Source organism: Butyrivibrio sp. XBB1001 (assembly GCF_000424505.1).
Lineage (GTDB): Bacteria > Bacillota > Clostridia > Lachnospirales > Lachnospiraceae > Butyrivibrio.
In genome coordinates this window covers 461,370-576,712 of record NZ_AUKA01000001.1, presented here as the reverse complement: position 1 = coordinate 576,712, position 115,343 = coordinate 461,370, and the positions used below count along the sequence as shown (strand labels likewise).

General features: G+C 40.8%; 105 protein-coding genes and 1 pseudogene (2 of these 106 cut by a window edge). 83 read left to right on the top strand and 23 right to left on the bottom strand.

Going from position 1 to position 115,343, the window contains the following annotated elements:
- From G631_RS0102515 to G631_RS0102390, 22 genes are all read left to right on the top strand, one after another.
- A protein-coding gene (locus G631_RS0102515) for an alpha-amylase family glycosyl hydrolase (protein ID WP_026488108.1) crosses the window boundary here: on the top strand, positions 1–796 show its 3' portion. It extends 509 nt beyond the left edge of the window; the window shows 796 of its 1,305 coding nt (coding positions 510–1,305); its start codon lies off the left edge, out of view; the stop codon is at positions 794–796.
- 56 nt (positions 797–852) lie between these two features.
- Positions 853–2,769 carry an EAL domain-containing protein gene (locus G631_RS0102510; RefSeq protein ID WP_026488107.1) on the top strand — a complete coding sequence of 639 codons (1,917 nt, stop codon included), beginning with the start codon at positions 853–855 and terminating at the stop codon, positions 2,767–2,769.
- 24 nt (positions 2,770–2,793) lie between these two features.
- Entirely contained in the window at positions 2,794–3,231 is a 438-nt protein-coding gene (locus G631_RS0102505; protein ID WP_026488106.1) for a hypothetical protein, read from the top strand.
- 1 nt (position 3,232) lies between these two features.
- Positions 3,233–3,790 (top strand): GNAT family N-acetyltransferase, encoded by a 558-nt coding sequence (locus tag G631_RS0102500; protein WP_026488105.1) that lies wholly within the window; start codon positions 3,233–3,235, stop codon positions 3,788–3,790.
- Positions 3,791–4,007: 217 nt separating this feature from the next.
- Positions 4,008–4,526, top strand: coding sequence for a CarD family transcriptional regulator (locus G631_RS0102495; protein ID WP_026488104.1), 519 nt, complete (start codon positions 4,008–4,010; stop codon positions 4,524–4,526).
- Positions 4,527–5,491: 965 nt separating this feature from the next.
- Positions 5,492–6,856, top strand: coding sequence for an alanyl-tRNA editing protein (locus G631_RS0102475; RefSeq protein ID WP_026488103.1), 1,365 nt, complete (start codon positions 5,492–5,494; stop codon positions 6,854–6,856).
- 95 nt (positions 6,857–6,951) lie between these two features.
- The gene (locus G631_RS0102470) at positions 6,952–7,665 is read left to right on the top strand and encodes an AzlC family ABC transporter permease (protein WP_026488102.1); all 714 of its coding nucleotides are present in this window, start codon (positions 6,952–6,954) and stop codon (positions 7,663–7,665) included.
- The gene (locus G631_RS0102465) at positions 7,662–7,967 is read left to right on the top strand and encodes an AzlD domain-containing protein (protein ID WP_026488101.1); all 306 of its coding nucleotides are present in this window, start codon (positions 7,662–7,664) and stop codon (positions 7,965–7,967) included. The genes G631_RS0102470 and G631_RS0102465 overlap by 4 nt, the downstream gene beginning before the upstream one ends.
- Before the next feature lie 28 nt (positions 7,968–7,995).
- Positions 7,996–8,544, top strand: a complete 549-nt coding sequence (gene ispF / locus G631_RS0102460; RefSeq protein ID WP_026488100.1) for a 2-C-methyl-D-erythritol 2,4-cyclodiphosphate synthase — start codon at positions 7,996–7,998, stop codon at positions 8,542–8,544.
- A gap of 156 nt (positions 8,545–8,700) precedes the next feature.
- Positions 8,701–10,125 carry a cysteine--tRNA ligase gene (gene cysS / locus G631_RS0102455; RefSeq protein WP_026488099.1) on the top strand — a complete coding sequence of 475 codons (1,425 nt, stop codon included), beginning with the start codon at positions 8,701–8,703 and terminating at the stop codon, positions 10,123–10,125.
- Positions 10,110–10,550: a Mini-ribonuclease 3 gene (locus G631_RS0102450; protein WP_026488098.1), complete on the top strand. Its 441-nt coding sequence runs from the start codon at positions 10,110–10,112 to the stop codon at positions 10,548–10,550. The genes cysS and G631_RS0102450 overlap by 16 nt, the downstream gene beginning before the upstream one ends.
- 115 nt (positions 10,551–10,665) lie before the next feature.
- Positions 10,666–11,415: a 23S rRNA (guanosine(2251)-2'-O)-methyltransferase RlmB gene (rlmB, locus tag G631_RS0102445; protein ID WP_026488097.1), complete on the top strand. Its 750-nt coding sequence runs from the start codon at positions 10,666–10,668 to the stop codon at positions 11,413–11,415.
- Positions 11,412–12,035 (top strand): sigma-70 family RNA polymerase sigma factor, encoded by a 624-nt coding sequence (locus tag G631_RS0102440; RefSeq protein WP_026488096.1) that lies wholly within the window; start codon positions 11,412–11,414, stop codon positions 12,033–12,035. The genes rlmB and G631_RS0102440 overlap by 4 nt, the downstream gene beginning before the upstream one ends.
- A 147-nt stretch (positions 12,036–12,182) precedes the next feature.
- A complete protein-coding gene (locus tag G631_RS0102435) occupies positions 12,183–13,070 on the top strand; it encodes a transporter substrate-binding domain-containing protein (protein ID WP_026488095.1) in 888 nt (295 codons plus the stop codon).
- 129 nt (positions 13,071–13,199) lie between these two features.
- On the top strand, positions 13,200–13,892 hold the full coding sequence (locus G631_RS0102425; RefSeq protein WP_026488094.1) for an amino acid ABC transporter permease: 693 nt from the start codon (positions 13,200–13,202) through the stop codon (positions 13,890–13,892).
- The gene (locus G631_RS0102420; protein WP_026488093.1) at positions 13,885–14,634 is read left to right on the top strand and encodes an amino acid ABC transporter ATP-binding protein; all 750 of its coding nucleotides are present in this window, start codon (positions 13,885–13,887) and stop codon (positions 14,632–14,634) included. Before G631_RS0102425 ends, G631_RS0102420 begins: the two co-directional genes overlap by 8 nt.
- 54 nt (positions 14,635–14,688) lie before the next feature.
- Positions 14,689–15,330: a zinc ribbon domain-containing protein gene (locus G631_RS0102415; protein ID WP_026488092.1), complete on the top strand. Its 642-nt coding sequence runs from the start codon at positions 14,689–14,691 to the stop codon at positions 15,328–15,330.
- A 124-nt stretch (positions 15,331–15,454) separates the two neighbouring features.
- Positions 15,455–15,661 carry a 50S ribosomal protein L31 gene (rpmE, locus tag G631_RS0102410; protein ID WP_026488091.1) on the top strand — a complete coding sequence of 69 codons (207 nt, stop codon included), beginning with the start codon at positions 15,455–15,457 and terminating at the stop codon, positions 15,659–15,661.
- Between the two features lie 87 nt (positions 15,662–15,748).
- On the top strand, positions 15,749–16,741 hold the full coding sequence (locus tag G631_RS17725) for a DUF1385 domain-containing protein (protein WP_035789118.1): 993 nt from the start codon (positions 15,749–15,751) through the stop codon (positions 16,739–16,741).
- The gene (gene prmC, locus G631_RS0102400) at positions 16,734–17,579 is read left to right on the top strand and encodes a peptide chain release factor N(5)-glutamine methyltransferase (protein WP_026488090.1); all 846 of its coding nucleotides are present in this window, start codon (positions 16,734–16,736) and stop codon (positions 17,577–17,579) included. The genes G631_RS17725 and prmC overlap by 8 nt, the downstream gene beginning before the upstream one ends.
- A 57-nt stretch (positions 17,580–17,636) precedes the next feature.
- A complete protein-coding gene (gene prfA, locus G631_RS0102395; RefSeq protein ID WP_026488089.1) occupies positions 17,637–18,704 on the top strand; it encodes a peptide chain release factor 1 in 1,068 nt (355 codons plus the stop codon).
- A 95-nt stretch (positions 18,705–18,799) separates the two neighbouring features.
- Positions 18,800–19,159 (top strand): Hpt domain-containing protein, encoded by a 360-nt coding sequence (locus G631_RS0102390; RefSeq protein WP_051196735.1) that lies wholly within the window; start codon positions 18,800–18,802, stop codon positions 19,157–19,159.
- 14 nt (positions 19,160–19,173) lie between these two features.
- Here G631_RS0102390 and G631_RS0102385 read toward each other — a convergent pair whose 3' ends face one another.
- On the bottom strand, positions 19,174–19,677 hold the full coding sequence (locus tag G631_RS0102385; RefSeq protein WP_026488087.1) for a DUF5721 family protein: 504 nt from the start codon (positions 19,675–19,677) through the stop codon (positions 19,174–19,176).
- A 192-nt stretch (positions 19,678–19,869) separates the two neighbouring features.
- Between G631_RS0102385 and G631_RS0102380 the strand changes: the two genes are divergently transcribed.
- The gene (locus G631_RS0102380) at positions 19,870–20,895 is read left to right on the top strand and encodes a substrate-binding domain-containing protein (protein ID WP_026488086.1); all 1,026 of its coding nucleotides are present in this window, start codon (positions 19,870–19,872) and stop codon (positions 20,893–20,895) included.
- Here the strand turns inward: G631_RS0102380 and G631_RS0102375 are convergent.
- The 4 genes from G631_RS0102375 to G631_RS0102360 form a co-directional block, all read right to left on the bottom strand.
- Entirely contained in the window at positions 20,885–21,721 is an 837-nt protein-coding gene (locus tag G631_RS0102375) for a DegV family protein (protein WP_026488085.1), read from the bottom strand. The two genes, G631_RS0102380 and G631_RS0102375, sit on opposite strands and share 11 nt — an antisense overlap.
- 75 nt (positions 21,722–21,796) lie before the next feature.
- The gene (locus G631_RS0102370; protein WP_026488084.1) at positions 21,797–22,540 is read right to left on the bottom strand and encodes a LytR/AlgR family response regulator transcription factor; all 744 of its coding nucleotides are present in this window, start codon (positions 22,538–22,540) and stop codon (positions 21,797–21,799) included.
- Positions 22,541–22,565: 25 nt separating this feature from the next.
- Positions 22,566–22,859, bottom strand: a complete 294-nt coding sequence (locus G631_RS0102365) for a DUF1294 domain-containing protein (protein ID WP_026488083.1) — start codon at positions 22,857–22,859, stop codon at positions 22,566–22,568.
- A complete protein-coding gene (locus tag G631_RS0102360; RefSeq protein WP_026488082.1) occupies positions 22,860–24,086 on the bottom strand; it encodes an argininosuccinate synthase in 1,227 nt (408 codons plus the stop codon).
- A gap of 283 nt (positions 24,087–24,369) precedes the next feature.
- Between G631_RS0102360 and argC the strand changes: the two genes are divergently transcribed.
- From argC to G631_RS0102285, 15 genes are all read left to right on the top strand, one after another.
- Entirely contained in the window at positions 24,370–25,422 is a 1,053-nt protein-coding gene (argC, locus tag G631_RS0102355) for an N-acetyl-gamma-glutamyl-phosphate reductase (protein WP_026488081.1), read from the top strand.
- 14 nt (positions 25,423–25,436) lie between these two features.
- Positions 25,437–25,880, top strand: a complete 444-nt coding sequence (locus G631_RS0102350; RefSeq protein WP_026488080.1) for a GNAT family N-acetyltransferase — start codon at positions 25,437–25,439, stop codon at positions 25,878–25,880.
- 30 nt (positions 25,881–25,910) lie between these two features.
- Entirely contained in the window at positions 25,911–27,134 is a 1,224-nt protein-coding gene (gene argJ, locus G631_RS0102345; RefSeq protein WP_035789236.1) for a bifunctional glutamate N-acetyltransferase/amino-acid acetyltransferase ArgJ, read from the top strand.
- A gap of 48 nt (positions 27,135–27,182) precedes the next feature.
- On the top strand, positions 27,183–28,076 hold the full coding sequence (gene argB / locus G631_RS0102340; protein ID WP_026488078.1) for an acetylglutamate kinase: 894 nt from the start codon (positions 27,183–27,185) through the stop codon (positions 28,074–28,076).
- Between the two features lie 44 nt (positions 28,077–28,120).
- Positions 28,121–29,320, top strand: a complete 1,200-nt coding sequence (locus G631_RS0102335; RefSeq protein WP_242829047.1) for an aspartate aminotransferase family protein — start codon at positions 28,121–28,123, stop codon at positions 29,318–29,320.
- Positions 29,317–30,816 carry a sugar ABC transporter substrate-binding protein gene (locus G631_RS0102330; RefSeq protein WP_026488076.1) on the top strand — a complete coding sequence of 500 codons (1,500 nt, stop codon included), beginning with the start codon at positions 29,317–29,319 and terminating at the stop codon, positions 30,814–30,816. Before G631_RS0102335 ends, G631_RS0102330 begins: the two co-directional genes overlap by 4 nt.
- Positions 30,817–30,913: 97 nt before the next feature.
- Positions 30,914–31,558 (top strand): helix-hairpin-helix domain-containing protein, encoded by a 645-nt coding sequence (locus G631_RS17720; protein ID WP_051196733.1) that lies wholly within the window; start codon positions 30,914–30,916, stop codon positions 31,556–31,558.
- A gap of 13 nt (positions 31,559–31,571) precedes the next feature.
- Positions 31,572–32,252 carry a response regulator transcription factor gene (locus tag G631_RS0102320; protein WP_026488075.1) on the top strand — a complete coding sequence of 227 codons (681 nt, stop codon included), beginning with the start codon at positions 31,572–31,574 and terminating at the stop codon, positions 32,250–32,252.
- A 12-nt stretch (positions 32,253–32,264) separates the two neighbouring features.
- The gene (locus G631_RS0102315; RefSeq protein WP_026488074.1) at positions 32,265–33,782 is read left to right on the top strand and encodes a sensor histidine kinase; all 1,518 of its coding nucleotides are present in this window, start codon (positions 32,265–32,267) and stop codon (positions 33,780–33,782) included.
- Positions 33,779–34,723, top strand: a complete 945-nt coding sequence (locus G631_RS0102310; protein ID WP_026488073.1) for a GerMN domain-containing protein — start codon at positions 33,779–33,781, stop codon at positions 34,721–34,723. The genes G631_RS0102315 and G631_RS0102310 overlap by 4 nt, the downstream gene beginning before the upstream one ends.
- Positions 34,724–34,741: 18 nt before the next feature.
- Positions 34,742–36,994 carry a DNA internalization-related competence protein ComEC/Rec2 gene (locus tag G631_RS0102305; protein ID WP_081671194.1) on the top strand — a complete coding sequence of 751 codons (2,253 nt, stop codon included), beginning with the start codon at positions 34,742–34,744 and terminating at the stop codon, positions 36,992–36,994.
- A gap of 72 nt (positions 36,995–37,066) precedes the next feature.
- A complete protein-coding gene (gene holA, locus G631_RS0102300; RefSeq protein ID WP_051196731.1) occupies positions 37,067–38,083 on the top strand; it encodes a DNA polymerase III subunit delta in 1,017 nt (338 codons plus the stop codon).
- 132 nt (positions 38,084–38,215) lie between these two features.
- Positions 38,216–38,848 (top strand): DUF1653 domain-containing protein, encoded by a 633-nt coding sequence (locus tag G631_RS0102295; RefSeq protein ID WP_026488070.1) that lies wholly within the window; start codon positions 38,216–38,218, stop codon positions 38,846–38,848.
- Between the two features lie 28 nt (positions 38,849–38,876).
- Complete coding sequence (locus G631_RS0102290; protein WP_026488069.1) at positions 38,877–39,902, top strand: glycosyltransferase family 2 protein; 1,026 nt, start codon at positions 38,877–38,879, stop codon at positions 39,900–39,902.
- Between the two features lie 83 nt (positions 39,903–39,985).
- Positions 39,986–40,696, top strand: a complete 711-nt coding sequence (locus tag G631_RS0102285; protein ID WP_026488068.1) for a phosphatase PAP2 family protein — start codon at positions 39,986–39,988, stop codon at positions 40,694–40,696.
- A gap of 59 nt (positions 40,697–40,755) precedes the next feature.
- On the opposite strand, the gene G631_RS0102280 is transcribed toward G631_RS0102285, so the two are convergent.
- The gene (locus G631_RS0102280; protein ID WP_026488067.1) at positions 40,756–41,721 is read right to left on the bottom strand and encodes a diacylglycerol/lipid kinase family protein; all 966 of its coding nucleotides are present in this window, start codon (positions 41,719–41,721) and stop codon (positions 40,756–40,758) included.
- Positions 41,722–41,895: 174 nt separating this feature from the next.
- On the opposite strand from G631_RS0102280, the gene glyA reads away from it, so the two are divergent.
- The 3 genes from glyA (at position 41,896) to G631_RS0102265 (ending at position 46,521) form a co-directional block, all read left to right on the top strand.
- Positions 41,896–43,134: a serine hydroxymethyltransferase gene (glyA, locus tag G631_RS0102275; protein ID WP_026488066.1), complete on the top strand. Its 1,239-nt coding sequence runs from the start codon at positions 41,896–41,898 to the stop codon at positions 43,132–43,134.
- A 1,102-nt stretch (positions 43,135–44,236) separates the two neighbouring features.
- Positions 44,237–45,499 carry a glycoside hydrolase family 3 N-terminal domain-containing protein gene (locus G631_RS17715; RefSeq protein WP_051196729.1) on the top strand — a complete coding sequence of 421 codons (1,263 nt, stop codon included), beginning with the start codon at positions 44,237–44,239 and terminating at the stop codon, positions 45,497–45,499.
- Positions 45,500–45,639: 140 nt separating this feature from the next.
- Positions 45,640–46,521 (top strand): YitT family protein, encoded by an 882-nt coding sequence (locus G631_RS0102265; protein ID WP_051196728.1) that lies wholly within the window; start codon positions 45,640–45,642, stop codon positions 46,519–46,521.
- Between the two features lie 717 nt (positions 46,522–47,238).
- Here the strand turns inward: G631_RS0102265 and G631_RS0102260 are convergent.
- Both G631_RS0102260 and G631_RS0102255 read right to left on the bottom strand, forming a co-directional pair.
- Complete coding sequence (locus G631_RS0102260; protein ID WP_026488064.1) at positions 47,239–48,225, bottom strand: AraC family transcriptional regulator; 987 nt, start codon at positions 48,223–48,225, stop codon at positions 47,239–47,241.
- A gap of 53 nt (positions 48,226–48,278) precedes the next feature.
- On the bottom strand, positions 48,279–49,163 hold the full coding sequence (locus G631_RS0102255) for an aldose 1-epimerase family protein (RefSeq protein WP_026488063.1): 885 nt from the start codon (positions 49,161–49,163) through the stop codon (positions 48,279–48,281).
- 218 nt (positions 49,164–49,381) lie between these two features.
- Between G631_RS0102255 and G631_RS0102250 the strand changes: the two genes are divergently transcribed.
- The 4 genes from G631_RS0102250 (at position 49,382) to G631_RS0102235 (ending at position 53,523) form a co-directional block, all read left to right on the top strand.
- On the top strand, positions 49,382–50,632 hold the full coding sequence (locus G631_RS0102250) for an L-rhamnose isomerase (protein WP_026488062.1): 1,251 nt from the start codon (positions 49,382–49,384) through the stop codon (positions 50,630–50,632).
- 105 nt (positions 50,633–50,737) lie between these two features.
- A complete protein-coding gene (gene rhaD / locus G631_RS0102245) occupies positions 50,738–51,586 on the top strand; it encodes a rhamnulose-1-phosphate aldolase (RefSeq protein ID WP_026488061.1) in 849 nt (282 codons plus the stop codon).
- Positions 51,587–51,831: 245 nt separating this feature from the next.
- Entirely contained in the window at positions 51,832–53,259 is a 1,428-nt protein-coding gene (rhaB, locus tag G631_RS0102240) for a rhamnulokinase (protein ID WP_026488060.1), read from the top strand.
- Positions 53,260–53,337: 78 nt separating this feature from the next.
- On the top strand, positions 53,338–53,523 hold the full coding sequence (locus G631_RS0102235; RefSeq protein ID WP_026488059.1) for a CooT family nickel-binding protein: 186 nt from the start codon (positions 53,338–53,340) through the stop codon (positions 53,521–53,523).
- 63 nt (positions 53,524–53,586) lie between these two features.
- On the opposite strand, the gene G631_RS0102230 is transcribed toward G631_RS0102235, so the two are convergent.
- Positions 53,587–53,835, bottom strand: coding sequence for a GlsB/YeaQ/YmgE family stress response membrane protein (locus G631_RS0102230; protein ID WP_035789112.1), 249 nt, complete (start codon positions 53,833–53,835; stop codon positions 53,587–53,589).
- Between the two features lie 254 nt (positions 53,836–54,089).
- Here G631_RS0102230 and G631_RS0102225 point away from each other — a divergent pair, with 254 nt between their 5' ends.
- The 14 genes from G631_RS0102225 (at position 54,090) to G631_RS0102160 (ending at position 69,967) form a co-directional block, all read left to right on the top strand.
- The gene (locus tag G631_RS0102225; RefSeq protein WP_026488057.1) at positions 54,090–55,292 is read left to right on the top strand and encodes a 2-hydroxyacyl-CoA dehydratase family protein; all 1,203 of its coding nucleotides are present in this window, start codon (positions 54,090–54,092) and stop codon (positions 55,290–55,292) included.
- Positions 55,289–56,980 (top strand): 2-hydroxyacyl-CoA dehydratase family protein, encoded by a 1,692-nt coding sequence (locus G631_RS0102220; protein ID WP_026488056.1) that lies wholly within the window; start codon positions 55,289–55,291, stop codon positions 56,978–56,980. The genes G631_RS0102225 and G631_RS0102220 overlap by 4 nt, the downstream gene beginning before the upstream one ends.
- A 23-nt stretch (positions 56,981–57,003) precedes the next feature.
- Positions 57,004–57,231: a hypothetical protein gene (locus tag G631_RS0102215; RefSeq protein WP_026488055.1), complete on the top strand. Its 228-nt coding sequence runs from the start codon at positions 57,004–57,006 to the stop codon at positions 57,229–57,231.
- Positions 57,232–57,253: 22 nt separating this feature from the next.
- The gene (locus G631_RS17710; RefSeq protein WP_035789109.1) at positions 57,254–57,598 is read left to right on the top strand and encodes a hypothetical protein; all 345 of its coding nucleotides are present in this window, start codon (positions 57,254–57,256) and stop codon (positions 57,596–57,598) included.
- 23 nt (positions 57,599–57,621) lie between these two features.
- A complete protein-coding gene (locus tag G631_RS0102205; protein ID WP_026488054.1) occupies positions 57,622–58,383 on the top strand; it encodes an ATP-binding protein in 762 nt (253 codons plus the stop codon).
- 44 nt (positions 58,384–58,427) lie between these two features.
- Positions 58,428–59,624: a 2-hydroxyacyl-CoA dehydratase family protein gene (locus G631_RS0102200; RefSeq protein ID WP_026488053.1), complete on the top strand. Its 1,197-nt coding sequence runs from the start codon at positions 58,428–58,430 to the stop codon at positions 59,622–59,624.
- Positions 59,624–61,399, top strand: a complete 1,776-nt coding sequence (locus G631_RS0102195) for a 2-hydroxyacyl-CoA dehydratase family protein (protein ID WP_242829046.1) — start codon at positions 59,624–59,626, stop codon at positions 61,397–61,399. Before G631_RS0102200 ends, G631_RS0102195 begins: the two co-directional genes overlap by 1 nt.
- A gap of 93 nt (positions 61,400–61,492) precedes the next feature.
- Positions 61,493–62,287, top strand: a complete 795-nt coding sequence (locus G631_RS0102190) for an acyl-CoA dehydratase activase (protein WP_026488051.1) — start codon at positions 61,493–61,495, stop codon at positions 62,285–62,287.
- Positions 62,288–62,313: 26 nt separating this feature from the next.
- A complete protein-coding gene (locus G631_RS20860; RefSeq protein ID WP_155833857.1) occupies positions 62,314–62,481 on the top strand; it encodes a hypothetical protein in 168 nt (55 codons plus the stop codon).
- 46 nt (positions 62,482–62,527) lie between these two features.
- Complete coding sequence (locus G631_RS0102180; protein ID WP_026488050.1) at positions 62,528–63,247, top strand: hypothetical protein; 720 nt, start codon at positions 62,528–62,530, stop codon at positions 63,245–63,247.
- Between the two features lie 36 nt (positions 63,248–63,283).
- Positions 63,284–65,347, top strand: a complete 2,064-nt coding sequence (locus tag G631_RS0102175) for an oxidoreductase (RefSeq protein ID WP_026488049.1) — start codon at positions 63,284–63,286, stop codon at positions 65,345–65,347.
- Between the two features lie 239 nt (positions 65,348–65,586).
- Positions 65,587–66,669: an Rpn family recombination-promoting nuclease/putative transposase gene (locus tag G631_RS0102170; protein ID WP_035789107.1), complete on the top strand. Its 1,083-nt coding sequence runs from the start codon at positions 65,587–65,589 to the stop codon at positions 66,667–66,669.
- A gap of 560 nt (positions 66,670–67,229) precedes the next feature.
- Positions 67,230–68,213 carry a hypothetical protein gene (locus G631_RS0102165; protein WP_026488047.1) on the top strand — a complete coding sequence of 328 codons (984 nt, stop codon included), beginning with the start codon at positions 67,230–67,232 and terminating at the stop codon, positions 68,211–68,213.
- Between the two features lie 437 nt (positions 68,214–68,650).
- Complete coding sequence (locus G631_RS0102160) at positions 68,651–69,967, top strand: MATE family efflux transporter (protein WP_026488046.1); 1,317 nt, start codon at positions 68,651–68,653, stop codon at positions 69,965–69,967.
- A 10-nt stretch (positions 69,968–69,977) separates the two neighbouring features.
- Here G631_RS0102160 and G631_RS0102155 read toward each other — a convergent pair whose 3' ends face one another.
- A complete protein-coding gene (locus G631_RS0102155) occupies positions 69,978–70,889 on the bottom strand; it encodes a PilZ domain-containing protein (RefSeq protein ID WP_026488045.1) in 912 nt (303 codons plus the stop codon).
- 221 nt (positions 70,890–71,110) lie between these two features.
- Between G631_RS0102155 and G631_RS0102150 the strand changes: the two genes are divergently transcribed.
- The 8 genes from G631_RS0102150 (at position 71,111) to G631_RS0102110 (ending at position 82,022) form a co-directional block, all read left to right on the top strand.
- Entirely contained in the window at positions 71,111–71,803 is a 693-nt protein-coding gene (locus G631_RS0102150) for a YggS family pyridoxal phosphate-dependent enzyme (RefSeq protein ID WP_026488044.1), read from the top strand.
- Between the two features lie 97 nt (positions 71,804–71,900).
- Complete coding sequence (locus G631_RS0102145; RefSeq protein ID WP_026488043.1) at positions 71,901–73,553, top strand: EAL domain-containing protein; 1,653 nt, start codon at positions 71,901–71,903, stop codon at positions 73,551–73,553.
- Between the two features lie 45 nt (positions 73,554–73,598).
- Complete coding sequence (locus G631_RS0102140) at positions 73,599–73,871, top strand: hypothetical protein (RefSeq protein WP_026488042.1); 273 nt, start codon at positions 73,599–73,601, stop codon at positions 73,869–73,871.
- A 136-nt stretch (positions 73,872–74,007) separates the two neighbouring features.
- On the top strand, positions 74,008–75,159 hold the full coding sequence (locus tag G631_RS0102135) for a GGDEF domain-containing protein (protein WP_026488041.1): 1,152 nt from the start codon (positions 74,008–74,010) through the stop codon (positions 75,157–75,159).
- 1,015 nt (positions 75,160–76,174) lie between these two features.
- Complete coding sequence (locus G631_RS17705) at positions 76,175–78,877, top strand: right-handed parallel beta-helix repeat-containing protein (protein ID WP_081671192.1); 2,703 nt, start codon at positions 76,175–76,177, stop codon at positions 78,875–78,877.
- Between the two features lie 4 nt (positions 78,878–78,881).
- The gene (locus tag G631_RS0102120; protein ID WP_026488040.1) at positions 78,882–80,147 is read left to right on the top strand and encodes a hypothetical protein; all 1,266 of its coding nucleotides are present in this window, start codon (positions 78,882–78,884) and stop codon (positions 80,145–80,147) included.
- Positions 80,148–80,152: 5 nt separating this feature from the next.
- The gene (locus tag G631_RS0102115) at positions 80,153–80,818 is read left to right on the top strand and encodes a DUF6320 domain-containing protein (protein WP_026488039.1); all 666 of its coding nucleotides are present in this window, start codon (positions 80,153–80,155) and stop codon (positions 80,816–80,818) included.
- Positions 80,819–80,831: 13 nt separating this feature from the next.
- Positions 80,832–82,022: a pectin acetylesterase-family hydrolase gene (locus G631_RS0102110; RefSeq protein WP_026488038.1), complete on the top strand. Its 1,191-nt coding sequence runs from the start codon at positions 80,832–80,834 to the stop codon at positions 82,020–82,022.
- 80 nt (positions 82,023–82,102) lie between these two features.
- Here the strand turns inward: G631_RS0102110 and G631_RS20855 are convergent, their stop codons facing one another.
- The gene (locus tag G631_RS20855; RefSeq protein ID WP_155833856.1) at positions 82,103–82,273 is read right to left on the bottom strand and encodes a hypothetical protein; all 171 of its coding nucleotides are present in this window, start codon (positions 82,271–82,273) and stop codon (positions 82,103–82,105) included.
- 142 nt (positions 82,274–82,415) lie between these two features.
- On the opposite strand from G631_RS20855, the gene G631_RS0102100 reads away from it, so the two are divergent.
- Positions 82,416–83,591, top strand: a complete 1,176-nt coding sequence (locus G631_RS0102100; RefSeq protein WP_026488037.1) for a hypothetical protein — start codon at positions 82,416–82,418, stop codon at positions 83,589–83,591.
- Between the two features lies 1 nt (position 83,592).
- On the opposite strand, the gene G631_RS0102095 is transcribed toward G631_RS0102100, so the two are convergent.
- Positions 83,593–83,889: a hypothetical protein gene (locus G631_RS0102095; RefSeq protein WP_026488036.1), complete on the bottom strand. Its 297-nt coding sequence runs from the start codon at positions 83,887–83,889 to the stop codon at positions 83,593–83,595.
- 262 nt (positions 83,890–84,151) lie between these two features.
- Here G631_RS0102095 and G631_RS0102090 point away from each other — a divergent pair, with 262 nt between their 5' ends.
- On the top strand, positions 84,152–86,065 hold the full coding sequence (locus tag G631_RS0102090) for a carboxylesterase/lipase family protein (RefSeq protein ID WP_026488035.1): 1,914 nt from the start codon (positions 84,152–84,154) through the stop codon (positions 86,063–86,065).
- A gap of 203 nt (positions 86,066–86,268) precedes the next feature.
- Here the strand turns inward: G631_RS0102090 and G631_RS19830 are convergent, their stop codons facing one another.
- Positions 86,269–87,117: an AraC family transcriptional regulator gene (locus G631_RS19830; RefSeq protein WP_026488034.1), complete on the bottom strand. Its 849-nt coding sequence runs from the start codon at positions 87,115–87,117 to the stop codon at positions 86,269–86,271.
- Positions 87,118–87,244: 127 nt separating this feature from the next.
- Between G631_RS19830 and G631_RS0102080 the strand changes: the two genes are divergently transcribed.
- From G631_RS0102080 to G631_RS0102055, 6 genes are all read left to right on the top strand, one after another.
- Positions 87,245–88,657 carry an MATE family efflux transporter gene (locus tag G631_RS0102080; protein ID WP_081671191.1) on the top strand — a complete coding sequence of 471 codons (1,413 nt, stop codon included), beginning with the start codon at positions 87,245–87,247 and terminating at the stop codon, positions 88,655–88,657.
- 6 nt (positions 88,658–88,663) lie between these two features.
- Positions 88,664–89,698, top strand: a complete 1,035-nt coding sequence (locus G631_RS0102075; RefSeq protein WP_026488032.1) for an NAD-dependent epimerase/dehydratase family protein — start codon at positions 88,664–88,666, stop codon at positions 89,696–89,698.
- Positions 89,699–89,989: 291 nt separating this feature from the next.
- Complete coding sequence (gene glpK / locus G631_RS0102070) at positions 89,990–91,492, top strand: glycerol kinase GlpK (protein ID WP_026488031.1); 1,503 nt, start codon at positions 89,990–89,992, stop codon at positions 91,490–91,492.
- A 71-nt stretch (positions 91,493–91,563) separates the two neighbouring features.
- Positions 91,564–93,003 (top strand): NAD(P)/FAD-dependent oxidoreductase, encoded by a 1,440-nt coding sequence (locus G631_RS0102065; protein WP_026488030.1) that lies wholly within the window; start codon positions 91,564–91,566, stop codon positions 93,001–93,003.
- A gap of 5 nt (positions 93,004–93,008) precedes the next feature.
- Complete coding sequence (locus G631_RS0102060; RefSeq protein WP_026488029.1) at positions 93,009–94,274, top strand: NAD(P)/FAD-dependent oxidoreductase; 1,266 nt, start codon at positions 93,009–93,011, stop codon at positions 94,272–94,274.
- Positions 94,275–94,426: 152 nt separating this feature from the next.
- On the top strand, positions 94,427–94,792 hold the full coding sequence (locus G631_RS0102055; protein ID WP_026488028.1) for a DUF1667 domain-containing protein: 366 nt from the start codon (positions 94,427–94,429) through the stop codon (positions 94,790–94,792).
- Positions 94,793–94,881: 89 nt separating this feature from the next.
- Here the strand turns inward: G631_RS0102055 and G631_RS0102050 are convergent, their stop codons facing one another.
- The 4 genes from G631_RS0102050 to G631_RS0102035 form a co-directional block, all read right to left on the bottom strand.
- The gene (locus tag G631_RS0102050; protein ID WP_026488027.1) at positions 94,882–96,048 is read right to left on the bottom strand and encodes a hypothetical protein; all 1,167 of its coding nucleotides are present in this window, start codon (positions 96,046–96,048) and stop codon (positions 94,882–94,884) included.
- 288 nt (positions 96,049–96,336) lie between these two features.
- Positions 96,337–97,206 carry a sensor domain-containing diguanylate cyclase gene (locus G631_RS0102045; protein WP_026488026.1) on the bottom strand — a complete coding sequence of 290 codons (870 nt, stop codon included), beginning with the start codon at positions 97,204–97,206 and terminating at the stop codon, positions 96,337–96,339.
- Between the two features lie 59 nt (positions 97,207–97,265).
- Positions 97,266–98,570 carry a GGDEF domain-containing protein gene (locus tag G631_RS0102040; RefSeq protein ID WP_196803798.1) on the bottom strand — a complete coding sequence of 435 codons (1,305 nt, stop codon included), beginning with the start codon at positions 98,568–98,570 and terminating at the stop codon, positions 97,266–97,268.
- 116 nt (positions 98,571–98,686) lie between these two features.
- A complete protein-coding gene (locus G631_RS0102035) occupies positions 98,687–100,618 on the bottom strand; it encodes an EAL domain-containing protein (RefSeq protein ID WP_026488024.1) in 1,932 nt (643 codons plus the stop codon).
- A gap of 146 nt (positions 100,619–100,764) precedes the next feature.
- Between G631_RS0102035 and G631_RS20560 the strand changes: the two are divergent.
- Positions 100,765–100,860 (top strand): annotated as a pseudogene (locus G631_RS20560) (methyl-accepting chemotaxis protein); the annotation flags it as partial.
- A 48-nt stretch (positions 100,861–100,908) separates the two neighbouring features.
- Here the strand turns inward: G631_RS20560 and G631_RS19825 are convergent.
- On the bottom strand, positions 100,909–102,195 hold the full coding sequence (locus G631_RS19825; protein ID WP_026488023.1) for an endo-1,4-beta-xylanase: 1,287 nt from the start codon (positions 102,193–102,195) through the stop codon (positions 100,909–100,911).
- 279 nt (positions 102,196–102,474) lie between these two features.
- Between G631_RS19825 and G631_RS0102025 the strand changes: the two genes are divergently transcribed.
- From G631_RS0102025 to G631_RS0102015, 3 genes are read left to right on the top strand one after another with little or no spacing between them, the layout of a single operon-like run.
- A complete protein-coding gene (locus G631_RS0102025; protein WP_026488022.1) occupies positions 102,475–103,392 on the top strand; it encodes a hypothetical protein in 918 nt (305 codons plus the stop codon).
- Positions 103,392–104,327 carry an RluA family pseudouridine synthase gene (locus G631_RS17690; protein ID WP_051196726.1) on the top strand — a complete coding sequence of 312 codons (936 nt, stop codon included), beginning with the start codon at positions 103,392–103,394 and terminating at the stop codon, positions 104,325–104,327. Before G631_RS0102025 ends, G631_RS17690 begins: the two co-directional genes overlap by 1 nt.
- Before the next feature lie 21 nt (positions 104,328–104,348).
- The gene (locus G631_RS0102015) at positions 104,349–106,820 is read left to right on the top strand and encodes an adenosine deaminase (protein WP_026488021.1); all 2,472 of its coding nucleotides are present in this window, start codon (positions 104,349–104,351) and stop codon (positions 106,818–106,820) included.
- Between the two features lie 37 nt (positions 106,821–106,857).
- On the opposite strand, the gene G631_RS0102010 is transcribed toward G631_RS0102015, so the two are convergent.
- A complete protein-coding gene (locus tag G631_RS0102010; RefSeq protein WP_051196725.1) occupies positions 106,858–108,210 on the bottom strand; it encodes a DNA polymerase Y family protein in 1,353 nt (450 codons plus the stop codon).
- Entirely contained in the window at positions 108,191–109,213 is a 1,023-nt protein-coding gene (locus tag G631_RS20555) for a CPBP family intramembrane glutamic endopeptidase (RefSeq protein ID WP_242829045.1), read from the bottom strand. The genes G631_RS0102010 and G631_RS20555 overlap by 20 nt, the downstream gene beginning before the upstream one ends.
- 146 nt (positions 109,214–109,359) lie before the next feature.
- On the opposite strand from G631_RS20555, the gene G631_RS17680 reads away from it, so the two are divergent.
- Both G631_RS17680 and G631_RS0101995 read left to right on the top strand, forming a co-directional pair.
- Complete coding sequence (locus G631_RS17680; protein WP_051196723.1) at positions 109,360–110,136, top strand: class B sortase; 777 nt, start codon at positions 109,360–109,362, stop codon at positions 110,134–110,136.
- Positions 110,137–110,305: 169 nt separating this feature from the next.
- Positions 110,306–110,863, top strand: coding sequence for a CAP domain-containing protein (locus G631_RS0101995; protein ID WP_051196721.1), 558 nt, complete (start codon positions 110,306–110,308; stop codon positions 110,861–110,863).
- 225 nt (positions 110,864–111,088) lie between these two features.
- Here G631_RS0101995 and G631_RS0101990 read toward each other — a convergent pair whose 3' ends face one another.
- The 3 genes from G631_RS0101990 to G631_RS0101980 all read right to left on the bottom strand — a co-directional run bounded on the left by G631_RS0101990 (position 111,089) and on the right by G631_RS0101980 (position 113,634).
- The gene (locus G631_RS0101990; protein WP_026488018.1) at positions 111,089–111,532 is read right to left on the bottom strand and encodes an aspartate carbamoyltransferase regulatory subunit; all 444 of its coding nucleotides are present in this window, start codon (positions 111,530–111,532) and stop codon (positions 111,089–111,091) included.
- 64 nt (positions 111,533–111,596) lie between these two features.
- Positions 111,597–112,544: an aspartate carbamoyltransferase gene (pyrB, locus tag G631_RS0101985; RefSeq protein ID WP_035789213.1), complete on the bottom strand. Its 948-nt coding sequence runs from the start codon at positions 112,542–112,544 to the stop codon at positions 111,597–111,599.
- Positions 112,545–112,629: 85 nt separating this feature from the next.
- Complete coding sequence (locus tag G631_RS0101980; RefSeq protein WP_026488016.1) at positions 112,630–113,634, bottom strand: DUF5050 domain-containing protein; 1,005 nt, start codon at positions 113,632–113,634, stop codon at positions 112,630–112,632.
- Positions 113,635–113,795: 161 nt separating this feature from the next.
- Between G631_RS0101980 and pheA the strand changes: the two genes are divergently transcribed.
- Both pheA and G631_RS0101970 read left to right on the top strand, forming a co-directional pair.
- Complete coding sequence (gene pheA / locus G631_RS0101975; protein WP_026488015.1) at positions 113,796–114,923, top strand: prephenate dehydratase; 1,128 nt, start codon at positions 113,796–113,798, stop codon at positions 114,921–114,923.
- A 73-nt stretch (positions 114,924–114,996) separates the two neighbouring features.
- On the top strand, positions 114,997–115,343 hold the 5' portion of the coding sequence (locus tag G631_RS0101970; protein WP_026488014.1) for a Ppx/GppA phosphatase family protein. 1,201 nt of this gene lie beyond the right edge of the window; 347 of the gene's 1,548 nt are visible here — the first part of the coding sequence; its start codon is at positions 114,997–114,999; its stop codon lies off the right edge, out of view.

Below are 115,343 nucleotides of genomic sequence, written 5' to 3'. Positions count from 1 at the left end.
ATTCTGGGTTGATGAGTTTGGAATTGATGGACTTCGCCTTGATGTGGCCTATTGCCTTGATCAGGACTTTATCAGAAGGCTTAGAAGAGAGAGTAGCGGCTGGAAGGAAGATTTTTTCCTCATGGGCGAGATGATAGGCGGAGATTACAATCGCATTATGGGAGATGACCTGTGCCACAGTGCCACTAATTATGAGTGTTACAAGGGCATGCATTCCTCATTTAACAGCATGAATATGTTTGAAATAGTCCATTCCCTTTTGCGTCAGTTTGGGCCGGAGAACTGGACTTTGTATAGAGGAAGGCACCTTTTATCTTTTGTTGATAATCATGATGTCAGTAGGATTGCCAGTGTCCTTCAAAGGCCTGAGCATCTTAAGCTTATTTATACCCTTATGTTTGGAATGCCTGGAATTCCTACAATCTACTATGGTAGTGAATGGGGAGAAAAGGCAGATAAGTCCCAGGGGGATCCTGCACTTAGGCCTTGCTTTGATGAGCCTATGTGGACGGAGCTTACCGATACGATTGCCGCGCTCTGCCATGGAAGAGAAGGCTCCAAGGCTCTTTCTTACGGAGATTTTAAGTCGCTGTTATTAACTAACAGGCAGTGCATCTTTGAAAGAGAAGCAGAAGGTGACAGAGTGATTGTTGTCATAAATGCTGATGAAAATCAGTTCCATGCTGATTTTGATGCAAGAGCAGGAAGAGCCACAGATCTTATAACTGGAAAAGAGATAGATTTTGGAGGAGGACTTAATATTCCAGGATATACTTCATATTTACTGCAGATTTGATGAATGAATGTTGCAAATGAGTTGTTGCTACAGGAGTTTTATATTATAATTTATATATGGAAATTCGTACACCTATAATTGCAATATTGGTATCAAGTATACTTCTTGTTATTTATCTTAGAAGGAACCTGCCGCAGCTTGTTTCTGCGAAGGTTTTCTTTGTTTTCTTAATTTCGGTCTTTTTTAACAACCTGTGTGAAATCTTTGAATGTGCGGTATTCTGGTATGCTGATAAGTCTTTAGTAAATTTAAGGCACGTTGCACAGGTCCTATATATGGCATCTCTTTTGGCACCAGCCTTTATCATGTGTATTTATGTGTATTTCAGGACCTCGAGAACGCGGACTATATCCAATACTGTAGTGGTGATGATCGGCATTCCTATGCTGCTTGCGATAGCTAATGCTATAGCTCGTGGTATTTTTTATGGAATTAGTGATAACGGTAAGTATTTTAACTATGGCACTGCTGTTGATACTTGCTATATTGTGGGATTTCTTTATATCTTTTTATCTCTTGTGAGAGTTGTATATTTCAGAGGGAGACTTCCGAGGGATGGCTTTATTGCTGTTCTGGCAGGTCTTGCAAACTGGGCGGGATGCGCTTTGTTTCAGTACTTCAACAGGGACATTCAGGTTTCGGCGATTGCAATGATGATGATGGTGCTGATTCTTTTCCTGTCTATGGAAAATCCCAAGGAGTTTTTCGAAAGATCAATTCAGGGCGTTCTTAACCGCGATGCTTTTAACGTAGCACTATTAGAAGCGGCAGGCTTTAGCAAGGACTTTTTTATTGTATCAGTTATTTTTACTGGCAAGACCAATGTTATGTCAATCTCTGAGAGAAAAGAGCTGACGGGGCTTATGAGGGCAGTTGGCAGGTTTACGGAGAGTTACATTGGGGTGCCGTCATATCTTTTTAACTGGAATAGCTTGTGCTCAATAGTCAGAACTCCTGAGAATGTTGAGAGCTATATGACTTATGTCGGAAGTCTCAAGGACAATGAAAGCAAGAACTACAGGCTGACGTTTAGTGTTCTGGAGTGCCCTAAGTATGCAAAAACGGCGGATGAGGCCATTCAGATCCTTGGCTATGTTTCTGAGGAGTATGTATACACCCAGTCTTCGCCTAACCTTGTGATAGATAACAATGTTGTAGACAAGATGGTTTACAGAAATTCTATAGAGGACATTGTTAGAACAGCGGTAAAAGAGAAGTCTTTTGACGTTTATTATCAGCCTATCCTGACAGTAGAAGATGGCAGCTTTTCATCTGCTGAAGCTCTGGTAAGACTGAGAAGACCCAGGACTGAGAACTATATTTCTCCTGAGGATTTTATTCCAATTGCCGAAAAGTGCGGATTTATCCAGGAGATAGATGACATTGTATTTGAGAAGGTTTGTTCCTTCATAGCCCGCAGCAATTTACAGGGATATGGAATCAAGATGATCGAGGTCAACCTTTCCGGCAACGAAGTAGTTGACGAACAGACCCATGCCAGACTAATAAATAAGATGGAGAAATATCATATTCCTCCTAAGTTTATCAACTTTGAGATTACGGAGACTTCTTATATCAGCGATGATGAGGCCTTTAAGGAAAATGTAAACATGCTAAAGGCTCACGGAAGCACTTTCTCAATGGATGACTTCGGGGCTGGGTATTCAAATCTTTTGGAGATACTTAAAATGGATTATGCCCTGGTCAAGCTGGACAAAGAGTTTGTCTGGAACTGTTTGGATCAGGATAAACCTGAGAATCTCAGGATGTTGGAGTATACAATCAACTTCTTAAAGGACTATGGACTTCATATTTTGGCTGAAGGTGTTGAGACGCTTGATCAGGCCAAGATGCTGATAGATAAAGGTGTTGAGTTCTTGCAGGGCTTCTATTATTCAAGACCAATACCGGAAGATGAGTATTTGGAGTTTTTGAAATCGCAGAAGGGTATATTTTCCAAAGACAATGGATAATGGCTTGAGGGAAAGGAGATTCATATGAACGAAGGGCTTTACAATGCTGTTTTTGGCTATGGTGAGAACAAGGTGGATCCATTTGAACTGTGTGCTGTCGATTTTGACAGGATCATTGGCGACATGAAGCTTGTTGGTTACGAGATCAACTCTCTCAATATTGTTCAGCAGATCATGCTGGAACAGTGCGATAATCTTCTTAAGACCAAGAACAAGATCATTGAGCTGGTAATGGATATGGATAACCAGGATGATTTTTGCAGAGAAAAGTACGGACTTTCTTTTAAGGATATCATGGCGCTTGACCCGCAGCACGATATTGAGTGGGACATAAAGAGTGGTAAGGTTATTTTTTTCCTTTCTCACGAAGCTATGCACAAGGAAGAGGCGTATTTTACCCTGTTCAAAAAATCTATGGATGCCTTTACTGCCAAGACTGGCTTCCAGTATATGAGTCTTTGATATGGGATACGTATTAGAAACTGAAAGACTGATACTTAGGGGCTGGAAAGATGAAGATGCATCCGGCCTCTTTAAATATGCAAGCGATGACCGTATAGGGCCGGCTGCAGGCTGGCTTCCCCATAGGGATGAAGACTACTCCAGGGCTGTTATACGTACCATTTTTGCCAAGGACGAGGTTTATGCAATCTGTCTCAAAGGCCAGGGAAATTCTCCAGTTGGAAGCATAGGACTTACTCTGGAAGGGAGCCCTGAGAGGCCTCTTAAAAAGAATGAAGCAGAACTTGGATACTGGATTGGTTACCCCTTCTGGGGAAGGGGACTTGTAACTGAAGCTGCAAAGGAGCTTATTCGCCACGGCTTTGAAGATATAGGCCTAAGTAGAATTCTTTGCGGGTACTTTCAGGGAAATACAAGGTCTCAGAAGGTTCAGGAAAAATGTGGATTTAAGCATTTATATACCAATGAAACTTCGAAAATACCTATGCTTGGAGAGACTCGTATTGAGAACATCAGTGTAATTACCAGAGAAGATTATATGGCAGCAAAAGACAGATAAAATGTGAGCTTTGACCATATGATACACAAATTTTTTTAGGTTTTTGCGCGTAAAAATGTTACAAAAAAAGTAATATTATGTTATAATTACAACATGCGAGTAAGGACATGGTAAAGGGGAACCAAGGATTCTACCCACACCATGTCTTTTTAATCCTCAGCTGTGAAAGCGCTTTCAAGTTAGCAGATGGTTTTGTTTCAGATCAAGGAGGAACACAATGTTAAATATTGGAGAGTGCGTTATTTACGGTAGTCATGGTTTATGCAAGGTACGTGAGATACTCGTGCCATCGTTTCTTGAGAGGGGAAAACAGAAACAGTATTACATGATGATTTCCGCTGTGGATGCCGGAAGTGTCCTCTATGTTCCAGTAGAGGGTGCCGAGGACAAGATACGTGAAGTCATTAGCGCTGACTATGCTGAAGGATTAATAGATGATATTGAGGGGACTCCGGAAATTGAGCTTCCTGAGGGTAAGAAGGCTGAGCCCGCAATACTTGATATCATTAAGAGAAATGTAGCCGAAGAGATGATGGGACTTGTGAAGGCTCTACGCAGAATCAAGGCTACCCGCGAGGCGGAGGGCAAGAAATTTGCCATGCTTAATGAGAAATACCTGAATATGGCTGAAAAGCTTCTTTACACTGAGCTTGCATTTTCTCTTGAAACAGAAAAAGATGTTGTCAAGAGAAGAGTATTAGAAGAACTCTCAGATCTTCCACTAGAGACTGCGTAATGCGGTCTCTTTTTTATTGAATACGAGGAAATTGCTTTCCTATTCAATAAAAAACGCTCCGCTGTGGATGCGCACCTCGCGGAGATGAAGTTTATTGCTTCGCAATACCGCTCGGGCGCGAAAGAGTCGCTAGCGACTCTTTGTTCTTGTGTATTGGATTTTGCCAGACATTGTCATGAATACAGTTTGAAATTACTCGGCAATGGTGACTTGGTACTCGTGGTGCAGAACACTCCTAAAGCCCAAAGCATTCATCAGTAATGCAAGGTGGCATGAAATTCAGGTTTTGCATGACAAGCCAGGGTTCAAGTGATGCAAAAAATGAAAAAATCTAAATTATGCATGACAGGCCAGGGTTCAAGTGATGCAAAAAAAGAAAAAATCAAAATTATGCATGACAGGCCGGGTTTCAAGTGATGCAAAAAAAGAAAAAATCAAAATTGTGCATGACAAGCCTGGGTTCAAGTGATGCAAGACAAATGAAAAATCTAGTTTTGCATGACAAGTCGGGATTCAAATGATGCAAGAAAAGGAAAAATACAGTCTATGCATGACAGGCCAGGGTTCAAGTGATGCAAAAAAAGAAAAAATCAAAATTATGCATGATAGGTCTGGGGTCAAGTGATGCAAAAAAAGAGAAAATCAAAATTATGCATGACAGGCCAGGGTTCAAGTGATGCAAAAAAAGAAAAAATCAAAATTATGCATGATAGGTCTGGGGTCAAGTGATGCAAAAAAAGAGAAAATCAAAATTATGCATGACAGGCCAGGGTTCAAGTGATGCAAAAAAAGAAAAAATCAAAATTGTGCATGACAAGCCAGGGTTCAAGTGATGCCAAAAAAGAAAAAATATAAATTATGCATGACAAGAGTGAATCAGACTGGCTTAAATTGAAACTTTAAGTCCAATAACTAGTTATGGTAGAATATTGCAATAGTGCTACGTTAATTGGATGGAGATAGATATGACAGAAGAATTGTATTATACAAGTGCGTATATTAGTGAGTTTGTGGCCAAGGTTGTAGAATGTAGGAAATGCGAGATTAATCCAAGTAAGGCACAAGCGAGCGGGATGCAAGCAAGTAAAGAACAAGCCAGTAAGGCACAAGCAAGTGGGAATGCAGAAACTAGCATGATTACAGAAGCTAGCAACTCACAGGATATGTATGAAATTATCCTGGATAAGACAGCTTTTTTCCCTGAGCAGGGGGGACAGGGAAGTGATGGCGGCGTTCTGGAGTTTGAGGATGGAGCTAAGAGAGCTCAGGTCCTACATGTGAGCATCAGTGAACAGGAATGTGATGGCAAGATGAATGAAGGCGATAACTTGGACGGTAATGCAGGAAATAAACCGGACAAGCATTTTGCGATGATCAGACATCTTGTTGACAGGGAAATTCCTGTGGGAACCACAGTTCATGGTGTGATTGACTTTAGTCACAGGTTCTCAAATATGCAGCAGCACACAGGAGAGCACATTTTCTCAGGGCTTGTCTGCAGCAGGTTTGGCTATGATAATGTGGGCTTTCATCTAAGTGATTCGGAAGTTACCATGGATTACAATGGTCCCATTACTCTGGAAGAAATCAGGGAGATTGAGGCCAAGGCCAATGAAGTTATATGGCAGAATCTTGAGGTTTTATGTGAGTTTCCGGAGGAAAGCAGACTAGAGAATATTCCATATCGCAGCAAGAAGGAACTTACAGGGGATGTGAGGATTGTGACTATTCCAGGCGTTGATATTTGTGCCTGCTGCGCACCACACGTACTTAGAACCGGAGAGATAGGACTTTTGAAGGTTGTTGGCCTTCAGAACTACAAGGGCGGCGTGCGCGTGAACATTTTGTGCGGCAAAAGAGCTATGGAGTATCTTAACAAGGAACATGAGATAGTTTCTGAGCTTTCAAACATGTTCACGACTGCTTCTGAAAATATAATTACTGCTGTAAAGAAGTTATCGAACGCTAATTCAGAGCTCAAACAGGAGCTTTCTGAGGCTACCAGCGCCCTTATAGAGGCAGAGGTAAAAGAGATAGACAAGAGCCTTGAAAATGTAGTACTTATCAAAAAGAATCTTGATGGCAATGCAATGAGGAAACTTGTGAATCTCCTGACCGCAGATCACAGCGGCTTTTGCGGCGTCTTTGCAGGCAGCACGGCAGATGGCTACAGATTTATAGTTGGAACTTCTAATAAGGACAAGGATTGCAGGGAAATTGCCAATATGATGAGAACACAGTTCGGTGCAAAGGGCGGCGGCTCTGCCCAGATGATCCAGGGAAGCCTTAAGACAGAGGATATTGAGGCAGTAGTGGATGCTATAAAATGATGTAGAATTGCGAAAATGATGTAAGTCGTATATCATATAGGTGTCAAAAGCTGGCAAGACAGTAATTAAATGACATATGAGGATGTTGGGAGATTATGAAAAAAGGTACGTTTAGGGATTTTCTTTTGGGATGCCAGAGCGCAATACCGATTTGTCTTGGCTATATAGCAGTATCTTTTGCCTTTGGAATAGAGAGTTCCAAGATTGGAATGACTCCATTTCAGGCAGCTATGACTTCTCTTTTGAATGTGACAAGTGCAGGTCAGTTCTCAGCTCTGGAAGTTATAGCTAGAAATGGAAGCTTTGTGGAGCTTGCAATATTACAGTTTATTATTAATCTGCGATATATGCTGATGTCTACAGCTCTTTCACAGAAGCTTGGGAAAGATGTGAACACTCTTGAGAGAATGGGAATTTCCTATGGCGTTACGGATGAGATATTTGCTGTGAGCATTTTTAAAAAGGGGCCGCTCTATCCGCTGTTTTCGTACGGTCTTATTATCACATCTGTATTTGGCTGGGTTCTTGGAACAATCCTTGGTTCAGTTGCAGGCCAGATCCTGCCACAGATATTTATTAGTAGCCTTGGACTTGCAATTTACGGCATGTTTATTGCAATCATCATTCCAGAGACTAGGGTGAGTAAGGCTATTGCGGCAGTTGTCATTTCATCTATGGCCATGAGCTGTGTATTTACCTATGCTCCATACCTTAAAATGATTTCTGCAGGTTTTAGGATTATAATAGTAACAGTAGTTGTTGCGGCAGTAGCAGCAATAGTAGCACCAGTCAGGGAGGAGAAGGCATGAGCAGAGTTTATCTTTATATCCTCCTTATGGCGGCTGTAACTTACCTTATAAGGATGCTGCCACTTACTCTTATCAGGAAAGAGATAAAGAGCACTTTTATCAAATCTTTTTTGCATTATGTGCCTTATGCAACACTGGCAGCGATGACGTTTCCTGCTATTTTATCTGCTACGGATCATATTTATTCATCCGTTGCGGGCTTTGCAATGGCGCTTATACTGGCCCTTAATAAAAAGAGCCTTCTAACAGTTGCAGGTATTTCTTGCTTTACAGCGTTTATAGTTGAACTGTTTTTCTTATGATATAGAGTGAAAGTACGAGGAATTTGACATGAGAGTTGGAATGGGATATGATGTGCACCGACTTGTAGAGGGCAGAGACCTTATTATAGGTGGTGTTAAGATTCCATATGAAAAGGGATTACTTGGACATTCGGATGCGGATGTTCTTTTGCATGCTATAATGGATGCACTTTTGGGAGCAGCAGCTCTTGGAGATATAGGTAAACACTTCCCTGACACAGATGAAAGATATAAAGGAGCTGATTCCAGAGTCCTTCTTCGCGAAGTGGCCAGGATGCTTGAAGAGGAGAATTACCTTGTTGAGAACATTGATGCAACCATAATTGCTCAGGCTCCTAAGATGAGGCCTCACATTGATACTATGAGGCAGAATATTGCTGATGATCTTGGAATCGAGACTTCACAGGTCAATGTCAAGGCAACCACAGAGGAGGGCCTTGGATTTACAGGAGCGGGAGAGGGCATATCTTCTCAGGCAATATGTAGCCTTACCTCTATGTTTGACAGAGGTGCCACAGTTTTTGACAGCGAAAGTGCTGACCGATGTAGCAACTGTCCGGGCTGTCAGAGGCAGTAGTTGTTAGAGCAAGGCGATAACACGTATCAGTATATATGCAGAAAATAGAGAAGCAAGACATCTAAAATAGATGCTTGTAGATACAGGAAAATAGATATACATAGCTATATAATTTAGCTGGAAGATATAATAATAAATCAGGAGAAATAGATAAAAATGGCACACGAATTTTCTTTTTATAATACGCTAGATAGAAGGGTAGAGGAGTTTACCCCAAGGGAGGAAGGCAAGGTTTCAATGTACACCTGCGGACCTACCGTTTACCACTATGCTCACATTGGAAATATCAGAACCTACATTATGCAGGATGTGCTTATCAAGGCCCTTGCATATGCAGGCTATGATGTGAAAAGAGTCATGAACATCACTGATGTTGGACATCTTTCATCAGATGCTGACACAGGCGAAGATAAGATGCTTGCTGGCGCAAAGAGAGAGCACAAGACTGTTATGGAAATAGCCAAGTACTATACAGATGCTTTCTTTGCTGATTTTGACGCGGTTGGTAATAAGCGCCCTGACGTAATTGAGCCAGCTACAAACTGCATTCCTGAGTTCATCAACATGGTAGATACACTTCTTAAGAAGGGCTATGCTTATGTTGCTGGTGGAAACGTATACTTTGACACATCCAAGCTCAAGGATTACTACGTTTTCTCATCTGAGGTAGAAAAAGAGGCACTTCAGGTGGGCGTTCGTGATGATGTACAGGAAGATGCCAACAAGAAGAACAAGACAGACTTTGTTCTCTGGTTCACTAAGTCCAAGTTTGAGGATCAGGCTCTTAAGTGGGACAGCCCATGGGGCGTTGGTTACCCAGGATGGCATATTGAGTGCTCATGCATTTCCATGAAACATTTAGGCGAGTATATCGATATTCACTGCGGTGGTGTTGACAATATTTTCCCTCATCACACCAATGAAATTGCACAGTCAGAGAGCTACCTTGGACACGAGTGGTGCAAATACTGGTTCCATTCAAATCATCTTAATGACAAGTCAGGCAAGATGAGTAAATCAAAGGGTGCAATCCTTACTGTATCTCTTTTAAAAGAAAAGGGCTATGATCCTCTTGTATACAGGTTCTTCTGCCTTCAGTCACATTATAGAAAGCCTTTGGAATTCTCATATGAGGCCCTTGATCAGGCTGTAGCTGCTTATAACAAGCTTGTTAAGAGAGTTTCTGAGCTCAAGGAAGACGGTGCAGTCGATGAGAAGGTTAAAAGAGAGTTTGAGGAGAAGTTCGCAGATGCAGTATGCGGCGACCTTAATACTTCTATGGCTACTACTGTTCTTTATGATGCGCTTAAGGCTGATACAAACGATGCAACTAAGCTTGCTCTTGTAGAGAGTTTTGATAAAGTTCTTTCTCTTGATCTGATCGGACATGCCAAGGCACTTTCACAGGGCGCAGATGTTGATCCTGAGCTTGAGAAGTTCATTCTTGATGCTATTGAGAGACGTGCTCAGGCCAAGAAAAACAAGGACTTTGCAACTGCTGATGCCATAAGAGCAGAACTTCTTGAAAAGGGTGTAGAAATTAAGGACACCAGAGAGGGCGTTAAATGGCAGCTGATTTAAATGAATATTTAAATGGCAAATTTGGCATAGAGTCTCAGGATATCAGGACTTATTCTCCTCTGACTCTTGCCTATATAGGTGATGCAATCTTTGATGTGATCATCCGTTCAATCCTGGTTAATAAGGGTAATACAGCTGTTAACAACCTGCACAAGAAGGCTAGCAGTATTGTTAAAGCCAAGACTCAGTCTGACATGGTAAAGGCTATCATGGATGAACTTACCGAAGAAGAGCAGGATTACTACAGAAGAGGCCGCAATTCCAAGCCTCACACCAAGGCCAAGAATGCATCAACAATTGAGTATCTTGATGCTACAGGCTTTGAGGCTGTTATGGGTTTTTTATATCTTACAGATAACATGGATAGGGCCTGCGAGCTGGTAAAACTGGGAATTGAGACGCTTGGACTTGATATTCTGGATTGAACATCGGATTGAAAATTATAGTCGTTTTGATAACTGTAGGCACAATGGTTTAGCAAGCATGCATGTACAGGTGTCTGGAACAGTGGATTTTAGTAATATATAAGGATTATGGAATATGGAAGAAAATTTTGAGAGCAGGATAATAGAGGGTAGAAATGCGGTTTTGGAGGCTTTCAGGTCAGGTAAGACCATAGACAGACTCTTTATTTTAGATGGCTGCAAGGATGGACCTGTGCAGACTATTTTAAGAGAGGCAAAAAAGCACAAGGATACCGTTATTTCTTTTGTCAAAAAAGAGCGACTTGACCAGATTTCTGAAACTGGCAAGCATCAGGGAGTTATAGCCTACGGCGCATCCTACAACTATGCTGAGGTTGACGATATCCTCGCAAGGGCAAAAGAAAAAGGTGAAGACCCGTTTATTATTATTCTTGATAATATTGAGGATCCTCATAACCTTGGAGCTATTATCAGAACAGCTAATCTTGCAGGTGCTCACGGAGTTATCATTCCCAAGCATAGAGCAGCATCTCTTACAGCAACTGTAGCCAAGGCATCAGCTGGAGCAATCAATTACACACCAGTTGCCAAGGTGACCAATATTGCCAATACTATCGAAGACCTCAAGGATAAGGGGCTTTGGTTTGCCTGTGCTGATATGGGCGGAACTACAATGTATCAGCTTAACTTAAAAGGGCCTATTGGCCTTGTTATTGGAAATGAGGGAAGTGGAGTAAGCCGTCTTGTCCGCGAAAAGTGTGACATGATCGCCTCAATCCCTATGAAGGGAGATATTGATTCCCTTAATGCTTCGGTAGCATGCGGAGTTCTTGCGTTTGAAGTTGTAAGACAGAGGATGGGATGAGCGATAGCAAATACAAAGATAAAACTGATGAGGAAATAATTCTTTCTATACATGATGACGAAGATGCAGGCGCGATAGACTACATCATGAACAAGTACAAGAATCTGGTCAGGAAAAAAGCAACTTCCATGTTTATCCTGGGAGCAGACAAGGATGACCTTATTCAGGAGGGCATGATTGGGCTATTTAAGGCTGTGAGAGACTACGACTACGGCAGAGATGCAAGTTTTGCCACCTTTGCAGATCTTTGTATCTCAAGGCAGATCTATTCTGCTATAAAGTCTCTTAACAGGAAGAAACATGCGCCCCTCAACAGTTATATTTCTATTTATGCCAGAAGAGAAGATGGTAGCGAGGATATATCACCATCTCTTGAGGAGGTTCTGGAATCGGATTCAAGCTTTATTCCGGAGCAGCATATCATTGACCAGGAAAACCTTAAGGCTCTGGAAGAGGCTATAGAAAGAGAGCTTAGCCCCTTGGAGAGCCAGGTGCTGGATCTTTATATCACAGGCATGAGCATAAAGCAGATTTCAGCAGTCCTTTCAAGGGATGAGAAATCTACAGATAATGCTATGCAGAGAATCAGAAATAAACTCAAAAAATATCTTAATAAATAATTAAAGATATGTTTATTGAAAGAAATTATTTATGGCTGTAAAATCCTAGTAAAGTGATAGGATTTTGACACATCAGTTTTTATCATGTACAATAAATTGCTATAGGCGCAATTATATTGCGCGAAATGATATGAGGAGACATAAACTATGAAACTTTTTGAGAACAAAAGATTTTTAGGTATTACAGTTGCTACAACAATGCTTGCTGGAGTTCTTGCAGGTTGCGGCAATTCAAGCGAGACGACAACAACTCCGTCTGAGGAATCTGTTGTAGAAAACAGCGTAGTAGCTGAAACTCCAGCTGAGACAGTGGCAGATACAGCTGCAGATCAGCTGGCTTCTATCAAGGAAAAAGGCAAGATCATTATTGCAATGGAAGGCCAGTGGGCTCCATGGACCTATCATGATGAGTCAGGAGAACTTGTTGGATTTGACACAGAGGTTGGTAAAGAGATAGCAAAGCGTCTCGGGGTAGAAGCTGAATTCGTAGAAGGCGAGTGGGATGGCCTTTTTGCTGGCCTTGATGGCGGAAGATATGACTGCATCATAAATGGTGTTGAGATTACAGATCTGAGAAAAGAAAAATATGATTTCACTACTCCATATGCTTTCATTAGAACAGCACTTGTTGTTAAGGATGATAACACAGAGATCACAACTTTTGATGATCTTAAGGGCAAGAAGACAAGTAATTCACTTGGTTCAACCTATGCAGATATGGCTGCAGACCTTGGTGCAGATGTTCAGAATGTTGATACACTTTCTGAGACAATCGATATGGTATTATCAGGAAGAGTAGATGCAACACTCAATGCTGAGGTTTCTTTCTATGATTACCTTGGCGAGCACCCAGATGCTCCTATTAAGATAGTTGCTCTTACTGATGAAGCTTCTGAGGTTTCAATACCTCTTCGAAAGGGCGATGAATCAGCTTCTCTACGAGCTGCCATAGATGAGGCAATACAGGAAATGGCTGCTGATGGCACACTTTCAGAGCTTTCCACTAAATACTTTGGCCAGGATATAACCAAGTAAGATATAATGAGAGGGTGCCATGGTGCACCTTCTTTTTTTCTTGGAATATAAGGGAAATGTTAATATTCCTGCTATTGCTAGTAACAATGATATTGATATAAAGAAAAATGACATGAAAGAGATTTATTGATGGACGATAGATTATTTGAAATTATCACAAGTTCTTTTTTTAAGATCCTGATACCTGGTATAAAGATAACAATACCCTTGACATTGCTATCCTTTGCACTGAGCCTTGCTATAGGTCTTTTACTGGCTCTTGTCCAGGTGGCCAATATCAAGGTGCTGCGCCAGATTGCCAGATTCTACATCTGGGTATTTCGCGGAACGCCTTTGATAGTGCAGCTCTTTATTATTTTCTTTGGACTTCCAAATATTGGGATTGTTCTAGATGCATTTCCTGCTGCTGTGCTTGCTTTTGGACTTAATCTTGGAGCCTATAATGCAGAGGTTTTCAGGTCAGCTATTCTGGCAATACCTAAGGGCCAGCTTGAGGCAGCCTACATGATAGGCCTTGACTATCCTCAGGCTATGGTGAGGGTTATTTTGCCCCAGTCTTTTCCTGTGGCTTTTCCGAATCTTTTTAACAACCTGATAAGTCTTCTTAAGGACACTGCACTGGCATCTAGTATTACGGTCATAGATCTTTTTACAACTGCTCAGCAGATTGCAGCCAGGACCTATGAGCCTTTTGCCCTATATCTGGAGGCGGCATTTATTTATCTGATTTTTTCAACTCTTTTGACCTGGCTTCAGAGATATCTTGAAAAGAAGCTGGTATGGAAAAGTGATGGTAAGGATAAGGTGACAAAATATGCTTGAAATACATAATTTACATAAGTCTTTTTCTGGAACCGGCGTCCTTGCTGGAATGGACTTTAAAGTGGACAAGGGAGAGGTTGTGGCAATCATTGGCCAGTCCGGATCTGGTAAGACCACGCTTCTTAGATGTATGAGTTTTCTGGAGACAACTGATATTGGTGAGATAACTTTTGATGATTATCACGGAGATATGGCTCACATTTCAAAGGCAGATATCAGAAAGCTTAGAATGGAAATGGGCTTTGTCTTCCAGAGCTTTAACCTTTTTAATAATATGACAGCTCTTGAGAACGTCATGGAGGGCCTTGTTACTGCCCGCAAGATGAATAAAGACAAGGCAAAAGAGATTGCTCTTGAGCATCTTGCCAAGGTTGGAATGTTGGACAGAGCAGGCTATTATCCAGGTGAATTATCTGGTGGTCAGCAGCAGAGAGTTGCAATTGCCAGAGCTATTGCCCCAGAGCCTAAGGTGATCCTTTTTGATGAGCCTACAAGTGCTCTTGATCCTGAGCTTACCGGAGAAGTTTTGGAGGTTATGAAAAAACTTGCCCTGGAAGGAACTACTATGGTTGTTGTGACTCACGAAATGTCGTTTGCTCAGGAGGTTGCATCAAGAGTAGTATTTATGGACGGTGGAAGAGTAGTAGAACAGGGAACGCCTTCAGAGATATTCGGAAATCCCCAGCAGGAGAGAACAAGACAGTTTCTTAACAGAGCACTTCACAAAATCGAAAAAGTGTGATAAACTAGGCGAAGTTTTTCGGGATGGAGTTTTTGGAAAAAGGAGAGTTTGATCATGAAATGTAACAATTGTGGTGCAGAGAATGCTGACGGATCTAGGTTCTGTACTAATTGTGGCGCTGCACTTGACAATAATGCGGTTGATGCTGGTGCACAACAGTACGCACAGAACGTGCAGTATGCGCAGAATCCTCAGAACATGCAGTATGCACAGAACAATCAGTATGCACAGCCTATGCAGGGCGCTCCTATGTTTAATGGCCAGAATGCTCAGTATATGCAGTACAACCAGTATAATCAGGCTGGACAGTACCAGCAGCTGACCAAGGAAGAGTTTATCAATCTTCCTGCTATGGAGAAACAGAAAAAGAATGCTAATGCATGTGCAATAATCTGCTATGTATGCGCAGTAATCACACTTATTGCGCAGCTTGTTGGCGGTGGCTTCCCAATTGACGCGGTTATTCTTGGAGTGCTTGGTGGTATAATTCATTGGAAGAAGAGCTTTATAGCTTCTGTTATACTGCTTGCATACAGTATCTTTAATTTTGTAATCTGTGTATTTGTTCTTCAGACCGGCGGTGGCTGGCTTATTATTGTAGCTGGTGTATATGCTGTTGTTACAACATATAAGATGAACAAGGCCTACAAGAACTACACTTCTACAGGCATTGTTCCTACAGAAAATGTAGCATAATAATAAATCGTTATAAAAAGTACTTGCGAATATAGCATAAGTATGTTATATTTATATAGCTGTTGTGAACAGCGGTAACTATAGTTAATTAGAAGATTTTTTGTATATAGAGAGGTGAGAAGAGATGAGACAGGACATTCAGCCAGAATTCCATCAGGCCACTGTTACTTGCAACTGCGGTAACACATTCACAGTTGGATCAACAAAGAGCGAGATTCACGTAGAAATTTGCTCAAAGTGCCATCCATTCTATACTGGCCAGCAGAAGGCTACAAGTGCTCGTGGACGTATTGATAAGTTCAACAAGAAATACGGCATGAACAACCAGTAATTGAGCTATTAGAATTTAAGAGGTTGAGGCATTAGCCTCGGCCTCTTTTCTTTTTACAAAATAAAGTATTTTAGCTTGAGGTAGTGTATGAAGAGACGTAAGGTTAAGCATTATTCAGGAATAGGCGGACAGGCAGTACTTGAAGGCGTTATGATGAAGAACAAGGATATGTACGCTGTTGCTGTCAGAAAGCCCAATGGAGAAATAGCTGTAGAGATAGATGAATATCATGGTCTTGCTTATGGGAGTAAGCTCCTTAGCATCCCTTTTGTAAGAGGAATATTTGTCTTTATAGATTCACTTATTTTGGGACTTAAGTCACTAAATTTTTCTTCTTCCTTTTATGAGGAGGCTCCAGAGAAGCCATCCAAGCTGGATGAAGAACTTGATGTGGTTTCCGGAGGACATGAGGATACCTTCCTTATGGTTGTGACTACTATTATATCCTTCCTTTTTGCTATAGGTCTTTTTATGGTCCTTCCATATGCTCTTTCTGAGGTGCTTGGTAAATATATCAGAAATGAGTCTGTGATTGCTATCATTGAGGGCGTGCTTAGAATAGTTATTTTTATTCTCTATATTCTTCTTATTTCCTGTATGAAGGATATTAGAAGACTGTTCCAGTATCATGGCGCGGAACACAAGTGCATTAACTGCATTGAAAAAGGTAGACCTCTCACCGTTAAAAATGTCAAGAAGAGTTCAAGACTCCACAAGAGATGCGGAAGTAGCTTTATTCTCTTTGTTATGGTGATCAGTATTATTCTCTTTTTCTTTATTAGAGTAGACTCTTATGCACTAAGAGTACTGATCAGAATCCTTCTTATTCCTGTTATTTCAGGAATCTCTTACGAGATTATAAGACTTGCGGGCAGAACAGAGTTCTTCCTTGTAAGGCTGATCTCAGCACCAGGACTTTGGCTTCAGAAGCTGACTACCAAGGAGCCTGATGATGATATGATAGAGGTTGCTATCAGATCAGTAGAGGCTGTTTTTGACTGGAAGGAATTCCTAAAGGACTCCTTTGGCTACGAAATAGACGACAGTTGGTTAAAAGACGACGAAGAGACAGATGAGTAATTACAAAGATTTATATGTAAATGGAATAGAGAAATTAGAAAGAGCCGGGATTGCAGAAGCTAAGCTTGATGCCCGGCTCCTTTTGGAATATGTGTGTGGAACAGATCACAGCACCCTTTTGGCACATCCTGATTTGGAGGTTTCAGACGCAGACACTGAGAAGTATCTGGGCTTTATTGACAGAAGGGCTGAGCGTGAGCCTGTTGCATATATAATTGGCTCCTGGAGCTTCATGGGGCTTGATTTTTGCGTTAACAAAAACGTGCTTATTCCTGAGCAGGATACAGAAATTTTAGTGGAAGAGGCTATGAGATATCTTGAGGATGGAATGAGATTTATGGATCTCTGCACAGGCTCAGGCTGCATAGCACTAAGTCTTTTAAATTATACAAATAATACAAGCGCTGTGTGCACTGACATTTCTGAAGGAGCACTTGAGGTTGCAAGGGGGAATGCGGATAAGCTTGGGCTTTCCAATAGAGCAACCTTTATAAAGACAGATCTTTTCCCTACAGAAGAGATGGGCAAGTTTGATATTATTGTCTCAAACCCTCCATATATTGCCAGCGAGGTAATTAAGGAGCTGGCTCCAGAAGTAAGAGATTATGAGCCCAGGCTTGCTCTTGATGGAGATGAAGATGGCCTTGTGTTCTACAGGAGAATCGTAGACAGGGCATCTGAGTATTTGAATTCCAGCGGATATTTACTGATGGAAATAGGCTATGACCAGAGGGAAGCTCTTGTATCAATGCTAGAGGCCAATGGCAGATTTCATGATATCCAGGTGATAAAGGATCTTGGCGGTAACGACAGGGTTGTAAGCGCCTGCTTCTATTAGCGTTATTGGGATGATTTTGTTTATGCCTGTAAGAAGTGACTAATAGAGGATAAGGATATGTTTGATAGAATAGAAGATATAATACGAAAATATGAAGATATTAGTATGGAACTTAATGAACCGTCTGTGATCTCTGATCAGGACAGATTCAGAAAGCTCATGAAAGAGCAAAAGAGCTTAGAGCCACTTGTAGAGTGCTATAACCAGTACAAAAAATGCAAGGAAACCATGGAAGAGAGCCTTATGATGCTGGATGAAGAGAGTGACCCAGATATGAAGGAAATGCTCAAGGAAGAACTTGCAAATGCCAAGGACATGATTCCTGAGCTTGAGAACCGCCTTAAGATTCTTCTTTTGCCCAAGGATCCTAATGATGACAAGAACGTAATTGTTGAGATAAGAGCGGGCGTTGGCGGCGACGAGGCAGCTTTGTTTGCAGCAGATATGTACAGGCTTTATACAAGATATGCAGAGCGTCAGAACTGGCGTGTGGAGACCATGAGCGTTGAAGATATCGGTATTGGTGGTATCAAGACTGTGAGCTTTATGATAAAGGGAAATGGAGCTTATTCAAGGCTTAAATTTGAAAGTGGAGTTCACAGAGTTCAGAGAATTCCTGCTACAGAGTCAGGTGGTAGAATTCATACCTCTGCAATCACAGTTGCAATCATGCCTGAGGTTGAGGATGTGGAAGTTGAGATAGATATGAATGACTGCAAGTTTGATGTTTTCAGAGCGTCTGGTAACGGCGGACAGTGCGTTAATACCACAGACTCAGCAGTAAGACTTACTCATTTTCCTACTGGAATAGTAATTTCCTGTCAGGATGAAAAGAGCCAGCAGCAGAATAAGGCTAAGGCACTTAGAGTGCTTAGAGCCAAGCTCTATGAACTTGAGCAGGAAAAGAAGCACAACAATGAGGCTCAGCTTCGTAAGAGTCAGGTAGGAAGTGGAGACAGATCAGAGAAGATCAGAACCTACAATTTCCATCAGGGAAGAGTTACAGACCACAGGATTGGCCTTACTCTTTATAAGATTGATCAGATCATGGATGGAGATATAGATGAGATCATAGACAGCCTCATAGCAGCTGATCAGGCGGAGAAACTAAGTTCTATAGAATAAGCATGTAGGCGTTTTGACTTTTGACACCTATATGATATACAATTACTATATGAGTTCGAATTTGTACTTTTTTTCGTGAAAGGTATGGTTTGATTATGGATGCTGCTTTCAAAGCTGAACTGATAGAGTGGGGTGTAGACTGGGACGAAATCCTGGACAGATTTATGGGTAATGAGGACCTCATTGCCAAGTTTATGTTCAAGTTTTTGAATGACCAGAGCATGAATGATCTGACCAGATTTTTAGATGAAGGAAATGTCACAGAAGCCTTTAAGGCAGTACACACTTTGAAGGGTGTAGGCGCTAACCTTGGACTTAAGGGGTTCCTTACGCCAGTCCGTGATCTTACTGAAATCTTAAGGGCCGGCTCAATGGATGGCTATAAGGAAAAGTATGATGAGATAAAACCTAAATATGATGAGCTTATTGCTATTTTGCAGAAGTATCAGGCATAGCCATCAAGAAGGCTTTATTCATATTCTTTAGTTTCGATATTAGATATTTCAAGAAAGCTTGGGATGAATTCGTCCCAGGCTTTTTCTATTGTTTTATCCAGTGAAAAGATCTTAAAGGCGCAGCCTGTTGTAAGTATGATATTGCCGTTTGAAAAACGTATGTTAAGCCCTAACAGAACGTCTTCAGGGTTGATGTTAAGCCCAGCCTTTTCTAATACTTCATTTTTCATTGCCTGTCCCGGATGAAAAGTGAATTTAAAAGAAAGTGGAGTTCTTTTACCCTTTATAAGGTCAAAACAAATGCTCTTTAGATCACTCCATTTAGAATAATCTAAAAGTGGCGTGTCGTCGGAATATTCGCCATCATTTTTATAAAAATCTTTATGTATCTTACCGTCAATATGGAAGGTGTTGAAGGTATCTATTGTGGCTTCTTCTACAAGAAAGTTATCGAAAATATCTGATGTAAGAAGTTTTGTCATGAATTCTTTTTTATTTGAAGCAAGTACTGCGATCATTGTGTTCCTTTGTTCCTTTTTATTTATTGTATTTAAGTATACCATGAAAAGAATGAGAAATTATGTATTTTGCAATATGTAATATTGAATAAAATAAAATGGTCCTTTTTGCACAATATTGGATAAATTAATTAGTGCATTGAAACTTAAAATTAGTTTATACTGTTATTATCGTAATAAAGGAGAAAAAGTATGTCAAAAACAGTTAGACTTAAAGATATTGCGGACAGAATAGGCGTTAGCACAGTTACAGTATCCAAGGCTCTTTCTGGACAGAAGGGTATGAGTGAGGACCTTAGGGAAAAGATTCATGCTCTGGCTGATGAAATGGGCTATGTTCCTTCTGTTTCAAGAAAACAGGATTTCTCCAATAAAAGTTATACCATTGGTGTTCTTATTTCTGAAAATTTCATGAGCGAGTATAGCTCTTTTTATACCAGAATGCATCAGCAGGTATCGCAGATAGCCATGGATAGGGGCTGCTTTACTATGCTTGAAGTTATTTCTGCCGATAATGAGAAGAACAAGGTGATTCCACGCCTTGTTGAGGATAAAAAGATAGAAGGAATCGTCGTAGTTGGAAGGCTTGATCAGGAGTATCTTTCTGCAATCAAGGAGCAGAGCGGAATTCCTATGGTCTTTCTTGATTTCTGCAATCACTCTGGGGATGAGGATGCGGTTGTATCTGATAGCTATAATGGAGCTTATTGTCTTACAAATTATCTTTTTGACATGGGGCACAAGGATATTGCCTTTGTTGGAACAATACTGGCATCAGGAGTTATTACAGACAGATATCTTGGATATACCAAGTCTCTTATGGAGCATGGGCAGCCTTACAGGGGAGACTGGATCATTTATGACAGGGACCTGGAAACTGGAGTGATGGATTATAATAAGTTCTTTAAACTCCCAAAAAAGATGCCTACAGCCTTTTTCTGTAACTGTGATATGGCTGCAAGCATGCTTATTAGAAAACTAAATGAAAGTGGCTATAGAGTACCTGAGGATATATCTGTAGTGGGATATGATAATTATCTTTTCCCAGGGTTGTGTGACATAAAGCTTACCACCTATGGTGTAGATACCTATGAGATGGGCAGAAATGCAATCTTAAACCTTATCCGTAAGATAAGCGGAGAGAGGTACAGACAGGGAATCATGATCCTCGAGGGCCATATGATAGAAGGCGAAAGCGTCAAAAGAATCAGCAGGTAACTACGATTCCTCCGTCGCCTGCGTAGGTTGTAGCAACTCCTGCAGCATCTACTATAAGTGCCTTTCTAAAAGGAATCTTTTTAAGAAGGAGATCCTTAACAACTGCAGCTCTTTCATAGCAGTTTACATGGGTTATCATAAGGGTCTTTTCTTCTGGATTTAATATTTCTCCGGCAACAAGCTCTGTCATCTTGATAAGAGCTTTTCTGATGCCTATTCCCTGGCTCTTCTGGGCAATTTCTCCCTTAATACCACAACATACGGGTTTGATATTGAGCGTAGTAGCTACAAGGGCCTTGACACCTGTAAGACGGCCGTTTTTGCGAAGCGTTTCAAGTGAGTCAAGAACAAAATACGTGAGCATCTCGTCTCTGTATTTCTCAAGAGATTCAACTACCTGGTCAAAAGACATACCGCTATCAGCCAATTCCATGGCTTTTAGGGCAATCTGTGCTTCACCACAGCATGCGGAAAGAGAATCAACGATATGGATGTTCTTATGTCCGTATTCTTCCAGATATAACTCTTTACCAAGGAGGGCGCTGTTGTAGCTACCGCTAAGCTTGGAAGAGAGAGTAACAACATAAATGTCCTCAGCATCACTTACAAAGGATTTCATATAAAGCTCTGGAGAAGGACAAGCTGTTCGTGCACAGTTTTCTGAAGCTGCTACCTTGGCCAGGTAATCTGCCTGATCAAAGGTTTCGTCATCAATAATAGTATGATCATCTATCTGTAAGATAAGTGGAATAATCTGAAATCTGGGGTCTTTTCTGTATTCTGATGGAAGGTCGCAACAACTATCAACTACAATTTTATAACTCATAAAGCCTCCATTTGGTAAAAAATCTTTTTAGATAATAACATTTACTGACCCATTAGTAAATGCATTGATTACAATTTAACTATCGCTTTTATTATTAAGATTCTTAACTATTTCTCTAGCCTCGGAAATGGCATTTCTATAGGAAAGAGAGATTCTAAAGTTCTCATCGTCATCCATAGTAACCTTGCCAAAACCAACCTTTTTGATGTGATTTATATTGATTATGGCATTGTCGTTTACAGGGCAGATCTGTGGGAATATAACGCATTGATCATAGAAGTTGTAAATATCATCAATGAGTGTTATAGTCCTGCCATCTGCAATCTGGACTATGACTTCGGCGCCTTTTTTCCTGGCGTAAACTATATCATCGTTTTTTGCGTAAAAAGCACCTTCCTTACCCCTAAGTTCCAGTGTCGGAATAGGGTCGCCCTTAATTTTGCGAATCTCGTCCATGGTACTTGTAAGCTCTGCAACTCTTATAGGCTTGTCGATGAACATCAGGTTTGGTATATCAAGACCTGATTCTTCATACTCCTTACGGTAATCAATAGTTGATACGCACAGTATTATTGGACGAACTACCCCTGCGTCCAGTAAAAGCTTGACTATTTCAAAACCAGTAGGAGTGCTTGTAGTCATATCGATAAACAGGCCGTCGTACATCTGTGGATATCGCAAAAAGGCTTCTACATTACCGTAGGAGTCTATATAAAGGCGTTCTCCGGTTTCCTTGAAAAATCTGTCGGACTGCCTCCCCAAAAGCCTTTCTGTCTGCTTTCTGTCAGCTATGTTGTCATCGCATACCGCAATATGCATTTTTTCATCCTCCCCAAAAACACAATTAAATAAAGCTAAAAGATATTGGAAGCCAGAACAAAAGAGCTACAAGGCCAATCTGGATAAGTAATATCAAGGGCATTCCTACAAGGAAATACCAGTGTTTGGTCTTGTGCCTAAAAAGGAACATTCCAATTATAGATCCGATGCTGCCCCCAACTATGGCAACTGAAAATAGGGTTGCCTCAGGAATGCGGAAGGCATTTTTCCTGGCCCTCCGCTTGTCTATTCCCATTAAGGCAAACCCTAGAACGTTTGTGATCACTAAATATATGATTATAAGATATAAAGAATTCATTTAATTATTGTTTGATTCTACTTCCTGCATCTTCATGGCACGAACCTTTGAAGAAAGGCCAAAGAGATTGATAAAGCCTTCTGCGTCGTGATGATCATAGAGATCACCAGTCTTGAAAGATGCAATGCTCTCATTGTAGAGAGAGTAAGGTGACTTGGTGCCAGCCTTAATGATATTACCCTTATAGAGCTTAAAGGTAACCTCACCTGTTACATACTTCTGTGTTGACTGAATAAAAGCCTGCTCAGCTTCTCTAAGAGGAGTGAACCATTTCCCTTCATAAACTATATCGGCAAATTTGTTGCCCATATCTTTCTTCATTGTATAGGTATCACGGTCTAAAATCAACTCTTCAAGCTGCTGATGAGCCTCATATAAAATAGTTCCGCCTGGGGTTTCATAAACGCCGCGGGATTTCATTCCAACAACGCGGTTCTCAACGATATCAACGATACCAATTCCATTTTCTCCACCAAGCTTGTTAAGAGTGCGGATAATATCGGAAACCTTCATCTCTTTTCCATTGACAGACTTAGGAACGCCGCCCTCAAAGGTCATTGTAACAGTTGTAGGAACATCAGGAGCATCTTCTGGAGTTTTGCCAAGAACTAAGAGATGCTTGTAATTGGGCTCAAGTGAAGGATCTTCAAGCTCAAGGCCTTCATGCGAGATATGCCAGAGGTTACGGTCTCTGCTGTAGCTTGAGTCAGCAGAAAATGGGAGATTGATTCCATGTGCCTTGCAGTATTCAATCTCTGATTCACGAGAATCCATGGTCCACTTGTCATTTCTCCAGGCTGCGATGATCTTGATATCAGGCGCTAGAGCCTTTATGCCAAGCTCAAAACGGATCTGATCATTGCCTTTTCCTGTAGCTCCGTGGCAGATTGCAACAGCGCCTTCTTTTCTGGCAACTTCTACAAGTTTCTTGGCAATAAGTGGACGTGCCATTGATGTGCCGAGAAGGTACTTGTTCTCATATACAGCATGAGCCTGAACGCAAGGAACAATGTATTCATCGCAGAATTCATCTACAACATCAAGAATGTATAGCTTACTGGCACCACAGCTAAGAGCTCTTTCGTTAAGACCGTCAAGTTCCTCTTCCTGGCCGCAATCAATGCAGACACAGATTACTTCGTAATCAAAATTCTCCTTGAGCCATGGAATGATAGCTGTAGTATCGAGACCACCAGAGTATGCAAGAATAACTTTTTCTTTTGCCATTATCGTAACCTCATCTTTCTTCTTATTATTTAATCGTTTATTATTATATATGTGCGACTTCCCCAACTATTAAAATGTAAGCTAAAAACGTTCACTAAATAGTTGCTTCCAAATCAATATAAAACAAAAATGTATAAAATGCAATATATAATGCATAAATATTTAAAAAATACATAAAACGATGCATAAATATTAAATTTTCTATTGCATAATACAATTTGTGGTCGTATACTGAAAAAAATTATTCTTAGTTCCAAATACTATATGTGAGAGGATGCAAGAGATGATAAGGGTTGGAATTATTGGTGCAACAGGTTATGCAGGGGCAGAAATTGCCAGGATCCTTTTAGGTCACCCTGAGGCAGAAGTTGTATGGTATGGCTCCAAAAGCTATGTGGGAGAAGAGTTCTCTAATGTTTTTGGAAGCCTTTTTTCTATAATAAATGACAAGTGCCTGGATGATAATATGGAAGAACTTGCGGATAAGGTGGATGTGATCTTTACAGCAACCCCTCAGGGGTTATGTGCTTCTCTTATAAATGAGGAGATTCTTAATAAGGTTAAAGTCATTGACCTCTCAGCCGATTTCAGGCTCAAGGATGTGAAGGTGTATGAGGAATGGTACAAGATAGAGCACAAGGCACCAGAGTTTATTGATGAGGCTGTCTATGGACTCTGCGAGATTAATAGAGATAAGATTAAGGGCGCAAGACTTGTGGCTAATCCAGGCTGCTATACAACCTGCTCAATTCTTACTGCTTACCCTCTTATAAAGGAAGGACTGATTGATCCTGACACACTTATTGTTGATGCTTTAAGTGGCGTGACAGGGGCAGGAAGAGGCGCCAAGGTTGCAAATCTCTTTTGTGAGGTCAATGAGAGTTGCAAGCCATATGGGGTTGCGAGCCACAGACATACACCTGAAATAGAAGAACAGCTTGGATACGCTGCCGGAAGAAAAATGGTGATAAATTTCACCCCTCACTTGGTTCCTATGAATAGAGGCATTCTTGCTACAGAGTATGCATCACTTGTAAAAAAGGATGGCAAACTTCCAGATTCTTCGGATATTAGAAGGGCCTACGAGAAGTATTATGGGGATGAGATTTTTATCAGATTATTGAAGGATGGAGTTTACCCGGAGACCAGATGGGTGCAGAGCAGTAACTTCGTTGATATAGGCTTTAAGAATGATGAAAGAACCGGCAGGATCATCATGATGGGTGCAATTGACAATCTGATAAAGGGCGCAGCAGGTCAGGCAGTTCAGAATATGAATATTATGTTTGGATTAAACGAGACAGCAGGGCTTAAACTTGTTCCCAAATGTCCATAAGGGGAGTGACATAAATGGTACGTATAATGACAATTGAAGATTATGACCAGGTCTATGCCCTGTGGAATTCAATCCATGGATTTGGGCTTAGGACTTTAGATGATTCCAGGGAAGCAATTGATATCTTTTTAAAAAGAAATCCTACTACCAGCGCAGTAGATGTGGAGGACGGAAAAATAGTGGGCGCTATTTTATGCGGTCACGACGGGAGAAGAGCCTGTTTTTACCATGTTTGTGTGAACGAGCAGTACAGAATGCACGGTATAGGCAAAAAGATGGTGAACTTTTGCTGCATGCAGCTAAAAAAGGAGAAGATAAACAAGGTTTGCCTTAATGCGTTTGTGACAAATGAGGTTGGTAATAAGTTTTGGAAAAAAATGAACTGGACTCTCAGGGATGATATGAATTATTACGACTTTGTTCTAAATGATGAGAATAAGACTGTATTTGTTCCCTAGTTGATTTCAGAAAAAAGGATGGGTGATGAAATGAAGGTTATAGAAGGCGGAGTTACAGCTGCGACAGGGTTTGAAGCTACAAGCGCTATGGCGCAGATAAAATATAAGGATAGGACAGATATGGCTCTTGTTTATTCCAAGGAGCCTTGTGTATGCGCAGGAACCTTTACTTCAAACGTTGTTAAGGCAGCCTGTGTAATGTGGGATAAAAAGATAGTTGAGTCTGGAGAGCCTATGCAGGCTGTCGTTATAAATTCTGGTATCGCCAATGCCTGCACAGGAAAAGAGGGATTTGATGCCTGCGAGGCAACAGCAAAGGCTTGTCAGGAACATCTTGGTGTTCCTTATAATACTGTTGCTGTTGCTTCTACTGGAGTAATAGGAATGCAGCTTCCAGTAGACAAGCTGGTAGCGGGAGTTGAGGCAATGAGTAAGACTTTGGATGGCAGCATTAAGGCTGGCACTGATGCTTCCAAGGCAATAATGACAACTGATACAGTTAATAAAGAGGTGGCTGTATCTTTTGAAATAGATGGCAAGACAGTTACACTTGGAGGAATGAGCAAGGGATCAGGAATGATCCATCCTAATATGTGCACTATGCTGGCCTTTATTACTACAGACCTTGCGATCAGCAAAGCTCTTTTGCAGGAGGCTGTAAGTGACGTTGTAAAGGATACCTTTAATATGATCACTGTAGATGGAGACACATCTACAAATGACACTCTTTTATGCATGGCTAATGGCCTTGCTGGAAACAAAGAGATAACTGAAAAGTCAGATGACTACAACACATTTAAGGAAGCTCTTTTATTTGTCTGTGAGTATCTTGCCAAGAAAATGGCTGCAGATGGAGAAGGTGCAAGTAAGCTTTTTGAGGCCAAGGTCGTAAATGCAAGGGATAAGCAGGATGCAAGGATATTATCAAGAGCTATAGTTGGTTCTAATCTGTCAAAGACCGCTATTTACGGCTGTGATGCTAACTTTGGAAGATTTTTATGTGCCATGGGCTATTCTGGAGCAGAATTCGACCAGAACGATGTGGAGCTTTATTTCGAAAGTGAGTTTGGAAAGCTCAAGGTTTTTGATAAAGGAACACCTATCGTTTTTGATGAGGACAAGGCTCTTGAGATTATGAAGGCTGACGCTGTTACAGTATTTGTGGATATGAATGAGGGAAATGCATCTGCTACTGCCTGGGGATGTGACCTTACCTATGATTACGTCAAGATAAATGCAGATTACAGAAGCTGACAGGGAAAAATTACCTGTGCTATCAGATTATATAGTAGGAGGAGTGCTATGGATAAGGATATGCAGGAAGTACTAAAAAAGGCAGAGGTGCTTGTGGAGGCCCTTCCTTATATTCAGAAGTTTAACAAAAAGGTCATTGTTGTTAAATATGGCGGAAGTGCCATGAGTAATCCGGAACTTCAAAAAAGTGTAATAACGGATGTTACTCTTTTAAAACTTGTTGGATTTAAGCCTATTATAGTTCATGGTGGCGGCAAGGCAATCAGTAACTGGGTTTCTAAGGTTGGAAAAGAGGCCGAGTTTGTAAATGGACTTCGCGTAACTGATGCGGAAACCATGGAAATAGCAGAAATGGTCCTTGGAAGAGTTAACAAGCAGCTTGTGACTATGGTTCAGGAACTGGGAGTTAAATCAATAGGAATAAGCGGTAAGGATTCAGGTCTTTTACATGTTACCAAAAAGTTCTCTGATGGGAAGGATATAGGCTTTGTAGGGGAGGTTGATAAGGTTGATCCCAAGGTTTTATTTGACCTTCTGGATAATGACTATCTACCAATTGTAGCTCCAGTTGGCTTTGACGATAATTTTGACACCTACAATATAAATGCTGATGATGCTGCCTGCGCGATTGCCAAGGCTGTTGGGGCAGACAAGCTGGCTTTTTTGACAGATATCGAGGGTGTGTACAAGGATATCAAAGATCCGTCTACCTTTATTTCTAGGCTTACCTGTTCAGAAGCAGATGCCCTTATTGCAAGCGGAAACATTGGCGGTGGAATGCTTCCTAAGCTAAATAACTGCACAAATGCCATAAGAGAAGGCGTTAATAAGGTGCATATCCTGGATGGGCGAATTCCACATTGCCTTCTTCTTGAAATCTTTACAAACAAGGGTGTTGGAACAATGTTTATGTCTGATAATGAGCTTGCAAAAGAGGCCTGATAGGGAGGACTCCATGATCATGATTAGAGTAAGGAGATGACAAAATGAGCGAGACAATGCAGAAATATATTGATGAGGCAGAAAAGGCACTTCTTCATACCTACAACAGGTATCAGATTGTATTGGACAGGGGAGATGGAGTTTATTTATATGACACAGATGGCAAAAAGTATCTTGATTTTGTTTCGGGAATAGCTGTTTTTGCTCTTGGGTACAATAATAAAGAGTATAATGATGCCCTTAAAACCCAGATTGACAAGCTCCTTCATACATCAAACTATTACTATAATGTTCCCGCAATAGAAGCTGCCAAAAAGATAAAAGAAGTTTCGAAAATGGACAGAGTCTTTTTTACAAACAGTGGAGCTGAGGCGGTAGAAGGTGCTTTAAAGGCTGCCAGGAAGTACTACTATAATAAAACAGGCAAAAATGACGGGGAGATCATTGCAATGAACCATTCCTTCCATGGAAGGACCTTCGGTGCATTATCTGTTACAGGAAATCCCCATTACAGAGAAGCATTTGAACCAATGATCGGGAATATTAAGTTTGCTGATCTAAATGACCTTGATAGCGTTTATAAAAATGTTACTGATAGAACATGCGCTATTATCCTTGAGACAGTTCAGGGAGAAGGCGGCATTCACCCTGCCACAGAGGAGTTTTTATCAGGACTTAGGAAATTGTGCGATGAAAAAGATATTCTCCTGATCCTTGATGAGATACAATGCGGAATGGGAAGAACAGGCTACATGTTTGCCTGGCAGAAATATGGAATAAGGCCTGATATCATGACCACAGCCAAGGCACTTGGATGTGGAGTGCCTGTTGGAGCATTTCTTATGACTGAGAAAGTAGGGGCAAATTCTCTGGTCGCCGGTGATCATGGAACCACCTATGGAGGAAACCCTTTTGCTTGTACAGCTGTCAGTAAAGTACTTGATTTATTTAAACAGGACAATATAATAGAGAATGTGAAAGAAGTTGCTCCTTATTTAGAAAAGCGCTTAGATGAGCTTAAGGACCAGTATGATTTCATAGTTGACCGAAGAGGTGCGGGTCTGATGCAGGGTCTTGTTTTTGACAGGCCTGTTTCGGAGGTGATTGGAAGGGCTCTTAACAAGGGACTGATCCTGATAAATGCCGGTTCTGATATAATCAGATTTGTTCCACCTCTTATTATTACGAAAGAGGATGTGGATGACATGATCGGCATTTTGAGATCTTGTCTGGAGTCTGTATGAAATTAAGAATCAGAATTTTTTCTATTATACTAATAGCATGTACCCTTGCGGGCACCATGGTGTATGCCCGCTCGGGACAGAGCATTTTTGAAAATCGTTCGCTATTTCCAGGGAATAAGACAACAGTTAGATTATGGTATACGGATGACTCGCTTACCAGCTACCTTCAGAGTAGAGCGGTAGCCTATTCAGAGAGTAATAAAAGTGTTCGTATAGAGCCTGTTCTTGTTTCCGGCCTGGAATATCTTGAAGAAATCAATAAGGCTTCTCTTACAGATGATAATTACCCTGATCTTTTTATAATAACAAATGATTCATTGGAAAAGGCCTATCTGGCTGGACTTGCTATGGAGATTACAGACGGGGAGGATTACCTTTCTGAGGAAATGTTTCCAAATGCAGCTATCAGCTCAGTAATATATGACAACAGATATATAGCCTATCCTTTGTATTTTGAAACAAGCTCACTTGTATACAACAAGACTTATCTGGAAGAAATGGCTGTTGAGAATATGCAGTCAGAGATAGATGCTGCTGACGGAGAAGCTGCTCAGAACGCTATAGACAGCGCATCAGAAGGCGCATCAGAGGGTGCATCAGATGAGAGCACAACTGAGACCAGTACAGAGATAACACAGGTTATGATTGATGAAGAGGTTGAAAAGAGCCTTCCTCTTACAATTTCTGATATTTTGAAGTTTTCACAAAGCTATAACGCCCCTGAGCAGGTTGAAGCGGTGTTTAAGTGGGATGTAACAGATATTTTCTACAACTACTTTTTTGTAGGAAATTATATGAATGTTGGCGGAAGAGCTGGTGATGATGTCAGCAAGATTGACATATATAATACAGATACGATCAGCTGCATGAAAATTTATCAGCAGCTTAACCAGTTCTTTGCTATAGATGCAGATGATATTGACTATGACAAGGTAGTTAGTGATTTCATAGACGGCAAGATAGTATTTACCGTTGCAACTACTGATATTCTCGCCAAGATCAAGGAAGCGCAGGATTCGGGAGAATGTCCTTATGAGTTTGCTGTTGCAGATATGCCAGGGCTTACAAGTGACTTCGGAACGAGGACAATGTCAGTTACTAACTGCATTGTAGTCAATGGTTATACGGAGCACATTACAGAAGCCAATGCAGTAGCCAGATTTCTGTGCAATGATAATTCAGGCGATATTTATACCAATAGTGGCAAGATTGCAGCTCATTATGGAGTAAGATACAACGACAGTAACATTTCAACATTCTTAAATGTTTACAATGATTCAGTTCCTATGCCCAAGACTATTGAAACCAGCAATCTATGGATGGAACTTGAAATAGCTTTTACAAAGATATGGAATGGAGAGGATTGTAATTCAACTCTCAAACAGGTATCTGAAAGCATCATGACTCAGGCTACAGGTGAGAGCTATGTGGAAGAGACTATTCCTGATCCGGATGATGAGGCTATCACAGCGGGGCTTACAGAGGATAGTGACTGAGATAGCACAAAGCGACATTATTTCTAATGGAGTTGCTTTATTTTCTTTAATAAAATAAAATAGATAATGCATGGCGGGGTCCTCTGATGGAGGAAACATGCGTAATATTTTAATAACAGTATTAGTACTGATGATGGTACTTACAGGATGTAGACGGGCAGATTCAGCAGAGGTTATTTTAACTGATGACAGTTTAGAAAGTGCCAGTATACAGATAACGGATGATGATAATGAGGCTTTAGCCAGAGAAACTAGCGATGGTGGAACTTCTGACAAGGAACTTGTAATATTTGTCTGTGGAGCAGTTAACGAACCTGGAGTCTATTACCTTAAGGAAGGGCATAGGGCTGTTGATGCTATAGAGGCTGCGGGTGGCTTTTCAGAAGATGCTGATAAGACCATTGTTAATCTGGCGGCTCCTTTATCAGATGGTATCAAGTTGCAGATTCCAACTAAGGAAGAGGCGGCAGGAGCTTTGGCTGATGGCAGGTCTTTTGACAGTGCTATTGATGGAAGTCTTGGAAATTGTTCTTCTCAGGTAAGTGATGGTAGTCTTGTTAATATAAATAGGGCTTCAATTGACGAACTCAAGACTTTGCCGGGGATAGGCGATGGGATTGCCGGCAAGATTGTAGATTATCGCTCAGAAAATGGCAATTTTACTTGTATAGAAGATATCATGAAGGTATCAGGCATCAAAGATAAGCTGTTTTCTAAGATCAAGGATCATATAACAGTATAGAAATGGTGGAGAAATGGGTAAAAAGGCGCTAGTAGTAGATGATGAGAAAATAATAGTTAAGGGCATTAAGTTTAGTCTTGAGCAGGATGATATTGAAGTTGACTGTGCCTATGACGGACAGGAAGCTCTCGATAAGGCGAGAACCAGTAACTATGACATCATTCTTCTGGATGTTATGCTTCCAGTAATGTCTGGCTTTGAAGTATGCCAGCAGATCAGAGAATTTTCAAATGTTCCGATCATTATGCTGACTGCCAAGGGCGATGACATGGACAAGATACTTGGCCTTGAATACGGAGCAGATGATTATATTACCAAGCCTTTCAATATTCTTGAAGTTAAGGCCAGGATCAAGGCTATCATGCGTAGAGCTAATAAGAGCTCAGAGAATAAGGGTGTTATTACTTATGGCGATCTTAAGCTTCATGAAGAGTACAGAAGAGTGTTTGTAGGTACTAGAGAGATCAATGTAACAAGCCGTGAGTATGAGCTTTTAGAACTTCTTGCATCAAACCCTGGCAAGATTTATTCAAGAGAAGAGCTTTTGACCACTATTTGGGGAAACGATTATCCTGGAGATGTAAGAACTGTAGATGTTCACATCAGAAGACTTCGTGAGAAATTAGAGCCAAACCCAAGCGAGCCAAGATATGTTCGCACTAAATGGGGAAGTGGCTATTATTTCCAGGCCTGATAAGTTGACCTTATGAAAAATATAGTAAATAGCATTATAAAAATCTTTAAACAATTAAAAATCAAGGACATTCTAAAGAGTCTTAGAGTGCGATTCTTTATAGTAGTAGCTATCACAGGTTTACTATCTTGTGTTTTCATGCACAAGATAATCCTGGCTAGCTATGAAGATCGTGCTGTCAGTGTCAAATCTACCGAGGTTCAGACTCAGCTTAAGATCTTGGCTAATCACCTTATTGTTTACAATTACTTGCAGGATCCATCCTCTGATGTGATAAATGCAGAGCTGGATATGCTGGCTAATCTTTATGATGGACGTGTGATGGTCATAAATGACGACCTTAAGGTTGTTAAGGACACCTATAGCATCAGCCAGGGTAAGACCATTATTTCAGAAGAAGTTGTAAAATGCTTGAAGACTGGTTCAAAGGGAACTATGTCCAGCTACGATCAGGGAAACGGCTATATAGAGTTGATCACACCTATTATTGAAACTCAGCTTATAGAAGAACAGGATGTATCTGAAAAAGGTGATAGTAGTGAGGTGGTAAGAGGCGTTCTTCTTACAAGTGTTTCTACTGACACAATTGCTACAACATTGGAAATTCTGGATAGAAGGGCTACTACAATTGAAATTCTGATTGTTATGGTAATCATAGCTTATGCGGCTATAGTTTCATATGCCTTGTACAAACCTTTTGACCGAATTACAGCTGCTATCAATGATATCAAGGAAGGATATACAGATAAGCCTATTGTTGGCCCTAATTATTTGGAGACAGAGCAGATCATCAAGGCCTTTAATGCGCTTCTTCGCAGAATGAAGGTTCTAGATGACTCTAGGCAGGAATTTGTATCAAACGTATCTCACGAGCTCAAAACACCTATCACATCGGTCAAGATTCTGGCGGATTCTCTTTTGGCTCAGGAAGATGTTCCCAATGAGGTCTATAGGGAATTTATGAAGGATATAGGCCATGAGATTGACAGAGAGGATAAGATAATCAACGATCTGTTGGCCCTTGTCAGAATGGACAAGACTTCAGCTGGCCTTGTTATAACAGAGGTTGATGTAGTTGATCTAACAGAAGGTGTATTAAAGAGAATGAGGCCTATTGCCAGGAAACATAATGTTGAACTTGTTCTTGACAGTAAGAGGGCTATTACAGCTGAAATCGATGAGGTAAAGATATCTCTTGTTATCATGAACCTTGTTGAGAATGCTATTAAGTATAACAAGAAAAATGGATTTGTAAGAGTTGAACTTGATGCAGATCATCAGTATTTTTATATGGATGTTATTGATTCAGGAGTTGGAATTCCTGAGCAGGCTCTTGATCATATCTATGAGAGATTTTACCGGGTAGACAAGTCAAGGTCCAGAGAGATTGGTGGCACAGGCCTTGGCCTTGCAATTGCGCGAAATGCCGTATTGATGCACAGAGGATCAATTGATGTAAAGAGCACTTTGGGTGAGGGCACAACCTTTACTATCAAGATTCCGCTATTTAATTCAGGGAAGAAGCAATGACAGGAAGAATAAATGTTAAAAACTTAATACTTCGTTTTGGATTTATCCCTGCGCTTTTAATGGTTTTGGTTATGGGGACAGGCTGTGGGAAAAATACGGCCACTTCAGACAAGACCATAAAGGTTTACTATGTCAATGCGAGTGAGACAGGGATTATTTCTCAGGACTATGAGCTGACCTCTTCTATGGATGATTCTGATGCTGCAATTACTGAACTTATCAGTGTATTAAAAGAGATGCCTGACAGAATGCAGTATGAAGCTCCTATTTCCGGAGGAATAGAGCTTATAGGGTATTCACTCCACGATAAACTTTTGACTCTAAATTTCAACCCCAATTACCTGGAACTTGGAAGAACCATAGAAATTCTGGATAGGGCAGCAATAGTAAGAACCTTTACTCAGCTTGACAGTATCGAATATGTGTCTTTTCAGATTGAGGGTACTCCTATAACTGACCATTATGGCAATGTTATCGGTAACATGTCTGCTGATACTTTCATTTATAATGCTGGTAATGAGATCAATACCTATGAAAAGGTTGAACTAAAGCTCTTTTTTGCAAGCAGCGACGGAACAAAGCTTGTTCCGGTTTATAGATCTGTTGTATATAACAGTAATATCTCAATGGAGAAGCTTGCTGTAGAGCAGGTTATAAGTGGACCTAACACGGATATTGCCTTTCCAACGCTTTCCAAAGATGCCAAGGTTAAGAGTATCAACGTTAAAGACGGAGTCTGCTATATTGATTTTGACAGCGCATTTTTATATCAGCCCAATTCGGTTTCTGCAGAAGTGGCTATTTATTCTGTAGTAAATACACTTACAGAGCTTCCAAATATAAATAAGGTTGTTTTCTCGGTAAATGGTGAATCAGCCTTTACTTATATGGACTATCTTATAAATGGATCCTATGAGAGAAATTTGGATCTCATCGACTAAATAAGGAAAACTAATAATATGAAACGACCGTTATGCTTTTTATCATTAGTAATAACGGCGATTGTCTATTTATATCTTGAATTCTTTTTATCTGATCACCTTTTTGATCATTCAAAGGAAGATGGTAATAAAATACAAATAGTTGGCATGGTTGACCGCAAGGAATACCGTGTCGATTATTTGGGAGAGTTATCACCTGTACTCTATATCATTCCACAAGAGAGAAAGATAAGCCTTTGTAATAAATACATTCAATGTTATATGTCTAAAGAGGATTATAAGGAACCTAAGGTAGGTGAATACGTAATGGTTTCTGGCATTATAAAATCCTTTTCTTCCGGGAGAAATCCTGGTGAATTTGACTCTCGCCTTTATTATTCAACACTTAAAATTGAATATAGGATAAAAGATGCTCAGATTATTAAAAGAGCAGGAAATGAGAATAAAGTATATGAGACACTTTATCAGATAAAGTATAGCCTGGAAAAGGTACTTGATGAAAATCTTGATAGTAAAGATTCATCTGTTATGAAAGCGATACTTCTAGGAGATAAGGCCTTTATGGATGAGAATACCAAAAGACTCTACAAGGACGCTGGAATAATACATATTCTGGCTGTAAGTGGCCTTCATATTTCTATTCTGGGCATGGGCCTTTACAGGCTTCTAAAAAGACTAAGGCTACCCATGATCCCTAGGGCGCTTATGCCAGTTATATTAATGTATTTCTATGGCCAAATGTGTGGGATGAGCTCGTCCGCAGCAAGAGCAATTGTTATGTTTGCTTTAAGTCTTCTGGCTAAGGTGATTGGAAGAACTTATGATCTTTTATCTGCCCTTTCTCTGGTGGAACTTCTACTTCTTATTGAGCAGCCCTTGTATTTGTATAACAGCGGTTTTCTTTTCTCCTTTGGGGCAATAGTTGGAATTGGATATATCATGCCAGCTGTAATCAAACTGATTCCAAAAGAAAAATGCAGTCGCCTAAAGTTTGCAGATGACAAAAAAGAGGGGCTTTTCAAGAAAACTCAAAACTATGTAAAGAGTAGTCTGATCGCAGGCTTGTCAATCTTTCTTGCTACAGTTCCTGTATATATGAGCTTTTATTTTGTTTATCCAATACAGTCGGTATTTTTAAATCTTTTTATCCTGCCTCTGATGGCGCCTCTTATGATCCTGGGAATAATACTTATGGTCTTAGGGCTTGTATTAAACACCAGAATTGTCATTGTGAGTGCTATGATACATTTGATCCTTAAATGGTATGAAGCCTTGAGTGTGCTTTCAGCAAGACTTCCTGTTGGGAAACTGTATCTTGGTCATGCCAGCAAGCTGCAGATTCTTATTTATGTCTTGGGACTGCTTGTTTTTGTGACCATGATAGAGAGAACGCGTAATAGAGAAAACTACAAGTGGGGAGTTCTAATACTTGGAGTTTCTCTGACTTTTCTTTTGCTTGATCCAAGACCGGAGCTCCAGATATCAATGCTAGATGTAGGACAGGGGGATGGCATAGTTATAAGGACCAGAAGAGAAAATTATTTGATAGATGGAGGAAGCACTGATAAAAAGGATATAGGCAAGTATACTATAATTCCTTATCTGTATTATGAAGGAATAGGAACTCTTGACGCAGTTTTTATAACGCATGAGGATGAGGACCATATATCCGGCGTTTTTGAAATAATGGATGATATGGAAAAAGGTGGGATCAGGATTAAAAATCTAGTAATGCCTGATATTTCTGAAGCTTCAAAGGGTGAGAACTATAAAAGGCTGATAAATAGAGCAAAAGATCTTAATATTCCTGTAAGCTATATCAGCTGCAAAGACAGGATCAATTCTGCCGTTGAAATAAGATGCCTTAATCCTGTGAGCAAGATGACTGTAGAAGGAGCTAATGCTTATTCTTCAGTTCTGTATCTGAAGTATAAAGATTTTTCCGCACTGTTTACCGGTGATGTGGAGGGGGATGGCGAAAGGCATTTATTAGATGATATAAAAGGTAATCAGGAAATGCTTCAGAAAATAACGCTCCTAAAGGTGGCTCATCATGGTTCTAAGAATAGTACAAGCAAGGAAATGCTTGATTATCTGAATCCAAGGATTGCGCTAATAAGCTGCGGCATAGACAATAGATACGGTCATCCTCACAAAGAACTTCTGGAGCGCTTTGATGGAGGTAGTACAAGAATTTATAGGACTGACAGGTCAGGAGCAATTACTGTGACTGTGTCAGGGCAGAAAGTGATGATAAGGGAATTTCTATAATAACAAACGCTATGACGATAATAATGTGAATTTTACGCGCTCTGTGTTAACATATTAATTGGAGTGTAAAAAATGGCGGCTAAGACATCAGATTTTTCAGTAAAACAAAGACAAATAAATGAAGATATAAAAAATGCCACTTTTAAGCAGTGTTATCTGATATATGGGGAGGAAGCCTACCTTAGAAATCAGAACAGGGATAAGCTTGTTAAGGCACTTTCAGGAGATATGGCATCCATGAATTTTTCTAGGTATGAAGGAAACGATCTTAATCCTGGAGAGATTATTGATATGGCTGAGACAATGCCTTTTTTGTCAGATAAGAGAGTTATCCTTATAGAAAATAGTGGCTTTTTCAAGAACGGATGCCCTGAACTAGCAGATTATCTGAAGGCTCCAGCTGAAACTACCTTTTTTATCTTTGCAGAAAAGGAAGTAGACAAGCGTAAAGATATCTACAAGACTGTATCCAAGAATGGCTTTGAGATGTGTTGTGATGAGCAGGATGAGGGCATTTTAAAGACCTGGATTGCAGGCAAGGTCAAGAGCGAGGGCAAGAGCATTTCTCCAAGGGCACTTGCCTTTATGATAGACAGGGTAGGCACTGATATGTCCAACATTAGCACGGAGCTTGAAAAGCTAATTTGCTATTGCATGGATAAAAGCGAGATTACAGAAGAGGATATAGAAGCTGTCTGTGCAAACTGGCTTACAAACCGCATCTTTGCCATGACAGATGCCATAGTAGAGAAAAATCAGAAAAGAGCCATTGACCTATACTATGACCTTCTTGCCCTTAAGGAACCGCCTGCTAAGATACTGGCCCTTATTACAAGGCAGTTTAACCTGATGCTTCAGGTAAAAGAAATGAGCGATAACAGAAGGGACAATGGTTCTATAGCAAGTGCTGTAAAGCTGGCACCATTTCTTGTTGGCAAGTATATAAACTGGGCAAAGGGGTATTCCAGAGAAGAACTTGTCGAAACTCTGGAACTTTGCGCCGGCAATGATGAAGCTGTTAAGACTGGTAAACTCGATTATGTTATCAGCGTAGAAATGGTGATCATCAAGTGCACAGCAGGTAAATAAAGGCTTTTTACCACTTTAAATGTTTTGGGGATTTGAAATAATGAAGGTATGGGATTATACTAGGAAATGGTTGCGTGGGTATTTTGCAACTATATCTTGTATATAACTGTATATATAGTATGGAGGATAGTTGTGAACAGACCAAGACCAGTACCACAGGAATTATATAGACATTTCAAGAACAAACTGTATCAGATAATTTCTATTGCCATTCATTCTGAAACGAGAGAGGAAATGGTAGTTTACCAGGCTCTTTATGGGGACTATAAGGTTTATGTGAGGCCTTTAGATATGTTTATGTCTGAGGTTGATCATGTTAAATATCCTGATGTTACTCAGAAGTATCGTTTTGAGAAGGTAGAACCTGAAACAGTATCACCTGACAAGCCTATAGAGATGGCTGCAGACAAGACTGAAAAAGAAAATATGTCAGAAAGCAATGAAAAGTCTCATATTGCTACGGAGAGAGAAAAGTTCAGAAAAGAGCCCTACAAGCATTCACAGATAATGGATAAGAGTGTGGATGAAGAGGCCCAGGAACTTAATCTTGATCCTCTTGTCATCGAGTTTATGGATGCTGATCTTGCAGCTGACAAGAATGACATCTTATCCAAACTCAGACCTACGATCACCAATGAGATGATTGATATTATGGCTTTATCTCTTGGAGTGGTTGTCAATGAAGGCGATGTGTATGACAGATACAATGATCTTCGCACATGTCTCAATACTATGGAGAAATTTGAGAGTACTAGGCTCAGATAATATATAGATTTAAGGAGTTTATTTAGAAATGAAATTACTTTCAATTGCTGTACCATGCTACAATTCTGAAGGCTACATGGAGAAGTGCATCGACTCACTTCTTGTAGGTGGCGAGGATGTTGAAATCCTGATTGTAGATGATGGTTCCAAGGATAAAACTGCAGAGATAGCAGATGCATATGCTGCTAAGTATCCTACAATCTGCAAAGCTATCCATAAGCCCAATGGCGGACACGGCAGTGCAGTTAATGCAGGTATAGAAAATGCTACAGGTCTATATTTCAAGGTCGTTGATTCAGATGACTGGGTAAAAGAGATCGCGTATCGCAAAATTTTATCAACTCTTTCAGAACTTGTTGGAGGAGAGACAACGCTTGATCTTCTTATCAGTAACTTTGTTTATAACAAGGTTGGAGAGAAGAGACACAAGGTAATGAGATACAACACAATGTTCCCTATTGAGCAGCTCTTTACCTGGAAAGATATTAAGAGAACACCTAAGGGACATTACCTTTTAATGCACTCTGTTATCTTTAGAACAAAACTCTTACAGCAGTGCGGACTTAAGCTCCCTGAGCATACCTTCTATGTAGACAATATTTATGTATTCAATCCACTTCCTTTTGTTAAGACCATGTACTATCTGGATGTTAACTTCTACTATTATTACATTGGTCGAGAGGATCAGTCAGTTAATCAGAAGATCATGCTCTCCAGAATTGATCAGCAGCTTCGTGTTAACAAGCTCATGGTTGACTATTATGTAGAGAATTATGGTATGATCCGCTCCCAGAAAGAGCGTCATAAATACATGTTCAATTACCTTGAGATCATTACCGCTATTTCATCAGTTCTTTTGATTACTGAGGATACCAAAGAGAATCTTGCCAAGAGAAAAGAACTTTTGGAATACATCAAGGAAAAGAACTACCTCCTGTATCTTAAGATCAGATACAGCATAGAAGGAACATATATCTACCTTCCAGGTAAGGGAGGAAGAAAGATTACTCTTGCTGGCTACAAATTGTTACAGAAGATTTTCCACTTTAATTAATTGAATTATTGTGGTAGAGTAATCGAAGGTTTTATTTCATTGTTTTTAGGCATTTGGCTGCCAGATGCCTGTGAGGGATTATTATGAAAAAATTATATGAGGAATGGACGGGAAGGAGTATGAACAAAGAGACCTTTCGTGATCTTTTAAAGCTTGCGACTCCGATCTTTATATATGCGCCCATTTATCTTTATTGGTTTATTCTTATTGAGAAACACAAGTTTTCGCATTATGCAGTGATACATACAGTGGTGGATGACCATATTCCTTTTGTGGAGGCCTTCATTATTCCGTATTTCATGTGGTTTGCTTATGTAGCACTTACATTATTGTTTTTTATGGTATCTTTTGATGTAGAGGATTATTACAAGAATTTCTTTTTCCTGGCAACAGGAATGACAATATTCCTTATAATATCAACGCTGTTTCCTAACATGCATAACCTAAGGCCTGTTACTATGCCAAGGGATAACGTGTTTACTCATTTGGTTCAGTTTATTTATAGCACAGATACGCCGACGAACCTCTGGCCTAGTATCCATGTCTATAATTCAATAGGAACCATGATAGCTGTTCATCACAGTAAGAGATTTAATAAAATTGGTGTTATTATCATGGATATAATAGGAGCGCTTATTATTTTATCTACTCTTTTTGTTAAGCAGCATTCTTTCTACGATGTAATAACAGCATTTATCATGGCAATCATTTTCTACATTGTCTTTTATCACAGCTCCTTTATGGAGAGCTTCTGTGTCAGACAGGAAGAGAAGGTTGCTGTCAGATATAACTAATAATGAATTAAGCCTGCCATCGCTAACAAGCGGTGACAGGCTTTTTCTTTTTATTCATCTTAATTCATCATGTTAAGCTTTTTCTCCAGACATTCCCAGGTGATGTTGTCAGATTTTACGGATACTTCACCATCAGTGTGGACCCACATGGGCTTATCTGTTTTGATGTTTACCTTTTGGACTACATGATGGCCTATTCCTTTTATCCAGAAATAGTGACCTGTAAATGAAAAGGGCAGTGCATATAACATTCTGTATACAGGCATATTTCCAGCATACACAAGGTCAAATTTGCCATCAGATAGATCTGCCTTGGGAGCAAAATTAAAGCCTCCTCCCTCGCAGTGGTGTATCATGGCAGCAATAAAGATAAAGCGCTTTAAGTGGATCACTTCTTTATCATCAAGAGTTATGTCGCAGGGAACCTTCTCTACGCCAAGGAGCTGCCTTATAGCTATTGATCCATATGTTAATTTTCCAAGGCCTATCTTATTTAAAAAATTCTTGGTGCCTGATGATAGCGCCTGCTCGCATACAGCAGCATCAAAGCCTATTCCGGAACTAACATCAAACATTCTTGTTACAGAAATCCTGTCTTCATGAAGCCTTGAAGTCTCTCTTGACATGGAATTATAGGTTAGCCTGCCAAGATCTAAGGTGCGTGTCTTTTTACCAGCTATGATCTGGTCTATCAGGTCATCAACTTTCTTGGGATAAGAAAGATCCCTTGCAAAATCGTTACTAGAGCCAATAGGAATATAGCCCACAAGAGTGTTTTCAAAATCCTGTATGCCGTTAATTACCTCATTCAGGGTTCCATCTCCGCCAAGAACAACCAGCATTTTAGTCTGAGATTCAGGCTCCTTATTAGTGAGATTCCTGGCAAGCTTTGTTGCATGTCCCGGACCTTTAGTAAATACAGCCTGGTATTTTAAACCTTTTTCTGTAAATTTAGCCTCTAGTTTTTCCCAGATTTCCTTGCCCTTGCCAGATCTGGCTGAAGGGTTAACAATGCAGTAATACATATTTTCATACCTTCCCCGAAAAAAGTCAGGACATATAGCCCTGACATTTTGTTAAATAATAAATTATTGTAATTATTATAGCATTTTTTTTCTTGGTATGTTACGATATGCAAGATGTTGCTTTAGCACATTACATTGCAAAAGAAAAAGTGTTGTTAATAGGAGGAGTTCGTTATGTATTCATTGGAAGAATTAAGAGCAGTTGACCCAGAAATTGCATCTCTTATTGAGAAAGAGGTGGATAGACAGAATGATCATATTGAATTGATAGCTTCTGAGAACTGGACCAGCAAGGCGGTTATGGCGGCTATGGGAAGCCCATTGACCAACAAATATGCAGAAGGACTCCCTGGAAAAAGATATTATGGCGGCTGTTATGTTGTAGATGAAGTTGAAAAGCTTGCTATCGAGAGAGCAAAAGAGCTCTTCCATTGCGACTATGCTAATGTTCAGCCTCATTCAGGTGCGCAGGCTAATCTGGCTGTACAGTTTGCTCTTCTGCAGCCTGGGGATACTATCATGGGAATGAACCTCAATCAGGGCGGACATCTTACCCACGGTAGCAGCGCTAATATTTCTGGAACTTATTACAAGGTTGTTCCTTATGGTGTAGACGAGAATGGTGTTCTGGACTACGAGGAGATGTACAGACTTGCAGTAGAGCATAAGCCCAAGCTCATCATTGCTGGCGCATCAGCTTACTGCAGAACTATAGACTTCAAAAAGTTTAGAGAAGCAGCAGATGCCTGCGGAGCTGTGCTTATGGTTGATATGGCACATATTGCAGGACTTGTAGCAGCAGGAGTTCACCCAAGCCCATTCCCATATGCTGACGTTGTTACAACCACAACACACAAGACTCTTAGAGGACCTAGAGGAGGACTTATTCTTTGGAATCAGGCAGCTCAGGATAAGTACAAGTTTAACAAGGCAGTATTTCCTGGAATCCAGGGTGGCCCACTTGAACATGTAGTTGCAGCCAAGGCTGTATGTTTCAAGGAAGCTCTTTCTCCTGAGTTTACAGAATATGGTCAGAATATAGTCAAGAATGCCAAGGCACTCTGTAAGGGTCTTATGGATAGAGAAATTCAGATCGTTTCTGGAGGAACTGACAATCACCTTATGCTTATTGACCTTACAAACTTTGGCCTTACAGGAAAAGAAGTTGAGGCATGGCTTGATGATGCTCATATAACAGCCAATAAGAATACAATCCCTAATGAGCAGCAGTCTCCATTTGTCACAAGCGGTATCCGCCTTGGAACACCTGCTGTAACAACAAGAGGAATGAACGAGGCAGATATGGATGATATTGCCGAGGCAATATCTATTGTTATAAAAAATAAGGGTGAAAAGAATGATGAGGCAAGAGCTATTATTGCAAAGCTAACATCCAAGTATCCACTCAAATAATAAAATTATGACACCATATGATACTTGTAGAATAATGATCATATGAAGAAGCGGCCCAAAGACCTAGTGTACTGACACTAGTACAGATCTTTGAGCCGTTTTTCTTTTGCACATAGCTAAGTATGTAACTGGCTACTGAAAACATTTATTGCTGGTTCGAAATCAAAAGTTTCAGACAATTTATGTGTACTTGAAGGTGCGCTTTCAAAAACACAAAACGGAAAATCGACAATTGGTAAATATCAATTTAAAACATATTTCTGAGCTTTACAGTAAAATCAACATTTCTACAGATGGGCGTGAAGGGCAAAAATGAATATTTTAAATTGTATATATTGAATATACAATTATAATAATTGAGTGATAATTAGACAATTACAGTACAATTATCAAATTAATCAAAAGATATTTTAAAAATGTATTGACAACTTAAAAGGGGTTGCATATAATAAAAGCATCTAAAGAAACAAAATACTTCTCCAAAGATAATCAGATCAATTGGAGAAAGAAAGGCAGGTACACTCCAAAGGGATAGTTAGTTAAAATATTCAGAGAAAGGATGGTACGGACCACCAAACTAAGAAGTTAGTAGTATAAAAGATTTTAAGTTTTGTTAGATCGGTTTTAAAAAGAAATTAGAAGTAAGAATTAGAAGTAAGAAAACAGCTATCGAGTACATGAAGAGTGGTAAGTGTAATATAAGTATCTTACAGCCACAGCATATGAATGCAAGAGTTAATGGAAAGAATAAGCTGAGAACTTGGAGGATCAGTCCATTGGACGAAATATTTGAAGTTAATAAGTACTCGGCATAGGGCAGAAGCAGGTTATATCGATGAAGCTTCTGCCCTTAGATTTTGTCCATTTTTATTACTTTTTATTTTTTTGTTTGTTTTTGGAAACTGTCTGATCAGCTATCAATCAAAAATCCCTAGAAATTGCATGTCTGGTTTGAACACTACACAATATATATGATAAAATTATGTTGGTGTCAAAAGAAATTATCGACACCTTATGATAAGAAAAATACTGTAGGATTACAGGATTTATATAAGGCAAATGCCTTTATTAATATTGATGCCAGGATGCATCGGGGGAGAGTATGGGAAGATTAGAAGAACAGGATTTTGATGAAAAGAGGCTGGCTCGCAGACAGCGTAGGAAAAAGAACCAGCTTATTGCATTTATATCATTATTTACATTTTTTGCTATAATCGTTATCTTAGTTTGTTTTGGAATAGGTGCAATTAAAAAGGTTATCGGAGAAAAGAAGGCTTTGCAGGAGCAAGCAGCTCTCGAAGCTTCTATAGAAAATGAAAATGTTGTGATAGAGACACCATCTGATGTGGAAGAGGAACCTGTAGAGATGTCAGAAAGCGATGTCCTTGAGGAAATAGTAAATGGATGTCTTAATGAACTGACATTGGAGGATAAGGTTGCAGGTTTATTTATGGTCACTCCTGAACAGCTTACAGGTGTAGAAACTGTAGTCAAGGCAGGGTCCAGTACTCAGGATGCGCTTTCCAGGTATTCTGTATGCGGACTTGTATATTCACCCAAGAATCTGAAGTCTCAGGAACAGGTATCTGAGATGATAAAGAGTACAAGGGATATGAGTAAATATCCTATTTTTGTAGCTCTAAAAGAGGATGGATCTTCAGAGGGAACTATTTCTGCATCTTTGGGCGGATTGGATATTCCTGAGATCAACAATTCTGATACCGCATATAGCGCTGGAACAAATATTGCAGCTGCTATGTTCAAATATGGCTTTAATTTTGATCTGGCTCCGAGTGTTGATGTTTCTGAGAATGGAAAATATGGAACTGATGTGGCATTGGTTTCAGATGTGACAGTTTCGTTTACCAATGCTCTAAGTGACGGTGGCATATTTGCCTGCCTGTACGATTTCCCGGCAAGTACTTCTGACAGCGAAATTACGAAAGATGAGTTAATGGCGGGCAACTATAGTGTATATCAGAAGACAATTGGAGATGGAAGTGTAAGCGCAGTAATGATGAGCAATGGCTCTTTTCCGGGACTTGTTTCTGTTGATACACCTGCTTCACTTTCTTATGAGATTATAGGGGGCGAACTCAGGAACAGCGTTGGATTTGATGGAGTCGTCATAACGGGCCCTCTTGATCAGGAGGCTATAACAAGTAAGTATTCATCTGCAGAGGCCGCAGTAAGTGCTATTGCTGCCGGAGCTGACATTATCTATCTTCCAGAGAATTTTGAAGAGGCATATCAGGGAGTCCTGGATGCAGTATCAAATGGGAAGATAACTGAGGAGAGAATAGACGAATCTCTTAAGAGGATTTATAGACTTAAGTATGCTGACAAGGTTGGCCAGACAAACTGAATAAATAATGTATAGAGCTTTATATTTTATGTATAAAGCTCTTCCTTATGTGATAAGTTCGTGATAGAATGAGATTTGCTTTTTCGCTTTGAGGTGAAAAAGTGTTGCATATTTATTAAGTATAGTGGGGAATTAGTAGTATGTCAGAGAGACAAAAAAAGATCGTATTTACTCTTAAAAAGGATCTCATCCGTTTGATAGTGGTGCTGCTTGCGGCATTCCTTATGGCCATGAATATCCAGACCTTTATTAACGCAGGGGGACTTTATCCAGGTGGAGCGCAGGGGCTTACGATTATCATCATAAGAGTGGCTTCTAAGTTTTTTGGTATCAATATTCCATATACTCCGGTTAGTTTGATCCTGAATGCTATTCCTATCTATATAGGTTTTAGATTTATTGGAACCAAGTTTACTTTGTTTTCGCTTGTGATGGTTCTGGCAAACGGTGTGTTTGTCGATATGCTTCCTATTTATTCTGTTACACATGATCCGCTTCTGATTGCTGTATTTGGTGGTATTGTCAATGCAGTTGCTATTACAATGTGTCTGGACGTAGATGCGACCAGTGGCGGTACAGATTTCATTTCTATCTTTTTATCACAGAAAAAGGGAATTGATGCGTTCCCAATAATCCTTGCGGGAAATGTAGTTCTTTTGACGATAGCGGGTCTTTTGTTTGGATGGGACAAGGCTCTTTATTCAATGATTTTCCAGTATGTATCAACTCAGACACTGCATGTTCTATACAGAACCTATCAGCAGAGAACTTTATTTATCATCACGGAGTATCCTGATGAAGTCTGCAAGCTTATATATGCCCAGTCTAGTCATGGTGCGACCCTGATAGATGGTGAGGGCTCCTACGGCCACAACAACAAGAAAATTGTATATTCAATTGTAAGCGCGGCCGACACCAGAAAGCTCATCCCTCTGATAAAAGAGATCGATCCAAAGGCTTTCGTAAACTCCATCCGCACAGAAGAAGTCATGGGCAACTTCTACATGAAACCCCGCGACTAAATCCGTTTGTCACCATTTTCAGTACATTAATATCCCCCTCCCCTCCGAGTAAGTGGGGAGCGATATTCATGGAAGTTTTTTTCGTCTGCGTAAGGAGGAGGGATTCATGAGACTTCTGGAGGGGCATAAGAATTCTGCTTCGGTTCAACATGTCTGAGCGCCAAGGGGCAGCTTTTTACTCACGCCAGTTTCCGTAGTGCTCGTCACTGACAAATGCAGATTTTCTTAGATGTTTCCGCAGTTTTTCTTTCAATGCGCATGCTGCAGCGTAAACTTGCAGGACGGAAAGTAATATTACAATAGAAAATGCCATAGCCCGCAGAGCGGGCGTTATAAGAAATGGGGAATCAATTCTCTCAAGCTAGCTTGGAGAAATTGATTCCTCATTTCTTTATGGCGCGGTGCGCCAAATGGCATTTTCATATGAAGTTAAGTTTTTTCCGTCCTGCTTCAGACAACGCTTCGCACGCGCGGGAAAAACTGCTGTGGAAACATTAGAAAATGGCATTTGCCATCTAAGACTCGCATAGGAAACTGGACGCTTCGCAAGCGCTGCCCTGGCGCGAGTTTTGAACCGTAGAATTCTTATGCCCCTTCCAGAAGTCCATGAATATCCGAACTGAAACCGACGAAAAAAACTTTCTGAATGAGCGTACACAATTACTCGGAGGGGAGGGGGCGGTTATGCAGTGACTGAAAATGGTGTGCGACAGCTTATTAGCCTCTGATGCGATAGTCGCGGGGGCTGCAGTCGTATTTGCGCCTGAAGAGGCGGTGGAAGAAGCTTGTGTTGTCATAACCTATGAGCACCGATATATCTGCAATAGATATGTCGGTGTTTTTTAGTAGCTCGCAGGCCTTGTTCAGGCGCTTGTTCTGGAGAAGCTCTTTGAAGGTGCTGCCGGTGGCTTTCTTGATGATGCGGCTAAGGGTGTATTCGTCTTCACCGATATCTTTTGCAAAAGAGCCAAGGCTTGCATCTTTGTACTCATCATCTATATAGCGCAAAATCCTGAACATGACCTCCTGCTCGTAGGAACGCCTTGATACGCGGATTGTATCAGTGTGCTGCAACAGGTTTAAGAAAAGAAGCCCCATCGTCACCTGATTTATCATCTTGTAATCACTGCCCCTGGAACTCTTTTCGTCTATCATATTGCAGATTAGATTCTCCATAAGGTTCTGAATCTGTGTGATTCCGGAAACATTAAAGTACAAAAAATTGCCCCCGATGTCTTTTTTGGTCAGGCAGCTTACAAGGAAATCCTTGAGAGCACTATCTTCGTGCTCTAGCATGGAAAATGGAGTCCCAAAAAAATCAGGAAGGATCATGAAGTTTACAGCTAAATCATTTTCTCCTGCAGGGAGGATTTCCTGTCTGGCGTGCTGATTCATGAAGAGAAGATCGCCCTTTTTGAGTGTAATGCGCTGGCCGTCAATGATATGGACAGTCTCCCCCTGACACATATAGATAAATTCTACATAGTTGTGGGTGTGGAGAGGAAAGTGGACGAAACGCACATGGGGACGCATGTCTATCAGCTTGCCATCTGCAAGGACCCTGGCTGAGTCAATCTCATCGCCAGAGCCATCTTTCTTTTGACCACTGTAATAGAGCTCACGGTTGATATAGGGTTCTCCGCTTAATATGGCTTTTTCTTCATCTGTAATTGTACTTAGGATGTCTAGGATTTTCTGATTCATGTCTTGCTATTTTACCTACGTCTATAGTATGTACTTAGTTGCCTAATATATTCTCAATCTACTGTAATCTTGTAGGAGATGGTTCTGGATGAGCACGCTTCAAGGCGCTGAACACCATATTTTTCAGAAAGCTCACCTCTAAAGCCTTTGTTGTCACAACGGCCAATCCAAGGCTCAAGACATACGTAATGAGCTTCGGAAGAAGGCTTGGACCAAAGCCCAAAGGATGGAAATTCTTCACAATTCATGGTTATATATGGCTTTCCATCTGGCGTGCACAGGCTTACTTCTCTTACTTGATTGTCGTCAAAGATAAGGGCATCCTTGTCAAAAATGTGCTCTGTAATATCAAGGTAACCGTCCTTAAGAGGAAGAACAGTAGGATTTTCATGATCAACTTCTCTTGTTTCCTGGATAATAAGAACGTAGCTTAGTTCATTTTTATCCTTGAACTTAACCTTATAGTCAGTTCTTTTCTCGTTATCATTAATAGGGCATCTAAAGGCAGGGTGACCTCCTATTGAATAGAACATAGGCTCATTTTCAGAAGAGTTATTAACTTCCCAGATAACGCTTATGCTGTTTGCTATTAGCTTGTGAGTTACTACGAGTTCAAAGTCAAAGGGATACTTTTCAAGTGTCTGGTTCGTTGCCTTTAATTTGAAACTGATGCTGTCAGAAGTCTTACCTGCAAATTCAAAGTCCATGTCTCTTGCAAAGCCGTGAGAGGACATGTGGTAGGTCTTACCATTGTATCTGTATTCGTTGTTATAAACATTTCCTACAAATGGGAAAAGAATTGGCGCATGCCTGTTCCAAAATGCTGGATCTGCCTGCCATAATAGCTCTTTTTCTCTCTTCTTATCATAAATGCTGCTAAGCTCAGCACCGTGGTCAGAAACTGCAATTTTCAAAAAATCATTTTCAATGTATTCCATTTTATTAGCTCCTTTTTATGCAAATATCTGTGCCTCTCTATGATAATTGTATTTTTATGGCATTGCAAGAAAGGACGTAAAATTTGTTTTTTTTCGACCTTATCAGTATAAGAGCTGGAGTGTAAGGTAAATATATAAGCAAAATACTGGTTGTAAATATTTTAAGCGGCTATGTGTACGCGGTATCGTCTTCATAGCCATCATGAAAGGGGAAAACAATGACAGTTACAGAAAGATACGAAGATGCGAAAGCGCGCTATGCGAAAATTGGAGTTGATACAGACAAGGCACTTGATGCACTTTCAAAGATCAAGCTTTCAATGCACTGCTGGCAGGGGGATGATGTAATTGGTTTCGATCAGAAGGGACCTCTTACAGGCGGAATTCAGACAACAGGAAACTATCCATACAAGGCTACAACTCCAGAGGAGCTTATGGCTGATATGGACAAGACTTTTTCATATGTACCAGGTAAGCACAAGATAAATCTTCATGCTTCCTATGCAATTTTTGAAGATGGACAGTGGGCTGACAGAGATGAGCTTAAGCCTGAACACTTTAAGAGATGGGCTGAGTATGCCAAGGAAAGAGGACTCGGCATTGACTTCAACCCAACATACTTTAGCCATCCCAAGTCAGAGGTGGCAACACTTTCATCTGCAGACGAGGAAATCAGACAGTTCTGGATCAGACATGGACAGGCCTGCATCAGAATTTCCGAGTACCTGGCTGAACAGACAGGTCAGACTTGTATGATGAATATCTGGATTCCTGATGGACTTAAGGATATTCCTGGTGACAGAAAGGCTCCAAGAGCAAGACTCAAGGACTCTCTTGATCAGATTCTTTCTATTGACTATGACAAGAGCAAGGTTGCTGTGGCTGTTGAGTCCAAGGTGTTTGGTATCGGTGAAGAATCCTACACTGTAGGAAGCCATGAGTTTTATATGAACTATGCTGCGCAGAAGGGAATTATGTGCCTTATCGATACAGGCCACTTCCATCCAACAGAGAACGTTGCAGATAAGTTATCTTCAATGCTTCTTTTCAATGACAAGATGGCTCTTCATGTATCACGTCCTGTTCGCTGGGATTCAGATCATGTTGTGATCTTCAATGATGATGCAAGAGATCTTGCACAGGAAATCGTAAGAAACGGCGCTGACAGATTCTACATCGGTATGGATTACTTTGATGCCAGCATCAACAGAATCTCTGCTTGGACAAATGGAATGAGAAACTTCCTTAAGGCTCTCATGTATGCTGAACTCCAGCCAATGGATAAGCTTACACAGCTTCAGGATTCATGCAACTTCACAGAGCTTATGTCACTTAACGAGCAGCTCAAGATGATGCCTTTTGGCGATGTATGGGATTACTACTGCGAAAAGAACGGTGTAGCACTTGAAGGCGACTGGTTTGCTGATTGCGCTCAGTATGAGAAGGATGTTCTGTCAAAGCGTGGCTAATAGTACCATAAAAGGACAGACCAATAAAATGCAATAGAATTAATTAGCAAAAAGATAAGTGATGGCAAGAAATGCTACACTTATATATGTAAGGAGAAGTAGGAAATGAAAGTATTAGATGCTAAATTTGCAAAGGGATTCTGCCGCCTCTGTGTTGACGGCTTTTATCAGGGATGGCACGAGAGAAACGGCGGAAACTTAAGCTATAGAATCAAGGAGGAAGAAATTTCATCTGTACAGGATGACCTTGATGAGTCAGGCGAGTGGAAGGAGATTGGTACAACAGTCACAGATCTTGCAGGCGAATATTTCATGGTTACAGGCTCTGGCAAATATTTTAGAAATGTAGAGATAGATCCAGCAGCCAATGTTTGTATTATCAAGGTTGATGATAAGGGTGAGAACTACAAGATCGTTTGGGGTCTTGTAGAGGGCGGAAGACCGACATCTGAGCTTCCTTCACACCTTATGAACCTCGAAGTTTGCAAAAAGCGTGATCCTCAGATCCGCGTCGTATATCACTGTCACCCGGCTAACACAATTGCTCTTACCTTTGTGCTTCCTCTTGATGGCAAGGTGTTTACAAGAGAAATCTGGGAGATGGCTACAGAGTGTCCAATCGTATTTCCTGAGGGAATCGGCATTGTGCCTTGGATGGTCCCAGGAGGAAAAGAGATTGCTGTTGCCACATCAGAGATCATGAAGAGACAGGATGTTGCTATCTGGGCTCATCACGGAATGTTTGCCTGCGGAACAGACTTTGATATCACATTTGGTCTTATGCATACAGTAGAAAAGGCTGCAGAGATCCTTGTTAAGGTAATGTCCATGACAGATAAAAAGAGACAGACAATACAGCCAGATGATTTCCGTGCCCTCAATGCACCATTTGGTGTAAACATCTCAGAGGACTTCCTGTACGACAAGAAGTCTGACGTTATTGGTGAGTATTGATCGAAACACATAGAAAAAATTGTATTTATTCATAGACAGTCGCTGAGAATAATACTTCTGTTGAGAAAGTGTGCATCCAAGCTGACGAGTTCGATGCTATGGAAATGTGACCAATGTATCGTAAGTGCCTATGCACGTAGCGATACATGTTCTGGGCACATTGGAATGGGTAGCATCGCCGAGTCAGATGGATGCACATTTCGAAACAGAAAAACTGGCTTAGCGACTTCCTGGGGGAAATAAAAATGAAATATTACCTAGCAGTTGATATAGGCGCTTCTTCCGGCCGACATATCCTTGCACATATGGAGGAGGGCAAGATAGTTCTTGAAGAAGTGTACCGTTTTTACAATGGAATGGATCAAAAGGATGGACACCAGGTATGGGATACAGACAGGCTCTTTTCTGAAATCCTTGAGGGAATGAAGAAGTGTAAAGAACTTGGAAAGATACCTGCTACCATGGGAATTGATACCTGGGGTGTTGACTATGTTCTACTTGATAAGGATGACCAGAAGATCGGTGATTGCATTGCCTATAGAGATGGCAGAACAGAGGGTATGGATAACGAGGTATATAAGATTATTTCTGAGGAAGATCTTTATTCAAGGACTGGTATTCAGAAGGCTATCTTTAATACTATCTATCAGCTCATGTCAACCAAGGCAAGAAACCCTGAAAAGCTTGAGAAAGCAAGAACATTTTTGATGGTTCCTGACTATTTCCATTTTCTTTTGACAGGTGTTCGCAAGCAGGAGTACACAAATGCTTCTACGACTCAGCTTTTAAATGCCAAGACCTGCGACTGGGATCATGAACTTATAAATAAACTGGGGTATCCTGATGAGCTTTTTGGAGAGCTTTCTATGCCTGGAACAATAGTAGGAGCTATAAAAAAAGAAATTGAGGCCAAGGTGGGATATAGCTGCAAAGTGGTCCTTCCTGCAACTCACGACACAGGCTCAGCTGTAATGAGTGTCCCGGCTACAGGAGATAATACGCTGTATATTTCTTCAGGAACCTGGTCACTTATGGGGTGCGAGCTGGAAGAGGCTAATTGTACTCAGGAAGCAAGGAAAGCCAACTTTACTAATGAAGGTGGCTACCAGCACAGATACAGATTCCTTAAAAACATCATGGGACTTTGGATGATCCAGTCAGTTAAAAAAGAATTTGAAGAAGGCTATGATTTTGAAGGAAAGACCGGGAATGAAGACTTCTCTTTTGCAAGTCTCTGTGACAGAGCATCTCTCGAGACAATAGATTCTGTTGTTCCTGCTAATGATGGAAGATTCCTTAATCCTGATTCTATGGTAAAAGAGGTCCAGAAGGCCTGCCAGGAATCAGGCCAGCAGGTTCCACAAACTCCCTGGGAACTTGCTAGAGTAATTTATAGAAGTCTTGCTGTGTGCTACAAAGAGGCTACTGAGGAAATAGAAAAAATTACAGGCAAACACTTTGACAGCATCAACATTGTTGGCGGCGGGTCAAATGCTGTTTACCTCAATAAATTAACAGCTGCAGAAACAAAAAGACGCGTTTATGCAGGACCAGGCGAAGCTACAGCAATTGGTAACATCGGAGCACAAATGCTTGCTGATGGAATATTTTTTGACCTGAATGATTTCAGGAAGTGTGTCTTTGACTCCTTTGGTGTGGTAGAATATAAATGATATAGGTGGCAAGGTCCGAGATAGAGAAGGTTATGGGCAATGCATATATCAATCTTATGATACTGGGAGGTAGCACAAATGTGTCTTTCAACAGCAGTAAGAGCGGACAATCCGGATGAGATTTTGATGGAGTATGTTCAATCACTTTCTATAGATGGGGAATTGATAACGCTTGTTGATCTCATGGGTGAAAAGAAGGTTGTAAGAGGGAGTTTGACCTTTGCAGACCTTACAGGCGCAGTCCTTAAGATTGACTGCAAATGATGTAAAATAAAAAATCCTGAAGTAAAGCTAAAAAAGCTATACTTCAGGATCTTTTTCTTACAGTTATTTTAGCAGAGCGCGTCCTGCAAAGATTACAATGCAGGAACCGATAACACCAACAATAAGGTTTCCAATAATGCCGCTTCCGTGGATGCCTACAAGTCCAAGAACGAGATTTCCTACGAAACCACCAATAACACCAAGAATGATGTTCTTTAAAAGACCACCTTTATTGTTCATGAATTTTCCTGCAAGCCATCCTGCAAGAGCACCGATAATAAGTCCTGTTATAAGGCCCATTCCATTTATCATTTTGCTTTCCCCTTTCTTTCTTTTTTCATAAAAATGAGTATACCATAATACTCAGATGATGTAATCATAGTTCCTTTTTAGGCCTGCAAAAATCGCTACAGAATCCTTGATATTTTTTACAAAAAATGTAACAAAAAATAAATAAAAATTAGGTTAAAGTTTCAGAGGATTTGTGCTATTATATGGAGTGTGTAAGGCAGAACACAAAAAATACACAAAGTCTAACAAAAATATTGATGGGGGGAGAATTTCATATGAAAGATCTCGTGCATATCTTTGAGCTCGAGGACCTATTACAGGAAGCAAATAATGCGCTTATTCGTCAGGCCAAGGCAGACGGTAAGCGTGTTTTAGGCTATACATGTTACTTCATGCCAGAAGTTTTACTTGATTTACCTGGTTGCGTATCTTGTCGTCTTCGTGCACCTCGCAGTACTTCACCAGACATGGCTACATATTATATGACCAACCGTACCTGTATGTACGGAAGATGTCTTTTGGAGAGAGCCTTAGAAGGAGGCTTTAATTTCCTTGACGCTGAAATGGCTACAGAAACCTGCACTGTTACGTGCCGTTTCCAGGAGCATTTACAGCTGATGGATATCATTCAGAATCCTGATTTCTTCTGTGAATTCACAGATGTTCCATTCAAGAAAAATGACAATTCAATAGACCACTTTGAGACTCAGCTTAAGGCTCATGTCCTTGATAAACTCAAGGAACACTTTGGAATTGATACAAGTGATGAAGCTCTTTTAAAGGCAATTAAAGAGCACAATGAAATCTGCAGACTCATAACTGAGATTGGAAGCTACAGAAAGCTTGATGAACCAACTATCACAGGTACTGAGTTCTCTATAATCCAGCTTGCTACGCTTGTTTGTCCTAAGTATTTGATCATTGATAAGCTCCGCGATATTGCTGAGCAGCTCAAGACCAGAAAACCTGATGACAAGAAGACCTACAGGTGTAAGGTAGTTCTTGCAGGGTCAGAAGAGGATGATCCAAACTTCATCAAACTCATCGAAGAGTGCGGAGCTCTGGTTGTGGCTGACAGACACTGCTACGGCTCACTTCCTGGAAGAGAGGAGATTGTTGTAAGAGAGGGCGAGACACCACTTCGCGCAATTGCCCGTCATTACCTTGAGACCAGCCAGTGCCCAAGATTTATGGATCAGCATATCATGAGAGAGCGCAAACAGCATCTTGCTGATATTGTAAAAGAGTACAAGGCAGACGGAATCATTATTTCACAGATGAAGTTCTGCGAGTACTGGAGCTATGAGCGTACTATCGACACCCTTATCTTCCCAAGAGATTTTGGTATTCCAGTATGTTCTATAGAAAAAGAGTATGTCAACAATGCCGTTGGACAGCTTCGTACCAGATTCCAGGCCTTTGTTGAGAGTATAGAGCTTAAGCACATTCAGAATGCGCAGAAGGGAGTAACAGCATGAAGCTTAATATGAAAGATATTAAGGCCAAATACAGAGAGCTTTTTGTTGTGGAGAAGGCTCCTGAAGATAAGAACAAGCCAAAAGACATAAAGAAAATGGCCAGAGACTTCTGGTATGGTAAGCCTCACGAAGAGAGAAGACTTGGAGATCTTTATGTTGGAGATACAGGTCTTTACAAACACCGTGAGTGGAGAGGCCTTCCAGATACAATGTATTACTTTAACATGGTATGGCTTTATAACTACGCTCACATGGTGACAGATATCATCAAATACGGCGATGGCCCAATGGGACTTATTGATTTTGCAAAGGGAACCATGAGATATCGCTGGATGGGACAGACATATCTTACTGTTATGCACTGGTTTGACAGAGGTATGGAAGGTATGCGCGGAGAGGCTATGAAGGCTTCTGCCTGGCATTATCGCGGAATGGTAAGTGAGACCATTCGTCAGTTCCAGGAAATGTTTATTGCTGACAAGAAGATGCATGGCGGCAAAGAGGGCAAGCACTACGACAAGAACATTGCCCACAACGAGACTGTTGGAGGAAGCTTCTTCTATCCATTCAGAGGACAGCTTGAGGACATCCCTCTTGAGATGATCCCATACTTTGTATCAGTTCACGTAAACAGCCATACAGTTCTTAACTATATTGATGCAGCTCAGTCCATAGGACTTCCTTCAGATCCATGTCCTATGTGCCAGGCTGAATATGGACTTTTTGTTCATGACGATTATCCTGATTTTGCGCCTGCAATGGTTACTACCAACGAGGCTTGCGATGGATCAGTTGCTACTAGTGTTTTACAGGACTGGTTCCTTGATCGTCCTCTTTATGCACTTCCTCAGCCTATGAGATATGATGATCCTCTTGTTCAGAAGAATCATCAGAAAGAAATCGAGCAGTGCTGGAAGTTCATAGAAGACCAGTACGGCGTTAAATTTGACTGGGATACTTATGTCAAGACTGCACAGTCATTTAACAAGCTTACAGAGTTTGAATGGGAAAAATGGGACGTTGCAGCCAATACTCCATATTATCCTATTAGCGGCGTAGCACAGGCTCTTTACCGTATCTACTATTCACAGGACGGTGACAGACCAATCTGGCATGAGATGGATGAGCACGTTAGGAAGATAATGAACAAAACAGTCAAGAACAAGATTGAGACCTTCCCTAAGACAAGACACCGTGCTATCGCATGGAGCTGCGCACCTCTTTACTATTCACACTGGTGTACGTGGGCTTACAACTGCTGGGGTATCAACTGCGTCATCAACATGGATTCACTTATGTTTGACCAGTATCTTAGAACAGATACTTATGAGAATGCTCTTGAAGATCTGTCCTGGATGAATGAAAAGGCTCCTATGAGAGCAATGGCAGTAGGCGGACATGAGCATATTCTTTCACTGTTTGATTACATGGAACGCTTTAACTGTGACATGGTAATCATGTATGACCAGCTTCAGTGTAAGGGAATGCAGGGAATCCACGGCGTATTCGAGGATGAGTTCAGAAAACGTAACATTCATGCTATCTGGGTTCCACATGCTCTTCCTGATAAGAGAACTGTATCAAGAAAAGAAATCAGAAAGATCATAAACGACTACATGACAACAGTAATGCATGAGGAGCCACTTGATCCAACACTGGTTGAATTCGACGACGATAAGAGCTGGTAATTTTTTTAGGAAAGGATAATAAGATGAAAGGATTTTTAAGATTCTTAAAGAAGCTTTTTGGAATCTGTGCAGTAATATACGGCATTTTATTTGTTGTTTTTTATTGGGATCTTGATGGCAAGTTCATGTACTACATCTGGGAGCCATTTATGGTAAAGAGATTCGACAATATGAAACGCGAAGACAACACAAAGATTCCATACATGAAAAAAGATATTCTTGAGCCAAGAGAATATACAGAGATTTACTAAAACATTATTTTGAGAGGTTGCTATGTCAGAGCACACACATACATACACACATACTCATGAACATGATGGCCATGAGCATGAACACGAGCATAGTTATACCCACGATCACGAATGCGATGGCGCTCACGAGCATGAACAGCATGATCATCACCATGAGCACGGCTCGATAGATTCTCCTGAGAAATTAAAGGCACTTCTTGATCATATGCATCAGCACAATGTGCACCATACAGAGGAATTACATGGTGTGGCACATGCTCTTGCAGATCAGGGCAAGGCTGAGCTTTCAGAGAAGGTTCACGAAGCTATGCGCTTTTATGACCAGGGCAATGACCTTCTTGCAGAGGTCCTTACAAAATTAAAGTAAATATAAGGTATTAGGTTTTTTTAATGGGAAAAGATACAAAGATAATAGCGCTTACAGGTAAGGGCGGAGTAGGTAAGACTTCTCTTTCTGCCTCTATCGTGCGCATACTTACGGAAGAATATCCGGACAAAAAGATACTGGCAATTGACGCAGATCCAGCTGTAGGACTGTCAGTTGCACTAGGTGTTAAGCCTGAGCTTACACTTGATGAGATCAGAAAAAAGGTAGCAGAGGATGTGACTGGCAAGCTTAAAGACACCCAGGACATCCTTGCAGAAGCCAAATATCAGCTATATGACACAATGGTTGAGAAAAACGGATTTGCATTTCTTGCTATCGGAAGACCTGAGTCAGCAGGCTGCTACTGCGCTATCAATACCTATCTTCGCAAAGTTATCGAAATGCTTGTAGATGATTTTGATTATGTAGTAATTGACGGCGAGGCTGGAATTGAGCAGATAAACAGAAGAGTTCTTGAAAAAGTTACTCACCTTATCTGCGTATCAGATCAGAGCCGTAAAGGCCTTCAGATCATTGAGACAATTAAAAACGTTGCAGATGAACTTGTTATGTATGACAAGATTGGTCTTATCGTAAACAGAGCACCACTTCCAGAAAAAATCGAGGGTGAGGAAATTGGAGGCGTTCCAGTGATTTCAGTCATAAAGCAGGACGATGCTATGACAGAAAACGACATCGAAGGTAACAGCGTCTTTGAACTTCCTTCTGATACCATCATCCTAAAGGGTGCAAAAGAGGCCCTTAAGAACCTGGAAGTTATTTAAAGCAATATTTCTAAGAAAAATAAAAAGAAAGGAAGGTATTACAAGTGCAAGATTTAAAGCACATGATCACCTTTGAAAAGTGGCTTGAGGATGCGTCTAATCCACTTATTAAGGAAGCACAGGATGAAGGTAAGTATGCTATTGGTTATACCTGTTATCATATGCCTGAAGTTCTCCTTAACCTGGATAACTGCTTTTCTGTAAGGATGAGAGCTCCCAGAGTAGGTTCCATAGATATTTCAACTTACTACATGTCCAACTACACTTGTGAGTTCGCCAGATCTCTTTTGGAGAACGGTATTGAGGGTGGCTACGGTTTTCTTGATGGAATTGCCGGAGTTGATGCCTGCTCAGCAATGAACAGATGCTATGAGCACCTGGAAATCCTTAAATGTAATGAAAAGCCACACTTTTTTGTTACTCACACTGATGTACCATACAAGGTTGAAGAGTATAACTTTGACCAGGTGGCAATACAGATGAGAGAGAGACTCCTTGCTGTGATGCACGAAAAGCTCGGAACTGACGTTTCAGATGAGGCTATCAGAAAGGCTGTTGAGCTTCACAATGAAATGTGCCGTGTGATCACAGAAATTGGAAACTTCAGAAAGGAAGAAAACCCAAGGATAACAGGCTATGAGTTCCACGTTATCTGTCTTGCAAGCTATTGCTGTCCTACAGCCAAGATTCTTCCATATCTGAAAGAGACTCTTGAAGAAATAAAAACAAGAAAGCCTGATGACAAGAACAAGTTCAGAGCAAGAGTTCTTGTAGTTGGGTCAGAGATTGATGACCTTAACTTCTCAAGGCTTCTTGAGGAGAGCGGAGCAATGATAGTGGCAGACAGATTCTGCTATGGATCATTCCCTGGAAGAGAAGAGATAAAGCTAAATGACCATGAAGATATAGTAAGACAGATTGCAAGACACTATATGCTCACCTCTGAATGCCCTAGATATATGGCAGAAGAGAAGGTTCTTCAGAGAAAGGAAACTGTAGATAAGCTGGCAAAAGAGTTTAAGGCTGACGGTATCATCTACGAACAGATGAAGTACTGTGACTTCTGGGCCTTTGAAAGACCTCTTGCAAGCCATATCATGACTGAAGAGTATGGCTGGCCTACCCTTTCAATCGACAGATCCTATAATGTTCATAATTCAGGTCAGCTGCGTACCAGATTCCAGGCCTTTGTAGAGGCTTTGGAGATCAAGAAAATCAGAAGTAAAAGGGAGGTAATGTGATGAAATACATTGATCCCAAGAATTTTAGATTAAAGGACAATATCGACTGGAAGGCCCAGGCAGCCAATTTAAAGGAAATAGCTGGCATTGTAGGAGATATTGTAAAAGAGACAGACTGGAGCGAAGTAGCAAAGTCAGCCAAAAAGGATGCTAAGGGTATTCAGAAGAGACTTTCTCATGAACTTGATCTTTTAAAGAAGATGAGCCCTGATGAAGTCAAGGACCTTGTTCTCAATGGTGAAAAGCAGCTTGGTAAGCTCTATGCCAACGGCAAGATGGCAACTGTCAGAAGAGAGTGGAGAGGTGTCAAGGACACTGGAGTAGACTTCTATGAATGGGGCAAGATGTGGGCAATGCTTCTTGCAACCTTTAGTAAGGACCTTGTTCCAGCCCTTATGGGAACAGTTCATTACAGATGGATGGTTTCATATTTTTGCTGCCACTCCTTTATGGACAAGAACACAATGGGACTTCGTGGCAGAGCTCTTAAGATGCACCACGAACTCATCTATGCAATATTCAGATATGTTGCGGAGAATCTTGTACTTCTTATGAAGTCAGATGAGAAGGTTGGTAATTCCAAGGAACTTTCCAAGAAGATAGTTCTTTTTGATGAGATGACAATGTCACAGATCATGGCTGGTTTCCCTGATCTTATTGGTATTCCTTATCAGCTGATGCCGGTATTTCTTTTGTCAGAAATCGATCAGCTGGCATGTATGCCATATATTGATGCAGTCGAGTCCTATGGACTTCCGTCAGACACCTGCCCTGTTCCATCATCTGAGTGTGGTGCAGCAGTCATAGATGCTCTTCCTCATATGGGCGCCTGTTTTATTTCAAGCTCAATGCCCTGCGATGGCTCAGTAATGGCTTCTTCCTATACAGGACGAAGGTTCAAGGATCTTCCTACATATCATCTGGCATTCCCTGTAAGATATGAGGATGAGTCCATAATGGATGCAGCGGTAAAAGATATAAAGGGCTGCATTAAGTTTATTGAAGACAACACAGGTGCTAAGTGGAACTGGGATGCATATTTTGCAGCCATGAAGCGCTTTAACACCGAGACTAAATACGAGCTTGAAAAGTGGGAAATCAACCAGACCGATCATCCTCAGCTCATTGGTCCATGTTACGAGCTCTTTAGAAAATGGAACTATGAGATGGATGGAGGACTTGACCCAAGAATCATCAAGACCTTCTACAATGTAGATAAGCTCATGAAAAAAGCTTACGAGTGCAAGGATGAACCTTGGCGCGGCAAGATGAAGTACAGAGCAATTGTTTGGTCTATACCAGCTCACTACTATGCAAACTTCTCTAACTGGATGGCTAACTGCTGGGGCGTAGATATCCTGGTAGAAATGGAGTCACTTAATTTCACAAAGCCACTGGAAACAGAGAATAAAGAAGAGGCACTTAAGGACCTTGCAAGACTTTATGAGCGAATGGTCATGAGAAGACATACAAACGGTGGTTATGACCACGTTGTAACAGAGCTCTGGAGACAGTGCGAAGCCTGGAACGTAGATTTTGTTCTTATGTATCAGCACGTATCCTGCAAGAACATGGCAACAGTTCAGGGACTTTTTGAGGATCAGGCAAGAGAGCGTGGCATCAAACTCTTATGGTGCAGCCACGACCTTATGGATCCAAGAACAGTTTCAAGAAAAGACATGCGTGCCTCTGTTAACGAATTCATGAGAACAGTTATGAAGGCAGAGCCTGTAGATCCGTCACTGGTGGATTTTGAGGATGACACGTCGTGGTGATTTAGGGATGGCTGTAGTATGACGGATGCAAAGCAAAGTCATGCGTATATAACCAATACAATAGAAAAAATTGGAAGAGAGGGATATAGAAAAATGAAGTATTTTGGTGGATGTGATGTAGGATCAACCTACACAAAGGCAGTAATTATTGACGAGACTGGCAAGATGGTTGCCAATACAACTCTTAAGAGTAAGATCATTGCTCAGGAGTCAGCAGAAATGGCTATGAAGGAAGTATGTAGCCAGGTTCCTGATCTTAACAGTTCAAAGGACCTTACATACCTTATTGGTACAGGTTATGGACGTAACAAGGTTCCTTTTGCTGATGAGAATATTTCTGAGATTTCATGTCATGCGATGGGCGTACATGTAACAAATCCTAGCGTAAAGGCTATCATCGATATCGGTGGACAGGACGTTAAGGGTATTGCTATTGATACAGACGGAACAGTTAAGAATTTTGCCATGAATGATAAGTGTGCTGCTGGAACAGGTAGATTCTTTGAAGCTATGGCAAGATCATTTGAAATGAGTCTCGAGGACTTCTCAAAGCTTTCTCTTAAGGCCAAGAACGTTATTCCTATCACAGCTCAGTGTACTGTATTTGCTGAGTCTGAGGTTATCACACTTGTTGGTGAAGGTAAGCCTATGGATGAGATCGCAGCTGGTATCGAAATGGCTGTTGCAAAGAGATGCTTTGTAATGTCCAAGAAGGCTGGTGCTACAGATTCTATCACTCTTACAGGTGGATGTGCCAAGAATGAAGGCCTTAAGGCTGCTATCGAGCAGGTTCTTAAGCTCAAGGTTGTAAATCTTTCAACAGATCCTCAGCTTATGGGAGCTCTTGGTGCAGCAGAGTATGCAAGACAGAAAGGTCTTGCTAAGTAATTAGTTTATAGAGAAAGGATAAATGCATGGACAAGGCGCTTAAAATAATCGGAAAAATAATAAAGGTGCTGACAATTGTCACAGGCGTTTTATTTGTTATCTATTTCTGGAATCTTGATCAGAAGCTGATGGCCTGGTTTTACACTTTCGTAAACAAGATTTTCAATCGCAAAAAACAGGATCTTAAATTCTGATGTGATGGGACGTAGAGAGAAGTTTAGATAACAAGGATTTAGAAATATGAAACTATATGACAATATAATATCAGATACCATGAGTACTCTTTCAAATGGAAATGTGAGTGTAAAACGTTACTCATACGATGGCGCTTCCTGGAAGGATAATGGTAGCAGCGAGTTTATCATGCAGAGGGACGCAGCCAAGGAACTTGGCGCAGAAGGAAATCCTTCAGTAAATTATACGCTTGTTACTACTTCAGGAATTGTTACAGAGGATGAAGTACTTGTTTATGGCTCTGATATTAGTGAAATTAGGGGCGGCTGCGGCTTTGCCAGAATCGTTATTCTGGAAACGGAAGATCTTCAGGAAGATAAAGATACTGAGAAGGCTTTTTCTTCTATTAGAAATCTTGAGTTTGTGAGATATCACGTTTTCCCTAAGGGTTACATGGTAAGAGTATCAGCTAGTAGTAACCAGGAGCAGATAAGGATCAGCAAGGAAGCTTTGGCAGGAGGTATCTCTTTTGCCAAGGTTGGTTCCCTATATATAAAGAAATACAAACAGCTTCCTGAGGTTAAGCATGTTCGCGTGATCTTTATCACAGACAAGGAAATTGTAAAGAGTCTTGTTCCAAACGCAGAAAAGACTTCTACTATTACAAAGACTCTCACGCACATTCTGGATGGAATGCCAACAGACTGCGGGCATTGCTCAATGAAGTCTGTGTGTGACGAAGTGGACGGTATGAAGGAACTGCATCTGGGGAAGAAAAAGAAGTAATACCATATTATGAAGAAGTAAAAAGGGGGTTATATTTTGAAACAGGAATATGAAGCATTATTTACACCCTGGAAGGTAGGCAATCTTGAGATCAAGAACAGGATTGTGCTGGCTCCTATGGGTGGAACCTGTATCTTTGGCTGGATGGAACCAGGCGGAAGCCACTTCGATAAAGAAGCAGCTAGGCTCCTTCTCAAGATTGCCAAGCACGACTGCGGTCTTGTAATACCTGGAATTGCACCGGTAAAAGATATGCTGGGAGGAAAGTGGTTATATCAGAATCCAGGCAAGTTCAAGCAGCTTGCAGGATTTATGGATCAGGTACATGAAACAGGGGCCAAGATGTTCGTACAGCTTACTGCTGGATTTGGAAGGTCTTTTGCCCTGACTGAGCCTCTTAAAATGCTTATTCAGAACAAGAAGCTGGGAGCTGTGGCCAAGCCTTACATCGATCCTGAATACCTTACAGCAGCTCCATCAGTTCTTCCTAACAGATGGGCTGATGATGTAATGACAAGACCTCTGACTGTAGATGAAATCCATGATATCATCTATGCTTTTGGCGAGACTGCAAGACTTTGCAAGGAAGCTGGCGTTGACGGTATAGAGGTTCACGCTGTTCATGAAGGATACCTTCTTGACCAGTTTACACTTGGCTATACAAACCACAGAACTGACGAATACGGCGGCTCTTTTGAGAACAGATACCGTTTTGCAGTAGAAATTGTTCAGGAGATCAAGAAAAAGTGTGGAAAGGATTTTCCTGTTTCTCTGCGTTACTCAGTTCGTTCCATGACAAAGGCTTTCCAGTACGGCGCTATGCCTGGTGAGGACTTTGAAGAAATCGGACGTGATATGGAAGAGTCAGAGAAGGCTGCTAAATACCTTCAGGATGCTGGCTATGACATGCTCAACTGCGATAACGGAACCTATGACGCATGGTACTGGGCACATCCACCACAGTATATGCCTCAGAACTGTAACCTTGAGGATGTTAGCCATATCAAGAAGTTTGTAGATATACCTGTAGTATGTGCAGGTAAGATGGAGCCTACAGTTGGCGCAGCAGCCATAAAGAAGGGCGATATTGATGCTATGGCTGTTGGCAGACAGTTCCTTGCTGATCCTAAGTGGGTTGCCAAGATTGAGAGAGGCAGAGAGGACGATATTCGTCCTTGTATCTGCTGTCATACAGCTTGCTTTAACCTGACTAAACATGGCAATAGTGCCAACGATCAGGACCTTTCTGAGTCTGCCGGAATGTGCAAATGCGCAGTTAACCCTCGCAGCATGCAGAGTAAGAAATATAAGGTTGTTCCTACCAAGGAGCCAAAGAGAGTTGCTATCATCGGTGGTGGTATCGGTGGAATGGAGGCAGCAAGAATCCTTGCCCTTCGCGGACACGAGCCAGTTCTTTATGAGAAGACATCCGAGCTTGGCGGTGTATTTATTGCAGCCGCTGCTCCTGAGTTCAAGGAAAAAGATAAAGAGCTCATCGAGTGGCAGAAGAAACAGCTTCGTAAGCTTGGCGTTGAGGTTCACATGAACACTGAGATCAAGGCTGACAGCCTTCCTCAGGCAGATGAGTACATCATCGCTACAGGAGCGGAGGCCAACCATATCCCGATTCCTGGTGCAGCTGAGTACGCTATGGATGCCACAGATTACCTGCTTGAGAAGAAAGAAGTTGGTAAAAATGTTGTAATCATCGGCGGTGGCCTTACAGGCTGCGAGATTGCTCTTGACCTCTTTAGAAAGGGCAAGAACCCTCAGATTGTTGAGATGAAGGATGACCTTATTTCAGTCAAGAACATGTGCCTTGCTAATACAAGTTACCTTCGCGACTGCTTTAAGACCAACAAAGTGCCAGTTTACCTTAAGGCTGGCGTAGTCAAGATTACAGAAGACAGCGTAGTTATAAACGCAGGAGATGGAAGAAGCGTAACTCTTCCTGCAGATTCTGTTATCATGTCCGTTGGCTACCACGCAACACCTCTTATCCAGCCTGCCAAGAACGTTCACCTCCTTGGCGACTGCAAGAAGGTTGGCAATGTAAGAAGCGCAGTTTGGGGCGCATGGGACATTGCCATGAAGATTTGATAATATGTAATCGGATAGAAGACGCCTAGTCTTTCTATCCTGTAAGAAAAAAGATACCTGGAGATTTCCAAGTATCTTTTTTCTTCATTTAATCCTTGAACAATATTTTTGCATATGCTATCCTAAACAAGCTGTGAAAATCTTTACAGCATCTTTTTCCAATCTGGAGAGGCAGAGCAGCTCTTGCAAATGCCAATTTCATTGATGGAGAGAATATATTTTGAAGGAGGCATATGTGTATGCAAGATAACGAAACATTGGACAATAAGATTCATAATTCAAAAGCTGAGGATAATGGTGCTAAGCTTATTTTTGAAAATCCAACACTATGTGCGCAGCTACTACGTGATTATTCTGGAATCAATCTGCTAAAAGATGTAAAACCAGAGGATATAACAGATGTTACAGAGCGTTATATTCCAATGTTTACAGAAGAGAGAAATGCTGATGTTGTCAAAAGGGTAAAGGTTAAAGAAGGTGAAGAAATCTTCATAGCCCTGATTGAACACAAATCCAGCGTAGATTATAATGTAAGTATGCAGATACTGCGTTACATGGTCTACATTTGGGACGACTATGAAAGGCGTGAAGAAAAGCGGGTATCGGGAATTAGTAAGCTTAAAGGTTTTAAGTATCCACCTGTTTTTCCGATTGTGTATTACAATGGTGAAAGTAGCTGGACTGCGAATAGGACGTTAAAAAGCAGGGTAGCACTGAGTGACATTTTTAGTCCATATATACCGAATTATGAATATCACCTGGTTAATACTGCTGATCATGGGAACGATGAACTAATTAAGAAGAATGATGGATTATCACTTCTTATGATTCTGAACAAGATAAGGGATACTGAAGAGTTTAGTTCTCTGAATCTGCCCAAGGACTATTTGGACAATCTATCTGCCAATGCACCTCAAGATGTATTAGATGTACTTGCTAGAGTAGTGGCAGTATTACTAAGAAAGCATCATGTTTCGGAGAATGAGGTTCAGGACTTTGTAAGTCAGATAAAGGAGCGTCATATGAGTGATTTATTTGCAAACTTTAAAGCTACTGTCAATGTTCAGGAAGAGCGTAGGATAGGGCGAAAGATTGGGCAAAAGATAGGGCAAAGTATTGGCGAAGAAACCAAGTTGATAAAACAGGTTTGTAGTAAACTTCAGAAAGGCTGGACTGCTGAGAAGATTGCTGACTTATTCGAGGAAGATCTTGGCTATATACAGAAGATAATTGAGGCTGCAATTGAGTATGCTCCTGACTATGATGCTGATAAGATTTATGCTAAATTACATGATGAGTCAGAAAATGTAATAAAAGCTTGATCAAGAAATTTTTGATAATAACTCCTAATGTAAGGTATTAAGATGCCTTTCGTTAGGAGTTTTTTTATTTGGCACTATAGAGGAGAAATTTTAATACATGTTATTGTGCTTGATGTACTTATGTTTATAGTTCCAGCTCTTTTTTTAAATTACAATCCATGACTATCTGCGGCATATGAAGTGGTAAGTTGTATCTTTACGATATGGTAAATACAAAAAAGAAGCAAGCAACCCGCTTAAGCAATAGCTGTACGGTAACAAACTCGCTTCTTTGGAAAGTTATTATATTTGATAGTAGAGAAAAAGCAAAGAGCAAATTAACTCTTCAAACATTTAGTACCGCACACCCTGAAAAGTGTGTGAATAAATAACCATGCTCCTTGACAATTTCATATCTTACATTAGGAATTAATCCTTGAACAATATTTTTGCATATGCTATCCTAGACAAGCTGTGATAATCTTTGCAGCATCTTTTTTCCAATCTGGAGAGGCGGAGCAGTTCTTGCAAATGCCAATTTCAATGATGGAGAGAATATATTTTGAAGGAGACATATGTTTATGCAAGAAGACAACAAAGACAAAAAGACATCACCACTTTATTCAGAATTTGCTTATGATGATGCATACAGGACAATGGAGACGGAGTGCGATGATATTGTAATTCCATTTGTGAATTATTTTTATAATGAGAATTATGATAACACTGCCAAGATCACAAGACTAAGGAATGAGCATTTTGTGGAGCATGCTGATCAGTCTGATGAGAAGAGAATTACTGATTCACACTTCGAAATCACACAAGATGATGTTAGTAAGAATTATCATTTGGAATGTGAAAGTAGACCGTATGATCAGTCTATTCTTGTAAGGATATTTGAGTATGATACTCAGACTGCTCTAGATAAGAGTAAGAGTGAGGGTAATGTTCTAAGAGTAAGATTCCCTTATACAGGACTAATCTTATTGAGAACATCGTCAACATCGCCGGATAGAGCAGAAATCATAATTGAGACGCCTAATGGAGAAGTGAACTACGACGTTAAGATAATAAAGGTCTCTGATTTTTCTATTGATAATATATTTGAGAACCGCCTATATATGATGATTCCATTCTACATTTTTAATTTTGAGAGTGAGTTTAAGGCAATCAATGAAGATGAAGATAGAACTGAAAAGTTGGCTGATGTGTTCAGGGATATTATTGATCGACTTGACCGGGAACTTGAGAAAGGCAACTTGTCAGCGTTATCTCACAATGTTATCATTAGGTTAACACACAAAGTTGTCTACAAGCTTACGATGAAGCATGACAAAGTGCAGGATAAGGTAGGTGGTATTATGGGCGGCAAAGTTTTAGATTTACCGGAGATCAGAATATTCCATGAGGGTAAGGCTGAGGGGCTCAAGGAAGGTAAGGCTGAAGGACTCAAGGAAGGCGAAGCAGAACGCAAGAAGCTTTCTGATGAGAATGCGGAATTGGAAGAGGAGGTTTCCTCTCTTAAGGCAGAACTTGAAAAGCTGAGGAAGCAGATAAAGCAATAATATATTTCTTAATAGAATTAACTCCTAATGTAAGGTATGAAGATACCTTTCGTTAGGAGTTTTTTAGTTGGTAATACAGAGGATGAATTTTTAAGACATGCTTATTGTGCTTGATGTACTTATGTTTATAGTTCCAGCTCTTTTTTTCAATTACAATCCATGACTATCTGCGGCATGGAGAGATTTTCCCTAGAAGAAAACATATACTATTTGCGGTATATCTTTTGCTGATAACTTAAAGGTAGAGAATGCTTTAGAGATTATTCTGGATGAATAGTTTTTATGGAGGAAAATCTCATATTTGACTTTCCAGTATCTCCGTGCTAACATAGCCACGTTGTAAACATTATAATGATAGTAGGGCGGGCGTAGCCTGCCACGGTACGGAAATCCATAATCCCAGAGGTTATGGGTTTCTTTTTTTAGGAGAAAACATCATGCAGAACGATTTATTTGAAAATGCCCCTATTCCCAAGGCTTATATGAAGATGGCACTGCCGGTTGTGATGGGAATGGTGGTCACACTGGTTTATAATCTGGTGGACACTTATTTTATAGCGCTAACAGGAAACACAGATCTGATTGCTGGAATATCACTATGCGCACCTTTATTTACATTGCTTCTTGCTATTGGAGATATTTTTGGAATTGGTGGAAGCTCAGTGATATCAAGGGCTCTTGGCGCTCATGATCATGATGACGCCAGGAAAAAGAGTACTTTCTGCTTTTACTCTGCAATTGTCACAGGACTTGTTTTTACAGTATTTATGCTGGTATTTAAAAGAAAAATCCTAATGATACTGGGGACAACGACGGAGAATTACGTATATGCTGAGCAGTATTATTCATGGCTGATTTTGGGATCAGTGTTCGTCATTTTTGCTCTTGTTCCATCTAATCTTTTGCGAGCAGAGGGTATGGCTTTGGAATCAATGATAGGCTCTGTGATTGGAACGGTTGTAAATATAATTCTGGATCCTATTTTTATCTTTTCCATGGGACTTGGAGCTGCAGGAGCAGCGATTGCAACGGTTATAGGCTACATTGTGACAAACGCCTTTTTTGTGGTGATCATTTGTAAAAAGAGTGGGGTGTTGTCCCTTGATATAAAACACTTGAGCCTTGATGGGGCAACGCTTTGCGGAGTTCTTGCTATTGGCCTTCCATCTAGCATTACCAACCTTATGCAGACAGTAGGAATCACGCTTACAAATAGGTTTCTGCAGCCCTACGGGGGAACGCAGATAGCCATAATGGGTATTGTGCTTAAGATTGTTAATATTGCACTTCTTGTTATTGTGGGACTTGCATTTGGCGGACAGCCTCTGATCGGATATAACTACGGAGCTGGACTTAAAAAACGTTTAAAGAAAATCATCAGATTTGGAATGATCTTGACTGGCGGAACAGGGCTCTTTTTCCTTATAGTTCTCTCAGTATTTTCAAGGTTTATCCTGTCGTTCTTTTTGACAGATGCCGCAATGATAGAAACCGGAAGAATAATGCTGATTCTGCAGCTTTTTGGGGCACCACTTATGGGGATTTGCCTTATCGTCATTTGTACATTTCAGGCAACAGGCAAGGCCATGGGTGCATTTATCTTATCAGCCTGCAGGCAGGGGATTGTATTTTTGCCCGTTATAGTTATTTTGTCGGGCCTTATGGGCTTTAATGGAGTTATTCTTGCCCAGTTTGTGGCAGATATATTGACCACAATTGTGGCATTTGGCTTATATTTCAAGACAATCAAATGATCACAGTACATCAAACATCTCTTAGATCAAGTAGATTCTCAATTGCCTTGGCCTGTTCTGCCATGCGGGCTTCCTTGCGCTGCTGGCGTAAGGTCTTTGGCTCCTTGCGGGAGATATGCTCGAGGTTTGCAGGATCTAAGGGATTAGCACTTATTTTTCTATGAGGAGAATCCTTTTCCGGGATCAGCTGGCGGGCCAGGTCTTCTTCAACCTCCACGATCTGCTGCTCCTTGGAAATTTCAGGATTAAGATTTGTTGAAGTGTCAGTGCTAGGGGCAGTAGCGGTTATGCTGGATTCTGAAAGGCCGTATTTCTCGTTCTTTTTAGCATTGAGAAGCCCGATAATGTCTACGTTCATATTTGCGATACTGCAGCCAAGGGCAGGGCGGCCAGAAACAGTGAACATCCTGACTACTTCTGCAGTTACTTCATATTGATGGAGAAGCTCTCCATATCTAAAGGTAATATCGATGCGATCCCCAACCTTGCACTTTGAATTATTATCTATAATAATGGACATTCCACGCATTGAGATGTCATGGACGATACAGTTATGAAGAGTAGCTGAGTTGCCACTTATTCTAAAAAGACCTACCTTCTCGAGTGAAAAACGCTCGGATTTTCTGGAGTTTTCCGGCTCCAGAGCAGAGGAGCATTTGATAAGGTGGAAGTTTCCATATCTCGTTTTTACGGGGGTTATAGATGTGGACATGAATTTATAGATGCGGCCATCTCTTTTGTTGCGGATCTGAACCTTGGAGGGCTCTAGAAATTGCATATATTTGCCAAAATATTCCATGGGTTTACAAAGAAGCCCTGCGTTAATGCCGAAAATGGCCTCTGTCATAAGAACTATGTTGTGATTATTTATGGAAGCGTGGATCCTGATCTGTGATCCTGCGGCAATATCGTTGATATTCATGACTGTCCCCCATATGTAGTGCGATATTGATTTCCTTTATCATATCCAATGGCGTAGAACAATATTGACTAGTGAAAAGATATATAAACTTTCGAGTTTCCTACTATCTATGATATAATGTGCATGGTTTTTTATCAAGCAGTTAGGACGCCTCAGCTTAGACTAAAATGCGCTCTAAACTGTGCTTTTTGTTAGATAATAATTCAGGAGCGATAGTGACTATGATTAGAGAAAACTTGGAAATAGTAGAGAAGAACATACAAAAGGCCTGCGACAAGGCTGGGCGGGATAGAAGCGAGGTTACGCTTATCGCAGTCAGCAAGACCAAGCCTGTCAGCGACATAAGGGAGGCCATGGCCTGCGGCATAAGAGTTTTTGGTGAGAATAAGGTTCAGGAGATAAGGGACAAGACTGCTGAGATCACAGAAGATCTTGACTGGCATATGATAGGCCATCTTCAGGCCAATAAAGTCAAGTATCTTCCTGGAGTTGCCTGCATGATCCACTCAGTTGACAATAGGAAGCTTGCGGATGAAATAGAGAAGCAGGCTGCCAAGCATGATCTGGTGATGGATGTTCTGATAGAGGTCAACATGGCAGGTGAGGACACCAAGTTTGGCCTGGCGCCGGAACAGGTGATTGATTTCGTAAAAGAAATATCTATTCTGCCGCATTTATGCATAAGAGGTCTTATGACAATTGCACCATATACTGATGATCCAGAGAGCAACAGAGTGTATTTTAAGGGGCTTAGAGAACTCAAGGATAAGATAAACACTCTTGATATACCTGGTGTTAAAATGGATACTCTTTCAATGGGCATGACTGGAGACTATCAGGTAGCCATAGAAGAGGGAGCTACCTTCGTAAGAGTGGGCACTGGAATCTTCGGTGAACGAAATTATTCTAAATAAATTAGTTGAAATATTAAATAAACATAAACGAATTTACACTAATTAGGCCAGATAGTATAATGAATTTATACTATTCTGGCTATTTTTTGGAGTAAATATGGACAAGGTAGCTCTTTTATCTAAAGTGTTTGAAGCCTTTGCCAGTTCGACAAAAGGTAGATACGTTTTTCTAACTGATATGGAAACAAACATTTCCAGGTGGTCCAAAAGCTGCGTGGAGGAGTTTGGTTTGCCTTCAGAAAGAATGGAAAATGCTGGAGAAATCTGGGAAGAACATATTCATCCTATGGATAAGAGCAGGTACCATCAGTCTATCGCGGATCTTTTTGAGGGAAAAAGCGAGTCTCATGACATGGTTTACAGGGCAATGAACAAAAATGGTGAGTATGTAGCCTGTACCTGTAAGGGAACGGTTATAAGAGATGATGACGGAAAGCCTTTATATTTTGCAGGAACGATAGATAATCACGGAATAGCCAGTGAATATGACAGTGTTACAGCTCTTTATACCAAGGACAAGCTCCTTGATACTCTTGCTGATCTTAAGGATGAGAGTCAGAGATACTACATTCTTTTTGTTGGAATGTATAATTTCGGCGAGTTTAACAATGTCTATGGTTATGAGTTTGGAAATAAGATACTTAGGACCTTTGCAGAAAAACTCTTGGAATTTACTGATGATGCAGAGGTTTATCACGCTGGAGGAACCAAGTTTGCACTTGTTTCAACCCAGCTTAATCTTTCGGAGATAAAAGAGATATATTCTGAACTAGTGGACTATTGCAGGAATTCAATTGCTGTGGAAGGAGTGAATGTTACAATTACTCTAGGCGGCTCCTGCACAGAGGTAATGAACTTTAATATTGATGAGCATACAGTATTTTCCAATGGTCTTCTGGGACTTGATGAGTCTATGAAGGACAGACATGGTGAACTATGCGTATTTGGAAGCAGCAACCTGGATAAGAGCCATGAGAGACTGGTTCTTTTAAATGCTCTTAGAAATTGCATAAGCCATGATTGTGAAGGCTTTTCTATTGTCTATCAGCCTGTTGTAAGCGCCAGGGAGGAGAGGCTAAAGGGTGCAGAAGCTCTTGTAAGATGGCAGAAAAATCCTTTTGGAAGCGTTTCTCCTGGCGAGTTTATAGGATGGCTTGAAGATGATCCTCTGTTCTATGATCTGGGTCTTTGGATTGCCAGAAATTCAATGAAATACTGGAAGGAAAAAGTTCTTTCGGTAAGGTCTGAACTTACTCTTAGTATCAATGTTTCTTATACACAGCTTGAACGAAAAAATTTTAGAAGAGACCTGCTTGAAATATTGAAGGAGCTGGATTATCCGCCTGAAAATCTTAGGGTTGAACTTACTGAAAGATGCAGTGTACTTGATAAGAATTTCATTAGAAATGAGATAATTTTCTTAAGAAGTCAGGGAATACTTACTTTTATAGATGACTTTGGAACAGGCTTTTCGGCTCTTGAGCTTTTGCTATTTTTGCCAGTAGCTGGAATTAAAATCGATAAGGCTTTTGTCGATGGAATTGATGAAGATGAAAAGAAAAGGATAGTTGCAAGGGCAACCATCGAGTGCGCCAGCAATATTGGGCTTATGACTACTATTGAGGGCGTGGAGACAGGTGATGTCAGGGAGATGCTTCTTGGATTTGGCGCGAGCCATTTGCAGGGTTATCACTACTCAAAGCCTCTTTCAATAGATGATTTCACTTCTCATCCCCTATTTAAAGAATAGATAAGAGTGAAAGTACCAGTATTTAAGTAGATAGGAAGAGATAATATGTTAAAAACACAACCTCTATCCAAGAGTACAACAATAGATCAGCTTAATCATCTGATTGAGACAGGGCACGTTTTTGTGACGCCTTTTGGGCTTAACAGAACCTGCTATATTGTGGTCAATCACAAGCCCTTTATGGTGATATGTACTGATATTTCAATAAGAGGTGTGCAGCTAAGTGGGGCATGGTATACCTGGGAAGATCTGGAAGCAATGGGAGGCGTGTATGAATCAGAGTTTGAAGCACTTAAAGCTGTGGCAGGCGGAGCATGAATGGAGAGTCTAAGAGAAATCTGGACGCTTCATTTTTTATTTATAAACAATGTATAAATAATGCATAAACATTGTCACAACTAAAAAAATTCATGCTAAAATAATTTTTACGCATTGACAGCTTGGAGGTTTTACTTTGGGATACGTAATATTTTATATAGAAGCATATTTAGCTTGTTTTTTCCTACTGGGGATAATACTTTTTAAAATACAACATGGCGTTAATAAGCAGCTTTCACAGGTCTATCTTGGAAATCTGACTTTTGTTACGATGTTGTATTTTCTTGCAGAAGTCTTTTGGGCAATTGTTGATGGCGGAATTATTTCCACCACCAGACAGATGCTGTATCTATCTAATATTTTTACCTATGTACTTCTTAGCATTGCTGCATATCAGTGGTTTTTGTTGTCTGAGGCTATTCAGAATGACAAGGCTGTAGAAAATGATCCGGGTAAGCTTCTTCTTAGTATTCCGGTCTGGTTCTCAACTATTCTTTGTGTGACCGCCTACAGAACAGGACTTGCGTATTATGTTGATGATGAAGGCAAACTTGTTAATGGTAAGCTGTATGTTCTTTTGATCATTGTTCCTTTTGGCTATATGATTGCAGCTTCGGTCAAGGCATTTTATAGAGCCTTTGCCAAGGACAAGTACGCTGAGAGAAGTATTTATTTTACAATTGGATTTTTCCCTATTGCGCCTATTGTCATGGGACTTTTGCAGGCTATAATCTGGAGAGTTCCGCTTCTGTGCTATGGAGCAGTAGCAGCAATCTTTTATATTTATACTTCAATACAGGACAGCCTTATTTCTCTAGATCCACTCACTCAGATCAACAACAGGACTCAGATGTACAAGTATCTGACCCAGAAGATGAGAAATGCTGAGCCGGGATTATCTCTTTTCCTATTGATGGTGGACGTGGATAATTTCAGAAGTATAAATGATGCTTTTGGACATGTGGAAGGCGATAGAGCTCTTGTGAGAATTTCTAATGCTATCAAGAATGCATGTCAGGGCCCTAGAAACAGATTCTTTGTATCCCGCTATGGCGGAGATGAATTTATTATAGTTGCAGAAATGGCTTACAGAGCTGAAGCTACCTGGCTTGCAGAACAGATCAGGACTAATGTCAGAAGAATTACAAGTGACAATAATCTCAAGTACTCTGTATCAGTCAGCGTTGGCATAGCTCAATACGATTTTGCAGAGCCTATATCAATTCAATCATTTATCGCTAGAGCTGATTCTGATCTTTACAAGCAAAAGAAATTAAGCGCAGGTTGAGTTGTGATACCTGCTTATAAAAATTGCTCCATAAGTTTGTTATGGAGCAATTTTTTGTTGCGCAAAACCGGTAAGCGAAGGCATGCGTGCATACAAATTCATTTGCCGGTCGTAAAGACATGGAGCACGAAGTACAGAATGCCTGTGTGCATAATCGAGTAGGTGTCAGCCTACTAATATCCAGATATTGTTATGATGCTTCGCTGATAATATATGTTCCGCTATGGAGCCTATTATTCTTTCGCTTCAGAATAACTTCCCAATCATGCTAATCAGCAGCCCAGCCAGGATGAATCCTGCAAGAATTGCAATTGCATATATATATTTCATTCGTGCCATAAAGTCCCCCTCCAACTAGATAATGTGTGTTTGTGTGCATAGTACTAGTATACAGTAATCTGCAGCTAAGGGGAGAGGGGATATGCAAACTTTTAGATTATATGCAAATGCCATTAACAGAGTTTTCGTGTAATAGCACCAGAAAAAGGACTTACATGAAAACTGCAAAAACAAGATTTGCATATAAAGTGAATCTCAGGCGGTAGGGAACTGGCTTACACGAAAATGGTGGTGACAAGTTATTTCGTATAATAGCAGGATAGGATCAGTTAGAGAGTGACTTATATGCAAATGACAATAACAGAGCTTTCGTGTAATAGCACCAGGAAAAGGCCTTACATGAAAACTGCAAAAACAAGATTTGCATATAAGGTGAATCTTAGAAGGTAGTTAGTTGGCTTACACGAAAGTGGTGGTAACAAGTTTTTCGTATAATAGCGGGCAAGGATCAGTTAGAAAGCAGCTTATATGCAAATGACAATAACAAGCTTTTCGTATAATTGCAGGCTGGAATTACTCTTCATCAGCTCTTAAAACATGCTATAATTATACTTGTATATTATATGTATGTAGTATTGCGAAAGTGACGATAGGTCACAGAGCAATAATTGTGTGTTCTGCAAATTCTGGTCACAGAGCTGGATTTCAGGCATCATAACTACAAAAGGGGGTTAATATGCAGATATATGTAGCAGGTAATGTTCTAAGAAGCGGTGATGGCACAGCTGTGCACCCATTCAAGACCATTCAGGAAGCTGCTAACCTTGCAAGCGCAGGCGATACAGTATTTGTTGGCCCTGGAATTTACAGAGAATGGGTAAAACCAGCCAATTCAGGTACGAAGGATAAACGTATCACATATATCAGCACTTCTAGACAAGAAGCAATAATCACAGGAGCAGAGGAACTTAGAGGCTGGGAACAGTTTGAGAACCTCTGGCGCATTAGAGTTCCCAATAGCTTTTTTGGAAGCTACAATCCTTATACAGACGTAGTTCATGGGGACTGGTTCAGCAATCAGGAGAATCCGCCCCACACAGGAGATATCTACTTAAATGGCAAGTCTATGTATGAAGTATTTGATCTAAATACTTGCATGCATCCAGCAGCAGATAAGCGATCCTGGGATCCCGCCTTTTCTGAGTATGTATGGTTTACAGCTCAGGAAAATGACGAGACAGTTATCTATGCTAATTTCCAAGGCAAGAATCCCAATATAGAAAATGTAGAATTTTCAGTGCGAAAGGCTTGCTTTTTCCCTGAAAAAGAGGGACTAAATTACATAACAGTTTCTGGCTTTTCAATCAGGTGTGCAGCTACGCAGTGGGCACCACCAACAGCATTCCAGGAAGGAATGATAGGCCCTAACTGGGCTCTTGGCTGGATAATTGAGGACTGCGATATTTCGGAATCCAAGTGTAGTGGTATTTCCCTTGGCAAGTATTATCAGAAGGGCAATAACAACAAGTGGACTACCAGCTGGATAAAAGATGGCACGCAGACCCAGAGAGATAGTGTATGTCAGGCAGTTAATGAAGGCTGGAATAAAGAAACAGTAGGCTCCCACATAGTAAGGCGCTGTGATATCCATGACTGTGGTCAGACGGGCATAGTAGGACATCTTGGCGGAGCCTTTAGCGTTATTGAAGATAACCATATTCATAATATAAACAACAAGCATAACCTGGCAGGGGCCGAGATTGCAGGCATCAAGCTTCATGCTCCTATTGATACTGTGATAAAACGCAATCACATAGATCATTGTACAAGGGGAATCTGGCTTGACTGGGAAGCTCAGGGCACCAGGGTTACTCAGAACTTCCTTCATGACAATGTGCCGCCACAGGGAACAATCATAGATTCAGGCTTATCCCTTGGAGAAGATATTTTTGTTGAAGTTTCGCACGGACCTACAATTATCGACCATAACCTGCTATTATCAGATATAGCCTGCAGGATTAGTACTCAGGGCATCGCCTTTGTACATAATCTCATCGCTGGCTCTTTTACCTATGTAGGAAATGGCACAGACAACGCAGGAAAGAGATTTGCAACAAACAGATATACGCCATATCATGTGCCGCATTCTACTCAGATAGCTGGCTTTATGACTATTCTTCATGGCGATGCGAGATTCTACAATAACATTTTCCTTCAGAAGACTGTAAGACAGGATCTTCTGGAGTACTGCGTTTCACAGAACCTCGATACAATAGACAAGAATAACTTTATCTGCGGAACAAGTGTGTACAATAATTATCCTTCTGCTCCGGAGTATTTTTCAGGCTTCTATAAGGGAGCAGAAAAAGATAAAGGGTCAAAAGACCACTATTATGACCATCTGCCAGTTTATCTGTCAGGAAATGCATATTTTAACGGTGCTAGACCCTGTGATAATGAGAAATGCCACGTGGACAAGGACCACAAGATAAGTTTTTATGTAGACGAAGAGGATGGAAGATACACTCTTCACACAAATCTTTATGAATTCCTGCCAAGGAACATTTCTTCTCCGGTCAATTCGTCTGTTCTAGGAGTTGCCTTTGAACCTGAGGCAAGATTTGAAAATCCGGATGGCACTGAACTTGTTTTTGACAGAGACTATTTTGGCAGAAAGAGGGGAATCCACCCTGTAGCTGGCCCCTTTGAGGAGTGTAGAACTGACAGATTTACCGTTCAGACTCCCGGCTTTGGCTCCTATATGATCCGCTATGAGGAGAAAAAGAGAATCTCTGAAAAGAAAGAAAGCGACGAGGAAATCCTTGAAGAAGTAAAGGAGTCACAGACTATCTACGTAGAACCTAAAGATGAAGCTCCTGACCTTGAAGAAATAAAGGAACCAAACTTTACCATCGATGAGGACGAGTTTGAAAATGAAAGCAGAGTAAGCGAGATCAATTCAAACGTCCTTCTTACAGGCTGTGAATCCTGCGATATCAAGTTTCCGTTTGAGGGAGGTCTTTTCCAGGTAAGTGACATGTTTGTAAAGGGCAATGAAGTCTGGCTCTATGATGGAACTAACGAAAGACTTGTAGAGCTTGATCTTGAGTATGGAATATATCATAACCTGAAAAAATGGTCTGTTGGGTCCTTGCAGTCCCTTGATGTTTCAGATGAGCCAAATATAGAGGGACTTGTCCGTACTGCAGGAACGCTTCTGTGCATCCTTAGTAAGAGCATGACTCATGATGCTGCAGATACCTGCGAGACTATACAGAGCAAGGTCAATAGTGAGATAGAAGCTAAGGGAATAAAAATGAGGCTTACTCCCAAGTACCTTAAATTCATTAGAAATAAGAAATTCATATCTTTAGAAGATGTAATATACCGCATGAGCAGAGGCTCTATGGATGTGGTGACAGAAAGGTTGGAAAATTGATTTAATGGCAAAAAGTAGAAACTGGTACGAACTTGATAATGCTGCCAAGATCGTACCTTCAACAGCAAAGGGAGCCAATACCAGGGTCTTTAGACTTACCTGTCAGTTAAGGGAGCAGGTTGATGAAGACATCCTTCAGAGAGCATTGGACGAAATAATAGAGGATTTCCCTATCTTCAACTGTGTACTGCACAGAGGACTCTTTTGGTACTATCTGGAGGAGACTGACCTAAGGGTAAAGGTTGAAGAGGAGAATACTCCGGCTTGCGAGCCAATATATATTCCGGGCCGCAAGAACCTCCTCTACAGGGTTAATTACTATAACAACAGGATTAATCTTGAAATGTTCCATGTTCTTGCTGACGGAACTGGCGCCTTTATGTTTTTCAAAAATCTCCTCACAAGATATCTTGTGATCAAGCATGGCATAGATGCAGAGATCAAGCCTACTGATGATTTCTCTATAGAGGAAAAAAATGTAGATGCCTTCGATGATTTTTACAGCAAGCAAAGAGGGCTCAAGCAGCTCAAGGAGATGAGATCAGTTAAGGCATATCAGATAACTGGTGAGATAGATGATAATCTTTTGCCACATCTGATAGAAGGAACTATATCAGCCAGTAAGTTCCTTGATATAGCACATGAGTATAAAACAACAGTCGGAGTTATGTGCGTTTCAGTCTACATAAAAGCCATTATTCAGGGAATGAACAGGGCACAGAAAAAGAAGCATATAGTCGTAAGTGTACCTGTTAACCTAAGGCAATACTTTAAATCCGGCACCAGCAGAAATTTCTTTGGCGTAATAAACATCGACTATGATCCTGCAGATTATAACGGAGATATGCAGAGCATCATAGCCAAGGTTGATAAGGATTTTAAAGAAAAACTCTCTCCTGAGAGTATTGAAAAGACAATGAATTCCTATGCTGCACTTGAGCATAATATTGGTATCAAGATGATCCCGCTTCCTATAAAGGATATTGGAATCGGCTATTTTGACAGGGCTGCCAAGAAGGGCGTTACAAGCTCCATGTCCAATCTTGGACAGATCAAAATGCCAGAGGAGGTTGCTGATTATATTGACGGCTTTAGCGCCTTTATGACAGCTGCCAGCCAGCAGATCACAGTTTGCTCCTACAAGGATAGACTGACCTTTGGAGAAGCATCTCCCTACAAGACTCATAAGAGTATGCTCAATTTCTTCAGGTGCCTTACGGAAATGGGGCTTGAAGTAGAGCTTGGAACAAATGACTATGACAAGGAGTAAGTTAAATGCAGTATTGTCCTAAATGTAAGGTAAATATAAGAGGCCGCAAGGAGTGCTGCCCATTGTGCCAGGGACAGCTTCGCCAGATTGATGGCGAGCCTGAGGCACCTTTCCCTACTCTTAAAAAGAAAAAGATCAGTAACATCACACTTTTTAAGATGGTGACATTTATCTTCATTGCTTCAGAAATTATTTTTGAAACTATAAATATTCAGACGGAAAAGATATATCCCGTATTTGGCATTATGATGCTGGGATTTTTAGTTGCCTGGATCACATTTATAACCACAATGTACCTTAGGAATAACCTGATAAAGGTAATAACCTTTGAGGTGGTGGTCGCCATAATTGTTGATGTTTACGTTGATATTAAGACAGGCCCCCACGGTTGGAGCGTAATGTGGATGGTTCCAAGTACACTTTTTGGACTTGCTATAGCCACCATTATTACTGCCAAGGTACTCAAGCTAAGACTTGATGAGTATATTCTATATCTGGTCCTTGATCTGTTCATGGCTCTTTCACAGATAATCTTTATTCGAAATGGTATGAACACATTTACCTGGCCTGCAGTTGCGGTGATCATGGTGTACCTCATACTCATTGCAGCCCTCATCATTTTCAGGTTCTCAGACCTTAAACGGGCTGCGCAAAAAATGTTCAACCTTTGATGCATGGAGAAATATGGGATTAAAAGATAAGATCAACAAAAATAACTTTAAGCGCGGAATTGTTTTTGCGTCTAAGGTTGGAGATTACGTTGAAAACAGAATAGGCAGAGCAATAGAAGAGAGTAGCTTCAAGGCAGAAAATCTCCCCAGTGATCCCAAGGAAATGACCTGGTACAAGGTACCTCTTGAAAAGGGACTGTCGGGAGATGGGTCAGAGTACCATATCTATGTCAAAAAAGCAGATCCTGACAAGCTCTGCATTTTTTTATCAGGAGGCGGTGTTGCCTATAACGAGTACATGGCTGCACGGCCAGTGACTGGAGGCAAGGTAGCAGCAGGGCTTCCCAACTATTACTGGAATAATTTAAGACCCTTTACCCAGATCATGAACATAAACGTGGGGATCACTGATATCATGTCAGACAAGAATCCCTTCAAGAATTGGAGCTTTGTAGTTATTACCTATGCCACTGGGGATTTCCATGTGGGCTGCAATGATTATCCATATCAGGGTGAGGATGGCAGCGATAACATACTTCATTTCCATGGGTATGTAAATTTCCTTGAGAGTATGAAGGTGTCGAAAGCTCTTTTCCCTAATCCAAAGAGCATCCTGATTGCAGGAAATTCGGCGGGAGCTTTTGCAGTACCCGCGCTGGCATCTGAGATAGCAGATGATTATTACCCTAAGACCTCTAATATTACGCTATTTTCTGATAGCGGGCTTTTGCTATACAAGAACTGGAGAAAGACTGCAAGAAACATCTGGCAGACCAAGGATTCCATCTGGAAATCAATTCACGGGGATAATATAACTCTGGACTGGTACAGAGCCCTCTATGCCAAGCATGGTGACAGGTTCAGATATCTTTATTCAAGTTCTACACATGATTACCTTCTGAGTGCCTATTATAACGATATCATCCGCAAGAAGTACAAGACAGATCAGGATGTTCAGAATGAATATTATCATCAGCTCATCCAGATGGTAAAAGAGCTAAAGGAGATCACGCCAAAGTTTGGCATGTTCATAGATGATTGGAAGATTCCCTTTATTACTATGGGCGGCACAGTTCACACTAGTGTCCGCGAGCCGCATTTTCTTCTTTTTACTGAACAGGGAATTACCATGGCCAAATGGCTTATTGATGCCTGTGAGGGCAAGGTATACGATGTGGGGATGGATCTTCTCAAACAAGAGTGAAGTAAGAACATAACAAAGAATCTTACAAGAAGCGAATAAGAAAGGCCGCCTTGCGGCGGCCAACAAGTGGTCTATATGAATTAGTCGACAAAACATTCTTCAATCTGAGCTTCATACTCGCTGCGAAGCTGCTGAGGTATATCGTACTCATCCAAAGCCTCAGCTACTGACCAGTGCTCATTAGCCATAGAACGAAGGATGTTGCGTATAACTCTTGAATCAAGAGCCTCAATATCGGCAACATTACTCATAATTCACACCCTCCTCAAAAACGAAATAAAAATCATTTCTTAACTACAATATATTGTAGTACAAAAAAATATAGATACAAGTATTGACATTTGTTTTGAAATAATTTTTGTAGAATATGCACAGAAAATGAGAGGGAATTTCATGCATATAACAACAATTGCTCTGATAATTTCTATATTGGGTCTAATTAGCTCTTTTTTTGTTGTAGGGATAATTCCGTCCATAATGGCTTTTATTCTGAATATTCTCTGCATCAGAGAAGAGAAGTCTATACGTACAGTAAGAGCCCTGGCTATTTCTTTTGCCGGGATACTGCTTCCGATTGTGATGTATCTAAATAGTTTTGGTTTATCTTTTCCCTATGAAAAACTTAAGGGGCTTAATGCAATTAGCCAGATCATGTATGACAATTACGGCAGGTTAGGCCTGGATGTTAGTTTTATGGTCCCGAATGAGGCAGCTAGTGAGAATACGGAGCTTGTCTCAGAAAATCCAGATGGGATGTACTATGTCAGCGATGGCGTAGTGGTAGACGATGATGGAATGCATCTGGATGAAAAGGCACTTAACAACAATGCCGAAGAAAATTCTGACATGGCTGCCAGTACAAGTACTGCAGATGCTATTGCTCTTGAGATAGATCCAAATAGCATCTTTGAAAGTATAGACAGCCTAGATGAGAGCGCCAAAGCTGAGAATGATTATGGCAGTGATAAAAAAGGCGCTTCAGACGATGATATGCCTTCCTACGGGGGCCTTCCTCTTGGAGTCAGGATCCTTGGGCAATATTTTAGAGAGGACTACCACAACTGTAATCCAATCCTGGTTCTTAAGAATGAGACAGGAAACGACTGCAGATTTGAGTGCCTTTTTACTGCTAGAGATGGGGATGGCAATGAACTTGCAACTTCCAATAAGACTGTTGAGGTAGTAAGTCAGGGAGAGACTTTTGTCTTGGAGGGAAGATTTGATAAAAGGCTTCTTAACGGGACTCTGCCTTCCATGTATGAATTTCTGGTAACCAAAAGAGATCCCTATGAGGGAAATCTCTATGACGGCGTTTCAGTTTTTGGAGAAATAGTTGAGAATTCAGCAGTTGTGACTGCTCAAAATACCACAAAGAAAAGAGCAAAGGTGGATGCTTATGTTTTGTTCTTTGACGGAGAAGAGCTTGTGGACTGCATTTGGATGATTCCTAAAAATGGCGGCGAAGTGACAATCGACCCAGGAAGCAGCGCCTATATAAGGGGCGATGCTTATTATAAGTTTGACAGGATAGAAACTTATTACACAGCCTACGAGGCAGTGGGAGAGTAGGTCAAGGCGTATCTGGCTTGCCGCTTTCTACCATCATATTTATAGCTTCTAGAGCAACTTCATAGATATTAGCAAGATCTTTAGCCCCCTCATCATCTCTGCCGGCAAGTTTTCTGTATTGATTCAGAAAATAGAGACGGGACTGTTCAATAGTATTTTTGGTGATCACATGGCCATTGCAGAAGATATTGCCAGTCTCAGCATTGTATTTACCTGCAGTATATTTGGCTTTCTGGGCGTCACCCATTCCCATGGATTTTGCAAGTGAGTGGATAAGGTCTTCTCTTCCTAATGACATAATGTGCGGTCTCCTTTTTATTTTTCCTATGTATTTTTGACTTATGACACCTATATGATATACGAATTGCTCCATGACTAACGTCAATTTCGCGATTCTACAAATATATTCACAGTTATATTATATAACATTTACGAACTAATGGTTAAACGAATATGGCAATCATCCGAAATATTATTTGAGATATGCGAGTTGATAATTTTTGAATTATAAAATATAATTGTATGCAATCGACGTTTGGAAATTTCGGAGGATCATTCAGATGATAGGTTATTATATTGCGGTGATACTTATTGGTATCCTATATATCGCATTCCTGGAACTATCCAAGAATATGCTGATAGGCTGGTTTGTGGGAATTATTGCCACAGTGGTCATGATTGTATACGGATATATGAGCAAAAAGGCTATACCAAAAGAAGATGATTTTTACAATAAAGTCATGAAAAAGAAATCCTACGGCGGTAAAAAACTCCTTCTTGCATTTTTAGTATTTGCTGTAGTTCTGGTGATAAACGCTTTGCTTACAAAGCCGCCAGTAAAGCGGGTTCCAGCTGTAGAGGTCAGAAACCCTGATGTGACAGATGTAATTACAATAGATCAGGGTAAGCTAACTGGAGTGTACAACAAGGATCATTCTGTTAAGGTTTACGCAGGAATTCCTTATGCTAAGCCACCGGTTGGAGAATTTAGATTTAAAGAGCCTCAGGCCCCTAACACTTGGGAAGGTATAAGAGCCTTTGATCACTTTGGCCCAAGAGCTATGCAGACACAGGGTTCGGTATTTATGGATTCTTTATCTCACATACTTGGCTGGCATGATTACCAGATAAAGTTTGGCGATGAATATGTTGAGGAAGTTTCTGAAGACTGCCTGTATCTTAATGTCTTTACACCTGCTGATACAGAAAAGTTTGCACAGGAAGCAGGAAGTGAGCTTCTTCCAGTAGTTTTTTATATCCATGGAGGTTCTCTTACGACCGGACAGTCCTCATACACAGAGTATAGAGGAGAAACTCTGGCTTCCAAGGGAGTAATATTTGTAAATTGCGCCTATAGGCTTGGAGTATTTGGATACTATGCAGCGGAAGACCTTGCTAATGAGTCTTCAAATGGAACAACAGGTAACTATGGCCTTCTTGATCAGATAGCTGCTCTTCAGTGGGTTTATGACAACATCGAAGCCTTTGGCGGTGACAAGAACAGGATCACAATTGCTGGTGAGTCAGCAGGATCATCCAGCGTCAATGCTATCTGCGTATCACCTCTTTCCAAGGGACTTTTTAACTATGCAGTAGCTGAGTCCAGCGGAATTGCGGCAAAAGAGCCATTTCATACCTTCAGATATTACGGAGAAGCCCTTGAAACAGGAAAAGAAGTCAGAGAAGAATTTGGAGTTACAACCTCTGAAGAACTCAGAAAAATACCTGCCTCCAAGCTTGTTGAGACTAAGACATCAAATGGCTCTATGACAGTAGATGGCTATGCCATAACAGAACAGCCATATCTAACTTATGAGAAGGGACGTAACCACGAAAAGGCCCTACTTAATGGCTTTAACGTAAAAGAAGCAGACGCCTTTTTGCTATCAACTGAGGCAACCCAGGATAATTATGTTGATCTTCTTTCTGAAGATATAAATGAGTATGCTAATGAAATGGCCCAGGTTGTGCCATCAACACTTCCACAAAGGGATCAGCACTTTATAGTTGATGCCATGGGAGATGCCAAGGGTGCGCTTAACGTAGCTTATAGCGCGATGTGGTTTTCTTATTCCCACTATGTATGGAATAACTATATGGTAAGTCATAACAGACCCGCATACGAGTACTATTTTACCAAGACCAACAATATGCTTTCTAACTACCATGCAGGAGAACTCCCTTATCTATATGGCAATCTGTGGAGACACCCAGGGCTTTATGATGAAGAGGACTACAAGCTCTCTCAGATTATGCAGAGCTATCTCATTAACTTTGCCTATAGCGGTGATCCTAACGGATTTATCATAAACGATGACGGAACAAGGAGCACAGAGACACTTCCAGTATGGGAAAAGAGAGAAAAAGGCCAGGACAAGCTCCTTAGGCTGGATACAACCATAGAAATGGTGGACGACCCCAACAATGAAATCTATAAAGTTATCGATAAATTCATGGATTCAAGGGTTAAATAAGATAAAAAGTCCGGAGCTTTAAGTATCATCGGCAAATACACAATTTTTGCTCCTGTTAAACCAAGCACTCCATCGAATCCTAAGCATCAATCTCTGCGTGCATAGGCACTTGAGATTGATAGGTTTCGACTCCGTGGTTTAAAAGTCGCAAAATATCGTGCATTCTTGCCTTGATACTTACAGCGCCGGACTTTTGCTCTATATCAGCGGTAGAGCTTGCGATATTCCCTTGGAGAGTGGCCGGTTATATCGTGGAAGGCTTTGTTGAAAGCTGTAGTTGATTGAAAGCCGGACATAAAGGCACACTCTGTTATAGAAAGGTTTGCATCTGACAAGAGCTTGGTGGCATTTCTAACCCTTACACTTGATAGGTAAGCTGGAAAAGACATGTTCATATAGCTCTTAAATATCTTGGAAAAATAGAAGGTGCTAAGACCGATACTTTCAGCCACATCCTTTTGAGAGATATTCTCTGTAGAATTCTCAACTATATAATTGCAGGCTTCATGGATGTATCTGTAGGCAGCGCCTGAGGTAAAGCCATCTGGTATGTCATCTTTTCTTTCTCTTAAAACAAATTCACCTATATTGACGAGAATATCGTAGATACAAAGCTTGCACTTGGTCTCTGTGAAAGGGTCGGAGGAATCTCTGATATTTTTTATCTCCATAACCCGGTCCGCGATATGCCTTGTAAGTTCAGGGTGCTCACTGGCTGAAATGTAGTGGCACTCATATATTAGCTTGGACATAGAGACCAGATCAAGGTTGCTCTCTAGGATTGCAGATGAGAACTGGGTAAAAAGAGCTCCATCCTGAGGAATGTCTACAGTTTCATGGATCTGCTGCGGCCACACCAAAAGAACATCGCCCTTTTCAAGCTTGTAAAGATTGCCCTCAACCTTGTATTTACAACCAGACTTTCTGGCAATGGTAAATTCCAGGGCGTTGTGCCAATGGGAAGGAAAGGACTTGGGGTTATTATTTTCTTCTGTAATTGATATCTCAGCAAAAATGCCAAATTTAATTGTTTCTTTTTTTATAGTATTCATATTTCTATAATAACAAAAATTGGGCAATATTTGCCAAGTTTTAGATTCTTTTTTTCATAGAACAAGAATAGTATGTTCATAGACCTATAATTGTGTTTTGAGGGTCTGCGTTTTTGAGGAGATTACTATGGAAAATACTGCAAATAAGACTTTTGCGAAGAAGGAGATTGACTTCACTACAGGAAGCTCTTTTAAGCTGATCATGGCCTTTTACTGGCCACTTTTAATGACCAGCATGCTTCAACAGTTCTACAATTTTGCTGACACATGGATAGTGGGAAAAGGCCTTGGAGATGACCAACTAGCTGCAGTTGGAAACATGGGATCATTGTTTTTCCTGATTATTGGCTTTTCTTTTGGACTTGCCAATGGTTTTGGCGTGCTTGTGGCACAGAGCTATGGCGCCAAGGATATGGAGAAACTAAGGGCCAGACTTGCTGGAATTGTAAAGCTTGGCGCTATGCTATCCGTAGTACTTACGGCATTTAGCGTTATCTTTTTGCCTCATGCACTTAGAATTTTAAGGACAGATGAGGTCATAATGAGCGATAGTTTAAAATATGGCTATATAGTGTTTGGCGGCCTGTCAGCAGGAATCTGCTATAACATATCTGCTGCAATCCTCAGATCCCTTGGTGATAGCAGAACTCCTTTAAAGGCCATTATTGTTTCATCAATTCTTAATCTTGGCCTTAACAGTTTCTTTATCTTCCTTTTGCATACTGGGGTAGAAGGGGCAGCAATTGCTACAATATGCTCTCAGGTAGTTTCAGCTTTTATTTGCATTAGGAGACTAAGTCAGATTCCTGAGATACATATTAAGAGGAGTGACTTTGACAGGGAGAATACAAATCTCTACGAACTACTTAAAAATGGCCTTCCTATGGCCTTTATGAATTCCATAACAGCAGTTGGATGTATGGTTGTCCAATCCTTTGTAAACAGCTACGGAGTTGTATATACTGCAGCCTATGCAGCTTGCAGCAAGTACCTGAATCTTTTCATGAATCCGGCTTCTACAGCGGGCAACGCCATGACAGCCTACACAAGTCAGAACTATGGGGCAGGTAAGTTTGACAGGATAAAAGAGGGACTTAAGGTCTGTCTTTTAATTTCGACAACAGCCTACATTCTGTTGGGATCACTTATGGTGTTCGCGGCAAGGCCACTGGCTTTAATTCTTTTAACTGGTCAGAATCAGATAAATCTTGTGTGCAAGTTTCTGCCAAGATGCGGAATAATGATTATCTGCGTAGATACGCTATTTGTAGTAAGAAGCGGAGTGCAGGGAATGGGAAAGCCAATGCTGCCTATGCTCTCTGGAATACTTGAGATGGTACTTAGGATATTTACTATATCTTTTTTCATCGGAAGGATTGGTTTTACAGCAACTGCTTACGCAGAAATCAGTGCATGGATAGGAGCACTTTTGGTAAACGGATATGCATTTTATATTGAACTTATGCCAAGACTTCGGGAAATGAGGGGCCAAGATGGCATGATCAATACGAAAAGACACAGACTACTTAAGGAGGGGTAACCTAAAATGAAGGCATTGTTTATTGGCGGCACAGGAACTATCAGTATGGGAATTATCAGAAAGCTAGCTGAGGATCCTATGTGGGAGGTTTATCTTTTAAACAGGGGAAATCGTAAGGCAGAAGTACCAGAGTGTATAAAGCAGATCACTGCTGATATTGGTGATGAAGCGGATGTTGCCAAGAAGCTAGATGGAATGAAGTTTGATGTTGTGAGCGATTTTATAGCCTTTGATGTAAGCGCAGTAGAAAGAGATTACAGGCTTTTTAAGGATAAGACAAGGCAGTACATCTTTATAAGCTCTGCATCTGCCTATAATACGCCCGCATCCAGCTATATCATCACAGAGGGAACAACCCTTGCAAATCCATATTGGGAGTATTCCAGAAATAAGATTGCCTGCGAAGAGTTCCTAATGGAAAAGTATAGAAAAGAGCAGTTCCCTGTAACTATAGTAAGACCAAGTCACACTTACGACGAGAGGAGTGTTCCTCTTGGGGTTCATGGCAATAAGGGCTTTTATCAGGTTATAAGGCGTATGCAGCAGGGTAAAAAGGTTCTGATTCAGGGAGATGGATCTTCTCTATGGCACCTTACCTTTAACAGCGACTTTGCAGTTGGCTTTATCGGGCTTATGGGAAATAGCCACGCTCTTGGTGAGGCTTTCCAGATTACAGGAGATGAGGTCCTTACCTGGAATCAGATTTATCAGACTATAGCGGATGCCCTTGGAGTTGAGCTAAAGCCTTATTACGTTACTACAGATCTGTTAAGTGATATAGGAGGCAAATACGGCTATGACTTTAGAGGAAGCCTTATGGGAGATAAGTCAGTATCCGTGGTATTTGACAATAGTAAGGTAAAAAAACTTTCTCCTACGCTTACAACAACTGTGCCTTTCCACAAAGGAGTCAGGATAGCTCTTGACTATGTTCTTTCTCATCCTGAAAAATACGAGGAAGATCCTGAGTTTGACAACTTCTGCGACAAGGTCATTTCTACATTAGACAAGGCAAGAGAAGAACTTCTTGGTAACGTATGATAGCCTCTTTTTATGAGGCTTTCAGAATAAATAATTGAATACACCTTTTAAAGAGATGGCGCGGACCTTTATGGTTCGCGCTGTTTCTATGTCTGTGTGCAGAATCGAGTAGGAGTCAGCTACTCGATTATTGCAATTGTGATATGTCACAAAAAGAAAAAATGAATTTGTCTAATATATACAAAAATGGCGCAAAAAGATGGAAACTATTTAGAACATGTTGAGTTTTTGGCTGCCAGAGATTATTATTAGATTGTACTTTTGTTCAATATAGAGAGGAGTTTTTTGGGTATGGCAAAATATATTATGGCTCTTGATTCAGGCACAACAAGTAACAGATGTATACTCTTTGACCCCAAAGGCGATATGTGTAGTATTGCACAAAAAGAGTTTACGCAGTTCTTTCCACAGCCTGGCTGGGTAGAGCATGACGCAAGTGAAATCTGGCAGACACAGCTATCTGTAGCGCGTGAAGCCATGAATAAGATAGATGCTAAGTTTGAAGACATTGCGGCAATTGGCATTACTAATCAGAGAGAGACTGTTATTGTCTGGGATAGAAAGACGGGTCAGCCTATTTCCCACGCTATAGTCTGGCAGTGCCGTAGAACATCAGATTTTGCTGAGGAAATGAAGGCGGCTAATCCTGGAATAGTAGAGCTTTTCCAGAAAAAGACAGGTCTTAAATTTGATCCTTATTTTTCAGGAACCAAGATCAGATGGATTCTTGATAATGTAGAAGGTGCAAGAGAAAGGGCAGAAAAAGGTGAGCTTTGCTTTGGAACAGTTGATTCCTGGCTGATCTACAAGCTAACAAAGGGTAAGGTTCATGTAACAGATTACTCTAATGCATCCAGAACTCTTTTGTTCAACATAAATACCCTTAAGTGGGATGAGGAACTTTGCGAGATTCTTGATATTCCTATGAGCATGCTTCCTGAGGTTAAGCCTTCCAGCTGTATTTATGGCGAGACTGATCCTGAATTCTTTGGAGGCCCTGTCAAGATTGCAGGAGCTGCAGGAGATCAGCAGGCTGCTCTTTTTGGCCAGACCTGCTTTAATGAAGGCGATGCCAAGAATACTTATGGCACTGGTTGCTTCATGCTGATGAATACTGGAGATAAGCCTGTTTTTTCAAGCAATGACCTTTTGACTACAATTGCCTGGGGAATTGGAGATAAGGTAACCTACGCAATTGAAGGTTCAGTATATGTTGCAGGAGCTGCTATACAGTGGCTTAGAGACGAACTAAGGGCTATAGATTCAGCTCCGGACTCAGAATATTTTGCAACTCAGGTTGAGGATACAAATGGGTGCTATGTAGTGCCTGCATTTACAGGCCTTGGCGCTCCCTACTGGGATCCATATGCCCGAGGAGCCATTGTTGGCCTTACAAGAGGCGTCAACAAGTATCACATAATCCGAGCAACTGTAGAGTCACTGGCCTTCCAGACTGCAGATGTTCTCCATGCTATGGAGCTTGATACAGGCAAGAAGCTGACTTCACTTCGTGTTGACGGAGGGGCATCCAAGAACAATTTCCTGATGCAGTTCCAGTCAGACATCATTGATACTGAGGTTGTAAGACCAAGCTGCGTTGAGACTACCGCTATGGGTGCGGCCTACCTTGCGGGACTTGCTGTTGGCTGTTACAAGACCAAGGAAGATGTAATCAAGAACTGGTCAGTAGACAGGAAGTTTAATTCACAGATGGCTCCTGAGAAGAGAGAAAAAGAGCTAAAGGGATGGCAACAGGCTGTTGCTTCCACCAGAGGCTGGGCCAAGGAAATCTGAAGCTATTGAGAAATATCTTTTGACAGATTAAATATATTTGGGTTACAGAAACAAAAAAAGAGGAGAGTATTATGGTAGACGTTATTGTAATTGGGGCCGGCGTGTCCGGCTGTGCTATTGCAAGAGAGCTTTCAAGGTATGACGCAAGCGTATGTGTCCTTGAAAAATGCGAGGATGTCTGCGAGGGAACAAGTAAGGCCAATTCAGCCATTGTTCATGCAGGCTTTGATGCGGATGAAGGCTCACTTATGGCTAAACTTAATGTAAAGGGCAACGAGATGATGGATGATCTGTCCAGAGATCTTGATATTCCATTTAAAAGAAATGGCTCTATGGTTGTCTGCATTCACAAAGAGGAGCTTGATGGTCTCAAGACTCTCTATGACAGAGGCGTTAAAAACGGTGTTAAGGGCCTTAAAATCCTGTCTAGAGAAGAGGCTCTTGAGATGGAGCCTAACCTTTCAGAAAACGTGGAAGGAGCATTATACGCACCAACTGGTGGTATCATCTGCCCATTTGAGCTTACTATAGCCATGGCAGAAAATGCCAATGTAAATGGCGTTGAGTTTAGATTTAATACGAAAGTTGAAGACATCAAAAAGGGCGAGGATGGCCTTTGGCACATCAGGACTAATAATGGCGAGTATGCTTCTAGATATGTTGTAAATGCTGCAGGTGTCCATGCTGATGAGATCCACAACATGGTTAGTGCAGATAAGATGCACATAATCGAGAGAAGAGGTGACTACTGCCTCCTTGACAAACAGGTTGGAAATTATGTGTCACACACTATTTTCCCTCAGCCTACTAAGTTTGGTAAGGGAGTATTAGTCACACCAACTGTACATGGTAACCTTCTTGTTGGACCAACAGCTATCGATATTGAGAACAAAGAGGGAACAGCAACAACAGCAGCTGGTATAAATGAGCTAACAGCCAAGGCTTCTGAAAATGTAAGGAACCTTCCAATGAGAAATGTAATTACTTCCTTTGCCGGACTTCGTGCTCATCTTGAAAGGCATGAGTTTGTCATCGAGGAGGTTAAGGATGCACCTTGCTTTATCGATGTAGCTGGAATCGAGTCACCAGGTCTTTCTGCTTCTCCTGCAATTGGCCAGATGGTGGCAGATATGCTCAAAGAGAAGATGAGCCTTATCCCCAAGGATAACTGGATCGGCACCAGAAAGGGTATCACCAGAACAGAAGGACTCTCAGTAGAAGAGATGAATGAGCTTATCAAAAAGAATCCTGCCTATGGAACTATAGTTTGCAGATGCGAATCTATAACAGAAGGCGAAATCCTTGATGCTATTCACAGACCGCTTGGGGCAAGAAGTCTTGACGGAGTCAAGCGCAGAACAAGGGCCGGAATGGGTAGATGCCAGGCAGGCTTTTGCTCACCCAGGACCATGGAAATCCTTAACAGAGAGCTGGGGCTTTCCTATGAAGAAATCACCAAGTCAGGTGGCAGGTCCAATATTGTTATAGAAAGAACTAAAGGGGAGGTATAAGGATCATGAAGACATACGATATTGTAATAGTTGGTGGTGGTCCTGCAGGCCTTGCAGCTGCTGTGGCAGCCAAGGAGGCTGGTAACGACAGTATCCTCATCCTTGAAAGAGATCACGAACTTGGCGGAATTCTAAATCAGTGTATTCACAACGGCTTTGGTCTTCACACCTTTAAGGAGGAACTTACAGGTCCTGAATATGCCTATAGATTTATAAAGCAGGTTTATGATCTTGGAATCGAATATAAATTAAATACTATGGTAATGGATATTGCAGAAGATAAGACAGTAACTGCAATGAACAGAGAAGATGGAATGTTCCAGATTCCTGCAAAGGCAGTTATCCTTGCTATGGGCTGCAGAGAAAGGCCAAGAGGAGCCCTGAACATTCCTGGTTACAGACCTGCTGGAATTTTCTCAGCTGGTACTGCCCAGAGACTTGTAAATATTGAAGGCTATATGCCTGGAAGAGAAGTAGTTATCCTGGGTTCAGGTGATATAGGACTTATCATGGCCCGCAGAATGACTCTGGAGGGAGCCAAGGTCAAGGTTGTGGCAGAGCTTATGCCTTATTCTGGCGGCCTTAAGAGAAACATTGTTCAGTGTCTTGATGACTATGGAATTCCTCTTAAACTCTCCCACACAGTAGTTGATATTGAGGGAAAAGAGCATGTGACCGCAGTAACTATTGCTGAGGTTGGCCCTGACAGGAAGCCAATTCCAGGTACAGAAGAAAGATATACCTGCGATACACTTCTTTTATCCTGTGGTCTTATCCCTGAAAACGAGCTTTCAAGAGCAGCAGGAGTTAAGATGAGCCCAATAACATCAGGACCTATTGTTAATGAATCACTTGAAACCAACATTCCTGGCGTATTTGCCTGCGGCAATGTTCTTCATGTTCATGATCTTGTTGACTATGTCTCTGAGGAAGCAAAGAGAGCCGGCCAAAATGCAGTCAAGTATATAAATGAAGGCTGTAAGGATGCTGAGGGTACTTCAGTTATTGAAGTTACAGCAACTGATGGAGCCAGATATACTGTGCCAAGTTCAATAAATGTAGACAGGATGGATGATCTTTTAACTGTTAGATTTAGAGTTGGTGATGTCTACAAGAATTCTTTTGTAAGTGTGTACTTTGATGACGAGAGAGTGATGCACAATCAAAAGAGAATTCTTGCTCCTGGCGAGATGGAGCAGATCATCCTTCGTAAGAGCCAGCTTCAGGAAAAGCCAATCAAGAAGATTACCGTGAAGATTGAGAGCGAGTGATGTATGCAGGACGCTTAGACTATGGAATCGACGAATATATATTTTTGTTCCTGCAAAGCTGGGCACTATGATGAGCACAAAGCTCAGGTTCCAGCGTGCATAGGCGCTTGCGATGAAGATATTTTTAGATGTACTACAAAAAGGAGTTTGAGATGGAGAAGAGAGAGCTTACGTGTATTGGATGTCCTATGGGATGCATGCTGACAGTTAGCATGGAAAATGGCGAAGTTACTGAGGTTAGCGGCAATACTTGCCCTAAGGGCGATATATATGCAAGAAAAGAAGTTGTTAATCCCACCAGGATTGTGACAAGTACTGTAAAGATCACTGGCGGAGATAAAGAGCGCGTATCCTGCAAGACTGCAAGTGATATTCCAAAGAGCAAGATTTTTGAAGTTATGAAAGATATCGATGCTGCCTGCGTTGCAGCACCTGCTCATATTGGAGATGTCCTTATTAAGGATGTAGCAGGAACAGGCGTAGATGTGATCGCTACGAGAAACGTAGAATCTGCATGAATTGGGTTGTAGTTTTAAGTTTATAATCTTCAATAAATAAGCTGCGAATGGCCTTAGATGAAGGCTGTTCGCAGCTTTTTTACAGCTATTTAATTGAGCTTAACAAGTGCATAAGCACCATTACCTGCAGATACAGGGAATGAAACAGTAGCAGGGTTGTCGTCCATATCTTTTAATATTTCTGTAGCGCCACCATTCACAACATGGATCATAGCGTAAGTCGCGTTTGGATCATAGAATGAAGCAGGAATTCCTACAGTCATATCAACAGTTCCAGTTGTATTAGAAAGAGTTTCGTGTACGCCCTTCTGGCCAATGTTAACCTGAACTATAGGGCCAAGGTCACCTTTTATATCATTAGCAGCAGTTGCAAGACTATTATATGCAAGAGGACTGCTCTTTGGAGTGACATCCCAAGTAGTAACTGATATTTGCTCAGCGTCTGCTACACCAAGATTCTGTGCAATTTGAGCTGTAGGAGTAGTGATGGCTGTTCCAGCAAAGGACTTAGCGGCAAATGATCCAGAAACAGTTGACTTAAGAACTGTGCCATCAGCTGTTGCTATAGTTGAATTGGCCTGATAGCTTTGCTGTTGTTCTTCATATTGCTTTTGGAATAATTCTTCAGCAATCTGGAGTGCAGTTGCTTCATCTGGAACATATATTATCTGAGCTTCCTCGTTTGTTTCAGGAGCAGGACTTGATTTAGGTGGTGGTGTCAAACCATTTGTAACAGTAATTATGTAATATCTGTTGCTCCAGCTACTGTTTTTTACTGTAATATGATTTCCGTTGCTTAACTGTATTCCGTAATTAACCTGTATATATGTGGTGTAATTAAATGGAACATCTTCAGGAACAGAAGAATTATCTTTAAATAAGCCATCGCTACTTATTGTATAGTTTGCATTATGAAAATCTGTATAGTTACCGCCATAACCTGAATGACCTTCCAGAGTATAATCATTATTGCTTCCTTGTGAAAAAGAAACATTATCTATAGCTGTTGGAGTTGCGGTTTCTTGCGCTGTTTCTGTTGTTAGCGCTTGTTCAATATCTGAGCGTTTAATTACATTAAAGCCTTCTTCGACAGTCGGGTCTGGAATTTGGAACTGTTCACCTAAACCTATTGTTACTTTTTGCTCAGACCAGGCATTATTTTCAAGTGTTATTTCATAATCCTGAGCGTAGGCTGTAACTCCAAATATCATAGTTGTAATAATTGAAACAACTGCAGCAATCATATTCTTTTTCATTTTTGTTTTACACCTCATAAATTGTGATGTTGACGTTGCAAGGTGTATTCTACTCCCAGGGGTAACTTTAAACAATTAAACATATATAAAATGTTACATAAAGAAATATAAAGCCTTTTGTGGTGAATTTACATCTATTTTCTTATTTTTCAATATACAAACTATTTTGTTACAGAACAGCTTTTATTTGAGGAAAAGATAATATTATAATAAGTGACAGATACTTGATAAAAGACAGTAGAAAGCAGATAAGAAAGTAGATAAGAACGCAGATATGGGGCAGGGGTTTTATCTTTTCACTTTATGCTCTTTTTTCATTTCATACATTCGTTTATCGGCAAGCTCTATCAAAGATAATAAAGAGTTTGTTTCTGAATAGGTCGCATGCCCAATGGACGCTTTGGTTACAATTTTAGCATCATCGATTTTCCTAGGAGTGTCTATGGCTTTTAAGAGTTTCTTTTCAATCACTTCGATTTCATCGGCAGACTGGAGCTGATGAAGGACAACGAACTCATCCCCACCATATCTGAACAGCACACAGTTTTCTGCTGCAGCCATGGAAAGAGCTTTGGATACGGCAATGATAGCCATGTTACCGTATTCATGACCAAATTCATCATTAATCTTTTTAAAATCATCAAGATCGATCATATATAAAACAAAATCTGTCTTGTTGGTCTTATACTGTTCCTCGTATTGAAGAACAACATCATTGTATGCTCTGCGGTTAAAAATACCGGTAAGGTCATCTGTCTGTGAAAGATATGAAAGCCGCTGTCTTTCCTCAACTTCATCGGTTATATCTATAAAGTATCCGACAAGGCCGATAATTTCCCCTTTGTCATAAAGAGGAGACTTGGAAGCTCTGATTTTTCTGATCTTTCCCTGTACTATACATTGGCCTAAGACATTCTTAATGGAATCGCCGTTGCTTATTACCCTGAGTTCATCTCTTTTAAAAGGCTCCGGGTCTATGTGCCAGCCCATATCCTCATCAGTATTGCCTATAAGCTCCGAGACGGATTCAAGTCCATAGTAATCAAGGAACATCTGGTTTGCACCAAGAAAACGTCTGTCTTTGTCTTTCCAGAAAACACCGGCAGGAATCAGATTAAGAAAATTTTCAAGTAAGGTTTTGTCAGTAATGGCACTCATATGTTCAGTTTCTCCTTAAAATGGGGCACAATCTATAAAAAATGATTGGCCGCTATTTTTTATGTTCTTTCGGCATGCATTCTCTTTTTGTTTTCATACATGTTGTTATCTGCACGCTTAAAGACGTTTATTGCACCTGCATCTTTATCACTGTCATACGTGGCATAACCAATCGCAGCTGAAACTGCCTCCCAGGGAGATAGATCTTTGTTGTTTGCCAGGTCCGAGAGCTCTTGGTTGAACTTATCTATTAGAGAATCAATATTTTCAAGGTCCTGACCCTTTAGGATTATGGCAAATTCGTCACCGCCTACCCTGAAGACAGGAGAGTGGGCAAATATAACGCAGACTATATGACAAATGTTCTTGATGGCTTCATTACCTTTTTCGTGACCATAAGTATCATTGATGATCTTTAGGTAATTAAGGTCAACGACTCCGATTCCAAATTCAGTCTTTCCAATCTTAAGATTCCATTCAAGACTTTTGATTTCATTGTCGTATGCAGTCTTATTTCGTATTCCGGTCAGAGAATCACGGTTTGCAAGGGCTTCCAGCTGGGAGTTCTTATCCTGCATGTCGCTTATTTTTTTATCTTTGTCAATCAGATCAGAGGCATAAGTTCTGATGTCCTCCACCATAGAAATGATGGAGCCAGACAGGGATTCGATCTCATCATGAGTATGTATGTCAATTTCGTCCATAACTAGTTCTGATACAGGAGCACGCCTTCGGCACTTGTCTTCAATTTTGCCGGTTGCATTTTCAAGGTTCCCTATAGGCCTGACTATCCGCTTGTTATACCATCTGTTGAGAGCTAAAACAAGAAGCAGACCTGCTATAAGTGCAACTATGAATGTCGCAAGTGCATATGTATAGGCTGCTTTATATATATCATCAATAAGGATATCCCCACAGATTACAGCAACAGGCTCTCCTTTTGAATTTATCAGAGGACGGATTGCGGTATATATTTTCCCAAAGTCAGTATCATTTCTAAAATAAGTGACAGTTGTATCCGTGTCCATGCGCTTAAGGTACTCAAGGGCGACATCCCTTGGATAAGCATCTCCGGTATAGTTTCCGAGATCGGTAAGTTCATCTGCTTCATATGTCTTTTCATATAAAGTATATGCAGCAAGGACATCCATCATGTTGTCCGGAGGATCTGCCCTTAACGGCTCAATTATATATATAAAAAACAGGTCATGGGTTTCCTTGAAATCATTGGCCAGAGTCTGCAGCTCATTGTACTTGTCTGATTTGACACCGGTACGCATACACTGTTCAAGGTCATCAACATCTATGCAGCTGCTCAGAAAGTTGATGGCATCACCGGCGTAGTTCTGATATCTGTTTATCATATCCCTCCTGTAAATATCAAAGCACAAAGTGCCCACGGAAATAGATATGAATATAACAATGATTACACTGATGCGGATAAGTGATTTTTGTAAGGAATTTTTCATTTTTTTATTGTTCATACCTGCCCCGCCTGTGCCTCCATATAAGCGATAAATTCAGCAGGTGGTATTGGCTTTGAGAAATAATATCCCTGCTCATAGTCACAGCCCAGTTCTGCCATTTTGTCTTTCATCTCCAGAGTTTCTATTCCTTCTACAACAATCTCCATCTTCGAGTGTTTGAAAAGGCTTATCAGATCAGGTAAGAAACCTGCTTTTCCTGCGAAATATGACCTTACAAAGGACATATCAACTTTTACTACGTGAATTGGCAGATTTATAAGGCTTGTAAGATTAGCTGCACCTGTTCCGAAGTCATCAAGAGACAGTTCTGCACCCATGGCTCTTAAGCTGGCAATTGTAGCCTGTATCATGTCATAGTCATCTATAAGTGACTCTGTGATCTCAAAGTCGAACATATCCATTGGGACGTTGTGTTTTTTTGCTATTTCTTCCAAGTCACCAGGAAGGTTGATGCTCATGCATTGTATTGGGGACAGGTTGACATTTATGAACTCGATGCCAAGTTGTTTGACGTCTACGTTTTCTAGGAACATGCAGACTTTTTCAAAGATCTGTTTGCCTATTTCTATGATATCACCATTCTTTTCAGCAATCTGAATGAAATCAAGAGGAGAAATGAAGCCGATTTCAGGATCATTAAGCCTTGCAAGGGCTTCTGCACCCATGACTTTTCCGTCTGCATTAGAATAGATGGGCTGAAAATATACTTCAAACCTCTTCTCTGACATGGCAAGTTTGATTGCTTTCTCTATTGCTTTGTGTTTTTTGACGCCTTCTATCATTTTGTCCGAGAAGTAGTAGTTACCTTTGCGGTTTTCCTCAAATGAACTATTTATAGCATATCTTGCCAGGTCAGACACCAGCAGAGCATGTTCGCTGATCAGAGACTCGGATAAGAACATCATTGAAGCTTGAATAGGGACAATGTCGTCGCAGCTTTTTCTAAGGAGTTCATATTTTTCTATCCATTCGTTTATTACCAAAGACGGGTCTTTTTCCAGATGACCTTTTATCAGGACAATGAATACGCCGTTTCTTATATAAAACAGGTAATTATTGCGGTAATTTTGTACGAGCCACTCTGCAATGATCTTCAGTTCATCATTAATTTGATTGATTCCGTAGACAACCTTGGAAGCCTCATAGTTGTTGATGGATATTGTAATGAGACTGAACGGGATCTTTCTTTCCCATAATTCTTTACCAATCCTGTTAAGTGCGTTCTTATTTAATAATGATGTACGATTGTCCCTATATAGATCGGGGTTTTCAGATGTAAGGAAGATGATCAATATAGTAAGGATGCTGAAATAACTTGTGACGAGCATGTGGTAGAACTGCTTTCTTATGATTATTCCGAATAACAGGAGCAGGTTAAAAGAAAGAAGTCCCGCTTTCATGCGCCTTGAAAGCTGTTTCCAGAATCTGACAACAAGAAACAGGGATGCGATGATATAAAAATACGTGCTGAAATAGATTGTTTTATAAAGAGAGCAGTTGTGATATCCATCCTCTGCAATGGTGTAAATAGCAGATGTCCATGGAGTTGAAACGATAAGAAGAACGGAAATAAATGCAGGCAGGCTGACGATAATCTTAAAGATATGATCGGATTTTCTATAACAATGGGTAGACTCTGCTGTATACATAAACAGAGACCATCCTCTGATGATAAAACCAAGGAAATATGCATGATTAATTGCATACATTACCCACAGAGGGAAAATCATCCACACTTCATTCATTTCGCAGGAAATGATATCAGAAATTGTCATGATAAGGTTTGAACTCATGGCAATCCAGAAAAAACCGCTCTGCCTTATAGGAAGATTTCTTCTAAAGCCATAGAATAATAGAAGTATTATCTGTATAGGTATTGACGCTATGGCAAAGTCGTAGTTAAAAGGGCTGATCCAATTGAACATATCATTGTATCCTGTGTGCAGGGCAAGGGGATTGAATCTGTGATGATAATACACCCGCAATCATTATTGTTGAAATACCGTTACATATTAATTGTAACTTGGATTGCGCTGTGACTCAACAAAAAGCTTTATAAACGACTACATTTTCTTCACAGACAAATCTTCTGTCTCTTAATGCTTCAATTGAGGCTGCAAGAGCAGGTGAGGCAGGTAAAGGATTTGCAGTTGTAGCAAGTGAAATAGTCATAGCATCAGGCCTTGCCTACTATGAAGGTGAAAAGTATTGAAGGTCAGTAGTTTTCCATGACTTCTCTGATCTTGATAAATGCTGGCTTGGGCTCGTAGTCTTTGTTGAAGATACGTGTATTTGTCTGATCGCCCTCGCGGTAGTGATCAACAAGGCCAAATACAGTTACGTTTGTGATATTAGCAGGTCCGCCGCCTTCAAGGTCCATATCATGGAACATCTGGAATACATCGCCGTAAGCCTTGGCCTGCTTCTCAAACTCAGCATCTGTTTCCTTGTCTACGCCAATTGAAAGCTCAGTTACGTGAATCTGAAGATCAAGCTCGGCAAACTTTGTCATAGCTTTCTTGATCATGTCTATAGAAGGATAGTCAATTCCCCAGTAGCCCTGCATTCCGATACCATCAATAAGGCCTTTTTCCTTGAGGTAACTGCAGAGAGCATAGATGCCTTCTGTCTTGGGCTCCTGATAGGTGTTGTAGTCGTTGTAGAAGAGAAGCACATCCTCATCGGCATATTTTCTAGCATAAGTAAAAGCCATTTCTACGTAGTCAGGTCCAATGGTGTCATACCATGGGTTTGGATCCTGGCCGCAGGTGGTGCGGCATTTGAAAAAGCTGTCTGGATCAGCACTTTCAGGTTCAACAGCCTCATTTACAACGTCCCAGCAATAGATAACTCCAGGATATTCAGTCTGAACATGTGTAAGGAGCTGCTTTATGTAGCTTTCCATTCTGGCAAGCATTGTGTCCTTGTCTACATATTCCCCGTCATCTGTATAACCTTCTCTAAAGAACCATCCAGGGGCCTGAGTGTGCCATACAAGGGTGTGACCACGCATTTTCATGCCATTTTCCTGGCACCATTTAAGAGTTGGATCGATTGTGTCAAAAGATAAAGCTGGCTCAGCGTTTCCACTTGAAAGATTAGCCTGGGATCCTGCCTGGTCCAGAATATAGCAGCTCTTCATAAGGTTGGTCATGGTCACACTTCCAAAGTGCTTTTTGGAAAGCTCCATGTACTGCGGAATATTAAGGCACTGGTTAAAAAGATCACTTCCATTGATGCCTACTCCAAGAACGAAGTAATCCTGACAAAGATCCTTAAGAGCTACATCATCTACAAAAGCTGTTTCGATAGGTTCCTCTACTGATGTGAGTGTTGAACTAGCATCATAAGCACTACTAGCTTGTTCTGCTGATATTTCAAGGCTGGAATTATCCAGAGAAACATCAGTTGCAGCCCCTTTTTCTGCTGCAGGAATGTTCCCCACACATCCCGTGATCATAGCAGCCAAAAGAAGGGCCGACAGTATATTTTTCTTTTTCATTTTTTCATACATTCCTTTCAGCTATAGATATGACCTGATATTAAGGAAAATATCAGGTATTACTTCATAACCATAATATGAAATAATTCTTATCTCTACCAACTACTTGTTGCTAGTATTTAGCCTTATTTTGCGGACGAAATAGAAGCGATTAGTACGCTTAATTACAACACTTGATTTTTGGTTACAAAAAGTTAATACTTTATTCTGGCGCTTTAGCTATGCCTATATGCGCAATAACGTATATAATTAAAAATGAAAGTATTAAAGAGGAAAAAAATGAAAGACAACCGTGTTAAAGGACCAGCAATTGCAGCCTTTATTCTTCAGACTATTCTGGTGTATGTATCAGTGTATATCATTCAGCACCAGGGCACTTGGGGAAGTGCATTATTTGGAACAAAAGATATGGAGGCCAGGATCATTCCAGTTTCTTTTTGGCTTGTGACATTAAAACTTGTAATATACGGAATACTGTTTGTGGCAGTCATTACCGGAAATATTAAAAACAAGAGACTTATGGCTACTTTGCTGATTATTTTTGCAGTTGCAATTTCCTGTATTGATATTCCACTTAATCTACTTACTAATAAGTATTTTGCCAGTAAAGGTGCAGCGTTTATAGCGGCAAAAGCTGCAGTATCCAATATGATAAGCTTTCCGGTAACTTTTATAACTAATATTGCTAACCCGCTTTTTCTCATAGCTTGTGGGCGACTTGGCTCTGACAGGGATATAAAGGTACCAGGGCTGCTTGCTCTTATTTTTCAAGTAATGGTTATAGGAGTAGCTGGCTTCGTTATTCTAAATCAGAACGCCATAGGAACTCGTATGGGAATGCCGCCAGAGATATTAGATGTAAGGATGTTTCCGATTCAAATCTTTTTCCCAATCATCACTCTGGCAGTTTATATTTCTTTTTACATTTCATGTCAAAAGAATACTGCCACAAACAGAAAAGGTCTGGGAATATGTTATACCCTTATAACTATTTTTATTAGCTATATAGGAAGTGCGTCTGGAACAATTAGCACAATAATAATTGGCAGATTTATGGGGACTAGCGAGCTAGCAGCTTATGCTAATTTAACATATGTCCTTAATGCTTCTACAGCTGCATTTACAGCTATTGCAACTGCGTTTTTCTTTGTCGCAGTTGGTCGTTTTGGTATTAGTGGTAGGGAATCAGAGCTTTAATGGATAACAGCTACAGAGAACTCAGATACAAGTACATAAATGACGATAATAAGACTATCACCGCAGGAGAGATCATGCGTGATAATATGGAACTCTCAAGCCGTGAGATGACAAGGTGTAAGCTGTTTTCTGATGGAGTCATGTGCATCAGAAAGGCTGATGAATGTCAGGAAAAGAGTGAACCTGTACGTCTTATAGATGAGCTCACTTCCGGAGATACGCTTATTGTCAGAATTTACGAGGATAATGACAATGCAGGCGATATTGTTCCTGCCAGGGGAGAGCTTGATATTGTTTATGAGGATGAGGATCTTATAATCATTAACAAAGTAGGGGATATGGTAGTTCATCCATCCTATGCCCATTACAAGGACTCTCTTAGCAATTACCTTGCCGGATACTATGAGGAAACGGGACAGAACCACGTGATCCGCACGGTAGGACGACTGGACAGGGAGACATCGGGACTTGTGATTTTTGCCAAGAACCGCCATAGTGCAGCTCTTTTGTCTAAACAAAAAGAGAATATGTCAAGGCGCAAGGAATACCTGGCTCTGTGCAGCGGGGTGTTTGAAAATGAAATGGGCACTATAAACGAGCCTATCAGAAGGCGCCCTGATGAGCGTATGATCCGCGAAGTTCACCCTGAGGGCAAGGAAGCCATAACCCACTACGTGGTTGAGAAGCAGTTTGAAGATTATGCCCTTGTAAGGCTTCATCTTGATACTGGCAGAACCCATCAGATAAGGGTTCACATGGCATATCTTGGGCACCCGCTTCTTGGCGATAACTTCTATGGCAAAGAGATAGCAAATAGCCACGGCCTTGAAAGAGCCGCCCTCCATGCAGGATATATAGAGTTTGACCAGCCAATCACTAAAGAGAGAATAAAGATTACAGCAAAGCTGCCCAGGGATATGCAGCAGCTTTTGTGATAGCACAAGAAGAGGAAGCCTATGACATATTTTACTTTTTTCTTTTTGGACAATGAAAAAGATATAGTTATCAATCTCTACAAGGATTTAGACAGGTTATATTACATCCTGAAAACTCCTAACCACACATCAGGAAACCTAATAAGGAACCTGGCTAAGACCTGCAAACTTCCCTTGTCTCAGGATGAAGATGGGAAGTTTATCATAAAGGGCGAAATTCCTTGCTATGTGGGAGCTCTTGGAGAAGAGGTATATCTTTTTAAACTTGGAAATGTTGAGATTGCGACCATCTATCCTGATGGCCGAATCCTCCAAAAGGCTCAGGTTCCAGCTATTGCCAAGACCTTGATGAGTCAGACCAAGAATTATAAGCTGGATATGTCCAAGACTCTTTTTACCACCTATATTCCCAAACAGCTCAAATTCAGAGCAGATCTTCATACTCATATGAACGGAAATCTGCCTGCGGACATACTGATCGCCCTTGGTATCTACCATCAGATCAGATACCCTTTATACTATGTTAAAAAGCTTGATCTTCAGCTGACTGCGGAGCAATGGATAAAGGTAAATGCCCAGAGAGAGAAGGTTGCAAGGCAGTTTGTGACTTCACAGCTAAAGGGCAAGTACCTTGATAGAAAAATAAACGACAACACCTTTATAAATTTTGCTGATCTTATTCTCCACAATCTTGATAATGCCGAGATGAATATAGTCAAGATCCGCGGCTCTCTTGGAATCATAAGAGATGGACAGGCGGTATTTACTAATCTTGAGAAGGTTTACCTCTACAGATATGTCTTTTGCAAGGGCAAAGAGAGCGAGGAGAGGATCTTTTTATCAAATGTATCCCAGATACCGGATGCAGACGTAAGAGCAGCTCTTTTGCAGATGCTAAAAGATAAAGAGAATCCCGACTATTGCAACAATACTATTTTCCAGGATAAGCTTCTTTGGATTGCAAGAGGCTATAAAAAGCAGGGCGTTGAGTATGCGGAAATAAGTGATACAACCCTTGTTAAAAAGTATGAATCCATAGAGATGCTCCGGCAGGTTCACGAGGTTATGCCTAGAATCTACAGGGAAACCGGGGTTATGATAAGATTCCTTGCTGCAATGCGTAGGATTCCCCTTACTATCATTAAGGATGCGGTAACACCTGCAGATTATCTGGAGCAGAACCTTGAAGTTTTAAAGGCAACATCCCTTGATCCTTATGTTGCTGGCTGCGACTTTGTTGGAGAAGAGATAAATGACATAATAACTCTTAAGCCAGTGTTTAAGGAAATAGCCAAGATATGTCAAAAGGATCCTACCTTTGTAATTCGTATCCACGCAGGAGAAAATGACAGTCTAAAGGACAACATAGCCCACAGTATACAGTGTGTCAGGGACAGCCTTGTAAAAGGCCAGCAAATGCCAAGGATTCGCCTGGGTCATGGCCTTTATACCTATTCTCTTAAATCCAAGAAGGGAAGAACAGTTTTAAAAGAGCTAAAAGAAAACAATGTGGTCCTGGAATTCCAGATAACCAGTAATGTACGCCTTAATAACCTCAATTCACTTGATAAGCATCCTCTTAAGGAGTACTTAAGACAGGGAATAAAGTGCGTTCAGGGAACAGATGGGGCTGCGCTTTATGGCACTTCTTCAATAGATGAGCAGCTTTCTCTTGAAAAGCTTCTTGGATTGTCACAGGAAGAGCTTTCTCTAATGAAGGAAGCAGAAAGCTATATTATTGAAAAGAGCAGACAGGCCTACTCTGACAAGAAGGAAGCCTTCGCAAGACTTGTTAAGAACAAGGATTTTGAGGATGTTCTTCTTGATAAAATGCATGCTGTCAAGATTTCCGGAGGAGCTAAGAGTAAGGCTGGAAAGCTTGATGCTAACACTGAGCTAAAAGATATCGTCCAGGAGATCACTTGGGATAGATTTCCTGTTGTACTTTTAGGAGGCAGCTTTAATACTGAGAACAGAGCAACGCGAGTAAGAGAAGATGCTGCCAGACAGCTTGATGAACTTATGGACTTTTTGAACCCGGAAGAAGTCTGCTTTGTAATTGGCCATAAGCTATCTGGATATGAGAAATACCTGATAGAGCATAACAACAAGGGATTTAGGATATATGCGGTTGTGCCAGCTCTTTTGACAGAAAAAGAGATAGACAAGCTAAGGAAGGCAGGTGTCTTTATCAGGGTTTCTACGGAAGCTGAGGGCATGGGAATCTATAAGAGCTTTAACTATGAGATATTTGAAAGAAGACCATCTGCAGTGGTTGCCTTTGACGGAAACAGTGCAGCAGCCAATCTGATCCAGGAAGCCAAGAATGGCAAGGGACAGTCAGCAATCTGGGTATGGAGCCATTGCAAGAACTTAAGGCAAAAGGCTCAGTCCCTACAGGGTTATGTATATCTTTTTGATGAGGAAAATGGACTTGTCTCACTTATCAAGAAGCTGATAAAAGAGACGATTGCTGCCTCCAACAGAATATAAAAGAAAAAGAAAAAGGAAGTATCCCTGATGATGAACATCACTTTAGGGTACTTCCTTTTATTATGGTTCCTTTTCCGTAGCGGGTATCTATTTCTTTGGCCATTTGGTCTAACTTTTTCTGGCGCTGGAATTTTTTATCAAAGTCTGGCTCTTTGTCTATAGCGCTTTTAGAGCCTGTAGCTCCTGGAGTTCCTGAATGTGGAATTTCTGCCAGTACATCAAAGAGATTGAGCTGTCTGTAGGAACCGTCATCGAGCTTACTTACTCCAACGCCCACAAGGCGGATGACTTCTCCTTTTATAAAAAGACCTTCATCACCAAGGAGGAGCTTATCAGATAATATTTTGGCACATTTGTAAATTACTGCGTCGTCATCAGTCGAGGAATCAATTTTCATCTGAGCTGAGTGACGTTTAAAATTGCCAGTTTTTACGCTTACTGTGATGGTGCAGCCGTAGACGCCATCTCTTTTAAGCCTTCCTGAAACCTTGCCTGATAGATACTTTAGAATGGGCTCTATTTCTTTATCGTAGGAATCTGCTGTAAGGTCGGATTTAAGAGTAGTTTCATTAGAATAGCTCTTGGCATCTTCGTATTCATCATGCACCTTAGTACTGCCATAGCCATTTGAACTATTGTAGATATAGCCTGCGGCGTTTTCGCCCAGGATGGAGCATAGAAACTCATAGTCGCTATTTGCTGCATCTCCAATTGTCTTTATGCCAAGAGATGTAAGTCTTGAAGCGGTTGATTTACCGCATCCGTAGAGATCGCCGATAGGAAGAGGCCACATCTTTTCTTGTATTTCATGAGGGAAAAGAGTGTGGGTCAAATCCGGCTTTTTGAAATCGCTGGCCATTTTTGCAAGGAGCTTATTGGAAGAGATTCCCACATTGACTGTAAAGCCGAGAGTGTTTCTGATCTCATCTCTTATGAGCCGGGCTACGTTCAGAGGCCATGGGAAGTCTTCGGATTCAGAATCTTTAAATAGTTCTTTTTCCCCAGACATATCAAGATAAGCTTCATCAATTGAAACCTGCTGAAGTTTAGGAGAGTATCTCTTTATTATTTCTATAAATGCGTGGGAATACATTCTGTAGGTTGTAAAATCACCCTGTACCAGAATGAGATTAGGACATTTCTGGAGAGCCTTTACAACAGGCTCTCCAGTAACTATTCCATATTTTTTGGCTGGTATTGATTTGGCAGTTATGATACCGTGGCGACTCTTTACATCGCCTCCTACGGCGGAAGGAACAGTGCGCAGGTCGATACTGCCAGGCTCATCCCTTAGTTTTTTAACTGCGGACCAGGATAGAAACGCAGAATTAACGTCGATGTGAAATATGATTGTTTTGTAATTGTCGTAATTAGTTATTCCATGGTTCATAGTCTTTTTCGTGTTTGTTGTGGAAGAGAAGGAACATTACTATACATCCGGCAACCTGAACAGATACCGCAAGTATTGTGCCTTCAAGACCAAAGTCTACGTTGTAGGCAAAAGAGCCGGTTGCTGAAGCAGCATCAAGCTTGAAAATTGAAAAAGGTGAAACAATTCCGCTGTTAGGAAGTCCCAGGATTATGTTCTGAGTGTAATTCCAGGCTGCGTGAGCTGCCATAGCGCACCAGATACTGTCGGTGTAGTAAACCATAAGTGAAAAGAAAATACCAGTAACTACAATATCAAGAATGGCAAGGAAACCTACTCCCGGATTTCCAAGATGAAGAGCACCAAAAAATACTGCATTAAGGATAATGGCAACCCAAGGGTTCTTGTAGCCTTTTCTAAGCTTCTGGTATATAAAGCCTCGGCATAGGAGTTCCTCTGCGGAGGACTGCACAAATACTGCTATAAATAAAACCAAAAGCTCAAAGATAGGTAGTGAATCAAAAGTAATACTGATGTCCTTGTGAAGCATAGCTCCAATTGCGCAGATCATATTGGTTCCAAAACCAATCAAAAGACCTATTACCAAAAAGAGAACGTTGTTGCCTTTTGGAGCGGTGCCAATGGCCTTTAGGATAGGGCGGTTCTTGGGAACAATTGCCATGTAGAGGCACAGTACAATCCAAATTCCTATGAAGTTAAAGTACATTACAGTAATATTGAAAAATCCTGTAGGGTCATCAGCTAAATTTGCAGAAAATAATCCGTAGGTTAAAAGCTCTCCAACAAGTTCACCGCATATAAGTAGTACGATTGAAATCAGACCAACTAACAGAAACTGATCTGTCCAGTGGAACTTGTCTGTGTGGAACCTGCTAAAAAAGCTCTTTTTAGGTGGCTGTGGTGGCGCCATATTGTACATTTGGCCATAAGGCTGCCCCTGTTGATAGTATTGGCCGGGCTGCCCCTGAACTGGCTGGCCCTGTTGATTCATATTCTCGTTCATGTTATCTCCCTTTTAATCTAAATTTCATACATGTTTAGTATACATCATGAGTAATGAAGTGATAATATTAATTTATGACATAGTCATGGAGCAATTCGTATATTATATATGTATAGTTGCCCAAAATGACACATGAGGGGGATATTATGAAGAGCAAGGTGTTTAAAGTATTGCGCATAATAGCAATACTGATCTGTATAGGAGTTATTGCCTATGAGGGCTACAGAATCTACGATGACCAGAAAGAGTATGCTGTGGCTGACAATGAGTATGAAACAATTGAATCTTCTGCTATTACATGGCCATCTCAGGAGGAATCCTCAGTTGTTGAGTATCCTCTTATCAGAGTTGATTTTGACAAACTAGAAGAAATCAATCCTGATGTGGTTGCATGGCTCTATTTTCCCTGCCTTGATATTAGTTATCCTGTGGTAAAAGAAAATGAGGTTGACCAGTACCTTCATCTTACCTTTGATGGGCAGGTAAATAAGGCGGGATGTCTTTTTGAGGATGTTTTAAGTGATCCTGAATTTAGAGGGATGCACGATATAATCTTTGGCCACAATATGCGAAACGGTTCTATGTTTGGAAGCCTAAAAAAGCTCTATGCAAGCGGTAATGAGGAGCTTCTTGAAAAGGATCCATATGTTTATATCTACACCAAGGATTACATTTTTCAGTACAGAGTCTTTGGCTATTATATTACTCGAGTAGGTAGTGATGCCTATAAAGTAGTGGAGACTACAGAATCTTACAATGAACTTTTGGATTTTATCCAGTATTCATCTGCTTATCCAAGACCTTCCGATGCAGACTTTAGCCAGTACCCGAGTCTTCTTACACTTTCAACCTGCAGTGGCCAGTCTGGAAGCGGAAAAAGATTTGTTGTACATACCTATAAAACAGGCGCCTGGGAGTGGTGAATAATAATTTCATTTTAGGCTGATATAAACTGAAATATATACTCAAAACAGTCAAAATATTATCTTTCTTTTATTGAATTGGGATATTCATTCATGTAGGATTAAGTTAAGAAAAAAACGTGAGTGGAGCATTCTGTCCACTATTTAAAAGTGTGTAGGAGAAACGATTATGAGAAAGTTAAAAAGAGTGTTTGCAGTTAGTATTGCAGCGGTTATGGCATTCACCTTTATAGCTTGTGGTTCTGTTGGTACACAGAGCATTGATGATCAGGCTGCCGTAAGAGGACTTGATGAAGGTGTTGGAGAAATCTATATCGATGATGAAGCCATTGCCCTTGCAGGTCGTGCAGCTTCAAGTCAGGCAGCAACAGATGCATGTCAGGCTGTGTTTAACCTTATGAATCAGGAAAGAGTAGCAAGAGGTCTTGCAGAACTTACCTGGAGCACTGCTCTTACAAATGCAGCGCAGGTTCGTGCAAGTGAGATTACAACTAAGTTCTCTCACACAAGACCAAATAACTCAGATTTCTGGACTGTTGATAGTACTGTTCAGTATGGTGAGAATCTTGCCAAGCTCTATCAGTCAGCTGATAGCGTATATGCTGCTTGGATGAATTCACCAACTCATGCAGCAAACATTATGGATGCTGGTTACAAGACAGTTGGTATCGCCATTTGCCAGACATCTGATGGATCATGGTACTGGGCACAGGAGTTCGGATATTAAGCGAGTCAAAATAAAAGACACAGCACTTTGCTTGCAAGGTGTGCTGTGTCTTTTTTATTTTGACGAACAAACACCATGAGGAAGTCGCACGATAGTGCAGATTCCGAATGGTGTTTAGGAATGCGAGAATGCAAAGCATGGAGCATTCCGTTGCTTAATATCTATGCCTGGATGCATAGCGATGTGCCTTATTTTTGGCTTTCTTAATATCCGAACTCCTGTTATTCAGTGAACAGCTGAATCCCCATTACTGTATTTTTCATCGCAGTATTTGCAGCGATAGATTTCTTTTTTCTCATCGGCAAGATAGAAGATCTGAGGAAGTTCCTGCTCGATAGAAGAGATGCAACGAGGGTTGTGACACTTGATCACTCCTGTGATCTCTTTTGGAAGTACAAGAGATCTCTTCTCGATGATCTCGCCATCTTTTATTACGTTAACTGTGATGTTGTGATCGATAAAGGCAAGAACATCAAGGTCAAGGGAGTTGATATCACATTCGATTTTAAGGATATCTTTTTTGCCCATAGCCTTGCTCTTGGCATTTTTAATAATGGCAACTGTTGAGTCAAGCTTATCTAAGCCAAGGTGTCTGTATATGTGCATGCTCTTTCCGGCCTGGATATGATCAAGAACGAAGCCTTCTTCGATTTTTCCTATGTTTAACATGTGTTTTTCCTTTCAAATATCTTTATGAATAAATGATTATTAGCTGAAATTATAATCTCAGATATCAGAACTGCCTGAGTAGTCCCTCATTCATATGTGCATCTGTCATATTAAGGAGTGTCAGTATCAGAGCCATTCTTACGTATAAACCGTACTGAACCTGCTTGAAGTAGGCTGCTCTTGGGTCATTATCAATCTCGACAGAAATTTCATTAACTCTTGGAAGTGGGTGGAGGATGAACATTTTCTCTTTTGCCAGCTCCATCTTGGCTTTATCAAGAATATAGAAATTCTTCAATCTGATATAGTCTTCCTCGTTGAAGAAACGTTCCTTCTGTACTCTTGTCATGTACAAAAAGTCAAGTCTTGGCATTACGTCTTCAAGCTTTATTACCTCTTCATAGGTAATTCCCTTAGAATCAAGCATTTCAGTTATATAATCAGGAACCTTAAGCTCCTTAGGGGAAATGAAAATAAAATGAATACCAGTGTATCTGGTAAGAGCATTAATAAGAGAGTGGACAGTACGTCCGAATTTAAGATCGCCGCAAAGGCCGATAGTAAAATCACCAAGTTTACCATATAGGGATCTGATGGTTAAAAGATCTGTAAGAGTCTGAGTGGGGTGCTGATGTCCGCCATCGCCAGCATTGATAACAGGAATAAGAGAATTAGCAGCTGCAACCATTGGAGCACCTTCCTTGGGGTGACGCATGGCACATATATCTGCGAAACAGGAAATAACACGTATTGTATCGGCTACGCTTTCGCCTTTTGCTGCTGAAGACGATCCGGCATCTGCAAAACCAAGTGTCTTACCACCTAGGCGAAGCATTGCAGTTTCAAAGGAAAGTCTTGTTCTGGTACTGGGTTCATAAAAACATGTGGCTAAAATCTTGCCATCACATTTGTGGGAATATTCCCCCATGTTTTTTTCGATGTCATTAGCCACATCGAATAGGGCCTCAAGCTCCTCTACCGAGAAGTCGAGAGGGTTCATCATGTGTCGCAAATTGTTCATACCTTCTCCTCATTAAATATTTTTTATGATATACGAATTGCTCCAAGACTAACGTCATTTTCGCAATTCTACATGTTTAATCAAATGTCAGAACTGAAATTTGATTGCTACCATCCAATGGCATATGATACATCACATCGTCGTTTCCGTAAACCTTAAAATACAAGAAGTGTGAAGTAACATTAAGGCAATTGGTAACTCCCTCAAAAAGAATTGTCTTATTTTCCCCATCAAGTGTGCAGCGTCTGAGCTGAGAATCAAGCCCATTTGAATATGTGTAGTAAATATAGTTGTTATCCATGGTGTAGTTATCAAGACGCTCATTTATAACAACTTCTGTAGTTCCATCATACATGTTGGCGCGCCACAGGCTGTAGCCTGCATCTCCGTTCATATAGTAGATGTAATTTCCCATAACTACAGGGAAAAAGAGATGCCCGTACAAAACGTCCCTGGTGGTATCTCCAGCCTGGGTATTCATGGCGTGAATGTAATGATCCTGGGAAACTCCAGTGTAATAGATAGTACCTCTATCGTAGCAAACAGGCGAGATCATTTCGGGAACTACCTGCTGTTTTTCTTTTTTATCAACCCTTATTTTGTTAAGAGCACCGCCATTAAGCTTAGTCTGGTAATAAAGGTACTCGCCGCATAGCTGCACTTCGCCGCAGAAATCTCTAAGAAGGCACTCCTGATCACTTCCGTCAATTTTACATCTATAGATACCATATTGGTTGGAAACAGAACCAAGACCTGATACCTTATCGGACTTTTTAGTTGAATCCATGTAAAAATATAGAAATCCGTGAGCGCCACTTATATACTGGGCGCGCATACTTGTAAGTCTCTTTGGATGTGATTCATCAGGATTCATGGAATAAAGACAATCGTGATCGTAGGGGTTAGAAAAGTAGACCTTTCCATCCATTTCAAAGAAAAGTCCCTTGTTGTGAAGGTTTCCAGCAAGATTACCTACATCTGCAGGATCTCGTGGGATTTGCTTGCTGAAAATATAAAGCACAAATAAACCAATAGCAATTATTGCGGCTGTAGCAAACCCAAACATTGCCTTTCTGCTCATAATATGCCTCCATAAAAAACGAAACTACAAAATATAGTGGTCTCAAAATTATTATATTGCTTGCACTTATTGCTATCAAGCGGTTTTTATCATAAACTTAACTTAGAGTCTTTACATATATATCGACATAAAGAGGCTAATAATATACAGGGGCAGCGAAAATGGATTTAAGTGAACTTAGAGTAGAGATAGATAAAGTAGACAAGCAGATAGTGGAGCTGTTTGAAAAGAGGATGGATATAGCTTCACAGGTTGCGGACTACAAGATTTCAACAGGCAAGAAGGTTTTTGATAAAGAGAGAGAGGATCAGAAGCTTAAGGCAGTAAAAGAACTGGCTAGTTCTGAATTCAATAAGACGGGCGTGGAGGAGCTCTTTTCCCATCTTATGTCAATGAGCCGTAAACTACAGTATCAGAAACTTGCAAGTGCCGGAGCTGCAGGAAATCTCCCTTTTATCCAGATTGATTCAATAGATAAGGCAAGTTCAAGAGTGTGCTATCAGGGTGCTGAGGGCTCATACTCAGAAGCTGCCATGAAGAAATATTTTGGAGATGAGGTAAACAGCTTCCATGTAGACACTTTCAGGGATGCCATGGCTGTACTTGAGGATGGAAGCGCAGATTATGCTGTTCTTCCAATCGAAAATTCAACTGCTGGCGTAGTTAGTGAAATATATGACCTTCTGACAGAGTATGAACATTACATTATAGGTGAGGAGATCATTCCTATCAGACACTGTCTTTTGGGCGTTCCGGGGACTAAGCTCTCTGACATAAAAAGAGTTTATTCTCACCCGCAGTCCCTTATGCAGAGCGCCAGATTTTTGTCTGAGCACAGTGAGTTTGAGCAGATCAGTATGAAGAACAATGCCTTCGCGGCCAGAAAGGTTGCCCAGGATAAAGATAAATCACAGGCTGCAATTGCCAGTGCTCTTGCAGCAAAGGTCTATGGACTTGAAATACTGGAAGAGGGAATAAATCAGGCGGATTCTAATTCTACCCGCTTTATTATTGTTACTAATCGCAAGGTATTTCTTAAGGATGCTCATAAGGTCAGCATCTGCATGGAAATTCCACACGAGGCCGGTAGTCTTTACCACATGATGTCTCATTTTATATACAATAACCTTAATATGACCAAGATTGAATCCCGTCCAATCGAGGATAAGGACTGGGAATACCGCTTCTTTATAGATTTCGAGGGCAACCTTGCTGACAGTGCAGTTAAGAATGCACTCCGTGGTCTGCGCGAGGAAGCCAAAATGCTCAAAATCCTCGGAAACTACTAAACACACGACTAAAATATCGGCACGAAATACATCAATTAATTACCGGAGTATATTTATTCATTGAGGGGCAAATATGACAGGAGAGGTTTTTGCTGCAATTGACGTGGGATCCTATGAAATGGCGCTGAAAGTTTTTGAGCTTTCCCATAAAAATGGCGTCAGAGAGCTTGACTATGTTAGGCACCGAATGGATCTTGGTAGTGAGACCTATGCTACCGGCAGGATCTCACACAGACATGTAGAAGAAATGATAAGAATCCTTCTGGATTTCAGACAGATCATGAAGAGCTATGGCGTGACTCACTATCAGGCCTATGGTACTAGTGCTGTCAGAGAGACCAGGGACATTGAGGTTGTTCGCGACCTTATTCAGCAGAGAACCGGCATCAGAATTGACATACTTAGTAATTCAGAGCAGAG

Coding starts and splice junctions, on each gene's coding strand:
- pheA (WP_026488015.1), top strand. CDS start 113,796: ATGGATTTAAGTGAACTTAGAGTAGAGATAGATAAAGTAGACAAGCAG.
- G631_RS17680 (WP_051196723.1), top strand. CDS start 109,360: ATGAAGAGCAAGGTGTTTAAAGTATTGCGCATAATAGCAATACTGATC.
- G631_RS0102090 (WP_026488035.1), top strand. CDS start 84,152: ATGATAGGTTATTATATTGCGGTGATACTTATTGGTATCCTATATATC.
- G631_RS0102215 (WP_026488055.1), top strand. CDS start 57,004: ATGAAAGGATTTTTAAGATTCTTAAAGAAGCTTTTTGGAATCTGTGCA.
- G631_RS17720 (WP_051196733.1), top strand. CDS start 30,914: ATGCGTAATATTTTAATAACAGTATTAGTACTGATGATGGTACTTACA.
- G631_RS0102265 (WP_051196728.1), top strand. CDS start 45,640: ATGTCAGAGAGACAAAAAAAGATCGTATTTACTCTTAAAAAGGATCTC.
- G631_RS0102110 (WP_026488038.1), top strand. CDS start 80,832: ATGGGATTAAAAGATAAGATCAACAAAAATAACTTTAAGCGCGGAATT.
- G631_RS19825 (WP_026488023.1), bottom strand. CDS start 102,195: ATGAAAAAGAAAAATATACTGTCGGCCCTTCTTTTGGCTGCTATGATC.
- G631_RS0101990 (WP_026488018.1), bottom strand. CDS start 111,532: ATGTTAAACATAGGAAAAATCGAAGAAGGCTTCGTTCTTGATCATATC.
- G631_RS0101980 (WP_026488016.1), bottom strand. CDS start 113,634: ATGAGCAGAAAGGCAATGTTTGGGTTTGCTACAGCCGCAATAATTGCT.
- G631_RS0102040 (WP_196803798.1), bottom strand. CDS start 98,570: ATGATAAACAGATATCAGAACTACGCCGGTGATGCCATCAACTTTCTG.
- G631_RS0102045 (WP_026488026.1), bottom strand. CDS start 97,206: ATGAGTGCCATTACTGACAAAACCTTACTTGAAAATTTTCTTAATCTG.
- holA (WP_051196731.1), top strand. CDS start 37,067: ATGGCGGCTAAGACATCAGATTTTTCAGTAAAACAAAGACAAATAAAT.
- rhaB (WP_026488060.1), top strand. CDS start 51,832: ATGAAATATTACCTAGCAGTTGATATAGGCGCTTCTTCCGGCCGACAT.
- G631_RS20555 (WP_242829045.1), bottom strand. CDS start 109,213: ATGAACGAGAATATGAATCAACAGGGCCAGCCAGTTCAGGGGCAGCCC.
- G631_RS0102310 (WP_026488073.1), top strand. CDS start 33,779: ATGACAGGAAGAATAAATGTTAAAAACTTAATACTTCGTTTTGGATTT.
- G631_RS0102095 (WP_026488036.1), bottom strand. CDS start 83,889: ATGTCATTAGGAAGAGAAGACCTTATCCACTCACTTGCAAAATCCATG.
- G631_RS0102160 (WP_026488046.1), top strand. CDS start 68,651: ATGCAGAACGATTTATTTGAAAATGCCCCTATTCCCAAGGCTTATATG.
- G631_RS0102255 (WP_026488063.1), bottom strand. CDS start 49,163: ATGGAATACATTGAAAATGATTTTTTGAAAATTGCAGTTTCTGACCAC.
- G631_RS0102150 (WP_026488044.1), top strand. CDS start 71,111: ATGATTAGAGAAAACTTGGAAATAGTAGAGAAGAACATACAAAAGGCC.
- argJ (WP_035789236.1), top strand. CDS start 25,911: ATGAAGGTTATAGAAGGCGGAGTTACAGCTGCGACAGGGTTTGAAGCT.
- rlmB (WP_026488097.1), top strand. CDS start 10,666: ATGGAAGAAAATTTTGAGAGCAGGATAATAGAGGGTAGAAATGCGGTT.
- G631_RS0102440 (WP_026488096.1), top strand. CDS start 11,412: ATGAGCGATAGCAAATACAAAGATAAAACTGATGAGGAAATAATTCTT.
- G631_RS0102235 (WP_026488059.1), top strand. CDS start 53,338: ATGTGTCTTTCAACAGCAGTAAGAGCGGACAATCCGGATGAGATTTTG.
- G631_RS0102350 (WP_026488080.1), top strand. CDS start 25,437: ATGGTACGTATAATGACAATTGAAGATTATGACCAGGTCTATGCCCTG.
- G631_RS0102510 (WP_026488107.1), top strand. CDS start 853: ATGGAAATTCGTACACCTATAATTGCAATATTGGTATCAAGTATACTT.
- G631_RS0102330 (WP_026488076.1), top strand. CDS start 29,317: ATGAAATTAAGAATCAGAATTTTTTCTATTATACTAATAGCATGTACC.
- G631_RS0102140 (WP_026488042.1), top strand. CDS start 73,599: ATGTTAAAAACACAACCTCTATCCAAGAGTACAACAATAGATCAGCTT.
- glpK (WP_026488031.1), top strand. CDS start 89,990: ATGGCAAAATATATTATGGCTCTTGATTCAGGCACAACAAGTAACAGA.
- G631_RS0102025 (WP_026488022.1), top strand. CDS start 102,475: ATGAAAGACAACCGTGTTAAAGGACCAGCAATTGCAGCCTTTATTCTT.
- G631_RS0102145 (WP_026488043.1), top strand. CDS start 71,901: ATGGACAAGGTAGCTCTTTTATCTAAAGTGTTTGAAGCCTTTGCCAGT.
- G631_RS0102425 (WP_026488094.1), top strand. CDS start 13,200: ATGGACGATAGATTATTTGAAATTATCACAAGTTCTTTTTTTAAGATC.
- G631_RS0102335 (WP_242829047.1), top strand. CDS start 28,121: ATGAGCGAGACAATGCAGAAATATATTGATGAGGCAGAAAAGGCACTT.
- G631_RS0102190 (WP_026488051.1), top strand. CDS start 61,493: ATGAAGTATTTTGGTGGATGTGATGTAGGATCAACCTACACAAAGGCA.
- argB (WP_026488078.1), top strand. CDS start 27,183: ATGGATAAGGATATGCAGGAAGTACTAAAAAAGGCAGAGGTGCTTGTG.
- G631_RS0102180 (WP_026488050.1), top strand. CDS start 62,528: ATGAAACTATATGACAATATAATATCAGATACCATGAGTACTCTTTCA.
- G631_RS0102500 (WP_026488105.1), top strand. CDS start 3,233: ATGGGATACGTATTAGAAACTGAAAGACTGATACTTAGGGGCTGGAAA.
- G631_RS0102280 (WP_026488067.1), bottom strand. CDS start 41,721: ATGTATTACTGCATTGTTAACCCTTCAGCCAGATCTGGCAAGGGCAAG.
- glyA (WP_026488066.1), top strand. CDS start 41,896: ATGTATTCATTGGAAGAATTAAGAGCAGTTGACCCAGAAATTGCATCT.
- G631_RS17725 (WP_035789118.1), top strand. CDS start 15,749: ATGAAGAGACGTAAGGTTAAGCATTATTCAGGAATAGGCGGACAGGCA.
- G631_RS0102370 (WP_026488084.1), bottom strand. CDS start 22,540: ATGCATATTGCGGTATGCGATGACAACATAGCTGACAGAAAGCAGACA.
- G631_RS0102050 (WP_026488027.1), bottom strand. CDS start 96,048: ATGAAAAAGAATATGATTGCTGCAGTTGTTTCAATTATTACAACTATG.
- G631_RS0102505 (WP_026488106.1), top strand. CDS start 2,794: ATGAACGAAGGGCTTTACAATGCTGTTTTTGGCTATGGTGAGAACAAG.
- rpmE (WP_026488091.1), top strand. CDS start 15,455: ATGAGACAGGACATTCAGCCAGAATTCCATCAGGCCACTGTTACTTGC.
- G631_RS0102435 (WP_026488095.1), top strand. CDS start 12,183: ATGAAACTTTTTGAGAACAAAAGATTTTTAGGTATTACAGTTGCTACA.
- G631_RS17715 (WP_051196729.1), top strand. CDS start 44,237: ATGGGAAGATTAGAAGAACAGGATTTTGATGAAAAGAGGCTGGCTCGC.
- G631_RS0102055 (WP_026488028.1), top strand. CDS start 94,427: ATGGAGAAGAGAGAGCTTACGTGTATTGGATGTCCTATGGGATGCATG.
- G631_RS0102290 (WP_026488069.1), top strand. CDS start 38,877: ATGAAATTACTTTCAATTGCTGTACCATGCTACAATTCTGAAGGCTAC.
- G631_RS0102320 (WP_026488075.1), top strand. CDS start 31,572: ATGGGTAAAAAGGCGCTAGTAGTAGATGATGAGAAAATAATAGTTAAG.
- G631_RS0102375 (WP_026488085.1), bottom strand. CDS start 21,721: ATGAGTTATAAAATTGTAGTTGATAGTTGTTGCGACCTTCCATCAGAA.
- G631_RS0102465 (WP_026488101.1), top strand. CDS start 7,662: ATGAGCAGAGTTTATCTTTATATCCTCCTTATGGCGGCTGTAACTTAC.
- G631_RS0102285 (WP_026488068.1), top strand. CDS start 39,986: ATGAAAAAATTATATGAGGAATGGACGGGAAGGAGTATGAACAAAGAG.
- G631_RS0102080 (WP_081671191.1), top strand. CDS start 87,245: ATGGAAAATACTGCAAATAAGACTTTTGCGAAGAAGGAGATTGACTTC.
- cysS (WP_026488099.1), top strand. CDS start 8,701: ATGGCACACGAATTTTCTTTTTATAATACGCTAGATAGAAGGGTAGAG.
- G631_RS0102380 (WP_026488086.1), top strand. CDS start 19,870: ATGTCAAAAACAGTTAGACTTAAAGATATTGCGGACAGAATAGGCGTT.
- G631_RS0102470 (WP_026488102.1), top strand. CDS start 6,952: ATGAAAAAAGGTACGTTTAGGGATTTTCTTTTGGGATGCCAGAGCGCA.
- G631_RS0102365 (WP_026488083.1), bottom strand. CDS start 22,859: ATGAATTCTTTATATCTTATAATCATATATTTAGTGATCACAAACGTT.
- ispF (WP_026488100.1), top strand. CDS start 7,996: ATGAGAGTTGGAATGGGATATGATGTGCACCGACTTGTAGAGGGCAGA.
- G631_RS0102360 (WP_026488082.1), bottom strand. CDS start 24,086: ATGGCAAAAGAAAAAGTTATTCTTGCATACTCTGGTGGTCTCGATACT.
- G631_RS0102305 (WP_081671194.1), top strand. CDS start 34,742: ATGAAACGACCGTTATGCTTTTTATCATTAGTAATAACGGCGATTGTC.
- G631_RS0102495 (WP_026488104.1), top strand. CDS start 4,008: ATGTTAAATATTGGAGAGTGCGTTATTTACGGTAGTCATGGTTTATGC.
- G631_RS0102155 (WP_026488045.1), bottom strand. CDS start 70,889: ATGAATATCAACGATATTGCCGCAGGATCACAGATCAGGATCCACGCT.
- G631_RS17690 (WP_051196726.1), top strand. CDS start 103,392: ATGGATAACAGCTACAGAGAACTCAGATACAAGTACATAAATGACGAT.
- G631_RS0102100 (WP_026488037.1), top strand. CDS start 82,416: ATGCATATAACAACAATTGCTCTGATAATTTCTATATTGGGTCTAATT.
- G631_RS20855 (WP_155833856.1), bottom strand. CDS start 82,273: ATGAGTAATGTTGCCGATATTGAGGCTCTTGATTCAAGAGTTATACGC.
- G631_RS0102475 (WP_026488103.1), top strand. CDS start 5,492: ATGACAGAAGAATTGTATTATACAAGTGCGTATATTAGTGAGTTTGTG.
- G631_RS0102010 (WP_051196725.1), bottom strand. CDS start 108,210: ATGAACCATGGAATAACTAATTACGACAATTACAAAACAATCATATTT.
- rhaD (WP_026488061.1), top strand. CDS start 50,738: ATGAAAGTATTAGATGCTAAATTTGCAAAGGGATTCTGCCGCCTCTGT.
- G631_RS0102170 (WP_035789107.1), top strand. CDS start 65,587: ATGCAAGATAACGAAACATTGGACAATAAGATTCATAATTCAAAAGCT.
- argC (WP_026488081.1), top strand. CDS start 24,370: ATGATAAGGGTTGGAATTATTGGTGCAACAGGTTATGCAGGGGCAGAA.
- prmC (WP_026488090.1), top strand. CDS start 16,734: ATGAGTAATTACAAAGATTTATATGTAAATGGAATAGAGAAATTAGAA.
- G631_RS0102195 (WP_242829046.1), top strand. CDS start 59,624: ATGAAATACATTGATCCCAAGAATTTTAGATTAAAGGACAATATCGAC.
- G631_RS0102385 (WP_026488087.1), bottom strand. CDS start 19,677: ATGATCGCAGTACTTGCTTCAAATAAAAAAGAATTCATGACAAAACTT.
- G631_RS0102120 (WP_026488040.1), top strand. CDS start 78,882: ATGGCAAAAAGTAGAAACTGGTACGAACTTGATAATGCTGCCAAGATC.
- G631_RS0102315 (WP_026488074.1), top strand. CDS start 32,265: ATGAAAAATATAGTAAATAGCATTATAAAAATCTTTAAACAATTAAAA.
- G631_RS0102060 (WP_026488029.1), top strand. CDS start 93,009: ATGAAGACATACGATATTGTAATAGTTGGTGGTGGTCCTGCAGGCCTT.
- G631_RS0102450 (WP_026488098.1), top strand. CDS start 10,110: ATGGCAGCTGATTTAAATGAATATTTAAATGGCAAATTTGGCATAGAG.
- G631_RS0102115 (WP_026488039.1), top strand. CDS start 80,153: ATGCAGTATTGTCCTAAATGTAAGGTAAATATAAGAGGCCGCAAGGAG.
- G631_RS0101995 (WP_051196721.1), top strand. CDS start 110,306: ATGAGAAAGTTAAAAAGAGTGTTTGCAGTTAGTATTGCAGCGGTTATG.
- G631_RS0102065 (WP_026488030.1), top strand. CDS start 91,564: ATGGTAGACGTTATTGTAATTGGGGCCGGCGTGTCCGGCTGTGCTATT.
- G631_RS0102415 (WP_026488092.1), top strand. CDS start 14,689: ATGAAATGTAACAATTGTGGTGCAGAGAATGCTGACGGATCTAGGTTC.
- G631_RS0102230 (WP_035789112.1), bottom strand. CDS start 53,835: ATGATAAATGGAATGGGCCTTATAACAGGACTTATTATCGGTGCTCTT.
- G631_RS0102420 (WP_026488093.1), top strand. CDS start 13,885: ATGCTTGAAATACATAATTTACATAAGTCTTTTTCTGGAACCGGCGTC.
- prfA (WP_026488089.1), top strand. CDS start 17,637: ATGTTTGATAGAATAGAAGATATAATACGAAAATATGAAGATATTAGT.
- G631_RS0102035 (WP_026488024.1), bottom strand. CDS start 100,618: ATGTTCAATTGGATCAGCCCTTTTAACTACGACTTTGCCATAGCGTCA.
- G631_RS19830 (WP_026488034.1), bottom strand. CDS start 87,117: ATGAATACTATAAAAAAAGAAACAATTAAATTTGGCATTTTTGCTGAG.
- G631_RS20860 (WP_155833857.1), top strand. CDS start 62,314: ATGGACAAGGCGCTTAAAATAATCGGAAAAATAATAAAGGTGCTGACA.
- G631_RS0102260 (WP_026488064.1), bottom strand. CDS start 48,225: ATGAATCAGAAAATCCTAGACATCCTAAGTACAATTACAGATGAAGAA.
- G631_RS0102205 (WP_026488054.1), top strand. CDS start 57,622: ATGGGAAAAGATACAAAGATAATAGCGCTTACAGGTAAGGGCGGAGTA.
- G631_RS17705 (WP_081671192.1), top strand. CDS start 76,175: ATGCAGATATATGTAGCAGGTAATGTTCTAAGAAGCGGTGATGGCACA.
- G631_RS0102015 (WP_026488021.1), top strand. CDS start 104,349: ATGACATATTTTACTTTTTTCTTTTTGGACAATGAAAAAGATATAGTT.
- G631_RS0102075 (WP_026488032.1), top strand. CDS start 88,664: ATGAAGGCATTGTTTATTGGCGGCACAGGAACTATCAGTATGGGAATT.
- G631_RS17710 (WP_035789109.1), top strand. CDS start 57,254: ATGTCAGAGCACACACATACATACACACATACTCATGAACATGATGGC.
- G631_RS0102225 (WP_026488057.1), top strand. CDS start 54,090: ATGAAAGATCTCGTGCATATCTTTGAGCTCGAGGACCTATTACAGGAA.
- G631_RS0102250 (WP_026488062.1), top strand. CDS start 49,382: ATGACAGTTACAGAAAGATACGAAGATGCGAAAGCGCGCTATGCGAAA.
- G631_RS0102165 (WP_026488047.1), top strand. CDS start 67,230: ATGCAAGAAGACAACAAAGACAAAAAGACATCACCACTTTATTCAGAA.
- G631_RS0102390 (WP_051196735.1), top strand. CDS start 18,800: ATGGATGCTGCTTTCAAAGCTGAACTGATAGAGTGGGGTGTAGACTGG.
- G631_RS0102220 (WP_026488056.1), top strand. CDS start 55,289: ATGAAGCTTAATATGAAAGATATTAAGGCCAAATACAGAGAGCTTTTT.